The 105,086-nt window shown below is 54.6% G+C and carries 114 protein-coding genes (1 of these 114 running past the window's edge); 38 read left to right on the forward strand and 76 right to left on the reverse strand.

Translation table 11 applies throughout. From position 1 onward, the window contains the following. Positions 1–535, forward strand: the 3' portion of a protein-coding gene (locus MFLA_RS13530) for an ATP-binding protein (RefSeq protein WP_195742023.1). 1,598 nt of this gene lie to the left of the window's left edge; the window shows 535 of its 2,133 coding nt (coding positions 1,599–2,133); its start codon lies beyond the left edge, outside the window; it ends in the stop codon at positions 533–535. 3 nt (positions 536–538) lie between these two features. On the opposite strand, the gene MFLA_RS13535 is transcribed toward MFLA_RS13530, so the two are convergent. Further along, positions 539–1,429: a crotonase/enoyl-CoA hydratase family protein gene (locus MFLA_RS13535; RefSeq protein ID WP_011480873.1), complete on the reverse strand. Its 891-nt coding sequence runs from the start codon at positions 1,427–1,429 to the stop codon at positions 539–541. 163 nt (positions 1,430–1,592) lie between these two features. Here MFLA_RS13535 and MFLA_RS13540 point away from each other — a divergent pair, with 163 nt between their 5' ends. Next, positions 1,593–2,933 carry an OmpP1/FadL family transporter gene (locus tag MFLA_RS13540; RefSeq protein WP_195742024.1) on the forward strand — a complete coding sequence of 447 codons (1,341 nt, stop codon included), beginning with the start codon at positions 1,593–1,595 and terminating at the stop codon, positions 2,931–2,933. A 64-nt stretch (positions 2,934–2,997) separates the two neighbouring features. Here the strand turns inward: MFLA_RS13540 and MFLA_RS13545 are convergent, their stop codons facing one another. The 4 genes from MFLA_RS13545 to MFLA_RS13560 form a co-directional block, all read right to left on the reverse strand. Next, positions 2,998–3,237, reverse strand: a complete 240-nt coding sequence (locus MFLA_RS13545) for a DUF2171 domain-containing protein (RefSeq protein WP_011480875.1) — start codon at positions 3,235–3,237, stop codon at positions 2,998–3,000. A 106-nt stretch (positions 3,238–3,343) separates the two neighbouring features. Then, on the reverse strand, positions 3,344–4,210 hold the full coding sequence (locus tag MFLA_RS13550; protein WP_011480876.1) for a universal stress protein: 867 nt from the start codon (positions 4,208–4,210) through the stop codon (positions 3,344–3,346). 15 nt (positions 4,211–4,225) lie between these two features. Next, entirely contained in the window at positions 4,226–6,916 is a 2,691-nt protein-coding gene (locus MFLA_RS13555; protein ID WP_011480877.1) for a cation-translocating P-type ATPase, read from the reverse strand. 36 nt (positions 6,917–6,952) lie between these two features. Further along, positions 6,953–7,195 (reverse strand): hypothetical protein, encoded by a 243-nt coding sequence (locus tag MFLA_RS13560; RefSeq protein WP_048811769.1) that lies wholly within the window; start codon positions 7,193–7,195, stop codon positions 6,953–6,955. Between MFLA_RS13560 and MFLA_RS13565 the strand changes: the two genes are divergently transcribed. The 7 genes from MFLA_RS13565 (at position 7,194) to MFLA_RS13595 (ending at position 12,515) form a co-directional block, all read left to right on the forward strand. Then, positions 7,194–8,039 (forward strand): bifunctional hydroxymethylpyrimidine kinase/phosphomethylpyrimidine kinase, encoded by an 846-nt coding sequence (locus MFLA_RS13565; RefSeq protein ID WP_011480878.1) that lies wholly within the window; start codon positions 7,194–7,196, stop codon positions 8,037–8,039. The two genes, MFLA_RS13560 and MFLA_RS13565, sit on opposite strands and share 2 nt — an antisense overlap. Next, positions 8,026–8,655 (forward strand): thiamine phosphate synthase, encoded by a 630-nt coding sequence (gene thiE / locus MFLA_RS13570; RefSeq protein ID WP_011480879.1) that lies wholly within the window; start codon positions 8,026–8,028, stop codon positions 8,653–8,655. The genes MFLA_RS13565 and thiE overlap by 14 nt, the downstream gene beginning before the upstream one ends. A 9-nt stretch (positions 8,656–8,664) precedes the next feature. Next, positions 8,665–9,951 carry a glutamate-1-semialdehyde 2,1-aminomutase gene (hemL, locus tag MFLA_RS13575; protein WP_011480880.1) on the forward strand — a complete coding sequence of 429 codons (1,287 nt, stop codon included), beginning with the start codon at positions 8,665–8,667 and terminating at the stop codon, positions 9,949–9,951. Beyond that, entirely contained in the window at positions 9,948–10,529 is a 582-nt protein-coding gene (locus tag MFLA_RS13580; RefSeq protein ID WP_011480881.1) for an ATP-binding protein, read from the forward strand. The genes hemL and MFLA_RS13580 overlap by 4 nt, the downstream gene beginning before the upstream one ends. Before the next feature lie 60 nt (positions 10,530–10,589). Beyond that, positions 10,590–11,654 (forward strand): uroporphyrinogen decarboxylase, encoded by a 1,065-nt coding sequence (gene hemE / locus MFLA_RS13585; protein WP_011480882.1) that lies wholly within the window; start codon positions 10,590–10,592, stop codon positions 11,652–11,654. A 128-nt stretch (positions 11,655–11,782) separates the two neighbouring features. Then, entirely contained in the window at positions 11,783–12,259 is a 477-nt protein-coding gene (lysM, locus tag MFLA_RS13590) for a peptidoglycan-binding protein LysM (protein WP_011480883.1), read from the forward strand. A 19-nt stretch (positions 12,260–12,278) separates the two neighbouring features. Next, positions 12,279–12,515 carry a hypothetical protein gene (locus tag MFLA_RS13595; protein WP_011480884.1) on the forward strand — a complete coding sequence of 79 codons (237 nt, stop codon included), beginning with the start codon at positions 12,279–12,281 and terminating at the stop codon, positions 12,513–12,515. Positions 12,516–12,600: 85 nt separating this feature from the next. Here MFLA_RS13595 and MFLA_RS13600 read toward each other — a convergent pair whose 3' ends face one another. After that, the gene (locus MFLA_RS13600; RefSeq protein ID WP_011480885.1) at positions 12,601–13,389 is read right to left on the reverse strand and encodes an SDR family NAD(P)-dependent oxidoreductase; all 789 of its coding nucleotides are present in this window, start codon (positions 13,387–13,389) and stop codon (positions 12,601–12,603) included. Between the two features lie 207 nt (positions 13,390–13,596). On the opposite strand from MFLA_RS13600, the gene MFLA_RS13605 reads away from it, so the two are divergent. Both MFLA_RS13605 and MFLA_RS14750 read left to right on the forward strand, forming a co-directional pair. Further along, positions 13,597–13,887, forward strand: a complete 291-nt coding sequence (locus MFLA_RS13605; protein WP_011480886.1) for a DUF5666 domain-containing protein — start codon at positions 13,597–13,599, stop codon at positions 13,885–13,887. Further along, positions 13,872–14,066, forward strand: coding sequence for a hypothetical protein (locus tag MFLA_RS14750; RefSeq protein ID WP_195742025.1), 195 nt, complete (start codon positions 13,872–13,874; stop codon positions 14,064–14,066). The genes MFLA_RS13605 and MFLA_RS14750 overlap by 16 nt, the downstream gene beginning before the upstream one ends. A gap of 237 nt (positions 14,067–14,303) precedes the next feature. On the opposite strand, the gene MFLA_RS13615 is transcribed toward MFLA_RS14750, so the two are convergent. Beyond that, positions 14,304–16,520 (reverse strand): primosomal protein N', encoded by a 2,217-nt coding sequence (locus MFLA_RS13615; protein ID WP_011480888.1) that lies wholly within the window; start codon positions 16,518–16,520, stop codon positions 14,304–14,306. A 90-nt stretch (positions 16,521–16,610) separates the two neighbouring features. Here MFLA_RS13615 and argS point away from each other — a divergent pair, with 90 nt between their 5' ends. The 4 genes from argS (at position 16,611) to MFLA_RS13635 (ending at position 20,476) form a co-directional block, all read left to right on the forward strand. After that, complete coding sequence (gene argS, locus MFLA_RS13620; RefSeq protein ID WP_048812018.1) at positions 16,611–18,269, forward strand: arginine--tRNA ligase; 1,659 nt, start codon at positions 16,611–16,613, stop codon at positions 18,267–18,269. Between the two features lie 116 nt (positions 18,270–18,385). Then, positions 18,386–18,982, forward strand: coding sequence for an SPOR domain-containing protein (locus MFLA_RS13625; protein WP_011480890.1), 597 nt, complete (start codon positions 18,386–18,388; stop codon positions 18,980–18,982). A gap of 54 nt (positions 18,983–19,036) precedes the next feature. Then, positions 19,037–19,672 (forward strand): thiol:disulfide interchange protein DsbA/DsbL, encoded by a 636-nt coding sequence (locus MFLA_RS13630; protein ID WP_011480891.1) that lies wholly within the window; start codon positions 19,037–19,039, stop codon positions 19,670–19,672. A gap of 9 nt (positions 19,673–19,681) precedes the next feature. Next, on the forward strand, positions 19,682–20,476 hold the full coding sequence (locus MFLA_RS13635; RefSeq protein ID WP_011480892.1) for an SDR family oxidoreductase: 795 nt from the start codon (positions 19,682–19,684) through the stop codon (positions 20,474–20,476). Between the two features lie 15 nt (positions 20,477–20,491). On the opposite strand, the gene MFLA_RS13640 is transcribed toward MFLA_RS13635, so the two are convergent. The 38 genes from MFLA_RS13640 to MFLA_RS13820 all read right to left on the reverse strand — a co-directional run bounded on the left by MFLA_RS13640 (position 20,492) and on the right by MFLA_RS13820 (position 55,644). After that, complete coding sequence (locus MFLA_RS13640; RefSeq protein ID WP_011480893.1) at positions 20,492–21,940, reverse strand: porin family protein; 1,449 nt, start codon at positions 21,938–21,940, stop codon at positions 20,492–20,494. An 85-nt stretch (positions 21,941–22,025) separates the two neighbouring features. Then, complete coding sequence (locus tag MFLA_RS14755) at positions 22,026–22,805, reverse strand: hypothetical protein (protein WP_011480894.1); 780 nt, start codon at positions 22,803–22,805, stop codon at positions 22,026–22,028. 238 nt (positions 22,806–23,043) lie between these two features. Next, on the reverse strand, positions 23,044–26,208 hold the full coding sequence (locus MFLA_RS13650; RefSeq protein WP_011480895.1) for a TonB-dependent receptor: 3,165 nt from the start codon (positions 26,206–26,208) through the stop codon (positions 23,044–23,046). A 179-nt stretch (positions 26,209–26,387) separates the two neighbouring features. Further along, positions 26,388–27,350 carry a FecR domain-containing protein gene (locus MFLA_RS13655; protein WP_011480896.1) on the reverse strand — a complete coding sequence of 321 codons (963 nt, stop codon included), beginning with the start codon at positions 27,348–27,350 and terminating at the stop codon, positions 26,388–26,390. 13 nt (positions 27,351–27,363) lie between these two features. After that, complete coding sequence (locus tag MFLA_RS13660) at positions 27,364–27,903, reverse strand: sigma-70 family RNA polymerase sigma factor (RefSeq protein ID WP_011480897.1); 540 nt, start codon at positions 27,901–27,903, stop codon at positions 27,364–27,366. 211 nt (positions 27,904–28,114) lie between these two features. After that, positions 28,115–28,906, reverse strand: a complete 792-nt coding sequence (locus tag MFLA_RS13665; RefSeq protein WP_011480898.1) for a DNA adenine methylase — start codon at positions 28,904–28,906, stop codon at positions 28,115–28,117. 148 nt (positions 28,907–29,054) lie between these two features. Then, a complete protein-coding gene (locus MFLA_RS13670) occupies positions 29,055–29,672 on the reverse strand; it encodes a hypothetical protein (protein WP_011480899.1) in 618 nt (205 codons plus the stop codon). Beyond that, positions 29,669–30,346, reverse strand: coding sequence for a hypothetical protein (locus MFLA_RS13675; RefSeq protein ID WP_011480900.1), 678 nt, complete (start codon positions 30,344–30,346; stop codon positions 29,669–29,671). Before MFLA_RS13675 ends, MFLA_RS13670 begins: the two co-directional genes overlap by 4 nt. A 324-nt stretch (positions 30,347–30,670) precedes the next feature. Beyond that, on the reverse strand, positions 30,671–34,186 hold the full coding sequence (locus MFLA_RS13685) for a host specificity factor TipJ family phage tail protein (protein ID WP_011480901.1): 3,516 nt from the start codon (positions 34,184–34,186) through the stop codon (positions 30,671–30,673). Then, positions 34,183–34,584 (reverse strand): NlpC/P60 family protein, encoded by a 402-nt coding sequence (locus MFLA_RS13690; protein WP_011480902.1) that lies wholly within the window; start codon positions 34,582–34,584, stop codon positions 34,183–34,185. The genes MFLA_RS13685 and MFLA_RS13690 overlap by 4 nt, the downstream gene beginning before the upstream one ends. After that, positions 34,581–35,123 carry a DUF1833 family protein gene (locus MFLA_RS13695; protein ID WP_011480903.1) on the reverse strand — a complete coding sequence of 181 codons (543 nt, stop codon included), beginning with the start codon at positions 35,121–35,123 and terminating at the stop codon, positions 34,581–34,583. The genes MFLA_RS13690 and MFLA_RS13695 overlap by 4 nt, the downstream gene beginning before the upstream one ends. Positions 35,124–35,132: 9 nt before the next feature. Further along, positions 35,133–35,534: a hypothetical protein gene (locus MFLA_RS13700; RefSeq protein ID WP_011480904.1), complete on the reverse strand. Its 402-nt coding sequence runs from the start codon at positions 35,532–35,534 to the stop codon at positions 35,133–35,135. After that, complete coding sequence (locus tag MFLA_RS13705) at positions 35,531–38,701, reverse strand: tape measure protein (RefSeq protein WP_011480905.1); 3,171 nt, start codon at positions 38,699–38,701, stop codon at positions 35,531–35,533. Before MFLA_RS13705 ends, MFLA_RS13700 begins: the two co-directional genes overlap by 4 nt. 111 nt (positions 38,702–38,812) lie before the next feature. Further along, a complete protein-coding gene (locus MFLA_RS13710) occupies positions 38,813–39,118 on the reverse strand; it encodes a DUF1799 domain-containing protein (protein WP_011480906.1) in 306 nt (101 codons plus the stop codon). A gap of 2 nt (positions 39,119–39,120) precedes the next feature. After that, on the reverse strand, positions 39,121–39,462 hold the full coding sequence (locus tag MFLA_RS13715) for a hypothetical protein (protein WP_011480907.1): 342 nt from the start codon (positions 39,460–39,462) through the stop codon (positions 39,121–39,123). Positions 39,463–39,529: 67 nt separating this feature from the next. Beyond that, on the reverse strand, positions 39,530–40,291 hold the full coding sequence (locus MFLA_RS13720) for a hypothetical protein (protein WP_011480908.1): 762 nt from the start codon (positions 40,289–40,291) through the stop codon (positions 39,530–39,532). Positions 40,292–40,325: 34 nt separating this feature from the next. Continuing rightward, positions 40,326–40,487, reverse strand: a complete 162-nt coding sequence (locus tag MFLA_RS14760; protein WP_195742026.1) for a DUF7210 family protein — start codon at positions 40,485–40,487, stop codon at positions 40,326–40,328. Then, on the reverse strand, positions 40,484–40,969 hold the full coding sequence (locus MFLA_RS13725) for a hypothetical protein (RefSeq protein ID WP_011480909.1): 486 nt from the start codon (positions 40,967–40,969) through the stop codon (positions 40,484–40,486). Before MFLA_RS13725 ends, MFLA_RS14760 begins: the two co-directional genes overlap by 4 nt. Then, a complete protein-coding gene (locus MFLA_RS13730) occupies positions 40,969–41,466 on the reverse strand; it encodes an HK97 gp10 family phage protein (protein WP_011480910.1) in 498 nt (165 codons plus the stop codon). The genes MFLA_RS13725 and MFLA_RS13730 overlap by 1 nt, the downstream gene beginning before the upstream one ends. Next, on the reverse strand, positions 41,466–42,125 hold the full coding sequence (locus tag MFLA_RS13735; RefSeq protein ID WP_011480911.1) for a hypothetical protein: 660 nt from the start codon (positions 42,123–42,125) through the stop codon (positions 41,466–41,468). The genes MFLA_RS13730 and MFLA_RS13735 overlap by 1 nt, the downstream gene beginning before the upstream one ends. 3 nt (positions 42,126–42,128) lie before the next feature. Then, positions 42,129–44,441, reverse strand: a complete 2,313-nt coding sequence (locus tag MFLA_RS13740) for a hypothetical protein (protein WP_011480912.1) — start codon at positions 44,439–44,441, stop codon at positions 42,129–42,131. Positions 44,442–44,444: 3 nt separating this feature from the next. Beyond that, a complete protein-coding gene (locus MFLA_RS13745; RefSeq protein ID WP_011480913.1) occupies positions 44,445–44,675 on the reverse strand; it encodes a hypothetical protein in 231 nt (76 codons plus the stop codon). Between the two features lie 93 nt (positions 44,676–44,768). Then, positions 44,769–45,689: a phage head morphogenesis protein gene (locus MFLA_RS13750; protein WP_011480914.1), complete on the reverse strand. Its 921-nt coding sequence runs from the start codon at positions 45,687–45,689 to the stop codon at positions 44,769–44,771. A 5-nt stretch (positions 45,690–45,694) separates the two neighbouring features. Then, positions 45,695–47,239, reverse strand: a complete 1,545-nt coding sequence (locus tag MFLA_RS13755; protein ID WP_011480915.1) for a hypothetical protein — start codon at positions 47,237–47,239, stop codon at positions 45,695–45,697. Next, complete coding sequence (locus MFLA_RS13760; protein WP_011480916.1) at positions 47,239–48,675, reverse strand: hypothetical protein; 1,437 nt, start codon at positions 48,673–48,675, stop codon at positions 47,239–47,241. The genes MFLA_RS13755 and MFLA_RS13760 overlap by 1 nt, the downstream gene beginning before the upstream one ends. Then, entirely contained in the window at positions 48,662–50,449 is a 1,788-nt protein-coding gene (locus MFLA_RS13765; RefSeq protein ID WP_011480917.1) for a Mu-like prophage FluMu protein gp28-like, read from the reverse strand. The genes MFLA_RS13760 and MFLA_RS13765 overlap by 14 nt, the downstream gene beginning before the upstream one ends. A gap of 2 nt (positions 50,450–50,451) precedes the next feature. Beyond that, positions 50,452–51,009: a DUF3486 family protein gene (locus tag MFLA_RS13770; protein ID WP_011480918.1), complete on the reverse strand. Its 558-nt coding sequence runs from the start codon at positions 51,007–51,009 to the stop codon at positions 50,452–50,454. Next, positions 51,002–51,310: a VpaChn25_0724 family phage protein gene (locus MFLA_RS13775; protein ID WP_011480919.1), complete on the reverse strand. Its 309-nt coding sequence runs from the start codon at positions 51,308–51,310 to the stop codon at positions 51,002–51,004. The genes MFLA_RS13770 and MFLA_RS13775 overlap by 8 nt, the downstream gene beginning before the upstream one ends. Continuing rightward, positions 51,307–51,642, reverse strand: coding sequence for a DUF2730 family protein (locus tag MFLA_RS13780; protein WP_011480920.1), 336 nt, complete (start codon positions 51,640–51,642; stop codon positions 51,307–51,309). Before MFLA_RS13780 ends, MFLA_RS13775 begins: the two co-directional genes overlap by 4 nt. Beyond that, positions 51,630–51,848 carry a TraR/DksA C4-type zinc finger protein gene (locus MFLA_RS13785; protein ID WP_011480921.1) on the reverse strand — a complete coding sequence of 73 codons (219 nt, stop codon included), beginning with the start codon at positions 51,846–51,848 and terminating at the stop codon, positions 51,630–51,632. Before MFLA_RS13785 ends, MFLA_RS13780 begins: the two co-directional genes overlap by 13 nt. Beyond that, positions 51,845–52,378, reverse strand: a complete 534-nt coding sequence (locus tag MFLA_RS13790; protein ID WP_048811773.1) for a lysis protein — start codon at positions 52,376–52,378, stop codon at positions 51,845–51,847. The genes MFLA_RS13785 and MFLA_RS13790 overlap by 4 nt, the downstream gene beginning before the upstream one ends. Further along, positions 52,371–52,625, reverse strand: a complete 255-nt coding sequence (locus tag MFLA_RS13795; protein WP_048811774.1) for a hypothetical protein — start codon at positions 52,623–52,625, stop codon at positions 52,371–52,373. Before MFLA_RS13795 ends, MFLA_RS13790 begins: the two co-directional genes overlap by 8 nt. Further along, complete coding sequence (locus MFLA_RS13800; RefSeq protein WP_011480923.1) at positions 52,622–53,176, reverse strand: N-acetylmuramoyl-L-alanine amidase; 555 nt, start codon at positions 53,174–53,176, stop codon at positions 52,622–52,624. Before MFLA_RS13800 ends, MFLA_RS13795 begins: the two co-directional genes overlap by 4 nt. 52 nt (positions 53,177–53,228) lie before the next feature. Next, positions 53,229–53,789 carry a hypothetical protein gene (locus MFLA_RS13805; protein WP_011480924.1) on the reverse strand — a complete coding sequence of 187 codons (561 nt, stop codon included), beginning with the start codon at positions 53,787–53,789 and terminating at the stop codon, positions 53,229–53,231. Next, positions 53,786–53,968 (reverse strand): hypothetical protein, encoded by a 183-nt coding sequence (locus MFLA_RS14765; protein ID WP_195742027.1) that lies wholly within the window; start codon positions 53,966–53,968, stop codon positions 53,786–53,788. The genes MFLA_RS13805 and MFLA_RS14765 overlap by 4 nt, the downstream gene beginning before the upstream one ends. Before the next feature lie 77 nt (positions 53,969–54,045). Further along, positions 54,046–54,366, reverse strand: coding sequence for a hypothetical protein (locus MFLA_RS13810; protein ID WP_048811775.1), 321 nt, complete (start codon positions 54,364–54,366; stop codon positions 54,046–54,048). Positions 54,367–54,368: 2 nt separating this feature from the next. Further along, positions 54,369–55,256 (reverse strand): hypothetical protein, encoded by an 888-nt coding sequence (locus MFLA_RS13815; RefSeq protein WP_011480925.1) that lies wholly within the window; start codon positions 55,254–55,256, stop codon positions 54,369–54,371. Positions 55,257–55,299: 43 nt separating this feature from the next. Then, on the reverse strand, positions 55,300–55,644 hold the full coding sequence (locus tag MFLA_RS13820; protein ID WP_048811776.1) for a helix-turn-helix domain-containing protein: 345 nt from the start codon (positions 55,642–55,644) through the stop codon (positions 55,300–55,302). 129 nt (positions 55,645–55,773) lie between these two features. On the opposite strand from MFLA_RS13820, the gene MFLA_RS13825 reads away from it, so the two are divergent. Further along, complete coding sequence (locus tag MFLA_RS13825) at positions 55,774–55,965, forward strand: DNA-binding protein (protein WP_011480927.1); 192 nt, start codon at positions 55,774–55,776, stop codon at positions 55,963–55,965. After that, the gene (locus MFLA_RS13830; protein ID WP_048811777.1) at positions 55,962–56,180 is read left to right on the forward strand and encodes a hypothetical protein; all 219 of its coding nucleotides are present in this window, start codon (positions 55,962–55,964) and stop codon (positions 56,178–56,180) included. Before MFLA_RS13825 ends, MFLA_RS13830 begins: the two co-directional genes overlap by 4 nt. Before the next feature lie 48 nt (positions 56,181–56,228). Here MFLA_RS13830 and MFLA_RS14770 read toward each other — a convergent pair whose 3' ends face one another. Further along, positions 56,229–56,495: a hypothetical protein gene (locus tag MFLA_RS14770; protein ID WP_011480928.1), complete on the reverse strand. Its 267-nt coding sequence runs from the start codon at positions 56,493–56,495 to the stop codon at positions 56,229–56,231. 59 nt (positions 56,496–56,554) lie between these two features. On the opposite strand from MFLA_RS14770, the gene MFLA_RS13840 reads away from it, so the two are divergent. The 16 genes from MFLA_RS13840 (at position 56,555) to MFLA_RS13910 (ending at position 65,369) form a co-directional block, all read left to right on the forward strand. Further along, on the forward strand, positions 56,555–57,040 hold the full coding sequence (locus MFLA_RS13840) for a hypothetical protein (protein ID WP_011480929.1): 486 nt from the start codon (positions 56,555–56,557) through the stop codon (positions 57,038–57,040). A gap of 3 nt (positions 57,041–57,043) precedes the next feature. After that, positions 57,044–57,358, forward strand: coding sequence for a helix-turn-helix domain-containing protein (locus MFLA_RS13845; protein ID WP_011480930.1), 315 nt, complete (start codon positions 57,044–57,046; stop codon positions 57,356–57,358). A gap of 14 nt (positions 57,359–57,372) precedes the next feature. Continuing rightward, positions 57,373–58,344 (forward strand): hypothetical protein, encoded by a 972-nt coding sequence (locus MFLA_RS13850; RefSeq protein WP_011480931.1) that lies wholly within the window; start codon positions 57,373–57,375, stop codon positions 58,342–58,344. Further along, the gene (locus MFLA_RS13855; protein ID WP_011480932.1) at positions 58,344–60,128 is read left to right on the forward strand and encodes a hypothetical protein; all 1,785 of its coding nucleotides are present in this window, start codon (positions 58,344–58,346) and stop codon (positions 60,126–60,128) included. The genes MFLA_RS13850 and MFLA_RS13855 overlap by 1 nt, the downstream gene beginning before the upstream one ends. Positions 60,129–60,304: 176 nt before the next feature. Further along, positions 60,305–61,522 (forward strand): ExeA family protein, encoded by a 1,218-nt coding sequence (locus tag MFLA_RS13860; RefSeq protein WP_229407072.1) that lies wholly within the window; start codon positions 60,305–60,307, stop codon positions 61,520–61,522. Between the two features lie 9 nt (positions 61,523–61,531). Next, a complete protein-coding gene (locus MFLA_RS13865; RefSeq protein WP_048811779.1) occupies positions 61,532–61,711 on the forward strand; it encodes a hypothetical protein in 180 nt (59 codons plus the stop codon). Beyond that, complete coding sequence (locus tag MFLA_RS13870; protein WP_011480934.1) at positions 61,698–61,979, forward strand: hypothetical protein; 282 nt, start codon at positions 61,698–61,700, stop codon at positions 61,977–61,979. The genes MFLA_RS13865 and MFLA_RS13870 overlap by 14 nt, the downstream gene beginning before the upstream one ends. Next, complete coding sequence (locus MFLA_RS13875) at positions 61,969–62,277, forward strand: hypothetical protein (RefSeq protein WP_011480935.1); 309 nt, start codon at positions 61,969–61,971, stop codon at positions 62,275–62,277. Before MFLA_RS13870 ends, MFLA_RS13875 begins: the two co-directional genes overlap by 11 nt. 2 nt (positions 62,278–62,279) lie before the next feature. Then, positions 62,280–62,786 carry a hypothetical protein gene (locus tag MFLA_RS13880; RefSeq protein ID WP_011480936.1) on the forward strand — a complete coding sequence of 169 codons (507 nt, stop codon included), beginning with the start codon at positions 62,280–62,282 and terminating at the stop codon, positions 62,784–62,786. Next, positions 62,783–63,400: a DUF3164 family protein gene (locus tag MFLA_RS13885; RefSeq protein WP_011480937.1), complete on the forward strand. Its 618-nt coding sequence runs from the start codon at positions 62,783–62,785 to the stop codon at positions 63,398–63,400. Before MFLA_RS13880 ends, MFLA_RS13885 begins: the two co-directional genes overlap by 4 nt. Continuing rightward, positions 63,397–63,630 (forward strand): hypothetical protein, encoded by a 234-nt coding sequence (locus tag MFLA_RS13890; RefSeq protein WP_048811780.1) that lies wholly within the window; start codon positions 63,397–63,399, stop codon positions 63,628–63,630. Before MFLA_RS13885 ends, MFLA_RS13890 begins: the two co-directional genes overlap by 4 nt. Beyond that, positions 63,627–63,779, forward strand: a complete 153-nt coding sequence (locus MFLA_RS14775) for a hypothetical protein (RefSeq protein WP_195742028.1) — start codon at positions 63,627–63,629, stop codon at positions 63,777–63,779. Before MFLA_RS13890 ends, MFLA_RS14775 begins: the two co-directional genes overlap by 4 nt. 94 nt (positions 63,780–63,873) lie before the next feature. Continuing rightward, positions 63,874–64,212, forward strand: coding sequence for a Gp49 family protein (locus tag MFLA_RS13895; protein WP_048811781.1), 339 nt, complete (start codon positions 63,874–63,876; stop codon positions 64,210–64,212). Positions 64,213–64,241: 29 nt separating this feature from the next. Then, positions 64,242–64,514 (forward strand): HU family DNA-binding protein, encoded by a 273-nt coding sequence (locus tag MFLA_RS13900; protein ID WP_011480940.1) that lies wholly within the window; start codon positions 64,242–64,244, stop codon positions 64,512–64,514. Between the two features lie 205 nt (positions 64,515–64,719). Continuing rightward, a complete protein-coding gene (locus MFLA_RS13905; protein ID WP_195742029.1) occupies positions 64,720–64,947 on the forward strand; it encodes a hypothetical protein in 228 nt (75 codons plus the stop codon). After that, positions 64,944–65,369: a hypothetical protein gene (locus tag MFLA_RS13910; RefSeq protein ID WP_011480942.1), complete on the forward strand. Its 426-nt coding sequence runs from the start codon at positions 64,944–64,946 to the stop codon at positions 65,367–65,369. The genes MFLA_RS13905 and MFLA_RS13910 overlap by 4 nt, the downstream gene beginning before the upstream one ends. On the opposite strand, the gene MFLA_RS13915 is transcribed toward MFLA_RS13910, so the two are convergent. Continuing rightward, complete coding sequence (locus MFLA_RS13915; protein ID WP_011480943.1) at positions 65,358–65,651, reverse strand: hypothetical protein; 294 nt, start codon at positions 65,649–65,651, stop codon at positions 65,358–65,360. The genes MFLA_RS13910 and MFLA_RS13915 overlap by 12 nt on opposite strands. A 21-nt stretch (positions 65,652–65,672) precedes the next feature. Between MFLA_RS13915 and MFLA_RS13920 the strand changes: the two genes are divergently transcribed. The 3 genes from MFLA_RS13920 to MFLA_RS13930 are packed head-to-tail and all read left to right on the forward strand — an operon-like array spanning position 65,673 to position 66,698. Next, complete coding sequence (locus MFLA_RS13920; protein ID WP_011480944.1) at positions 65,673–66,107, forward strand: gp16 family protein; 435 nt, start codon at positions 65,673–65,675, stop codon at positions 66,105–66,107. 1 nt (position 66,108) lies between these two features. Continuing rightward, complete coding sequence (locus MFLA_RS13925; RefSeq protein ID WP_011480945.1) at positions 66,109–66,456, forward strand: Mor transcription activator family protein; 348 nt, start codon at positions 66,109–66,111, stop codon at positions 66,454–66,456. Between the two features lie 8 nt (positions 66,457–66,464). Next, on the forward strand, positions 66,465–66,698 hold the full coding sequence (locus MFLA_RS13930; protein WP_048811782.1) for a hypothetical protein: 234 nt from the start codon (positions 66,465–66,467) through the stop codon (positions 66,696–66,698). A 424-nt stretch (positions 66,699–67,122) separates the two neighbouring features. Here the strand turns inward: MFLA_RS13930 and MFLA_RS13935 are convergent, their stop codons facing one another. From MFLA_RS13935 to MFLA_RS13985, 9 genes are all read right to left on the reverse strand, one after another. After that, complete coding sequence (locus MFLA_RS13935; protein ID WP_011480946.1) at positions 67,123–67,365, reverse strand: DUF2789 domain-containing protein; 243 nt, start codon at positions 67,363–67,365, stop codon at positions 67,123–67,125. A gap of 696 nt (positions 67,366–68,061) precedes the next feature. Continuing rightward, a complete protein-coding gene (locus tag MFLA_RS13940) occupies positions 68,062–68,715 on the reverse strand; it encodes a PEP-CTERM sorting domain-containing protein (RefSeq protein WP_011480947.1) in 654 nt (217 codons plus the stop codon). Between the two features lie 168 nt (positions 68,716–68,883). Continuing rightward, the gene (locus MFLA_RS13945; RefSeq protein ID WP_011480948.1) at positions 68,884–69,807 is read right to left on the reverse strand and encodes a tetratricopeptide repeat protein; all 924 of its coding nucleotides are present in this window, start codon (positions 69,805–69,807) and stop codon (positions 68,884–68,886) included. 261 nt (positions 69,808–70,068) lie between these two features. Further along, entirely contained in the window at positions 70,069–71,823 is a 1,755-nt protein-coding gene (locus MFLA_RS13950) for a sulfite reductase subunit alpha (RefSeq protein ID WP_011480949.1), read from the reverse strand. A gap of 66 nt (positions 71,824–71,889) precedes the next feature. After that, positions 71,890–77,400: a glutamate synthase-related protein gene (locus MFLA_RS13955; protein WP_011480950.1), complete on the reverse strand. Its 5,511-nt coding sequence runs from the start codon at positions 77,398–77,400 to the stop codon at positions 71,890–71,892. Positions 77,401–77,956: 556 nt separating this feature from the next. Then, positions 77,957–78,937: a FecR domain-containing protein gene (locus tag MFLA_RS13965; protein ID WP_011480952.1), complete on the reverse strand. Its 981-nt coding sequence runs from the start codon at positions 78,935–78,937 to the stop codon at positions 77,957–77,959. A 455-nt stretch (positions 78,938–79,392) separates the two neighbouring features. After that, entirely contained in the window at positions 79,393–82,248 is a 2,856-nt protein-coding gene (locus MFLA_RS13975; RefSeq protein WP_011480953.1) for a bifunctional diguanylate cyclase/phosphodiesterase, read from the reverse strand. Between the two features lie 85 nt (positions 82,249–82,333). Beyond that, a complete protein-coding gene (locus MFLA_RS13980; protein WP_011480954.1) occupies positions 82,334–83,611 on the reverse strand; it encodes an ATP-binding protein in 1,278 nt (425 codons plus the stop codon). Then, entirely contained in the window at positions 83,608–84,333 is a 726-nt protein-coding gene (locus tag MFLA_RS13985; RefSeq protein ID WP_011480955.1) for a response regulator, read from the reverse strand. The genes MFLA_RS13980 and MFLA_RS13985 overlap by 4 nt, the downstream gene beginning before the upstream one ends. A 245-nt stretch (positions 84,334–84,578) precedes the next feature. On the opposite strand from MFLA_RS13985, the gene MFLA_RS13990 reads away from it, so the two are divergent. Further along, a complete protein-coding gene (locus MFLA_RS13990; RefSeq protein ID WP_011480956.1) occupies positions 84,579–84,824 on the forward strand; it encodes a hypothetical protein in 246 nt (81 codons plus the stop codon). Positions 84,825–84,914: 90 nt separating this feature from the next. Here MFLA_RS13990 and glmS read toward each other — a convergent pair whose 3' ends face one another. The 15 genes from glmS to mnmG all read right to left on the reverse strand — a co-directional run bounded on the left by glmS (position 84,915) and on the right by mnmG (position 99,684). Further along, positions 84,915–86,750: a glutamine--fructose-6-phosphate transaminase (isomerizing) gene (glmS, locus tag MFLA_RS13995; RefSeq protein WP_011480957.1), complete on the reverse strand. Its 1,836-nt coding sequence runs from the start codon at positions 86,748–86,750 to the stop codon at positions 84,915–84,917. A gap of 1 nt (position 86,751) precedes the next feature. Then, on the reverse strand, positions 86,752–88,065 hold the full coding sequence (gene glmU / locus MFLA_RS14000; RefSeq protein ID WP_048812025.1) for a bifunctional UDP-N-acetylglucosamine diphosphorylase/glucosamine-1-phosphate N-acetyltransferase GlmU: 1,314 nt from the start codon (positions 88,063–88,065) through the stop codon (positions 86,752–86,754). A gap of 228 nt (positions 88,066–88,293) precedes the next feature. Further along, a complete protein-coding gene (locus MFLA_RS14005; RefSeq protein WP_011480959.1) occupies positions 88,294–88,719 on the reverse strand; it encodes a F0F1 ATP synthase subunit epsilon in 426 nt (141 codons plus the stop codon). Positions 88,720–88,745: 26 nt separating this feature from the next. After that, on the reverse strand, positions 88,746–90,143 hold the full coding sequence (gene atpD, locus MFLA_RS14010) for a F0F1 ATP synthase subunit beta (protein WP_011480960.1): 1,398 nt from the start codon (positions 90,141–90,143) through the stop codon (positions 88,746–88,748). Positions 90,144–90,264: 121 nt separating this feature from the next. Beyond that, positions 90,265–91,140: a F0F1 ATP synthase subunit gamma gene (gene atpG / locus MFLA_RS14015; RefSeq protein WP_011480961.1), complete on the reverse strand. Its 876-nt coding sequence runs from the start codon at positions 91,138–91,140 to the stop codon at positions 90,265–90,267. A gap of 29 nt (positions 91,141–91,169) precedes the next feature. Continuing rightward, the gene (gene atpA / locus MFLA_RS14020) at positions 91,170–92,711 is read right to left on the reverse strand and encodes a F0F1 ATP synthase subunit alpha (protein ID WP_011480962.1); all 1,542 of its coding nucleotides are present in this window, start codon (positions 92,709–92,711) and stop codon (positions 91,170–91,172) included. Positions 92,712–92,720: 9 nt separating this feature from the next. Continuing rightward, entirely contained in the window at positions 92,721–93,257 is a 537-nt protein-coding gene (locus MFLA_RS14025) for a F0F1 ATP synthase subunit delta (protein ID WP_011480963.1), read from the reverse strand. Between the two features lie 20 nt (positions 93,258–93,277). Then, positions 93,278–93,748, reverse strand: coding sequence for a F0F1 ATP synthase subunit B (locus tag MFLA_RS14030; protein WP_011480964.1), 471 nt, complete (start codon positions 93,746–93,748; stop codon positions 93,278–93,280). Between the two features lie 74 nt (positions 93,749–93,822). Beyond that, complete coding sequence (atpE, locus tag MFLA_RS14035; protein ID WP_011480965.1) at positions 93,823–94,095, reverse strand: F0F1 ATP synthase subunit C; 273 nt, start codon at positions 94,093–94,095, stop codon at positions 93,823–93,825. Positions 94,096–94,162: 67 nt separating this feature from the next. Continuing rightward, on the reverse strand, positions 94,163–94,966 hold the full coding sequence (gene atpB, locus MFLA_RS14040) for a F0F1 ATP synthase subunit A (RefSeq protein WP_011480966.1): 804 nt from the start codon (positions 94,964–94,966) through the stop codon (positions 94,163–94,165). Between the two features lie 9 nt (positions 94,967–94,975). Continuing rightward, the gene (locus MFLA_RS14045; RefSeq protein WP_011480967.1) at positions 94,976–95,362 is read right to left on the reverse strand and encodes an ATP synthase subunit I; all 387 of its coding nucleotides are present in this window, start codon (positions 95,360–95,362) and stop codon (positions 94,976–94,978) included. Positions 95,363–95,470: 108 nt separating this feature from the next. After that, entirely contained in the window at positions 95,471–96,331 is an 861-nt protein-coding gene (locus MFLA_RS14050; protein WP_011480968.1) for a ParB/RepB/Spo0J family partition protein, read from the reverse strand. Between the two features lie 8 nt (positions 96,332–96,339). Beyond that, a complete protein-coding gene (locus tag MFLA_RS14055; protein ID WP_011480969.1) occupies positions 96,340–97,128 on the reverse strand; it encodes a ParA family protein in 789 nt (262 codons plus the stop codon). A gap of 31 nt (positions 97,129–97,159) precedes the next feature. Then, complete coding sequence (gene rsmG / locus MFLA_RS14060) at positions 97,160–97,783, reverse strand: 16S rRNA (guanine(527)-N(7))-methyltransferase RsmG (RefSeq protein ID WP_048811785.1); 624 nt, start codon at positions 97,781–97,783, stop codon at positions 97,160–97,162. Beyond that, on the reverse strand, positions 97,780–99,684 hold the full coding sequence (mnmG, locus tag MFLA_RS14065; RefSeq protein ID WP_011480971.1) for a tRNA uridine-5-carboxymethylaminomethyl(34) synthesis enzyme MnmG: 1,905 nt from the start codon (positions 99,682–99,684) through the stop codon (positions 97,780–97,782). The genes rsmG and mnmG overlap by 4 nt, the downstream gene beginning before the upstream one ends. Positions 99,685–99,997: 313 nt before the next feature. Here mnmG and MFLA_RS14070 point away from each other — a divergent pair, with 313 nt between their 5' ends. Continuing rightward, entirely contained in the window at positions 99,998–101,014 is a 1,017-nt protein-coding gene (locus tag MFLA_RS14070; protein WP_011480972.1) for a choice-of-anchor A family protein, read from the forward strand. Between the two features lie 61 nt (positions 101,015–101,075). Here the strand turns inward: MFLA_RS14070 and mnmE are convergent, their stop codons facing one another. From mnmE to rpmH, 5 genes are read right to left on the reverse strand one after another with little or no spacing between them, the layout of a single operon-like run. Then, a complete protein-coding gene (gene mnmE, locus MFLA_RS14075) occupies positions 101,076–102,416 on the reverse strand; it encodes a tRNA uridine-5-carboxymethylaminomethyl(34) synthesis GTPase MnmE (RefSeq protein ID WP_011480973.1) in 1,341 nt (446 codons plus the stop codon). Continuing rightward, positions 102,403–104,061: a membrane protein insertase YidC gene (gene yidC, locus MFLA_RS14080; RefSeq protein ID WP_011480974.1), complete on the reverse strand. Its 1,659-nt coding sequence runs from the start codon at positions 104,059–104,061 to the stop codon at positions 102,403–102,405. Before yidC ends, mnmE begins: the two co-directional genes overlap by 14 nt. Positions 104,062–104,094: 33 nt before the next feature. Next, the gene (gene yidD / locus MFLA_RS14780; protein ID WP_011480975.1) at positions 104,095–104,307 is read right to left on the reverse strand and encodes a membrane protein insertion efficiency factor YidD; all 213 of its coding nucleotides are present in this window, start codon (positions 104,305–104,307) and stop codon (positions 104,095–104,097) included. After that, a complete protein-coding gene (gene rnpA, locus MFLA_RS14085) occupies positions 104,301–104,684 on the reverse strand; it encodes a ribonuclease P protein component (protein WP_011480976.1) in 384 nt (127 codons plus the stop codon). Before rnpA ends, yidD begins: the two co-directional genes overlap by 7 nt. Before the next feature lie 34 nt (positions 104,685–104,718). Further along, positions 104,719–104,853 carry a 50S ribosomal protein L34 gene (gene rpmH, locus MFLA_RS14090; RefSeq protein WP_011480977.1) on the reverse strand — a complete coding sequence of 45 codons (135 nt, stop codon included), beginning with the start codon at positions 104,851–104,853 and terminating at the stop codon, positions 104,719–104,721. Positions 104,854–105,086: the final 233 nt, after the last annotated feature.

The following is a 105,086-nucleotide window of genomic DNA, read 5'->3' on the forward strand; positions in this document are numbered from 1 at the left end:
GGCGGCGGCTGAAGTGGCGGGCTTTGATGCCTACCTGACCAAGCCGATCGAAACCAAGCTGTTGTTCGACACGATTGCCAGCCTCACAGGGGGGACACCTGTGCCGGACCAGATCGCCCAGTTTTATGCAAGAGCGGATACCGCCACACCACAAGAAGCGGAGCAGGCATGCGATATTCTGTCATCACAGACATTGTCGGAGCTCGAGTTGCTCGGCGGACAGGATGGCATGTTCGTCCCCCGTCTCCTGGGCAAGTATGTCACCGACTGTGGAGCGTTGGTCAAACTCATCAAGCAGAACCTCGGTGCCAAGCGCTATGCCGAGCTGCACGAGTTCTGCCATGCACTCAAGGGCAACAGCCTGAGCGTCGGCGCCATCGCCGTAAGCAAACAAGCGGAATTGATGGACAAAGCAAGTCCTGAGGAGCTGCGTTTCCGCGGCACCATGATGCTGGAACAACTCGAAAAAGAATTCGAGGCAGCCACGCAAGCCATTAACGACTATCTGAATAGCCGGCAGGCCGCCTCGAGCTAGGCTTCACCCTGCGGCCCTGACAGCCTCATCCTGATCTCCAACCTTGGAGTTCTGGGCGCGCACCAGGCGCTCCATCACCTTGAGGTTGCGCTCGGTCAGCCGCAACGCGGCATCCACCCAGATTTCGGTAATATCCAGCAACTCCTGCTTGGTCAGCGGATTGACGCGCTGCTTGGCCCTCTGGATCGCCTGGAACGAGTTCAATGACTTATGGGTCTTGCGCACCCAATCATGCAATGCCTTCTCACCCTGGCCGTCTTCCGCCAATACATCCACCACGCCCATGTCATAGAGCTCCGCGCCGGTATACACCTTGCCTGAGCGGATCATCTTCTCTGCCGCACTCAATCCAATCCGGCGCAACAGGAAGCTCATTGCCCCCATGCCAGGGAACAGGTTGAATAACACTTCGGGCAAGCCCATAAGCGCGCCCTTTTCGGCAATCAGCACGTGCGCGGACAAGGCGGCTTCGAACCCGCCCCCCATGGCCTGGCCCTTGACGAGAGAAATCGTGGTAATCGGGGCCTGCATGTTATAAAAGGTCCACAGGTTGTCTATGCACAGGTGCGCATACGCCAGCAGCTTATCCCTTTCCTTGTTCTCTATTGCCTCCTTGAAGGTGGCCAGATCGCCCCCTAAGTTAAAAATACCATCCACGTCGGAGGCCAGGACTAGGTAATTTGTAGGCTGCTGTGGCCGATGAAGAGGATTGGCATGAGACGCCTCGATCTGTGTCTGGTTCATCAGCAATTCGCTCATGCAGATCTGATTGAAGCATGGCCGAGGACTCGGCTGCATGAACAACCAGGTAATACCAAACTCAGGCTCATAGTGGGCACGTACTTGCTCGAATTGGACAGTGTTCAAAGGGTTGAAATCGATAACGGCATTCATGATGAACTCCCCATAGATTAAGGTTAAAAAAGGCACTACATGCACAGACGTAGCACAATTGTGTTGCAAGGTAAATGCCTGATTGATTATTGGAAATTAAACAATCTTCAAACTTTGCCGTTATTATTCGTTTTGAGCCTGAATATCACTGATGGAAATCAAAATGATCAAACGCTTTTGCTTCTTATCGATCTTGGGAATCAGCAGCAGCGCAGCCACGACGGGACATGCGGCAGGCTTCGCCCTGATCGAGCAAAGCGCATCCGGGTTTGGCAATGCCTATGCCGGCATGGCTGCGCGCGCCGATGACGCCAGTGTGCAGTTCTTCAATCCGGCCAGCCTTTCCTGGCTGCCACCAGGCAGGCAGATCATCGTGGGTGGCAGTGCCATCCTGCCCAGCGCCAAGCTCAGGAATGTCAACAGCACCCACCGCAGCACTGGTACCCCCATTCCCGGTAACGATGGGGGAGATGCCGCCTCACTGGAGTTGGTGCCCAACTTTTACTTTGCAAATGACCTGGGGGACAACCTCAAGTTTGGCTTGGGCGTCACCGTCCCGTACGGACTGACCTCGGACTATGACAGTGGCTGGAAAGGGCGCTACCAGGCGCTGAAATCCGAGGTAATGACCCTAGACATCAACCCGGCTTTCTCTTTCAAGGCCAACGAGAAACTCTCCATCGGTGGCGGTATCAGCGTGCAATATATTCGGGCAGAACTGACCAATGCGCTCGATTCCAGTGCATTGTGCCAAGCCAACCCGGCATTGCCAGCGGGCACGTGTAACGCACTCGGACTGGGCCAAATAGGCAATCCGGCAGTAGACAGCTATAGCAAGATGCAAGGGGACGATATCAGTTGGGGGTTCAACCTGGGTGTGATCTTTAAACCTTGGGACGGAACGACATTGGGGGCCAGCTATCGCTCGCATATCAAGCACAAGCTGGAAGGAAAGGCAAAATTCAGACCTGTTGCCCCGCTGGCCGCCACATTACGCAACTCCGATATCTCCACCAGTCTCTCTCTGCCAGAAACCGCCTCGTTCAGTATTGCCCAGCGATTGAATGACCGTGTTGAACTGTTGGCTGATGTGACATGGACCAATTGGAGCCGCTTCCAGGAATTACGCATCCATTTTGATAATGGCCTGGGTGACAATGTCACCACCACAAAATGGAATGACAGCTACCGTTTCTCCCTTGGTGGGAACTATCGTTACAGCGACCGCCTGACGTTGCGCGCCGGGGTGGCTTACGACCAAACGCCTGTGCCCGATGCCGCTCACCGCACGCCGCGCATCCCGGATGCTGACCGCACCTGGTTTGCTGTGGGTGCAAGCTGGAAACTGGATGCAGCCAACACCCTGGATTTTGGTTACGCGTATTTGCGCCTGAAAGACACCAGCACCAGGCACGTCAGCGAAGGAGCTGTCAGCCATGTGCTGGAAGGCGATTTTACGTCGAAAGTGAATATACTCAGCGCACAGTGGGTATATAGCTTTTGAGCCGTGAACTCCAATGAGAAAAGCGCCCTAGGGCGCTTTTCTCATTAGGTCAGCAAATTAAAGGTCAGTTCGGCAAAGGCGTGGTAGACCACTCCTGCATCGCCTGCTCACCCGGGCGGTCCACGGTCACTTCGGCATTGTCCGTGGCCGTTACCCAGCTCACCGGAATATAGTGATGCTGGCCATTCTCATCCTTCTGCAGCTTGATCTGATTGCTGCCCTCCATATGATCCACGGTAGCAAATTGGCCACCTTGGGAACAGATCACTGGCATGCCGGGCAGGATTCCATGGGAAAGACTCATGATATCGCTCCTTGATGAAAGAGAACTGCCAGATTAGTCCTTCCCGGGATCTGCCTGCACCGGTGCAGGGCTGAAAACCCTGTCGGAATTACCTCCTAGGACTGGCTCAGCTCCTCACGATCAGCACATCGCAAGCGACGCTATCCAGTATGCGCATGGCGACACTGCCCAACAATACGCCCAGCAGGCCACTGCGGCCACGTGTGGATACAACCACTAGATCGACCTGCTTGTCCTGTACATATTTTTCCAGCAGCAGGTCGGGCTCACCATACTCCACCATGACTTCCATGGTAGCTGCGGCCTCTTCACCCGCCACGTCGCGGATAAAATCCCGGCAGTTCTGGATGGCATCGCTGCGCAATTCGCTTTCGTAAGCCACCCGGTCATCCATGCGGCTGGCGAAATGGGCAAACGAAGCGTGAAACACCACCAGGTTGTCAGGCCCAAACAAATCCACTGCACGCGCAAGCGCGGCGCGCGACAACTCGGAAAGGTCGGTGGCCACGACTATCCGGCCATAAGGCTTGCGCAGGCGCTTCTTCACCACCAGGACGGGCACCCTGGATTGGCGCGCAAGCTCCGTCACGGTGTCGCCGAGCAATGCCTTCTCCAAGGCCCCGTCGCGCTTGACCCCGGTCAGGATCAATTCGGCCTCTACCTCTTCGGCTACTTTCAATACCACCTCACTCGGCTTGCCCTTCAACACGCGGGCATCGATACTGGACAGACCGGCTTCGCCCAGTTCGTCTTCCAGCTCGGCCTGGATAGCCAGCGCGGCATCTGGTGGCTGGCGCCAGCTTGGTTCATCATCGATCAGCTCCACCTGCTCGACAGCATGCACCACCGTCAGCGCGGCATGCCACGCTCGCGAAAGCTGGATCGCACGATCCAGCGCACGGTCGCAACGCGCGCCGAGATCGGTTGCCAACAGCAACTGGCGTGGCCGCTTCATCTTGAATTCCGTTGTCACCAGGGTTTTCCTTCCTTAAGATTCTGCCAGCACGTTGGTTTTTCCGCGCTTCCGCATCAACATTTTCTCAAACTCCAGCACCAGCATAAAGACGATGCCGATCAATATGATCACGAGACCGTCTCTCCAGTCAATCGGCGCACTCGCAAACAAGGCATGCAGGGGTGCCGTGTACGTAAATGCCAGTTGCGCCACGATCACTACGGCCAGTGCGACCAGCAGTATCGGTGTGCCGACCAGCCCACGCCAGCTGAACGACTTGGCATTGAGATAGCGCACATTGAACAAGTAGAAGATTTCCAGCACGACCAGGGTATTCACCACCATGGTACGTGCCACTTCCTCCCCGAGTTCACGCTGCATGGCATATTCGAAAATGACGAACACGCCAATGGTGAACAGGACCGAGACAAAGCCCACGCGCCATAACAGGAACGGAGAAAGCAGCGCGGCATTGCGCGGGCGCGGCGGACGCTCCATCACATCAGGCTCGGCAGGCTCGAAGGCGAGCACCAGCCCCAGGGTCACCGTCAACACCATGTTGATCCAGAGAATCTGTGCTGGCGTCATGGGCAGAGCCATGCCAAGCAACAATGCAATCACCACGGCAAGCGCCTCGCCGCCGTTGGTGGGCAAGGTCCAGGCGATCACCTTGCGCACGTTGTCATAGACCGTGCGGCCGGCATGCACTGCCGCAACGATGGTGGCAAAATTGTCGTCCGCCAGTACCATTTCCGAAGCCTGCTTGGCCGCTTCGGTGCCTTTCCTGCCCATGGCAATGCCGACATCGGCCTGCTTGAGGGAAGGTGCATCGTTGACGCCGTCGCCTGTCATGGCGACTACCTCCCCCTGTTGCTGCAGGGCCTTGACGATACGCAGCTTGTGCTCTGGCGTGGTGCGGGCAAACACGCTGGTGTTCGCCAGCACGGCGCTCAATTCCTCATCCGGCACCTTGTCGAGTTCGGCCCCGGTCATGACGCCAGGTTCGTCCGCCAGGTGCAGCTGCTTGGCAATCGCCTGGGCCGTGGCAGCATGATCGCCTGTGATCATCTTGACCTTGACCCCGGCTGAACGGCAGCTGGCGATGGCATCAAGCACTTCTTCGCGCGGCGGATCGATAAAGCCCATGATCCCCAGGAATTCCAGGCCATCTCCCACATCATTGAATTCGAGATGCTGCTTGCCATCTTCACAACGCTTGGCGGCAAAGCCCAACACACGTTCTCCCTGCTGCGCGGCTTCGCTGATGCGCTCCATCCAGTATTCGTGGTCAGGATACCCACATTTCTCCAGCACGCTTTCCGGGGCGCCCTTGACGAATATCCAGGTACCGTGCCCCTCATGATGATGTAGCGTCGCCATGAATTTGTGCTTGCTGTCGAAAGGTATTTCGTCCAGCCGCCGCCATGCATCGCGCTCTTGAGCAACATCCTTGCCAGCCTTCATTGCCAGCGCCACCAGCGCGCCTTCCATCGGGTCTCCCAGGGTATGCCATTGCCCGGACTGCGCCTCCAACTTGGCATCGTTGCAAAGCAGGCCTGCCCGCACCAGGTCTTCCCACCCTTGATCTGGCGCATCGTCCTGCGGCTTGATCTCGCCCTCGGGCACGTATCCCGTACCTTCCACCAGGTAATGCGCCTTGCCTGCCACCATGCGCCTGACCGTCATTTCATTGCGTGTGAGGGTGCCGGTCTTGTCGGAACAGATCACCGAGGTCGCGCCCAGGGTTTCCACTGCCGGCAAGCGTCGGATGATGGCGTTACGCCTAGCCATGCGTTGCACACCAATCGCCAGCGTGATGGTGATCACCGCAGGCAGGCCCTCGGGCACCAGCCCGACCGAGATTGCCACGACGACCATGAAGGCGTCGATCCAGTCGTAGTCATGCACCAGCCTGGCAAACGCCAGCAATCCCAGAGCCAGACTGAGCGCAAACCAAGTGAACAGGCGGCCAAAATGATTGATTTGCTGCAGAAGCGGAGTTTCCAGGGTCTCCACTTTGGAAATCATGCTGCTGATGCGCCCGATTTCCGTCGCACTGCCCGTCTCCACGACCACGGCACGACCTTGGCCCGCTGCAACGATAGTGCCCGAATACAGCATGCAGTGCCGGTCACCCAGGTCGGCATCCTCGGCCACGGCCTGCTCCTGTTTCTGGCTGGGAACCGACTCCCCGGTCAGGATGGCCTCCTCGCAGGAAAGCTGCCGCGCCCTGAGCAGTCGCGCATCGGCAGGCACACTGTCGCCAGCTTCCAATACGATGACATCCCCGGGCACCAGCTCGCCCACTTCCAGGTGACGGCGATGCCCATCTCGCAATACCGTCACCTGGGGCACCATCATGTTGCGGATTGCCTCCAGCGCCTGCTCGGCCTTGCCCTCCTGGATATATCCCACGATCGCGTTGATCAGCACCACAGCAAAAATCACGGCTGAATCCACAGCATGGTCGAGGAAGAATGCAATCACGGCCGCAGACACCATGAAATAGATCAAGGCATTGTTGAACTGCGACAGGAAGCGCATGACCGGATGCTGCCGGCGCGGCGCGGGCAACTCATTCCGCCCATGCGCCTGTAAGCGCCTTGCGGCCTCCGTGCTAGTCAGCCCTTCAGGGCTGGACTGCACACGCTCGAGCACCTCATCAGGCTGGAGTGCATACCATGGCGGCGGAGCAACTGCATCTTGCTGGCTGGATGGCGGCATGGGCAAGGGCCTTTCAGTGGTTGGTATCTTCTCATTCTAAAAGGCTTTGTGGCGCGCAGGCAAAACCATTTTTGTAACGTGGCTATGCATGACCCAGAACTCTCCTTTCATCGCCAGCATCCACAATCGCCATGCTTCGTTCGAGGTGCAAATCCGCCCATTGCCAGCCAATGCTCTCCTTTCAGGAGTGATTAGGCTAAAATAGGCCGCTTGAACAGCATTGGCTTGCCAGTATTTTCCTGGCCCAGGCCCGTTTATCCATCTGACAGGATCCGCCATGGAAACAATCAACCTCATGCCTCCCAGCGTACTTACCTTTGCCGCGACCGACCCCAGCAGCGGCGCAGGCCTGCAGGCAGATCTCCTGGCACTGGCCAGCATCGGCTGCCACCCACTGTCTGTCGTCACCGCCATCACCGTACAGGATACGGTGGGCGTGGAAAACATTGTCGCCCTGGATGCGGAGCTCATCAACGAACAGGCGCGCACCATCCTCGAGGATATGCAGATTTCGGCCTTCAAGCTCGGCATGCTGGGCAGTGTGGAAAACATTGCCGTGATTGCCGAAATCGTCGCCGACTATCCCGATGTGCCATTGCTGATAGACCCCATCCTGTCTTCCGGCCGCGGCGACGAGCTGGCCAATGAAGCCATGCAGGAAGCGATGATAGATTTGCTGTTCCCGCAAGCGACGCTGATCACACCCAACAGCCTGGAAGCCAGGCGGCTGGCATTTACCGGCGACTTCAGCGATGAAAACGAGCATGCCTCCATGGAGGATGTTGCTGACCGCCTGCTGTCGCTCGGACCCGAATATGTCTTGATCACCGGTACGCATGAGCGCTCGCCGCAAGTCGTCAACAACCTTTATGGTTCGCAAAAACTGCTGCGTTCCTATCCTTGTGAGCGCCTGCCGGGAAGCTACCACGGCTCTGGCTGCACACTGGCCTCCGCTATCGCCGCCTGCCTGGCCCACGGCCTGGGCATGGAGGAGGCCATCGCGGAAGCGCAGGAATATACCTGGCATTCACTACGCCATGCATTCCGGCCAGGCATGGGGCAATACATTCCTGACCGCTTGTTCTGGGCACGCGAAGATTCTGAGTCTGATGACGCGGCATAGCCTTCCGCCTATCCAAGGCCTGTATGCCATTACCCCGGATGAGACCGATACTTCCAGGCTGGTGACCATCAGCGAGGCAGTCCTCGCCGGCGGAGCAGGGGCACTGCAATACCGCAACAAGCGTGTTTCCGGCACCCAGGCCAGCAATCAGGCCGGCGCACTCCTGGACCTGTGCCGCCGTTTCCAGACGCCCTTGATTATCAACGACGACGTCCAGCTCGCCGCTGCGCTGGATGCCGACGGCGTGCACCTGGGCATAGACGACGGCGATATTGCCGCGGCACGCGCGGCATTGGGACCCGACAAGATCATCGGCGCCTCCTGCTACAACAATCTTGCCCTTGCGCGGCAGGCCGCCAGCCTGGGCGCCGACTATGTGGCCTTTGGCGCATGCTTTCCTTCCTCCACCAAGCCCGATGCACCTCGCGCAGACATTGCCCTGTTCGCCAAGGCACGTGAACTCGGCTTGCCAATCGTTGCCATAGGCGGCATCACCTTGGACAATGCTGCAGGCATCATCAGCGCAGGCGCTGATGCCGTCGCCGTGATCGGAGCACTATGGACCGCTGCCGACATCGAGGCACGCGCCCGTCAATTCCATCAACTTTTCAATTAGAGCCAGGCCATGAGCAGAAACCAGCAATTATTCGAACAATCCCAAACCCTGATCCCGGGCGGCGTCAACTCGCCGGTGCGCGCATTTGGTTCGGTAGGCGGCACGCCGGTGTTCTTCAAGCGCGGCCTGGGTGCTCGCTTGTGGGATGAGGACGGCAAGGAATATATTGATTATGTCGGATCGTGGGGGCCGATGATCCTTGGCCATGCCCAGCCTGACGTCATTGCCGCTGTACAGGCCACCGCTGCCAACAGCCTGTCATTTGGTGCGCCAACCGCGCTGGAGCTGGAAATGGCGCAGCTGATTACCCAACTGGTGCCCAGCATGGAGCAAGTCCGACTGGTCAGCTCGGGCACGGAGGCCACCATGAGCGCCATCCGACTGGCGCGCGGCTTCACCAGCCGCAGCAAGATTCTCAAGTTCGAAGGCTGCTACCACGGCCATGCCGACTCCCTCTTGGTCAAGGCAGGTTCAGGAGCGCTCACTTTCGGCCAGCCCAGTTCTGCGGGTGTACCGCCAGAACTTGCTGCCCATACGCTGACCTTGCCCTACAACGATGTACAGGCCCTGGAACACCTATTCGAGGAACTAGGCAAAGAAATCGCCTGCGTCATCCTCGAGCCGGTGGCAGGCAACATGAACCTGGTACGCCCCACGCCGGAATTTCTTGGCGCATTGCGATCGCTCTGCACCCATTCCGGCACCCTGTTGATTTTTGACGAGGTCATGACCGGTTTCCGTGTCGCCTTGGGCGGCGCACAACAATTGTTCGGCATCAAGCCCGACCTCACTACGCTCGGCAAGGTGATCGGCGGCGGCCTGCCGGTAGGCGCCTTCGGCGGCCGTGCCGACGTCATGGCTTTCCTCGCGCCCCTGGGGCCGGTATACCAGGCCGGCACCTTGTCCGGTAACCCGGTCGCGGTTGCAGCCGGCCTGGCAACGCTGAAGCAATTGCAGCGTCCCGGCTTCCATGAAGAACTCGCGCTGAAGACGCGCCAGCTCACCGACGGCCTGGCCCGGGCAGCCCGCGATGCGGGTGTCACGTTCAGCGCACAAAGCGTAGGCGGCATGTTCGGCCTCTATTTCAGCGCCGAATGTCCTGCCAGCTTTGCCGAGGTCATGCAATCGGACAAGCAGGCATTCAACCGCTTCTTCCATGGCATGTTGGAGGCGGGCGTTTACCTGGCGCCATCGGCGTTCGAAGCCGGCTTTGTCTCGATCGCACATAGCGAAGCGGATATCAGCCAAACCATTGTCTCAGCACAAGGCGTGTTCAGCCGTATCAATGATCAATGAGCCACCAACCGACGCGCATTTATATCACAGGTGCCTCTTGTGCTGGCGTCACGACATTAGGCGCCATGCTTTCGCGACAATTAGACCTGCCGCACATTGATGTGGACCAGTTCTACTGGCTACCCACCAACCCGCCTTTTTCGCTCAAGCGCCCTCCGCAAGAGCGGGTAAGCTTAATCCGGGAAGCATTGGGAACCGAAGGATGGATTCTGAGCGGTTCGTTCGATGGCTGGGGCGATGTCCTGATCGAGCATGCCAGCCTGATCGTGTTTATCGTCACGCCCCATGCAGTGCGCATGGATAGGCTGAAAAACCGCGAAAAGCAACGTTATGGCAACAGGATAGCGCTGGGCGGAGATATGCACGAAGCGCATCTCGCGTTTACCGAATGGGCATCGCAATACGAGTCTCCCGGCCCCAGCCACACAGGGCGGAATCTCGCTCGCCACGAAAGCTGGCTTGCAAAACAGTCGTTGCCAGTATTGCGCCTCGACGGTACAGCCTCTCCTGATCGCATGGCGGAACAAGTCCTTTCGGCCTTATTTCAGACACGATACGGCCGCCCAACAGCTCCGTGAATAGCCCTTGCCTTGCTTAATGTCAGTAGAATAAAACCTTGAATGACAGGATCAGCCGTAATGACTTCACTGAAAAATGATGTTTTCCTCCGTGCACTGCAACGCCAGCGCACGCCATACACGCCAGTCTGGATGATGCGCCAGGCGGGGCGCTACCTGCCGGAATACCGAGAAACGCGCAAAAAGGCCGGCAGCTTCATGGATCTGTGCAAGAACACGGACCTGGCAACCGAAGTCACGCTGCAGCCGTTGGACCGGTTCCCGCTCGATGCCGCCATTCTGTTCTCGGATATCCTGACCATTCCCGATGCGATGGGCCTGGGGCTGTATTTCGAGGAAGGCGAGGGACCCAAGTTCGAGCGCACGCTGCGCGAGGAAAGCGACATCCGCAAGCTTGCCGTGCCTGACATCGGCAGCGAGCTTCGCTATGTCACCGATGCAGTAAGCCAGATCCGCCGTGCATTGGATGGCCGCGTCCCCCTGATCGGTTTCTCCGGCAGCCCCTGGACGCTGGCAACGTATATGGTAGAAGGCCGCGGGGGCACCGATTTCCTCACGATCAAACAGATGGCCTACGCAAGACCGGACCTGCTGCACCACATCCTGTCGGTCACCGCCCAGGCAGTCACCGCCTATCTCAATGCCCAGATTGCTGCCGGCGCACAGGCCGTGATGATATTCGATTCCTGGGGCGGCGCACTTTCCCATTACGCCTACCAGGAGTTTTCGCTGCAATACATGCAGCAGATCGTCAGCGGACTGACCAAGGAAAGCGAAGGCCGCGTCGTACCCAGCATCGTATTCACCAAGGGCGGAGGGCTTTGGCTCGAATCCCAAGCGGAAACCGGTGCGGATGCGCTAGGTCTGGATTGGACGATCTCCCTGGGTGAAGCGCGTAAGCGCGTGGGCAGTAAGGTTGCCCTGCAAGGCAACATGGATCCCGCCATCCTGCTTTCCACGCCTGAAGCCGTGGAAAAGGAAGTCGCGCGCATCCTCGCCGATTACGGTATCGGCAATGGCCATGTATTCAACCTCGGCCATGGCATTACGCAGTTCACGCCGCACGAAAATGCCGAGGCCATGATCAAGGCAGTGCACGCGATCAGCAGCAAATACCATCTCTGAATGCCGTTCAAGCAGCCATCGTTGACAAAAAATGACAATTGCGGCTGCACCATCAGCCATAACGTTGTAAGATGAACCTTGAACAGGTTTCATTTGTCGTTACCCAATAACAACAAGGAGATAAGCAAATGGGTTTGATTTCTTTCATCAAGGACGCTGGTGAGAAGCTGTTCGGCACTCACCTTACTCCAGAGTCGAAGGCCGAGAATCCGGTAGCCTCCGCCAATGCCGAGGCCAGCAAGGCCATCCTCAACTACATCCATAAAATGGATTTGGATGCTGACGAACTGCAAGTGGATTTCGACGGCGCCACTGGCAAAGTCACCGTGAGTGGCACTGCCGCCACCCAGGAAATCAAGGAAAAGATCCTGCTTTGTTGCGGCAACATCCATGGCGTCAGCGAGGTTGTGGACAACCTCAAGGTCACGACAGCCGAGACCGCTCCCGTGTTCTACACCGTGGTACGCGGCGACACCCTGTCCAAAATCGCCAAGCAGCATTACGGCGATGCCAATGCCTACATGAAGATTTTCGAGGCAAACAAACCCATGCTGACGCATCCGGATAAAATCTATCCAGGCCAGACTTTACGTATTCCCCAATAACTTTCACAGGAGATCCAGAATGAAATTACTCTCTACATCCATCCTCGCCATTTTCCTCGCCAGCCTGGCATTGAGCGGCTGCAGCAACAAGGAGGAAGAAAACGTCGAAGCGGCGGCCGCAGAGGCCGTAGAGCAGGCTCAGGACCATGCAGAACATGCTGCCGATGTGGCTGAAGAAGCCGTGGAAGATGCAAAAGACGCAGCCGAAGACGCCATTGAAAAGGCACGTGAAGCTGCCGCCGAACATCAGGAATAATGCGCTGGTATTAAGCGCTTGATCAATGCCCGGGCCAACACCCGGGCATTTTTATGCTGAACATCATGCGCAAGCACGCGCCCCGTTAGAAAGCAGACCGGATCAAGCCGCCTTCTGCGCGGATGGTGGCACCGTTAATCACTGCAGCGCGCGCGCTGCAGACAAAGGCCACGATGTCGCCGATTTCCGCCGGATCAATCAGCCTGCCGATCAAGGAGCCAGGTCGGTTCTCGCTAATGAATTTCCTTTCCGCTTCATCCAGGCTGACATCTGGATAGATGTCCTGGATGAATTTTTCCACGCCTTCTGTGCGAGTAGGGCCAGGCAGCACCGCGTTCACCGTCACGGCAGTCTCCTTGGTCAGTTCAGCCAGGGATCGTGAAATTCCCAACTGCATGGTCTTGGTAGCGCTGTAATGGGCCATCTCAGGCGCAGGCGTCACGCCTGACTCACTCGAGATGAACACGATGCGCCCCACCTTGCTTTCGAGCATCTTGCCCAGGTAATGCCTGGCGAGCCTGACGCCGCTCATCACATTGACTTCAAACAAATGCTGCCAGGCAGCATCCGTCTCATCAAAAAAACCGACGGCTTCATAAATGCCTAGGTTATTGACCAGAATATCGACTTGCGGAAACTGCGCTATGGTCGCCTGAGTACCTGCCAGAGTGCCATTGTCGGCTACCAGCCCCACCAGATCGGCCTGCGGCACATCCTGTCTGATCTGGCTGATGGCCTTGTCCACGCTGGCCTGACTGCGGCCATTAATGATGACTTTTGCCCCTTCCCGCGCCAGCGACCTCGCGATGGCCAGGCCGATGCCGGCAGAAGAAGCGGTCACGAGTGCCAATTTATTTTCCAGGTTGAGTTGCACGATTGACTCCTAGGATCAATGAACGGGAACAAGTATGCGCTCAATCCTCTTGCTTGATAAGCAATCGGCACCCAGCCCATCTGATCACAATGCAGTCCTCCTCGGAGGCCGTCCTACACCAAGATCGGCCTGATACTGATAGGGCAATGCTATCCCAATGGTTAAGCTTGCTCCATCCAAGCTCAACATCAAGAAAAGGATAACAACATGAAGCTTTGCAACCTGTTCAGCACCCTATCCCTGCTCACCGTGAGTACCTTGCTGGTCAGCACGCCGGCCATGGCGGACGAGGAATTTATCGGCCGTATCGAAGAACGTCCAGCCGGCAATCTCGGCATCTGGACCATCAGCGGGCAGCAAGTGGAAGTCACCGAGAAAACTGACATTGAACCGGAGCAGGGCCCCTTGGTGGTAGGCGCCTGCGTCGAGGTGGAGCATGACAAAGGGGTAGCCTCTGAAATCGAAACCATCAAGCCCGAAAAATGCGGCAAGCACTAACCACTGCGTTGCCGCAGCAGCTCGCATTCAAGGTTGGCGAGGCGTTCAGCCTGATCCGCCTGCCCCAGGCCAAGGTGAACGACGTACATGTGCCTCGCAGCCAGGAAGCCGCCCCTGCCGACTACTGTGCCGTTGAAGGCGGGGTTGTCGCCGATTTCCAGGCAGCTTTCCCAGTTTGAGGCGGCCATCGACAGCAGCGCTCCGGCTTGCACAAACACAGTGGTGCGCGCGCGTATTGACGGGGCTTCCAGCCGAGTAAGCGACTGAGGCTAGCGTCGGCTGACGCCAGCCAACCACCGCAACACCTCATCGTGCCTTGGCTTAATGCCTTCGTTTGACTGCCGTGCGGTGTTCTGGCCGGGCCTGATAAAGCAGCCTTATTGCCGATTCAGCATGCCAGCGCGGATGAAGATGAATTAGAACTCCTGCGGATCCACGTCCACCGCCCAGCGTATCTTGTTGCTGAGTGGATGGGCACGCAGCTGCGGCGTCAATTGCCTGAGGACTATCTGCAGGGTTTGCCTGGTCGCGGCCTGGAACAGCAACTGCCCGCGTTCCATGCCTTTGAGGCGCTCCATTTGTGGTCGGACCGGGTCATAGACCAATGCGTCGGTCCCTAGCGCTCGCGCGCTATCGGCAGCAAACTGCAGGAAGCGCTGCACGGGACCATATTCATTGGCCTCGGCCTTGATCAAGGCCAGGAATTCGCAGGGAGGGAACTGGGCAACTTCCCGCTCCTGCAGCAGGCTGGCGGCGTAGGCTGCAAAATCCTGGACGCGCAGGGCATTGAACAGCTGGTGCTCGGGAAAACTTGTCTGGATCAGCACCTCGCCTGGCTTATCCGCCCGGCCAGCCCGCCCCGCCACCTGCATGAGCTGGGCAAACAGGCGCTCGGCAGCACGGAAATCAGGACTGAACAGGGCACTGTCGGTATCGAGCACGCCCACCAGCGTCAGGTTGGGGAAATCGTGGCCTTTCGCCAGCATTTGCGTCCCCACCAGGATATCCACCTCGCCTACATGGACCGCAGACAACATCTCGCTCAATGCGTGCTTGCGGCGCGTACTGTCACGGTCAACCCGCAATACACGGGCTTCAGGCAGCAGCCTGGTCAGGGTTTCCTCCAGGCGCTGCGTGCCATTCCCCGTGGGGTGAAGGTCGGCATTGCCGCAACTCGGACATTGCCGCACGATGTTCTGCTCATGTCCACAATGATGGCAGCGCAGGAATCCCTGGCGCAGGTGGACCACCAGCCGACTGCTGCAACGCATGCAGGGTGCAATCCAGTGACAGGCATTGCACAGCAGCACCGGCGCATAGCCGCGGCGATTGATGAAGAGCAGGCTCTGCTCACCACGCTCCAGCCGAACTTTCAGTGCCTTGAGCAGCTGCGGCGACAAGCCTTCCTGCATCTGCACCCTGGAAACGTCCACGCAATTGACTTGCGGCAGCTGGGATTGGCTCACCGCCCGCTGCTGCAAGGTGAGCAGGCCATAGCGCCCATTGCGGGCGTTATGCCAGGTTTCCAGTGCGGGGGTGGCCGAGCCCAGCACGATGGGAATGTTGCGGCGTTGCGCGCGCACCAGGGCCACATCTCGGGCATGGTAGCGCATGCCGTCCTGCTGCTTGTAGGAAGTGTCGTGCTCCTCGTCCACGATCATGAATTTGAGCCCGGGCAGCGGGGTGAACACCGACAGGCGCGTGCCGATGACAATGCGTGCCGCACCAGTCTGCGCCAGGCGCCAGTTCTGCAAGCGCTCACTCTCGCTGAGATTGCTGTGGAGGGTAACCAGCGGGAATTGCGGCAACCGCGTACGGAAGCGTGCTTCCAGCTGTGGGGTAAGGTTGATTTCCGGCACCAGCACCAACGCCTGGTCCTGATTACCCTCCAGCACTGCCTGTAGCAGGCGGATGTATACCTCGGTCTTGCCGCTGCCGGTGATGCCGTGCAGCAGCCACGGCCTGAAGGTATCCCGATACTGCAGGATGCTCTGTACGGCCAGGACTTGCTCTTCATTCAACTCTGGCTGGACGCTGGAAGCATGCAATGTCGAGCCCAGGCCTGCATAGACCTGCTCTTCTTCTATCCAGCCCCGTTCACGCAACGCCGCCAATCCCTTGCGCCAGCCCGGGCTGAGTTCTGCCAGCTCTGCCTCGTTCAGGCGGCCATGCGCGCGCAATGCGGCGAATATGCGGCGCTGGACTGCTTGCCGCACGGGAATGGCACTGATGTCAGCAGCCTGGCCGGCGGAGTTGAGCCAATAGCAGAACTGTTGCCTGGCCCGCGCCGGCTCGGTCTGGCGCAGGCGCGCGGGCAACGCCGAAAGCAAGGCCTGTCCGTAAGGGTATTGGTAGTAATCGGCACAGAATTTCAGCAGTGAGAAAAACTCGCCGTCGAGCACGGGCTCTTGATCGAAATACTGGATGATGGACTTGAGCTTGGCAGGCGCAACATCGCTCGCGTCGGCCAGGTCGACCACGATGCCCACCTGCCTGCGGGGGCCGAACGGCACCACGACGCGTTGCCCAATCTGCACGGGCGCCTCGCTAAGATAATCGAACACACCATCCAGCGGAACATCGAGCGCGACTTTAAGAATATGCAGGCGATGCGCTTGGCGGGGTTCAGTCATGGCATTCCCATGACGAAGTTCGACAATTGCATATCAGTGCAAGCTTGCAGTAGGTTAAAATAATGCTTTTATTCACGTTTGTCGCTCGCCTTGAAAGCACATCTTACCGAATTACTGCAGGTCGCAGCAAACAGCCTTGATGCCGGTGCGGCCATTTCCGCCATCCAGCTTGAACGTCCCAAGAACACGCAGCACGGGGATTTTTCCACCAACCTGGCCATGACGCTGGCCAAGCCCTTGCGCCAGAACCCGCGTGCGATTGCGGAATCCCTGATCAAGGCATTGCCAGCCTCCGAATACGTTGAAAAGGTCGAAATCGCAGGCGCCGGCTTCATCAATTTCTACCTGAGCCCGTCCGCCAAGCAGGCAGTCGTGCGGGAGATCCAGCGCCAGGGGGAGAAATACGGCACCAATGACTCAGGGCAATCGCGCAAGGTGCAGGTGGAGTTCGTTTCCGCCAACCCGACCGGCCCGCTGCACGTCGGCCATGGCCGAGGCGCCGCAGTCGGCGACTGTCTCGCTCGACTGCTCGCCGCCAACGGCTGGGCGGTCACACGTGAGTTTTATTACAACGATGCGGGCGCGCAGATCGACAACCTCACCGTATCGGTGCAGGCGCGCTGCAAGGGCATCACCCCCGGTGATGCCGCCTGGCCGGAAAACGGCTACCGTGGCGACTACATCGCCGATGTCGCCGCCGCCTACATGGCAAGGGAAACCGTCATCGCTGATGACCAGGCCGTCACTGGCAAGGGCGATGCTGAAGACGCCGAGGCAATCCGTCAGTTTGCCGTGGCCTACCTGCGCCACGAGCAGGACCTCGACCTCAAGGCATTCAAGATCAACTTCGACGTCTTTTCACTCGAGTCCGCCCTCTACCGCGAAGGCAAGGTGGAAAGCACTGTCGAAAGCCTGATCCGGAGCGGCCATACCTACGAGCAGGATGAAGCGCTCTGGCTGCGCACCACGGATTTCGGCGACGACAAGGACCGCGTCATGCGCAAGCGCGAGGGCGGCTATACCTACTTCGTCCCCGACGTGGCCTATCACCTCGACAAATGGCAGCGCGGTTTCGAGCGTGTGATCAACGAGCAGGGCGCCGACCATCACAGCACCATTACCCGCGTGCGCGCCGGCTTACAGGCACTCAATGTCGGCATTCCGCAGGGGTGGCCGGAATACGTGCTGCACCAGATGGTGACCGTATTGCGCGGCGGCGAGGAAGTGAAGATCTCCAAGCGCGCGGGTAGCTATGTCACGTTGCGCGACCTCATCGAAGAAGTCGGCTGCGATGCCACGCGCTATTTCCTGGCCGCTCGCCGCGCTGATTCGCAGCTGGTGTTCGACATCGACCTTGCACGCGCGCAGAGCAACGACAACCCGGTGTATTACATACAATACGCCCATGCCCGCATCTGCAGCGTATTGAGTGAATGGGGCGGCGATGTTGCCAGCCTGGCTCAGGCGGACCTGAGCCTGCTGGAGACCGAGCATGAAGCCATCCTGATGCAGCGTCTGGGCGAATTTCCCGAGCTGGTTGCCAATGCCGCGCAGGAACTGGCGCCGCACATGGTGGCCACCTATCTTAAGGATCTTGCCGGCGACCTGCACAGTTATTACAACGCGCATAAATTCCTGGTGGAAGATGCCGATGTCACCACCGCGCGCATGGCATTGATCAGCGTCACGCGCCAGGTGCTCCGTAACGGCCTGGAGTTGCTTGGCGTCAGCGCACCAGAAAAAATGTAGCCTGAATGACAACATCGGATCATTGACGGGGAATCATCGCAACCTGGGTCAAGTCGCTAGGCAGGCCTCCAAGCAAGGCTCGCCAGCACCTGAATGAAAGAGGAAGAGGAATTATCGTGAGTCGAGATTACAAGCCTGCGCAGCGCAAATCGAGCGCCAGCAGCAACAGCAAGGGTAGCCCGTTTTTCACCGGCTTACTGGTTGGCCTGCTATTGGGAGTCGGCATTTCCGTGGCTGTCGCCATTTTCGTCATGAAAAGCGAAAGCCCTTTCTCGGATAAGGCAGGCAGGCCTAAACTGGAACCGGACGAAATCGCCTTGCCCAAGCCAGAGCCCAAGCCGGCAGGCCAGACTGGCAGCGAAAAGCCACGATTCGATTTCTACACCATTCTGCCCGGCACTGAAAGCCAGGTGACGGAACAGGAGATCAAGCAGAAGGAGGCCGCCCCGGCCCCAACCCAGACGCAGGAAAGTTATTTCCTGCAAGTTGGCGCATTCCAGACAGAGCAGGAGGCCGACAACATGAAGGCCAAGCTGGCGCTGTTGGGCATCGAAGCCATCGTACAAACGGCGACCATTCCCGGCAAGGGTGTGTGGCACCGCGTTCGCGTGGGCCCGTTCGCCGACCTGAACCAAATCAACAGCGCCAAGTCTGATCTTGCGCAGAATGGCTTCAAGGCGGATTTGATCAAGGTAAACTCTCCTGGCCAGTAATCCTGACCGGCTTGCCAAACGTTAACCACTTCAACTCGATTGTAAGGACATGATATGAAAAAGCTTCTCGCCGCCTTGATGCTGCTGGTGTCAGCAACGGCCCTGGCGGACCCGCAGCTGGGTAACGATTTCAACCAGACCGCAAAAACCATCAAGACCGACAACCCAGCCAAGATCGAAGTGCTGGAAATTTTCTGGTACGGTTGTCCGCATTGCTATCACCTGGAACCAAGCCTGGCGAGCTGGGTGAAGAAGCTACCTGAAGATGTCTACTTCAAGCGCGTTCCCGGTGTTCCCCGGCCCGACTGGGCACCAGCCGGCAAGGCGTTTTATGCGTTGGAAGCCCTCAACTTGACAGAGAAGCTGCATACCCAGCTGTTCGACGCCATCCATAAGGCACGCACGATCAACCCAGCCGTGGAGGCGCAACTGATCGACTGGATCACCAAGCAGGGCGGCCAGGACCGCAAGAAAGTGGAAGAAGCGTTCAACTCCTTCTCCACCAACAACAATGTCGTACGCGCCATGAATACCTTCCGCGATTCCGGCGCCACAGGTGTGCCTGCGCTCATCATCGATGGACGCTACATCACCTCCAGCTCCATGGCAGGCGGCAACCAGAATGTGCTCAAGGTAGCCGACTATCTGATCGAGAACGTACGCAAGGAAAAGAGCGGCGGCGCCAAGTAATTTTTGCCTGTGGCGATACTGCACGCACCCGCTGCCGGCCAGCGGGTTTTTATTACCGGTGCCTCCAGCGGCATCGGTCTCGCTCTTGCCCGGCACTACCTCAGGCAAGGCGCCATCGTCGGCGTCACTGCCCGCAGAACGGACTTATTGTACAAACTTGCAGCCGAGTTCCCCGATGGACAATGCCTGCCTTACCAAGCGGACGTACGTGACGCCCAGGCCATGCAGGCCACTGCGCAGGCTTTCATCCAGGCCGCCGGCGTGCCGCATATCGTGATTGCCAATGCAGGCGTCAGCTGCGGCACCCTGAGTGCCGAGGCTGAAGATATCACCGCATTTCATACCATATTCGAGATCAATGTCTTCGGCATGCTGCACACCTTCCAGCCTTTCATTGCTGCCATGCGTGAATCCGGGCTACGAGGCCAGCTGGTCGGTATCGCCAGCGTCGCAGGGATACGCGGCTTGCCCGGCGCGGGCGCCTACAGCGCCTCGAAATCGGCCGCCATCACCTACCTTGAAAGCCTGCGTACCGAAATGCAGCACGACGGCATCGCCGTCACCACCATCGCTCCCGGCTACATCCGCACCCCGATGACCGATGTCAATGGCTACCGCATGCCTTTCCTCATGGAAGTTGATATCGCCGCGTCAAAGTTCGCTCACGCCATCTCCCGACGCAAGCGCTTTGTCGTCATTCCCTGGCAGATGGGCTGGGTAGCGCGCATCCTGCACATCATTCCGCATTGGTTGTGGGATAGGTTGACCAGGAATGCGCCACATAAGCCCAGGATAGAGCTTTGACATACCACTTGGCGCTCAGAACGACTTCTCCATCCTGATCCCGGCCTGCGTCCGGCGATAGGAGAAAAACAGCGGTAAGCTACTGTCAGTATCGAAATGCTGCACATACAGTGAAGGCTTGACACCTTGCACCTGCAAACGGGGGAACCCCAATGCCAGGCTGTAGAAATCCTCGGTGTCCTGGCGCAACCCGCCGTATATCGGATTGTATTCATCATATTTCCGCCAGCGCCTGGAGGCTGACATGGTCACGTCAAACCATGAGCTAACAGTATGAAACATCCCCACCCGCACACCAGAACGCTCGAAGCTCGCCATGGGGAAAGGATCCAGCTTACGACGGATATAGTCCACACCGCCGAACAGCAATGTCTTGTCGGATAACGCATATAACTGGTTCAGCGTCACCAAATATTGCTTGGCGTCGTTGTCCCTTTCCTCCTCCCTCACATACTGGATATCCTGCCAGTTGATGCTGAAGGTATTCTGCCACCTCGGCGTCAACTGGCTACGCAGCTCCGCCATCATGCCGCCTGCGGTGTAGAGTCTGCGGTTGCTCTGCCAATAGGCTTCAAAGGTGGGGGCGATAAACAAGCGATGGTTGGGCGTGCGATAAGCATAGCCAAGCGCCATGTTCGCCATCCCGATGTTGTACAGATTATCCTGCGTATAGTCCGAACCATAGACCAGCGAGCGGAACATCAACCCATGGCGGCCTTTTAAGGGCGTGAATTTCTCCGCAGTGAACGTATAGTTCACTCCATGGCTCGGCAATGCCCCTGGCGCAGACCATCGGGCCGCACATAGATCACTGCTGATTGAGAGCAGACAGAGCGACGCCCCGGAAGTCAGGTTGATATTGTCATCCTTGAAATAATCCAGCGCGGCATAAAACTTCCACTCGTTGCGCCTTTCAAGCGCATCTAGGTATAAATTGAGATTATGCTGCACCGGCAAGGGGAGATCGGGCGTCATGACGGAAAGAAAAATCTGTTTGGCCTCCTTGTCCTCGCCATTCTTGAACAAGGCTCGCGCATAATCCATCTTGCCGCGCGTGAAATCCGGAAGATACGACAATGTCCGCTCGTATTTCTCCAATGCCAGGGACAGGTTGCCCTGCGCTTCAGCTAGATTAGCCTCTGCATACGCCACCAGGCTGGGGTCGCGGTGCGGGGAAACCAGGTAATAGCTTAGCAGTTGCTTGACCTTGACCCAGTTCTGCTGGTTGATCTGGACGAAAATTTCCTGCGCCAATGTTGCGGTGCTGTTTTGATCATCACCTAGCATAATCGCAGGCTCTGCCTGAATCTGCTCCTCAAGCGTAGGCTGGTTACGGCGATTATCCAGCCGTTCGCGCGCCTGGTCGTTGAATTGCCATTGGTTGGCACTATTATCGAAGAAATCGTTGGCCCATGCCGTGGATGATAGACAAAGGACAATCAGAGGGAATAGAAGGGCTTTCAAATGTTCACCTCGTCTGGCACAACAATATGAAACAAAAAAGTACAAGCCCGAAGGCTTGTACTTTCTTTCATAGTTAGAGACTCAATTAACGCGTGCCAGCAAAGCCGACGCTCTTGCTTGCATCTGTCAGGTGATCTGCCGTCCCTGCCAACGCTTGTGCACTATTCCCGTAAAAGAAGCCATTAACCTCATAGTCAATGTTATTTGCTGTACCAATGAATCTGGCAGTGGCCGCACTTCCCGAACCAGCAACATATATAATCGTTGAACTATCAAGAGCAATAGTGTTGCTAGAGCTGGCAATACTGCCACTAAGAGTTCCGCCAGTACCTGCAGCATTGAAATTTGCCGTCAATGTGCCAGTGTAATATTCATTTCCTTGTCCTACCCCTTGCGTAGCATAGTTATAGTTATTGCCCTTTACGGCATCTAGGCTACGTGTAACATTGTCGCCCACTACATATGCAGCATAGGCAGGAACAGAAGAATTGGATGGTGAAACACCTTCCCATACGCCAAAATAGACTCTGTTGCTGTCGCTACCAGTCACTCTTCCGAGAGCCCAAGTTCCCATGCCGGCGTGGCTGCCTGTACCGCCGGAAATCGTGGCGATACCGTTGCTATCTATAGAGGTGCGCAGAGTGTCATATAGAACATGGGCATTGATTCTGGCGCCACTCCCAACCGAATAGACGCCAATACCAGGCTCATTTGCAGCACCATGGGTAGGTCCTGTATATACAGAAGGCCCTACATTAACCAAAGCTGGATGGGTAGAAAAACCAACTACATTTTCACCGGCAGCAAAACTAACACCCGAAACTGATAATAAAACCAATGAAGCTAAAGATAACTTCTTCATCATTACTTCCTTTCCTAGTTTTATGTGGATAAGTGCCTTTTCAAGTCAGGCGGAGTCTGAATATATAATTATCAGAATGATTTTTATTATTATTTATTGTTATTGGAAATTGGCAATACCGCAGCGGATTACAAAAACAATAATTCCAGGGGAAGAAACTGCATCACTGCCATTCCTAAATACTTTATGGCAGCCCATCGTGGCATGAAACTCCTCAATTTAATCGCCAGTGACGACCTAGCTAAATATCGATACGCAAACCGAGCCGCAATGTTCTGCCTGGGGCAGGCATCCAGCTACGCGCGAGCGGGTCCACATAATAGCGGTCCGTCAGGTTCATCGCGGAAAACTCGATCAGGGTATTTTTGGTGATCTGATAATTTGCATAGGCGTCTACCACCGTGGTTGAAGCCCAGTTCACAGGCATGCCGACCAAGTTGCTGGTCAATTTGGTATATTGGGTTTCCCGGTCATATGTTGTGAAATAAGTCACCCGGGTACCGAATTCCAGCCTGTTGTCAAACAAACGGCTGCCTAGCATCAAGTTAAGAGAGTGTTTTGGCTGTTTGGTATTGAGCAAAATACCGTGCGGAAAGCCATAATTGACACATTCTGAAATTTCGCCTGGATAACTCGAATACACAATGGCTTCATTCTTGTCGCAGACCTCATTCCTGAGATTCCTGATGGCGCTGAACTCGGCAAAGAAACGACCACTGTCGAACCGACTTTGAAATTCCACGCCCCTGATTTTCTGCTGGTCAAGGTTGGCAGAAACAAATCCCCTTGTCAGTACCACGGTATCGATCACGTTCTTAATGTTCTGATCGAAATAAGCGATCTTGGCATCCGCTACCGTGCCTTGCTTGAAAAAACGGCTGAAATCATGGCTAAGGCCCACTTCGATATTGCGTGCCTTTTCAGGTTGCAGCGGATCTAGGCCATACATTTCACGGCTATTCAACAAGGCTACATATCCGCCATGCGTTCCTTCAGCCATGGAAGGCATGCGGATATCCTGCGCATAACGGAAATACAAACGTGAATGGAAACCCTTGAAGGTCACACCGAAAGACGGCGCCCAATCGGTATCCTTGACCTTTCCATTTGGAGCCGCACGATTTGCATCGGACAGGTACAAACCGGATGTAGCCTGGATTGCCATGGTCGATAGATCCAGATCACTTACCGAAACAAGACCGCCAAAGGTTGTATCCAGCATTTTCTGCAATTCGGCAAGACCGTTGCTGCTTAGCTTGCCATCACTATCTACCTGCAAAAAGCCTGCCAAACTTCTCCCAGAACGATAGATAGTATTGAGCGTAGTCTCGAGATCAGCAGAGTTAATATAGGTGTCGCTAGAACCTAAAATTCCCGCTCTCGTAAGCGCTCCAGAAATTAATAATGGCACATATCTATCCTGCCTGATTCCAACAAGAAACTGCCTGGCAACCAGTGGTTTCTCCCGATTATCTGCAGCCACTGCGTTGTTCTGCAAATACTCCAAATATCCTTTATCCTTCATGGAAAAAGCCCGGCGCTTGGCCCCTGCATCCAGTTCCAGCCAGCTTAGCGGCTGCCAGTTGAAATTGAAGTAAATATCGTTTTCGTGCCGCTGGCCTCCGCGCACATTGCCAGCCCACCTGGCATTCACATCCAGGGTTTCATACTGGTAATTGCCGCCTACCAGCAGGTTCAAGGTGTCGTGCAACTGGAATTTGTTGCTGACGGAAAATCCGGTGCGGTCGTTCTGTACGTCCAGCCGGTTGGATTGTGCGGTGATGTACTCGCGATCAGGCACGATCTCCACCAATCCGTTCAACGCGCCGCGCCCGGAGAAATCGTCAGAATTGGTCTCGGTCTTCCAGAGCTTGGCCTGCAAGTCGACAAAGCGGTTATCTTCCGGCTTCCAGGCATAATCGAGGTTGTAGGCTTTCTGCTTCGACTCGCCCTCCGGCCATTGAAACACTTGCCCGGTTGCGAGCTGCGCCTCGGTCACGTTGCGGATGGCAGTTGGAGAAATAGCGCCGGTATGCATTTCCGTCGTGCGCACGCCAAAGCCGAGCAACATATTGTCCGTAATGTTCCATTCCCCTTTTGCCAGGAATGATTCGGCCTCGCTGCTGGTATTGGTGACCTCCTTGCCGGCTTTGTAGAACTCGGCAACAGAAGCCGTAACATCGTATTGCTGAGGCAGGCTATCGCTGTACATGCCGGCATTCTGGTATTTCTCGGCGCCATGCCTGCCGGCGAAGTAATTGCCGCGCTTGCGGTAGCTGTAGGCTGCCAGAAGATTGAAATCCTCGTTCTGCCAGGCAACGGCCGCCATTGCCGAGCCGGACTTGGAGTTCAACAATGTAGGGTTGTCGCGAGGCGTCACATTAGTTGGATAGCGGTTGCTGAATTCCTGCGTCAACTGCGTTGCCTCGGCACCATTGTTGACGTGATAAACCTGTCCTTCCGGCATGGTATCGGGGAAGCGCGGGCTGGTAGTGTTGGTCTCACCGTCTATCCTGAGCCGAATGCCAAAGCGCTGACCAGGCTTGAGGATATCCTGTGCGCCAATGGTGCGCAGGGCGATGCCGCCACCACTGGAAGTCTGCACATTGCGGTCAATCGCCGCACCCTTAACCACGGTGCCGCCGGCAATCAGGTTGGGGTCGATGTAGTTGGCATTGTTGGCCCCAACATAAAAACCCTTGCTCTTGGTAATGGCCTGCTCGGTGCCGTCAATCGTCAAGGGAACGCGGCCCTGGCCCTGTATGCCGCGGATGTTGGGGTCGAGCACGTCACCGTTGCGCGCGTCGCCGCTATAGACGCCCACTTGCCCGCGGAAGATATCGGCGACATTGCTGCCCTTGAACTTGGTGAAGTTAGTGTCGTCCATGTAGATGGTGGAGACAGATTGCCGGTAGACGGCGCGCTTTTGATCTTCATCTGGCCGCAGCGCCTGGACTTCGAGCTCCTGCAATGTGACTCCTGCAGCCGGCCGCGAGCTGGCGCCATGAGTGGGCACATTGGGCGGCAGTCTGTACAGGGTGTACCCGTCATTCCCTTGTGGCATCAAGCCCAGGCCGCTGTTACTGAGTATTTGCTCCAGGCCTTCCCTCGGCGTGTAACTGCCTTGCAAACCTGGGCTTTGTTTGCCTGCGACCAATGCAGGGTCGAACGATAATGCGATGTTGTTGGTGACGCTGTAGGTAGTCAGGACATCGTGTAACGACCCTGCCGGAATGTTGTATTGCCTGATTTCCCCTGAAGGTTCCATCGCCATGGCCGGGCGCACAAGCGTCATAGACACGCCCATGCCGGCCAGCATGCCGACCACGGCCACTTGGACTAATTGATGCCGCACTGCCTTCAGCGGCCTGTCATCGCCTCGGCTGGGCGATTTATTGTTTTTCATTCCTTGCTTCCTGTTCTAGAAAATGTTGCTTACCTCTATAAGACGAACAGGAAACAAAAAAGGATCAAAATAAGAATTGTTTGTATTTATTACTGATACTTCGCATGAAAATGCCAGATATGGCTCAAGGCCGGATAGCAGGAGGCGAACTGATCTTGGCCTGCAGTTAGCCGCTGCAATCAGGATGCGGGGCTAAGATTGATCCAATAAGGCGAAACCCTGGCCACGCTTATAGGCAGGGTGCGTTGCAGAAGGTTGAGGGTACGGCCGATCTCGGTGAGCGGGAAGGTGCCGGAAACACGCAGTCTGCCGATGTCGGGATGGCAGCGCAGCACGCCCACATGATAACGCCGCAGCTCATCCACCACGGCAGCAAGGGGCTGGTCGCGCACCACCAGCATGCCGTGCGTCCATGCCTCCTGGGCCTCGGAAACCGGCCTGGGCTGTTGTACGTCCATGGCACCAAATTCTGTCTGCGATCCTGCCTGGATAATGGTTTTGCGATTTGGACTGGATTTGGGGGTGATTTCGACTGCGCTATCAAACACGGCAAGATGGCTGCTGTGATCCAGTTGCCGAATACTGAACCGGGTGCCCAGCGCACGCGCCATGCCATCCCTGGTCTGCACCCTGAATGGACGGTTCCTGCCGCTTGGATCGGTCGCAGTGGTAATGTGCAGCTCGCCTCGCTTCAATCTCACCAGCCGCTGATGCTGATCATAGATGACGTCGATGCTGGTTGCGGTATTGAGAACCAGCGCAGTACCGTCCGCAAGCTTGATATGCTGCTGCCTGCCGGTAGCTACATGGTAATCGCTGGTGTATCCCAGCCAGGGCTGCGTCCTCCATGCCTGCCATGCTGCCGGACTGAGCGCCAGCAATACAGCGAGCTTCTTGATCGCGCGGCGGCGGGCAGGGGAGACAGGACGCTGCAATGCAGCTTTTCCCAGTTCCGGCGGCAGTGTATGGACAATGCCGATGAATTGCTGTGCACGTTGCCATGCCACTTCATGCTGCTCGCTTTGCGAGCGCCAGCGTTCTATTTCGGCATCATTGACAGCATTGCCTTCCCCGGAATGCATTTGCACCAGCCAGTCCGCCGCCTGTTCCAGTATGCTGGGATCGATATCGAGAGGTTTCATGGTGCCCGGCCTCCTATAGCAGCTCTACCTGCATGCAGGCGAAGAATGCCTTGTGCATGTGGCGCTTGATGGTGGGTACAGAGCAATCCAATTGTTCTGCAATGGCAGCATAAGTCATGCCGTCCAGCTGGGAGAGCAGGAACACCTGCCTGGTGGCGGGCGGCAGGGATTGCAACACCTTGTCCACCTGCTCCAGCGCCTCGAACACCAACAGGGATTGCTCCGGCGAAGGCACTTCCTGCTCCGGCAGCAGGGAGATGGCCGCCAGGTAGGCTTGCTCCAGTTCCTTGCGCCGCCAATGGTCGATGACCAGATTCCTGGCGATGGAGGATAAGTAAGCCCGCGGCTGATCGAGGTTGGCGATATTGGAGCGCGCAGCCATCACACGAATAAAAGTGTCCTGCACCAAGTCCGCCGCCTGCTCGCTACAGCCCAGTTTCCCGCGCAACCAGTTATGCAGCCAGCCACGGTGATGGCTGTATAACTGCTCCACATGACAGATCGTCATTTCAGTTTTGCACTCATCCTGGATATGAATTTGAACTGTCAGCATGGATTGACAATCCGACGCGATTATCGCAAATAAGAACTATTAGCATCATGATAAACCACGGTCAATTGAAGCCGCGCGCGATAAATTCGCGCTCTGAATTGCGATAATTCAGATTATTCCGCTTTGCACATTTTGCAAATATCTTGCGCATCTTAAAAAGGCTGGCCATTGAAATGCTGGCCAACCAAGGTTAGATCACAATACCAACAGGTTAAGGATTCCAGGACGTGATAATCAACTCTCTGGCCTTGCCCTTGTCTTTTCCTCCGCCTCCCACTGTGTAATTGATATCGACGTGCTTCATGGCCAGGCCAGCAAACGCCTGGCGCATCTCAGGAATGTCATTCACGCTGATGATCATCTTGCCTTTAATAACCCTAGCCAGCTCAGCCATCCGAGCATACTGCTCTAACCCGAATACCACGCCATAGCCTTCTGTGCCCCAGTAGGGAGGATCGCAATATATAAGAGTATGGTCGCGATCATACTTGCGAATGCAATCCTCCCAAGGCAAGTGCTCGATGTAGGTCCGGTCAAGGCGTAAGTGCGCTGCGGACAGATCTTCCTCAAGACGGCTGAATGCCAGCTTGGGCGGCGAAGTTGTCGCCGTGCCGAAAGTTTGGCCACTGACCTTACCGCCGAATGCCAGCTTCTGTAGATAGAAAAAACGCGCAGCACGCTGGATATCCGTGAGTGTTTCTTCCGGTGTGATCTGCATCCATTTGAATATCTGACGCGACGTCAGCGCCCATTTGAACTGGCGGATGAACTCCTCGAGATGGTGCCGCACGACGCGGTAGAGATTGACCAGCTCGCCGTTGATGTCATTGAGGACCTCAACCTTTGCTGGCGCCTTGAGGAAGTAGAGTGCCGCCGCGCCGCAGAATGGCTCCACGTAGCACGAATGCTCGGGAAACAAAGGCAGGATATGCTTAGCCAACCGACGCTTGCCGCCTATCCAAGGAATGATGGGTGATGAAGAGAATGGGACTGTATTGCACATAATGCAAAACCTTTCGCTGTGGTGAAAATTGCGCTAGGATTCCCCCGCTGCGTCGACGTGGCAGGGAGCCCTGGCTTTGATTCACAGTCCTGTTTACTGTGGCTTGAAGGGCGGTGGCCATGTTGGCGCATGGTCACCGTCGCTCTCTCTATTGATTCCAGGCAATCACTTCAAGCTCGGTTTCTGAGCGTGCCAACTGAATCAGCGTTTGCAGTTGAGCATGTCGTTGCCGATGCCCAAGGATGACTGCATAACTATCCCGTCCAACCTGCTGTATCTGGGCAGCTGTGTGAGATCGGAACTCCCATACACCCTCAATAGACCTGCATTTGAATGGATAAAGCTGATCAGGATCGCTGTCAGGAAGGGTGGAACGCATCACCGAGGAAGATAGGTTCGCTTGGTCCTCTAAGTCTGATGGATATTGATGCGGACTACCCAACGCCAGTGACTGAAACCCGGCAAGAATCGCATCTTCACAAGCCTTTCGTATCACTTCGCTTTTTGCTGACCGAGCGGCATCCATGTCAAATACCCAGGATTCAACTTCGTTTTGCCAGTGATAATAAGGTCCAGGTGAGGCTGGGCGCTGATACCATCCATCCTTGTAGTACCAGTCATTCAATATTTCGTGATGGCTGATATTGTTGGAGAACTCCCTCCATATCCCACCGTGTTCATACTGACCATCAGAATAAGTATTATCTAGCGCAGGGGTGACAACCTGAATGGGAAGGCCATTTTTGATTAATGCAAAATTTTTCATGGGTTGAAATATCCAATTAGAGTTTGCATAGGTTCCCCATAAGACCTGATACCAGTTCCCCACCATCCCAGTTGGCCTATACGCACGGTGTTCTGATTAACCAACCAAATGCCAGATGTCGCTAACCCATATCCGCTTTCTGTGAAATGAGTGTTGACAGAGAAATACCGTTTGCCAAAGGGAATGGTTGGCAGAGCCACGTCAACATAATATGTATAGCCTGGGAACAAGGTGCTGATAGAGTGGATCATATCGATAGCCATGTATTTTTCAGCACTTGAGAAGACTATTGAATTGTTTTCATCTTGCAGCACTACACCGTATTGAGGCGGGCTAATCAATAAGTCAGGCATTGGGGCTAGCACAACATAGTCCACATTGAAACCAACACCACTAGACTCCGAAGTAGTAAAGCTGAAAAATTGGAATGAAGTATAGTCCGCTCTGCCAGAGCATAAATCATAAGACCAGTTATAAGAACCGTATGTACCAGCTGGCGGGCTGACCATCACAATGGGTATGAACCCCATATTTGGATAGGTGATCCTCCAGCCACTGTAATACCAGTCATATGCGACGGTGCCGTATTGAATAACTCTCATATTTTTCAATGCCCCATCAATCTGGACAAAACCCGATTTATTAAGAACTTCAATTAGATATTCATCAATCACAGTATCAGCCTCTAAAAATCCACAATTGCAACGTCCCTATCAGCCCCATGTTCGGTGATACATGAGCTGTAATATTCAATCCCCCATTGTTAAAAGTCCCGTAAATTCCCCCCGACGCATACCCAAGGATCACCAATATCCAAGTTCCATCATTAGTGGCTCCGGGAAGGTTGTAGCTCAACGTGTAGGTCGCACCGTTACGACCGCCAGCCCAATTTACGGACTGTGTAATCAGAGTGTGTAGCCTGAAATATCTGCCCTCGGTTGAAAACTGCAGCTTGTTTTGTTCGTCCCAAACCCATACTCCATACTCATCTTCAGTACTCATGTGGCCGACCACTTGCCAATTAACACCCGGCGTGCGCCGGATGGGCTGCGCACTACCAGCCTGCTACTTTGCTCTAGCGCGAGGCCAACAGTCCCATCCGGGCCAACCAAGTCCAAATCCCCGCCGGAATCAACCTTGAACCTATTATTGATATTCAACGACCCACCTGTAATGTGCGCTGCCTGCAGCTCTATAGCCGCCTGAATAATGCCGCCAATGATCTGATTGCCGATCACCGCTGGCTGCGCACGTTCATAGCCAATGGCATCTCCTTTCCACTGATACAAGCTCTGTTCATTGATCACATACACAATGTCGCCCATGTTTGAGTCGGGGATATCCATCGATTGGGGCACGCCGCCCAATGCAATTGGCGAGGCGGTGATCTCCGAACTAATGTTCAGGCTGTCTTTGCCAAAGGTGTCGTAGAGCGCAACTCTGAAGTATTGAGGCACACCTGCGCCTAGTCCACCAAAGCCACGTGAGAAGCCTGGCCCATCATAGACCAGGGTATCCAGGCTGGGAGTAAAGCCAGAAATGGCGCTCATCCAGATCATCATCCCGGCCACGTCGGTATCTGCAGGAGGATTAACGTTCACTGTCAGCGCACCTGGTCCGGCCGTGATACTCAGCCCTGTTGGTGCTGCCACTTGAGGATTTTCGGCATTCAGGTACGTCGTGGCCTCTGAGGCAGAGTCAATGCTATAGGCCCGGACGCCAATACGTAATATGCGCCAGGGTCCGCCGTCTGCGATCGCATCCTCATAGGTGTACTCGAACTCGGGTTGCTTAAGGTTCTGCACCGTGCGTTTGAGCGTCAGACCAGCCCCGGCATAAATCGTCACGGTATAAGTTACATTACCCACAACTGGATTCCACAGCCATTTGGCCGATCGTCCAACAAACGGCTGGGCCAATATCAGGCCAGTGACAGAGGGTAATGCAGCAGCATTGCTGAAAGGAGCGCCAGTCCAGACCGTGCGCAACCCTTGTGCCTGGCCAACCGCTGAAATCGCAACCTGAATGATCCCTGGTCGCACAGGAAACGTAATACTGTTGTTGGTGGGCTGGCCAACTGGTTGCCAACTGTCTCCATCGTCATAGCTGACTTCCACCACATAATATTCCGCACCAGGAGAAGGCACCCAATTGGCCTGCGCCATCGGCATATCAGGCGTGCCACCTGGTAGTACGGTCAAGCCAGAAACAGCAGGACGGCTGACTTGTACTGGTAGATTCCAGTCTGATGGTGTTTCAGGAGGCAAGCCACTATCTGCGGTATGCACTTCAGGGGCCTCAATCACCAGGCTGATCTCGACACGGTCCCTGGATCGGGGACGAATGCCACGCGCCAGCATCATGCGTGGCTGGCCAACACCAAAACGGTATGAAGTGCGCTCCCGGTCAGTGCCAGTATCAGGCGTAAAATCCAATGGCGTATCCAGGACGGCTTCGTAATCGGTTGCACCAGGTGTTGCGCGGTATGGACCATCGTAGTCCCCATTCCTGCGTCTAAATGCAAAAAAGTGGTTAGCGCCACCTGTTGACCAGGTCAGTGGCTCGGATGTTGTAATCGTCCTGGACACTGCATCGTATTCCATCACATCGCCACTATATTGGCCCACGTCCCGCGCTGCAGCGATGGCCAGCATGTCGCCATAGGTCGGGATAAACCCGTCCATCTCGGTGGTCAGTGTGGATAATTCACGGCGATAGCGGTTGTTGGCCAGCGTGTACATGCCGTGCTGCCAAACCTGTTTACGCGTGGTCATGCCAAACACGCGCGGGATCTCTTTAGGATTGCCTGGTGCGCTTTCATCAAGCTGACAAGTGACCGTTTTTTCGCTCCAGGTTTCTTCATCCCAATAGGGAATTACCAGCGCATCCGCCGTTTGCTCGGTCGGCAGTAGATATTGAGTCTTGAAGCTACCTTTAATGATGTTCCTGGCATTGAACAATCCCACAGGCATTGCTTGCGGTTGGTCACGCCAAACATACCAGATCCCACCTTGTTGATAAGGCTGCGCACGTCCTACCAAGGCAATGTTCTTTACCGCGTCGAACAAGGTATTCTGAGTATCGAAGACGCCATTGAAAGTATCACCGCGCGCCGCCCAGGTCTGATCCAGGGATAACAACCCATCCAGGTCAATGCGTTTCTGCGGCAGTTTTCCGCCGTAACTCGCCATCAAGGCATCCGCAATCGCCCATGCGATCGAGCGCGTAGCCACCGGTGCAGACCAGGCAACACCATTCCATACACGTAGCTTGGAAGTGGCGATCAAATTGAATCGGCGGCTGGACTGCGAACTCAGACTGTTTGTTGCACGCATGCGTATGGCCACCATGGTCACATTGCCGTAAGACTGATTGCCAGGCATGTAGCCACGCAATGCAGTCCAGGTCACATCGTTGGCTGCCCGGCTGGAAGTGTCTTTACCACTTGATCGCTGAACCCGGACTTCATATCGGCCTGGTGTGACTTCGTAACGGTAGCTGTTGCGAATCACAGTCTGACTAGCGGCGCTAAAGGTCTCAACACCAAGCGTTTGCCATTCATCCAGTGGGTTTCCATCGGTATCGATCAGGCGAGCCTCAACCGCCACAGTGACAGACCTTGCGGTCAAGCCGCCTTGATCATTTGCATAGTAAAGACCTCGAGGGGCAACAATATCGACTGCGATCGCATTGAGTTGCTGCGAGGCACCACAAGCAGGAAATCCGCCAGTCCAGGTGTTTTCCAATTCCTGGCCCGCCACTTCAGGTGCCGTGTAAACATTGGTCGGGAACAAGGTCACCAGTTCGCCTGGCTGTACGATCTCGACCGTCACCTCGGGGAAGTTCTCGATCGGAGATTCTTCCATCCGCAATGCTTCAAGCTCATATTCCCCAAGGCCAACGCAAAAGAGCTGGTAAAGATACTGTTCATTACCCGCATATTCCGTATAAGGCATGGCGGCCAAGTCAGGGTAAACCTTATGGCGGCCATAGATTTTAGGGATGGGCTGGCCAAGTCGCGCTTGATTGCCCTGAGAGCCAATGGAATAAGTAGGTGAAGGTGCAGCTAGAGACTGCATCTTCATGCTGGCGGGTGTGTTTGTGACCGGCAATACCGCATTGATCACAGCCATGCCGACCATGCCTACGGCAATGTTGATCATGGTAGCGGTGGCACCAGTTGCAACCATGCCACCGACACCACCCATTGCGCCCATCGTACCGCCAAGTCCTCCTGTGACATACATGACAGCGACCATCATCACGATGCGCAATGGGTTCGATCCACCTCCACCACCTCCACGGACCAGGATGGAAAAGATGACGATATCGCCATCTTCAACACACCTGCTCCATTGCGGCCTGAGCAGTGGTTTGCCATTCAAATGGCAGATGAAAGGCATGGCAGTCTGTGGTGCCAACGCTGCAATCCTGCGGCGCCTCCTGATCTCGGTCACCGTCCGATTTTGCGCAGGCGCAAAGGGATTGCGCACGGTGATAACAGTTGCCTTCATGTCCCTTGCCCTTTCCAACGGTAGTAGCCTGTGACCTTGAACCCCATGCTGGCCAGATGCTTGGGCATGGAAAAAACAACACCCGCACCTTGTACGCAGTGAAGAATCCCGCCCCCATCGCCTATCCACACACCTACGTGCGTCGGCACCTTGGACTGGCTCATCAGCACAGCATCCCCATCCTTAGGCAAAGCCACCTCTTCCCAATGCTGGCGCTCTGGGTTTTGTTGCAGTGCTTGTACGCAATTGCGCACCATCTGTGCATCAACGTAATAAGGCGGGATCTCGCGGCCATAGTGTGCAGCCTGAATCTGCCTGAAGAACTGGAAGCAATCGCGCTGGCCGTTGATCCAAGGCAAGCCCATGTATGCCGCTGCCCAATGCTGTTGCCCACTCATCGTGATAGTCCAGGGAAGCGTGTGGCCGTATAGTTTTCATTCGGGAATGGGCGCTGTGCCTCATTGCCAAAGGTGGCTCTGGCCGTAATGGACTCATCGTCCGCGTTGACATTGTCGAGCTGGAACTCCATTGGCGGGTTATTCTGTGGTTGTGTTTTATCGCTCAGCAGGTACAGGCGGTACATACCGATGACAGGATAAGGAGATCGTGTGGCGGCCCGGATTTGAGTCTCGATTTCCGGTGTAATGTTATTCAATGTGATATCCATGGCAGGTCCAGCAACCGAATCCACCTCCGGCTTGGTCAGCTCAAACGCCATCCTGACAAACAGCACGCTCTCACCAGGGTTCAATGGCGCATCATCTTCCAGGGTGAGGTAATGATCGACGTTGTCCAGGACAACGCGAATGGCAGATGGATCGCCGTTCTGGTCGACAAAATTAGGGTGACGGAACTCCAGAGTGTTCAGCTCCACCTCGCCAACAGGGTTGCTGGCATAGGCTTCTTTAATCGCTTCTTCAAGTGTGGGATCAGGCATGGTTAAAACTCACAAGTACTGTGCAAGCTCGGCCTTACTCATCAATGGCCGGTTGCGGATTTCAAGATCAAAAGTCACGGTGAACACGCCTTTGCCGTCGTAGCGGCCTTTGAACTTTCCCTCAATCATGCGCACCTCGATCTCCGTTACTCCCTGGCCATTGGCCCAGGGGAACAAGAACCAATCATTGCCAAGATGCAATTCATGGGCGTGCCAGGCTTCAAAAATCGCCATCTCGTGCTGGTTGAACTCCAGCTTGACGTTCGGTGTATTGGTCAGCGGTTCGGTCTGTGCTTGGCGCTGGCGTGGCACGCCAACCTCCATTTGGCTGCGGCGTGAGGTCGGTACTGGCTCAATACCATGGCCAACGGCAAATGGTGTGGGTAGGCTAGATGGCCAGGTCGCTGTCATCCCAAGGCTCCTGCTGAAGGATTCAGGCCATATTTGGCTTCAAGTGTTGGGCCTAGGCCACGGCCACGCTCTATATCGCGGCCCATGATGTCAGTCAGGGTTTCCACCATCACTTGCAGATTTAATTCGCCGTTATCGCCAGTGCTTTGAGTGACCGTGGCTTGTGTGCCTGCTGCCTCGAAAATCTGCACGTTGACCACTTGCTGGCCACCAGTGCCAACAGGGGCCAGGTTCTTCATCTGCTCTGCAGTAAAAACACCTTCACCCTTACGGCCAATAATAGGGATTTCATCGCCCAAGATGCCACCAGAATGGAAGCGTGGTGCACCATCGAATACATCTGAAGAGACATACCGAAGCGCCGTACTCTCGCTGCCCAGGATGCCGCCGGTGTGATTGGTACCGATCCAGCGACCGACTCCACCTGGCACCGTGCCGGAGCTGCCATATGAAGGCACTGTAGAATTGCTGCCACCAAACCAACTACCCATGTCCAGGGCACCAAAAATTCCCTCCATCATCTTCTGCGCGGCAACCTTGGCCAGGCTTTGCTCCAGGGCGCTGAAGAAATCCTGCATGTTGAGCTTGCCAGTCTGGAAGAAGGTGGCCAGCACGTTCTCCATGCTTTGGAAACTGCTGTTGAACAAGTCACGTGCTTGCGTAGCGCCATTGCTGATCGCGTCGCGGTATTCTCCAATCGCAGTGCGCGCGCCATATTCAAAAGTGCGGTTGGCTCCACTCACTACCGCCTGAAGCTGCTCGATGTCGAGCTGAGCCTGTCGTATCCTGTCGCTCAGTTCCCGGGTTGGGCTCTGCTGATAGGCTTGTTCCAATGCCGTCAATTGCGCTTGGCGCAATGGAATTTCCTGCTGCTGTAGACCAATGAGTCGCCGCCTGGCTTCGAATTCGGTCAGGATGCCCGCATTCTTCTGGATATCCACACGCCTGGTTTCGTCAGTGATGCGGGCGAGTGAGGCATTGAGCTCGGTTTCAATCTGATTCAATCGACCGCTGGCCAATTCGACATTGATCAGCTTTTCTATCAGCTCTATACCAGCCTCGTTGCCTTCAGCCTTCATCCTGGCCAGGCTGGCGCTGTACTTCTGAGCCACCTGCAGGCGGGCGGCATCCTCCAGCTGCCCCTGCGATTGCAGCAGCTGGGCTGTCATGGCCATACCTTGCCGCGCCATTTCCAGATTAGCCGCACGCTCTGCTTCCATGTTGGCAGCACGGCTATTGGCACGTTGCTGGTCCAGGGCATTCAACTCGGACTGCAGTTTAACAATATTGGTCTCATTGCCAGCTGCGCCAACGTTATCGCCTCTTGCCCTGGCTGCAGCCGCCGCCGCTTGCTCATTGGCAATCTTTTGCTCAATCCGGGATACCTGGCGATTGTAATAATCGTCCTCGATCGTTTCGCGCTGGACGTAATACTCACGGTAGCTGATCAGGGCCTGCTGCAGGCCGGTATCCAGAGCCTTCAGCTCGGCGTCATAGATGAATTTCTCGGTATTGCGGCCAGACTCTGCACGTGCGTTTTCCAGCTGACGCATAGCATTGGCCAGCGGATCGCTATTGCTCTTTTTGGCCGATGCCTCGGCCTTGCCTTTGATGACATCGATGTGCGACAAGTGGGCCTCATAGGCGGCTTTATAACGTGGAGAGTCCTTCTCCATGCCCTCGACCAATTTCTCAAATGCCTTGCGTTCTTCTTCCAGCGCTGACGCAAGCTTTTGCGACCTTGTCTGCCACTTCTCAGTATTGATAAATTTATCCAAGGCATTCTGCTGCGCCTTGTCACGCAACGCTGCAGCGTTCTTTGCGGATTCAGATTCGCCAACTTCTTCGGCAGGAGTATCCAGGCCAGCCCGGTTGCGGATTGCCTGGACCTCGGCATCAATGGCGGCCAATCGAGCCTGTCGGCGAGCAAGAGTATTGGATGGATCAAGGTTGTTGCCTCCCTCGAGCAGGAACTGCCGCTCGCGGTCCAGCTTGGCCAGGCGCTCTGGCGCATTGGCGCGGGCATTCAAATCGGCCAGTTCCCCCCTATCGAATACAAAGTGATTGAACCACTTGAGTGCATCGGTCGAACCTTCCGTCACGCGCAATACCAGTTCCATGATCAGGCTCTCGCCTAATGATCGCTTGAACTCCAGATAGGCATTGGAGAGACGATTTAACTGCGCTTGGGCGCTACTGGCAGCGCTTTGTGGGTTATCGCCTAGTGTCCTGGTCAACTCATCTGCAAATCTGGGCAGAAACTCATCAGACACCACAGCCCCATCTTCAAGCAGCTTATCCAGCTCTTGTGTCGTCACGCCCATCGCGCGTGCAGCCACATTGAACGCGCCAGGTAGACGTTCACCCAATTGGCCACGCAATTCCTCAGCCTGCACCGTACCTTTGCTGATCATCTGCGAGATGGCAAGCAAGGCACCATTGGTTTCATCAGCAGACAGCCTCATCACCACTGACGCCTTGGCGATTGATTCGAACACCTCCCGTGTTTTCTCGCCCTCGATGGAGGTACCTCTAGTCGCGGCAGAAAACTTCGTATACCCGACAATCGCACCTTCAAGATTTAGGCCCAGCTGATCCGCAGTGCGTGTGATGTAATCCATTTCCACTGCTGCCAGGTGTTGGCTGCCTGTGGCGTAGACCAGTGTGTTGTTGTATTTTTCGAAGTTGAGATTGGCTTGGACGATCTGTTTGGTGAAATCGACAACTTGGCTCACTGCAAAAGCAGCGGCGGCATAATGGCCGACCCGGGCGATTATGGATGCATGGCGCTCCCCTGACTGTACTGCCTGGGAGGTTTCATTATTGAGGGATGCCAAACCTTGCTTGTACTGGCTCAGATTGATCAGGCCAGCAGCATAACTCCGGCGCAGTGTAGATTGGCCTTCCTCCAGGCGCTTCGTCTCACGGTAGGCGCTATCGATACGCTTCATCAACGTATCCAGCTCACTCGCCAGGCGACGCTGCTCATCCCCTAATGCACGCGTGGAAGCCGCAGCTGCAGTTTGGGCACTACGGGATCTCTCCATGCTGGCAGCCGCAGCGGCTTGTGCCTTGTTGGCATCTGCCTGGGCTTTACCGACCGCCTTGATCTCATCCAGGGCAATCCGGCCATCCGCCGTTATCTTGATCTGTAGGGTTTTTTCCATTTTAGGGCTACAATCCGGCCATGCTTAACAAACAACAAAACCCGGTTGATACTTTCATCAACGCCTTCATTACAGGCGTTTTAAAGTGGTTTGCCGGGTTCGCGCTGATCATCATTTTTTTCGCCTTGCTGGCTTAGTTTCCTTGGTGGCATTTAGCAGCGGCCTTGCTGCCCGTTCCATTTCCTGAAGACCCCAAAATATCCGTTGATGGTTTTTCTTCTTAATCCCCATCAACTTCAACACTGCAGGCAGTGCCTGATAGTCCAGCCCTAGATAAGTCAAAGAACCAAGGCCAGCCACAACACGCCATTGCGAGACTGTGGCCATAAACACTTCGACGGTTTCCCAGTGCTCCGGCCAGACCTCAAATACCCCGGTTTTCCAGTCCTTTCCTGCCGCCCAATGCTGGGCGGCCAATGCTAGTTTTTTTCTGCTGATCCATTGATAGAGGCAAAGAACGACTTGATTACTGACGGTGTTACCGGGTGGATTGCCAACAACTGATCACGAACCTCTTCACTGAAGGGCACAGGAGCCTTGTGTTCATCTGTCACTTTCTCCCATCCAACAAGGATGATCCTGGCAAAGCCCTCGTCATCCAGCTCACCTGAATTGAGCATCTGTCGATACTCCTTCAGTTCTTTGGCATCCAGGCGTTTGAAAACAGCATCAAAGTTCCGGCGTTCAAACTTGCCATTGTTGGTTGGTAGATCAACTACGACTGGCGCAGAAAAGGATGGCGTGACAGCTAAAGTGAACATGGTGACTCCTGATAAGTTAATTATTGAGAATTAAGACCACCCGGCTTGGAAGGCCGGGCGGGGATGTCTAAGGGGTGATTTGCGGATAGGCGATGGAGCCAAACTGGCCTAGCTCATCATCTGCAGGTCTCAACAAGTCCAGCAGCGCATTGCCTACCAGCTCAAATGTGCCGTAACTATCAGTGATCAGATCCAATTGACGTGTCGGGTCAATCTGCACCTTGTACAGGTCGACGATCACAGGCTTATTGTTGTCTGCGGTGTTGACACCTTCAAAATGCAGCCAGACTTCAGGCACCGGTTGGGTGAACATGCCAACTTTATCTGTAGCGCCATAGGCATATGCCGCGAGAAACGGCTCTACAAATGGGCCACCTGTGGCCTTGTCCTGGACGACAATGCTCCCGCCAGGCCCATGAACAGAATACTGGCTGACTGGCAGCGCCTTGGCGGTGCCAGTAGTGGAGTCGGTAATGACGACATCAGACACATTGTTGTGTTGCAGCAAATATTTCAGTCCGGCATCAACGGGGTTGGGCAATGCCTCGGCCGTTACCGTGCCACCAGTGACCCTGGTCACTTCGCCATACAGGGCCAGTGCCAGGTTCTCAATATCCCACTCATCAGCAACAATCGTGGTCGTAGCAGTTTTTTTAGTGCTCAGACGATGATTGACCAATCGCTGGCCGGTTTGCTTTTCAGTATGTTCTTCCACTTCTGTTGCCAGGGCGATGGTCAGCGTTGCATCGCCAACCGGTCTCAAACCCAAAGGCTTTCCCGAGGCATCACGCTTACCCAAGGAAATGCTGCCTTGTCCTGAAAATAACATTTCAATCTCCTAAAAAATTAATGAGTACCGATGCCTATTTCTCTTTGGCAACGCCCACGCCGCGCAACCAATTGGCATCTTGTTCAGATACCTTGATCTTGGCGCCGACTGGATATTCCCGGCCTGCATGGGTGTGTTTCTTGACCAGCTCGATTTCCTCTTGGCCGTCAGCGTTGTCTTTCACTTTGGTGTTCATGGGTTGCTCCTTTGGTTATGAGTGGTGGTCAGCGATAAAACCGCTTCATGGCTGAGAACGCCGGCAAACATCACAGGGCGAAAACTGATCAGCTGAATGCCGGAAACTCCGTCGCCTTCCAGACTGGTGACAACGCCACCTAAGTTGGCGTCCTGGTTAAATGCATCACGGATGTCATCGATCAGTAGATTGAACTGCTTGCCGCTAGCAGTAGTGTCATTGAGGGTGCGAAAGCCAGTGATTTTCCACTCGTTGCGAACGTCGTAACGCAAGTTCTGGCGCGATTGTGGACTTGCTACCCGCTGCACATTCCAACCGAGAATGATCTGCTCGCCATTCAGCGTGTACTCGTAATGCGCCTTGAATCCGCTTTCGTTGCGGCTCCAGCGTTCGTAGTCGTGCACCTGGCCAACATCCTGCACAGTGCGGAGCTTATTGACAATGGCTTGCAGGATCGCCTGATGCTTCGCTGAGCCGCTCATTACAGCACCCCCAGCTGCATGCCAATGCTGCGCACCAGATCATTCAGATCGTCTTGGATTTTTCCGACATTGGCGTCAAAAGCACGGCTGAACATGAAGGCTCCTTTAGTGCCTGGATGTTTCACCGCGCCAGCAAACACCTGGCGCCCTGCAATCGTAAACACCAAGGCTCGTTTATTCTTGGGCTTGATGTCATGAGGCTTGGTACCTAGTTCTACGGGAATGGCATAATTTAGTGAGGTGCCCAACGCGCTTTTGGCATCCGGATCAACCCCGATCACGGCAGTCACACCCATGGCATGGGTTTCTAATGGCAGCGCCGCAATGCTGTTCCGCAGAGTACCGTCCCTCACTGGCGTAAGCTGTTTAACTTCACCTTCCATGTGCATCTGAACACTGCGCAGCCAGGTCTCAATCACTGGCTGCACCTGGCTGGGTGCTGCCTGCCATACTCTGGCCAGCTCCTGCTGATTGGCAGATTCAAAGCGATAGGCCATCAGTGAGTCAGCCGTGGTCTGCCACGGCTGTCCTTGCTTGGGAGTGAAATCACGGTGCCAGCAGGGGCTGCACGCTTGGGATCAACGCCTAGTTCATTCATGTAGCGCTGGCGCAAGCCCTTCGCGCGAGCTGCAAACAAGGTGGATTTGCTCTGATGATCCACACTGTCAGCCATGATGGTGCTATCGGTATCGCCGGCATATAACGATGCCAGCTGCTCACAAAGCGCCGCGGCAGCCAGACAGCAAACTGCCTCGCGGTCACCTTCTGGAATGGTGTTTCTTGCTTCGCTGAGCGTATGGGGTTCAGTGAAATGCAGCCAGATCAGATCGCCAGCGGCAAATGCATGGCTGGAAACGATCTGCTGACCAGTGGGCGTGTTGCGAACCGTGAAGGCATCCTTGTCCATCATCGATGCCGGATAGGCCGATACCGGATGCTCTATCGCCTGCAGCAACGAAAAATCCGCCACCCACCCCGACGGCAGCGGCAGCACCTGGCCTCCAGGCGCAGTGATCTCATCAATCACCAGCCGTGGCCGATCCTTGCTATAGCGCAACACAGCGGCCTGGACTGCATCGACCAACTGCTCCGCGCTTACCTTACCCGCATCGTCGCGGGTAAGGTCTGCCGTCAAAGTGAGGTAACGGTCCAGCATGGCTTAGGCTACAACCGCCTTGGTGGTGCCTTTTTCGCCGTCGACCAGGATGTTTCCACCGTAGATATGGCGAATCTTGTACTTCAGCACATCATTGGAAAACATGCTGCCGCCGGTAGGGCTATCCTGGATGAACAGCTCTGGCTCTTCGTTGCCGTCCAGAAAGCCGATTTCCAGTACCGGGAGGCGTGCAGGGTCTGCCAGAGTCACCCAATCGTTACCGTCGGTCCAATAATCTACCGGAATCACCTCGGGGTTCAGAGTCTGCACAAATGTCTTGTCATTGTTCTGGCCGCGTACGAACAGATCATATGCTTGCTCCTGCAATTCGAACGGCACCATCAAAATTGCAGGGCTGACGGCATTGCGCTTGCCTGATCCGGCACGCGTCTGCTTGAGCATCGCCAATCGATGCGCAGTAAATTGCGCAGCAGATAGCGCCCCAGTGAAGAGATTGCCATGGTCGACGTGGTATAGCGCCAGAGTGTCGTGGATCACCGGGTTGGTACGGAAGAAATCAAACACGAACTCGCTGAGCGTATTGGCCGCAGCCAGGTTGAGCTCGACCGGAATGCGGCGCAGCACACCTACATCGTCGTTCTTGATCGCCTCCAGAGAGACATCTTCGGTGCCGCCGCGCTTGGCGACGGCATAGGTGGCCTTGCCATCACCAGGCGTGGTTAGGGCGTTATAAGCGCCACGCTCAGCCACGATGGGCAGGTTGCCATACCCCCCAATGCGGGTGCGCTCCTGGGTACGGAAATCACTGACCGGTACTGTGGTCGCCACTCTGCGCCATGCTTGCAGGTTAGTGCCAGCAGTGAACAACGCTTGCATGCGGCGGGTGATTGCGTCGCCCAGAACATTGCCGAACGTGTCGCTGCCCACGGCTTCACGGAAGCTTTCGCCAGCGGCGGCCATCAAGCGGCTGCGGTCGCAGTTCCGCAGCAGACCTGTCACATCCCGGTCTCCTGTGATCATGATGTAACACTCGCGGAACGAGCGCACGCTGCGATGTTCCTTGTGCTCTGGGTCGAAGAACGCATCCAGCATGTCGGCCATCTTGAGATGGCTATCTTCCACCTGGATGTCGAACGGCATGCTCACCTTGCCAGACTCCACAAAGCGGCTGAGATATTCACGCTCATCGCTGATCGCCTTGGCCACGTCCGCCTCGACGAAGCGTTCCATGGTGGCGAATTGCGCGGTCAGCTTATCCTTGGCAGCCTGGGGCAAAGTGGAAGCCTCAATGGTGGCGCGAGCATTGTTGCGAGCTTCCATCATGCGTAATTCCTCGCGGAACGCGGCCATTTCCGCCGCTGTGACTGTATCGGAGTTTTGCTGGGCTCCTGCAGCCACCGCTTCACGGTAGGCCGTTTCGAGTTCGTCTTCGTTGATGTCGTCCAGGGCAACACCGGCAAATTTACCGGGTTTGTGCGCCAGGACGGTGGTCAGCATTCTCTGCTTGAGGCTCATTTCTGCTTGCTCCTTTGAATTAACAGCTTCGGTCATACGAATCAGCCTGCCGCCAGCGCCTGGCTCGACAATGAGGTCGACTGAATCAACTTTGGTAATGGATTTGGCTTGTCGGACAGACTTGCCATTGATGGTGGTCTTGGTCGAGCCGCCGAGACAGTCGATCGAGAACCCGAAGATATCCGTCATGCCGCGCTTAACGGCTTCGCGCAGACGCACGTCAATATCGCCGCCCGGCTGCAGCACCTCCAGCACGGCCTGAATCTGGCCCGGCATGCCATTGGCCGCAGGCACAAACACGGCCTCGACCAGGCGTCCAACCAAATTCCGCACATCCTTGCCTTTGCCAGCGAGATGCTCATCGTCGGATTTAACGAAAACCCGGGCATTATTGAACTTGGGCACGGCTTCTCGCAGCACGGCGTCAGGATATAAGACGTCGTTCATTGACACCCCAGCCTCAACCACACGGATCAAGTAGCGGCCGGTGCCTTCAGGGTCGCTGGTCGCTGCGACAGCTTCACGCATAGGAGCCGCGGTAGTCTTGACCGGGGTATGGGTGGCCACAACCTCAGATGGTTCACCAAGGGTGATGACATTGCTGTCATCAAGGGAGTAAGGGTAGGAGTATTTTCGAGCACCGAAATCGCCATTCACTACGACCACCCGATCTGGGTAGATAGCTTCAATGCTGAAATAGGCGCGATCACGACCATCAGGATTCAGCTTCTGCTTAAGCGCCTCGTAGACCAGGCCGCGAATGGTGGCAAAATCACTTGCAGCAGCTTCCCTTAAAGCTTCCCCGCGAATGCCTTCAGGTGGAATGACGAACTTGGCCATGATTTACAGGGCCGCTTCGAACTTCTGGCCGTCAACGGTGACCACAACTAAGCGATCAGCATATTCCTTGAACTCCAGTACTTCTGCCGTTTTAACTTCTTGCTGCTTGAATTTGCCAGTGGGCTTGCCTTTGTCGTCAAACAAAGGGATAGGACGCTTGACCAATGCCGCAGCTGTAGCAGCTGTTAATGGCTTCTTGGTCTCTTCGGTTTTGGTTTGAGGTGTGCCAGACATCTGTGGCTCCTTGATTAAATAATCAGTGAAAGAGCCGTCAGATTAGGGTTTTGGCGGGGAAAATGCCTTTAATACGGGTTAAAGAATTTGGGGTTAGGAATTAGACCGGCCAGCCAGTTCCTGGCGGTTGAACTCAGCAAGATCAACACCGTCAGGAATGGTGCTGGTGAGCGCCGATTGATAGGAAAGATTACCTACGACAATAGGCTTGCTGAAGTCTATCACGGGCACAACAACGCAACCGCAGTTGATTTTCTCAGATGCCGGTGCTTTGGGATCATGCGGGTGCATGAGCTTGTGAGTATTGCCGTCCATGCCCAATAAAAGAAATGGATCTTCCAATTCCAACACCTTGCCATGCATCGCATTGTGTCCAGGACGTGCATGCACCTTGCCAGATTCAAGCCATTTTTTCTTGATGTTGACGCCATTGGCCTTGGCGTCCAGCATGCGCTGAAAGCCTGCCGCCGAGAATACAGAACCCAGCTCAGTACGCACAATCGTCCTGGCGCGGTTTTTGGCATTACCTTCCAACAAACCTCTAACGCTGATAATTGCATCGCCAGGCGATTGCGCACCGATCACCACCAAACCAAGCTGACTGTTGATCTTGTTGGCCGTGGTGGTGCTGATATCCTTGATGCGCCCAGTGGTGAAAGCACGCATGGCCAGCAACTGGCGATTGTCGATATTGGGCATCACCGTAGCCAACCTGATGCCGCCAGCCTGAATAGGCAGATCAACCAGCGATTGGCCGTTTTCCCACATTCTGCCAGCCGCTGTACCTACAATTGCACTACCAGCAGCGCTAAAATCAACCATGGCTTGCTCGATGGCAGCAGAAAGTTGTGGCAGGCTCCAAGATTGATAGTCAGACGGTGCAGCCTTCAGAATGCCTGCGATCTGCTCCTGGGCCAGACCGAGCAAACGCAGGATTTCAGCGTAAGTATCGGTCTGGATGCGGGTGCGATCCTTTAACGCATCGTTGATGGCTGATGATGGAGTGGTGGCCACTTGAGTTAAAGGCCGTCATACCAATCAGGCAAAGTGCGGAACTTGAGTAATCCAGCCGCTGCTTTCGCCTTGGCATATTTAAGCCTGGCCTCAAGGTTTTTGTAAGTGACAATTGTGTTGTGGTCAACTCCGTGGGTAAACGCTATTGCCATAGCATTTCTCGCAATAGTCTTGTCGAGTGATGCCATGAATACGGAGTCAGCTTGTGGCCAACCATCAATAATCGGCATCTGATGCAGATTGTCTTGACCGTATCCCTGCGGAATCATCATGGGGCCATTGGTGGTGTCAGTAGTACGAGCCGTGACAATGCCGTTATGCTCTGCTAAGTAATCGAATAGCGATCTGTCACCCTGTGTGAACGCATTGACCCCATTCGCACAAGTCCAGTGGCGCAACCATCTTTCGATAGTCGCATCCGGTACAACCCCCCTGAATATAGTTCGAATGTAATCCTGGGAGGCTTTAAGCCCAGCAGAAACTTGTGCGTTCGTCGTTGCCCCAGGGTCTCCCACCCTTATCGGGTTACGAGGCACGAAAGTGGTACCCTCTCTCGCCATACCATGTAGCGTCTCAAGTGAAACGTAACCGGGCTGGCCTATGATGTTCTGGACTGTCAATGACACCGTGAGCGGTATACCAAGAGAATTACACAGTGGCCTGACGAAAGAACCTAAAGACTCTTGAGTCCCGTCGATCATGTAGCAAAAATTCGCCATTGCTCGATAATTAAAGATGATCGAGTCATATTTGACATGACCACCATTGGGTGCGGTGACGCCCGAAGCATTAAGTTGATAGAAACGTACCGCATTAATGGTCATTTCCCAGGTTGGACTACCTACTGCAACGAAGTCGGATGGAGCAAAGAATGCGAAATGCCAGCCGTTGCGCTTGAGGCTGTTATTGCCATTGGGATTCACTCCCCACGTAGCTCGATAATAATTATCGAACGCTATATCATCCATTGAGAACCTGATCTCAACGGAACCCATCTTGGTGTAGTCCTCCACCCATATCGGAATGCACATATTGGGTGCTTCACCCAATGCCGCTACGGGGGCAGGTAAATTTCGAGTAATGTTAAGACCAGCACCCGAGCCCCCTGTGTTGGTCACATCAAATACTTGGGTGGATCCTGGAAACCACTTATTGTCAGTGTCCATTGAGCGAACTGAAGTAGAGCCGCCATATTGAAAATCTGTAGTGGCTAGCCCCGTCATGGACAGGATAGTGACACCTGGGTAAATAAGGTAATTTTTACCTTTACCGATTGATGCATTGGGGGTAAGCGCATAGTCAACGCCGCCACTAGTGATTACTGGCTTGCCATTCTCATCTGCTGTTTGATGGGCAGCACCTTTCACCGCCAGAACATCCAGCCTACTATCTCCTGACAATCCCTCAAGCCCCGTCTTAACCTCTTCAATCGACATATCGCCCCCGCCAGTTCCTGTTGTCATGATGCGGCCTTGCGCATCAACCGCAATTTCCTTCTTCGAAACCTTTCCCTGGGCATCTGTATGAAGCCCCATCATCAATTCAGCCATCACGCAGCTCCTTCTTCAGTTTTCGGTGTGGTAAACACGTCGTTTTCCGCTTCCTTGGTTTTCGCAGTACTGGTCTTTTCCAGCTCGCTCTTGACGTCAATCTCAATCCCCAGCCTGCCGGACACAGTGCCGATCAGGGACAGGCCGGTTTCCTCGCTTAACAGCTTTTTGTCGATGGCAATCCCTACGGCCACAATCACCTGCTGCAAGGCGCTTGCATATTTGCTGGTGTCCCTGGATGTCATCTCGGGGAAGATCACCTCAACCTCGTAGGCTGGATCGTCTTCATCGGGCTCTTGTCCCAACACCGCGATACATTCCTGGCGCAGGACGTAGGTGCCGATCTCTTCCAGGATGCTCTTGGCAACCTTCTGCCGCATCGAGAACACCTTGAAGGTCGGTTCGCCCATCTCGCTGGCCGCAGCGCGGTTCACATCGCCGCCACCACCAAACCAATGCTCGGGAATCGTGCCGCCGCCCAGGATGTGGTTGCGCAACAGTCGGCCAGTGTTGCTGGTATCAGCAGAGTTCAGATTTGGCGCTTCCGCTTTCCACTTCTCCTGGTCGTTGTGTACGCGCACGCTGTTGGGTGCCGGGGCCGTAATCTCTTTTGCCCGTGAGGCTACTTGTTCAGGTGTTGCCCCCGTAATGGTCACGTCCCAGATGAATGCCCGTAGATTGTTGATGCGTTCAACCTCGGCGAAGAGGAACTGGTCATAGCCATCGACCCAGTCGGCCTGGGATAGCAAGTCGGAGATCCCGCGCATGCTGTTGGAGAGGTCGTTGATCTTGAAAAAGAAGGCCTCGCCATCGGCAAATGTCTGGCGAATTTCCTGCGTGCGCTGGGTGAACACATCCTCTGGACCATTCACGATCACGCGATACCGGCGTGCCTGGCCTTTCTTGTCCTTGGCTGTAATGATGCCGATCGGCTGTTCCGGGTTGTCCGGATCGGCCACGACGGTGGCGATCAGGCCGGGATCAAGGTAACCAAGACGCACATGGCCGCTGGCCTCATTCACGAAGGTTGGATAACACTGCTCGCCGTACAGGCTCAGCTCGCGCAGCTTTTTCGGCAGCTTGATTTCCATCTTGTTGATCGGGTCGCGCCAGAAGCGGCGCAATGTCTTGGTCGTGGCTTCGTCCTGGGTTTTGACTTCCACGCCCTCGGCCAGCAGATAGGCCAGCGGCAATTCAATCAGGCGGTTGCCCAGCAGGTTGGTGCGCCACAAATGCACGGCAATCTCGCGCATGCGTTCCTGGGTGATCTGCGGCAAGTCGCGCTTGCTGTCTCCAGTCAGCTTTCGCCATTCGCCATCGTCGGCATCAATAGTGAAGCCTGCTGCCTCACGGAATGAGGTTTCAGCCTCTTCTGAAGCTGCCTGCGCACCAGTCACCTTGCCCCACAATTCCACCATCCCATCAAACAAGCCCATCAGCCGACCTTTCCTGTCCCGCAAATACCGCTTTATGAAGGTTCATAAAGCCGTTAAAAAACAAATTGGCTACACATGCCCGCCCAAGCGATAAAAAACGCGCTACGGGCCTTAAATCGATCAGCAGGGTTTTGTGCAGCCACCGGCCCAGGCGACCTATCCGTGGCGCTTTAAATATTTCGGGCTGAGATTCCACCGTTGCGCCCGCCGCTGGCTGGCCTTCCTGGCTGGCTGCATGCCAGGCCATCACACCGGCAATGGCCGAATCGCCGTGCCGGTATCCGCCATCCGTGCCTTTGTCGCGCCCGTCGTCCATCTTGGGCCTGCCAGCCTGGAGAATCACACGGCGATGGTCGGTAATGACATCCTCACCGCCGACCACCGTGATCGCCTTGGCCTCATAAGCAGATTTGTAACGAGGGAACCATTCGGCGTACCAGGAAGCGGTAGCCATGACACAAGTGATGCGATATTCACCGTAGCGCTGCACGGCACCTTCGGCGTGGCTCTGGCCGTTGCCACGTGCATCAAAAGAGGCGTGCTGGAAGTGCGGGATGTTGTCCAGGATGTAATCGCGGATCAGCGCCTGCACATCGAACGGCAAGTTGCGCAGGCTCAGCTCGAAAGCCGTCGTCCATTCACTGGCGCTTTTCTCCTGAAGCACCCAGATCACGGACAAGTCGCCGGACCGGCCGAAATCCTGGCCATACACCGAGCGCTTGCCGTGGTCCATGTTGTCGATCACCGGCTTCAGCACCTCCTTGCACCAGCGCTCGGTCTCGACCAGGCGATTCGGGTCGGTGACGTAAGCCTCGCCCTTGGCCAGGCTCAAGCGGGGAATGCTGTCGTCCTGGCATTGCTCCACCAGGAAGCGCGGCATATAGAGGCCGCTGCCTTTTTTCGGGATGCACAGCAGCTCTTCGTTGGCGTCTTCCTGGTTGCTGTAGCTGGAAAAAATCTTGTCGCGCCATTCCTGTTCTTTCTCGCGGGTCCAGACTTCACCCTTGACCAGGCATATGCGCTGATAGAGTCCCTCGGCCACGGCTTCGTCGAAGTCGACCTTGTGCATGCTCCAGTCCAGCTTGCCAGCTTCAATATCACGCACCAGGGCATGAAACTCGCTGTCTTCGCCGTTCTCCGAGCTAACGATGTCAACCCGGCCACCCCACATCAGGAACGCCAGCGCACCCTTGACCACTTCACGCAAGTTACGGTGGAAAGCTGCCTCATCGATCCGCGCATGACCCTGACGGCCACGCCAGTTCCAGGGTGCGGAACTCAGCGCCTCGTACACATGGCCAGACTTGAAGGTAATCTTGAAGCGTGTGATGTCCTGCTTGCTTTCGCCAATCACGCCGCGCTCCTGGTCCTTGACGGTCATGGTTTCCCGGTCACGGAATACCGAGATGGAGCTCGCGGCCACACCGTAAATCTGGGCAAACTTGAGCGCATCGCCGATGTTCTCGGCTGCCATGCCCAGGTTGTAGCCCATGTAGTATTGGGACATGCCGCCGCTATCCCTGGCAGCTTCAAGCGCGCCTTCAGCGGCCATACATCCCCAGCTCCAACCAATACGTCGAGATTTTCTTCCCAGCCGGACTGGTGACATATCGGTATGCCATCTAGCCTGGTAAGGCAGTAGGATGTGAGGAATATCAGAACCCGCATGACCCAGCCCTCGATCCTGTTGCTTCTCCACAACCAGGTCGAGGAGGTCTTTTTTTTCGCCCTGGCTGATCTCGACTGGCTCGCTATTGATGGAGTTTTCAGCCACGGCTAGACCTCAACCTTGATACCGAGGAACTTGGCTCGTATCGCTGCCCAGGTGTCGTCTGACATACCAGCATCCTTGGCAATAGACTCAGCTTCATTACTGGCTGCATTGAGTTTGGCTGCTATTTTTGCGCGTACCTCGACTGCCCATTTCTTTTGGTTTACGCTGGCGCGGGATGCCAGCGCGATGGACTTGGCAGCGGATGCCAGTATCTTCATGCGCTTTTCCGGCTCAGACTCAACGGCTTCCTGCAGATTGAGGATGGCGTCAAACATCTCGGTTTGAACCAGTGCCATGATGGCTTCAGATCGAGCATCACCTTCATCAGGAGATGCATTCACGATGGCTTCAGCGGCTTCTGTGCTGGCCTTGATCGCGGCCAGGCGGTTCTCCAGCTTCTGGCCATAGCGATGCACTGAGCTTTTACTAATGGCATAGCCACGCTCTTTCAGCGCGGCCGCAATCTCCATGTAACCGCTAAAATTGTTCTCGGCCAGCGTCTGGTCCAGCCATTTCCGGACCTCGGCTGGCAACCCTTGCACTTCGGAGCGTTTAGCCATTGTCCAGCTCATCAGGGGTAGGTTGACGCACGCCAGGGTAAGTGGCGCGGCCTGCGGCAATATCTGCACCGGGGCCAAGCAGCTGCACCGTGATAATCTGGCCGGTTTTTTCAGAGCGCACCAGGCCCTGGTCTTCCAGCCAGGCCACTTCGCCCTTGACCACATCGCCTGACACAGCCTGGCCAAAGCTCTCCAGAAATGCCTGCAGCAGAATCAAGGAAGCGCGATAGCTCTTGGATTCGTTGAGCGCACGCAGGATCAGGTAGCGCCTGTCTTCTTGTAGGATTTTCTTGAAACTCACGATTTATCCTTCTGCAACAGATGCTGATGAATCAACCGCACGCCATGGTTCATTTGCTTGAACTCCCCCTCAACCCGGCTGACACAGCTATTCAGCTCGTTGACCTTTTCATGGATCATGGCCATATCGTGATGCGTCGGTAGATGAGCCAGCTTGGTCTCAATGATTGACAACCTATCAGCATGGGTGCCGATATCCTCGTGGATTGCGTCAATCCGCGCGCCTGTCACCTTGTCTTTATTGGCCAGCCTGGCCCAAACAAAGGCAATCGCAGACAACACGCCTGTCGCAATCTTCCAGCTCCAATCAGCAATCACGTCTAGCGATGGCATCGGTTAAAATCCCTTTCATATCGTTCCTGGCAAAAGATGCAGCGCTTCACGCCCTTGATCGCCCGCCGTTCTTTTTCAATTTCCTCGCCGCAATCCTTGCAGTGCGAATACCCAGGGCCACTGCGCAACGCTTGCAGCTGCTTTTCCGCAATCCCGGCTTCTCGCTCACGCAGCTCCATTTCCTGCGCCCAGTCTTCCGGCCTCATTGCTGCACCTGCCGATCCGCCCGCAACAATGCCTGGCAGCTGGTCAATTGCTCGACGACTTCGTCGGCTTCTGAGGCGAGTCCGACAAGAAATTCAGCAGCCTCTGCAGAAAGTTCGGCTCGCGCGCCACCATCACGTCCGGCGGCGCTGGCGAAAGCCTCGGCGGGGATACCACTACAGGCTGCGCTGGTACTGGCAGGGGTGACCGGGATGCGCAGGCGCACAGCGCCAGCACGCAGATCAGCAATAACGCTGTCCTTCTGGGATTTGACATGGTGGAGTTGCTCCTGGAACTGGCGAGAGATAGTGGCGACAGCCTCAGCGTGCTGGCGCTCCTGCACGCGGGCCTGGGTATTGAGCTCGGCGATTTCCGCGTTGGCTGCCCGCAGCGCGGCATTGTCGCGGGCAACCCAGCGGGCCTTCTCGGCTGCCTCGCCCAGGCTGAATTGATGCTGGCCATAGAGGTGCAGACCGGCCAGCAACAAGGCCGTCAGTACCAGGCCGACCATGGCAAACAGCCGGTTATCCATGACGGCCGCCTTGCCCACGGCCGCCGTAACGCAGACTGATAAAATCGCCAACAGCAGATTGGGCACCTACGATGGCCAGGTAAATCAGCCATTTTTCCGAGCTGACCTCACCTAACGTCGCGGTCTCCGCCAAGAAGCTGTAGCTGACCACCAGATTGACAATATTCATCCAGACCTTGGCAGGCGATAAAACACCCGTTGCCGGGTCGCAAATCAGCGGGGAGAGATGCTTCAGCCAGGCTTTCAATTGGCGGACTCCTCAAAGATATGGCCGTCCAATGGCTTCATGTCGCCTCGTAGCCAATCAGCCACCGTGAAGCCTGGGCAAATCTTGGTCCATTCCCAGGGCTCGATAATCCCGTTGCCGTTCTGGTCCGGGCTGTAATCGCGGTGGCCAAGCACGCGCGCACGTGGATATAGCCGCTGCAACAGCTTCACCAGCTCTGCCAACGTGGCCCATTGCAAGCGGGTGAACTTGTCCGTCCCAATCAGGCAGATGCCGATACTGCGGCCATTTTGCCCAGCCACATGCGCACCAATCTCCCACTCAGCCCGTCCGGATGCAGATGCGCCGTTGGTATAAATCACATAGTGGTAGCCTATGCTGGAGAGCTGCGGGTTATGGCGTTTGCGAGCTTCTGCAGAGCGCTTGAACCCGCGCTTGCGATGCCAGTCGTCAATCAAGGCGACGGGGGGAATGCTTGCACCGCCATTCGGGTGCGGACGAAACAGGCTGTCACCGTTTTTGGTGGCAGCGCAGTGGATGATGATGTCGGTGATTAGGCGGCTTGTAGTCATGCCGCCATGGTAGGGATAGGACTCTTGCGAGTCCTTTAATACAAATTAAAACCTATTGATCTTCTTCTTTTGGAAACTTCTTAACTTTATTGCAAATATCATGAAAGTGGCTGATGTTCTTAAAGAGTAGATAGTGACAAGGGATGTCAAATCTTTCACTTTGACTCAACCCTTCTGCAAATGTTAGCTCATTGTGACAGAGCAAATCTAAAGCTCTGTAAATGGGTGGTTCATCTTGTTCAATTTTCAATCGATCTAGGCAGAACTCATTCCATGCCGACTCATCATCAAGCTTACTGAGCATTTTGCTTTCCAGGTCAATCCAACGGCCTTTCAGATCAAGGTGTATTTTTTCCTTCTCCGAAAATCGAAACGCTAAGTCAAAAATGACTAGGAGAGCAGTACCCAGACTTATAACCTTTAGCCACCAAGACACCTCACCAGGCTTCGCAAAGTCAAAAACAACAGACCCCGCCATCATGATTGTCAGCACAGAGGTGAATTGATGCAGCCTTAGAAAGAAGCTGCGCCTTTTATCGTGATAGCGTATTGATCGACGAACATCAAAAAGCAAACCCCACTGCTCAGAGGAAAGTTTTTCCGTGTTAATCATTTTTTAGGTTTGTTGCCGCGATCAGGAGGGGAGGCTGTGTTAGACACTACATTGCCTTTTTTCTCCATGCCGGTACCACTATTGTTATTAACCCTGGTATTGCTTTCATTAATACTTCTTCTACTATCCTGTGCAGGTACGGAAGGTTTTCTATTTGTGTTTTTCGGATCTTGCGCCATATGGTATTCCCCTTAAAATTTCAATTATAACAACTACCTAAAGATAAGCGGTGGAAGTCAAAATTTCTTTTGTTTAGTTATTTCTTATAAGCCTTAAGCTGATAATACAAATCATGCTGCTCTGTCCATGTTGGCTTTACAATCGCTTCTCTGGATACAATCACATAATTGTCTGTACGATAGCCATTGTCAGTCAGCTCCATCTCCAACCATCTAATTCGCCGTTTCTCAGCATCTGGCGAATTCAAAGGATAATTAGGCGCTGTTGGAACCCGGTAAGTCAATATCCTGTAGCCATCTCTAGCTTCACCCGGAATCAACTTCCCGATGTGCCGATCCATATCTGTAGCGCAACCAATTACCAACAGCGCAAAAAAAGCCAATGTCAGACGTCTCATGATTATAAAAAGCCTTCCAGTGCTTTAGGCATATTTTCAATTTCATCATTTTGTTGACCGGTCTCAATCGCCTCAATCTTGGCCTGCAACCACTCAATCACTTCCTTCTGATCAATATCGTCAATATTGTCATGAGTGGCGGCATACAAAGCCTCCTTGTAGTACTCAAGCGCCTTTTTCTTGTTGTCCTTGAACTCAAAACGATGGGCTTTCTCAATATGCGCATCTATTTCCACCTGGGCGATGTAATGCGTAATAGCAGCCCTTAAGCGCTCATGCTCTGCCGGATCAATAGCTTCAACTGAGGTCGGCTCATTTAATAACTGCAAGGCTTCAGTAGCATAACGCTGTCTGGTTTTGAAAGTCGCGGCTCTGGCTGCTTTGTTGGATATTTCCTTTACCCTGCCTAGGACATACCTGTTCTTAGCCTTGATGCGGATTTCAGGCATCTGAAGTTTAATGGAGCGGACAAACTCGCTGCCTGGAGCGTATCCCTCCAGTTCATGCAAGAAACCTTCAATACGACTGAATATGTAGTTATAGGTCCAGATCTCCGATGTTGGCTCATCCAGCTTTTCCAGCTCCTGCTTAATTTCAGCCTCACATGCTCTTGCCCTAATGACCTCCCAAGGTTCAACAACCGCAGGTCTTATCTGGGACTCAAACTTTAGCTCGACCCTTGGCTCAGAACGGCGTGCAATAACTCCATTAACTTTCAGCTCTCTCAGCTCAATTTGAGTAGTCGCTAGCAGTTTTCTGACTCTATCAAGCTCTACTTCAGTTTTTAACACTGTCTCTTTTGTTACTTTTAGCCTAGTCCAGAATACATAGGAAAAAATCAATGTAATGAAAAAAAGTCCGGCAAATATTTGCCCTAAAACTTCGTACATGCTTATCCCCTTAAGACACTGTGCTTATCGCACCGCTTAAAAACTATCCCGCCTTTTTATGTTTGCCTGCCACAGGCGCAAACGCGCCAAGCGTTGTCTTGACTCCCGCCTGAACTTGCTCGGGTGCAGCGTGGAAGTTTTCCAGCAAAACGCGATCTCCCTTTGAAAGAGCTGATTCAGCAGGTGCTGCTGAATTGCGTTGACCTGTAAGTATGTAAAGCACGTCTGCACCTAAAGAGGCAATTGCAGCTAAATATTCGCCATCTGGCACACGTTTGCCAGCCTCGTAGTTCTGCTGAGAGCGAAGCGACACACCTAACTGATCTGCCAATGCTTGCTGGCTCAGCCCTAAAGCTTCCCGCTCTGTTTTAAGACGCTCATGAATCAAACGCACACCCGTTCGTATAAATATCTTGCATTACGCACAAATGTGCGTAATAATTCACACATAAATGTTGGCTAATTCCCATGCAAAAAGAGTCGCCAACACCCCAAAATCAAACGGAGATCACCAAAAATGACCGTCCAACGCTTCAAATCCTGGCTGCGCAGCCAGGGTAAAACTATCCGTCAATGGTCGGAAGAAAATGGTTTTCCGCCATCTGCTGTTTACCGCGTCCTCAACGGCGTAGACAAAGCCAATTTTGGCCGCGCACACGAAATTGCCGTCAAGGCAGGCATAAAACAGCCGGAGAAAATAGCAGCATGAAGTCTGAGAAGCTTTCTCCCATCGTCAAAGAGGCGCTGATTGAGTACATGCGTCTAGGACTAACGCCGCAACTCGGCAACATCAATGACTTTCCCAAGGATGTAGAGTCCGAATTTGCAGGCATCCAAGTCTACTTTCCCAAATTCAAGGCGCGAGTAGAGATACGCGCCATCCTAGGCGATTACCCCTATACCGTATATGGAGCCATAGCATGATGACCAGGATTTCATTCCCATCCAATGAAGCTATTTTCGGCCCCGGCTTCAAGTACCCCGCTCAATCTGAACAGCAGCCCGCTGCATCGTCAACCGCGCCACAGGCAAATGATGATCAGCCTGTACATCCAGCGCAGCAGCAAGCTGCCGAAGGCGAGCTGTAAAGTCATGACGCTCTATCACCCCCTCATGCGCGGCTTCATCAATCAACAGCAACAGCGTGCGGCCAATGCCTTCAATGCGGCCTGCCAGTTCGTTCAAATGTACTGCATCCATGTTCGTTACCTTCGTTTCAAAACATGGCTGCATTTTCATCAACTGCAATCCTTTTGCACAGTAGCAAAAAGTGATTTTGTTTGGAAGGGCAAATAATCATGGCTTCCAAAATCCGCAAAAATTGGAAACGCATCCGCCCGAGCAGCTTGCCTCATGCAATGGAGCTATGCCTGGACCATGCCAGAGAGAAGCTGAACCGCTCAGTCGATAGCGTGGCCGACCTCATGGGCGTGACCAACAAGTGGAACCTGTACAAATGGGTTCAAGGCGGCAGCTTGCCCACGCGATTGATACCACCATTTGAGGCGGCATGCGGCATCAATTTCATCAGTATTTGGCTGGCGACTAGTGCCAATAAGCTGTTGATCGATATTCCAACTGGCAAACGCATTAGCCAGACCACCCTGGCGGAGCTGCAGCAGAACTTCAGCCAGGCATTCATGCACCTGTCCAATTTTTATGAACAGCAAACAGACCTGGAAGACACGCTGTTTGCCTTGCAGCTAACCATGGGCGACATCGGCTGGCACCACGCCAATGTCAGCACCTATGCCCAGCCAGAACTAGATTTTTCAGAGGAATAATCAATGGCGGAGAAAAAATACAACAGCAGCAGTCAAGAGCGCGGCTATCGGGTGTTGCTCCTGCTTGCAGGCCATGAGTTTGATGGCCTGGCGCCCGGCCAACTAGCCGAGGCACTGAAAACCAACCCCAGCAATATCACCCGCGATCTGCGCGTGCTGCAAGAAGTAGGCCTGGCAGAACCATTGCCAACCGACCAGCGCCGCTGGCGACTAGGGCCAAAGCTGATTCAGGTAGCCACCCAGTTCCAGCAAAGCCTGACAGAAATCAAACGACGCGCTGATGAAGTACAGCAGCGCTACACCCGCACCCCTAGCTAATAGTGAGATTGAACATGGCAAAAGCACCATCCATCAACACCGATATTCTCGCCCCAATCTCTACTGAGGCACATCAGGAAACGATTGCCGAGCATCAGATTGCCGCTATTGGTCAGGAATACAGCCAAGGCCGCGACCTGGTCAATCAGTTGCTTGGTCAGGCGCAGGCATTCCAGGCAGCAGGAAATTTACTCCAAACGTTTGGAGTTTCCAAACTGGCGATCGTCAAGGAAAACAAGCTTTACCGGGAGCTTGCAGGAACAAAAACTCCAAACGGTTTGGAGTTAAAAGGGACATGGACCGAATTCTGCAGCCTGCTTGGAATTTCCGATGAAAAAGCCAACCAGGACATTGCCAACTTGCAGGCATTTGGTGAGGACGCTCTGGAACAGATGCAAAGGATTGGCATCGGCTACCGAGACCTGCGTCAGTTCCGCAAGCTGCCCAGCGACCAGCGCACCGCCCTGATCGAAGCCGCCAGAGAAGGCGACAAGGATACGCTGCTGGAATTAGCCGAAGACCTGATCAGCAAACACGTCAAGGAAAAGACCGAGCTGGAAAGCCAGCTGCAGGAACTGCAGGCCGACAGTGAAGCCAAGAGCAAGATCATTGAGAGCAAGAACTCCAAGCTCGACGACCTGGAGAAAACCCTGCACAAGATGCGCAACCGCACCAGCGACTGGACGCCTCGTGCGTTCGAGATCAGCGCGGAGGCGACCAAGGTCGCCGCCCAGGCGCTGGAAAGCCTGGACAAGCTCGACACCCTGCGCGATGTGATCCTCACTGAGGATTTTGGCGAAGGCGACCATGAAGCCGCATTGGAAGCCATGGCCTGCGTGTATTTTGATGCCATCGACCAGGTGACGCTTAAGGCCGCCGAAGTGATGACAGCCTGCGAGCAGGTGTTCAGCGGCTACAAGGATCGTGCGCGTCCATTGATCAATGTATTCAACCCTGAGCAACAAGCAGCGGGCGAGGCCGAATAATGCCAATCGAAGCCCCCAGCTCACTCACCATTGCCGACGAAATGCGCAGCCTGGCACGCCAATTGGATTCAGCCAGCCACCGCGAAAAAGGCGTGCTCATCGAGCAGGCCATGCAGCATTACGGATGGAGCCGCGCAAAGGTATACAGCCAGCTCAAGGCGATCGGCTGGACCAGCGGCCGCAAGGTACGAGCGGATCGCGGCACCACCAGCCAGAACATGGAAGCATTGGCCATGGTGAGCAGCTTCGAGCGCCTGGGCATCCGCAAGAATGGCAAAGCGACGATGAAGACCCCGTTGGCGACCAGCATTTTGGCGCAAAACGGCTTTGATATCGCTGTCAGCAACAGCCGCATCAATACCCTGATGCGCGATCGCCAAATGCATTTGGCTGCGCAAAAGTTGGCAACCCCATCGCAAAGAATGCGCAGCCTGCACCCCAACCATGTGCATCAGGTCGATCCCAGCCTGTGCCTGGTGTACTACCTGCCCAACGGCGAGCAGCGCATCATACGAGACGACGAGTTCTACAAAAATAAGTTGGAATCCCTCGCCAAGGTTGAATTCAAGGTATGGCGCTATGTGCTCACAGACCATTACAGCGCCAGCATCATCGTCAAGTATTACCAGGCCAAGGGCGAGACCCAGGCCAACCTCTACGATTTTCTGCTTTATTGCTGGAGCAAGAAAGATGGCACCTTGTTGCATGGGGTGCCGAGATTGCTGATCTGGGATAAAGGTTCGGCTAACAGCGCCGGCGCTATCAAGAATGCGCTGCGGTCCCTTGATGTGCAGCAAATCCCGCACACCGCAGGCAACGCCCGCGCCAAGGGCGGAGTGGAGAACGGCAACAACCTGGTTGAAACATTATTTGAATCTAGGCTGCGCCTGGAGCCGGTCAACAACGTCGATGAGCTCAACCTCGCTGCCGAGCATTGGTATAACGCCTATAACGCCAATGCCATCCCCGGTTATGACTCCCGCCTCAAGCGCAAGCACATGGCCGAGCCCATGGCGCGGTATGGCCTATGGCAGATGATCCGCAAGGAGCAGCTACGCATCCTGCCGGATATCGAAGTCTGCCGCCAGCTGCTTTCTGGCACCGATGTTGAGCGCAAGGTCATGCAGGACTTGACAGTGAGCTTCAAGAACCCGGTCACCAAGCAGCGCCAGTATTACGATCTACGCCATATTCCTGGCATCCACATTGGCCAGATTGTCAAGGTCAGCCCCATGGTCTACGGCGCTGGCAATGTCATCGTCAGCTTCAGCAATTACCTTGGTGAAGAAACCTCACAGATCGTGCAGCCAATCACGGGCGATGCCATATCCGGCTTTGCGGATACCGCTGCGGTATTTGGCGAGAGCTTCAAATCTCAGCCAGATACCGTGGTCGAGCAAGCCAGCAAGGCAGCAGATCAGTTGGCTTATCCAGGTATGTCTGCCGAGCAAATCGAAGCCGCCAAGCGCAGCAACAAGGTGCCATTCAATGGCCGCATCAATGCGCATTCACACCTGGCGGACGTACAGGCGCCTGCCTTCATTGAGCGGCCGGGCGAAATGCTGAATGTCCCCAATCGGCTCCAGATCGAAGTCAAGCCGCTATCCAACATCGAGGCCAAGGTCAAGCTGCGCAATTTGCTGGGCCGAACATTGACGGCGGAGGAAAGCGAAAACCTCAAGGTGTGGTACCCGGAGGGCATTTTAGAAGACCAACTCCAGGAAGCAGTACTTGCTCTGGAAGGCAAATTGGAAACGGCCCCGAAACTCGTGGCTGTGAAGTGATAACGCCCTCCGTGTTAGCGCACGGAAGGGTCAGGTAGGCACCCGGCAAGGTGCCATTTACTAAGCGAAGGGCAAAGCCCGAGGAGAAGTTTACATGAACGGAAACATTAAAACCAACGGGGGCAGCCATGAATCAGCTGAACCTGGCATTTAAACGGGGGATTCGCATGCCGCTGATGCTGAAAAAAGTTTTTACCGAGTACCTCATCAAGCAGCCCGAATGGTGCGCGTCAGTCACCCTCGTGGGAGGTTTCCCCATGTCGAGATCTGCGGGCAACCAGCTGCTGAACTGGGATCGCTGGCCCAAGGCTACCCCTGCCAACAGCATTATCCAGCAGACCGAGCAGTTCCTGCTATCACGCGGCGTCCCAAGGCATGCAATCGCCAACATCTGGCAGCAGGACAACGAAGGCAGTCGCATTCCCGACTTAACAACCGTCCGTGAAGCGCGGCGCATCCTAGCCAAACAGCAGAGAGCGCAAGCAGCGGCTGCAGCCGAAGAGAAAGCCCTATTGATTGACCCCATCGGAGAACCCGAAATGCTATCCCCCAATGCCAAGAAACAGTTTTCCATTTTCAGATCACCATTTGACGATGAAGCCATTGCGGGGCCCGAAGATGTGTTCACCAGCGACGATATCCGCTACATCCGGGAATCCATGTATGCCAATGCCAAGCATGGCGGCTTGCTGGCGGTTGTGGGCGAATCTGGCGGCGGCAAGAGCGTGCTGCGTAAAGACCTGATTGACCGCATCCAGCGTGAAGGTGATCAGGTACGAATCATCTATCCGCAGATCATCGACAAGACGCGTCTGAGCGCAACCAGCATCAGTGAAGCGATCCTGCGAGACCTGCAACCTGATAGCCGCATGCCGAGTTCGCTGGAATCACGCACCCGGATGATCACCAAGCAGCTGCAAGCGAGTGCGGCGACAGGTTTCCGTCACGTGATCATTATTGAGGAAGCCCACGATCTCACCATCACGTGCATGAAGCATCTAAAAAGATTCCATGAAATTGAAGATGGTTTCCGCAAGCTGCTCTCCATCATCTTGATCGGCCAGCCCGAGCTGCTGGACAAATTGAACGTGGCCAACTACCCAGAAGCCCGCGAGTTCATCAATCGTTGCGAGGTGGCCAAACTGGTCCCCCTGGACCGCAACCTGGAAGGCTACCTGGCGTTCAAGTTCCAGCGCGTAGGTGCGAACGTCGAAAACGTCCTGGATGCCTCGGCGTTCGATGCCATTCGCAAACGTCTGACGCGGGTCAGTGGCTCTACCGTGATATCCAACATGAACCCGCTACAGGTCAACAACCTGGTCATCAAGGCAATGAACCTGGCCGCCGAGATCGGCGAGGCCAAGGTCAGCGCTGACGTGATCTTCCAGATTTAAGGAGCCACCATGCATACCTACATCGTCAAGATCAAATACCTACAGGCCGGGATGGTGCAACGCCACCAGGTCAACGCTATTGCAAACTCGTCATTCAGCGCCATCGAGACCACACTGCAGGCCATGCGTTTGTCCGGCTCAGTCTCCGCGGTCGCGCGCATTCAGGGAGTCCGCCATGTTCACCATTGAACTCACATTGAACCCGGTGGCTCCGGCCACCATGCCAGAACCACTGCAAGATGTGCTGGTTGTCTGGGCGCCTGATGACGGCGAAGAGCCGGTGTTGGTGCTGGCGTATATCGACAACCGTAACGTTTGGCACTGGGCTCCTGAAGGCGAAATAGTTCAAAGCCCCGAGCACTTCACCCATTGGGCCAGGCAGCCAGTATTGCCGAACGATCTGGTAGCCAACACCCGCTCGCCAATCCAGGACAGGAGCATCAGCCATGCGCACTAAGTCCAGGTTTCGCTACCTCACACTCACCGAGCTACGCATCGAGCGCTGCTTAGCTGTCATTGTGGGCATGTTCATCGGTTACTGGGTCACGCACTTTTACCTTGATCCAGATGAGCAACAACAAAGCCTTTTCCGCATCGAGCACATGATCAAGGCATGCGTTCCCAACAGCCCTGATCAATTCACCACCATGCGCCTGGTTCAGCGCGGCATGCGCCATGAGCTGCTGTGCGAAAAGCAGCCAGTCGTGATGGAACACCCGCTACAGCCATCTGCAGCAGTCCGGAGGGCAATTTAGTTATGCGGCTTTCATGCCCCGCTTGCGGCGCCACCATCAGCCTGGATGCTGCCATCGGCCACGAAGGTGCACGTGAGGCTATTCAGATCGCGCTGCGCCTTCCAGCCAGCCTCGGCAAAACGCTTCTCTTATACATTGGCCTGTTTCGCCCAGCGCAGCGCAATTTGTCCATGGACCGCGTGGCCAACCTGCTCAATGAGCTGTTACCGATGATCGAAGCCGCCAAGATCGAGCGCAATGGCAAGCAACTCGCAGCACCGTTGGATTATTGGGCGCAAGCCCTGAACGAAATGATCAACAAGCGTGAATCGCTGACACTGCCGCTCAAAAGCCACGGCTACCTGCTGACCATCATCGCGGGCTATGCCGACAAGGCTGAATTCAAGGTAGAGCAACGAACAGAACAAACCCGTAGCAAGGGCAAGTTCTTTACCGCAGGCCAACCCAAAAAACGCCAGGCTCCAGTAAAGCTGAGCGAAATATTGAAAACAGGAAAGGATCAGCAATGACACATCCCAACATACCCGAAGGCTATCGCCAGAACGCACGCGGTGACCTGGTTTTAGAGAGCAAGATCAAGCCGATCGACCTCGCGCGAGACCAGCTAGTGCAGGAAAAGTTTGAAAAGGCCCAGGCATTGAGTAGTGCACTACGCGCATTCAAGGACGACACCTTTGCTGATATCCAGGCATTCGTTGAAATGAGCGGCGAGATATATGGCGCAAAGCTAGGCGGACAGAAGGGTAACGTCAGTCTGGTGAGCTTCGACGGCCGCTACAAGATTCAACGCGCCATTGCCGAAAGCCTGACGTTTGATGAGCGCCTACAGGCGGCCAAGAGCCTGATTGATGAGTGCATCCACAATTGGTCGCAAGGAGCCAATGACAACATCCGCGTACTAGTGAATGACGCTTTCCAGGTGGACAAAGAAGGCAATATCAACACCGGCCGGGTGCTGGGTCTGCGCCGCCTGAACATCGTGGATGAAAAGTGGAATAAGGCAATGGACGCGATCAGCGACGCCGTCCAGGTTACCGGCAGCAAGAGCTACCTGCGCTTCTATGAGCGGGTTGGCGATACGGACCAATGGAAGCCGCTGGCTCTGGATATGGCCAGCGTATGAACACCATCCAGGCAGCGTTTGAAGACCTAACGTCAAAAGCGATTCCACCTGATGCTACTGAAACAGAGATGAAGCTTTTTAGCCTCCTTTTTTATTCCGGGGCAATCGCAGTACTTGCCATCTTGGAAGAAATTGGGAATGACGACATCAGCGAGGATGCAGGTGTAGCAATGCTTGAAAACTTGAAGCAAGAAGGACTCACTTTTATGCAAGGAGTAAAGAAAGCATGAACAAATATCTCTTCATTGTCAGCTTGCTGATGATTTCGCCCGGCTGCGCCAGCATCCAGCCCGGTGAAACCGACTATGTAACCCGGGAAGACATCATTGCTGCAGATGTCATGCGCCAAATGCGTGGACAACAGATTACAGAATATTAAGTAGTGATCATCGCCTGGCCATCCCTCCCCGAGGGCCGGGCGCTTTTTGAAGTGTTCTTATCCCGAGAGCATTTCACAAAGTGAAAGGATGACGATGAGCACTGATTTAAATGCCCCGCGAATTACACGCGAGGAAGTTTTAGCCAATATCCGCAGCGAGTTTTATTTCACTGCTGCTGATGGCGTGCTAGGTGAATCACAACTTGGTACTGCTGCGGCAACCCACACTGGCCTAGATCAGGTCACGTTTTGCGTACTTGTGTTGAATAACAAAACGAAGGTTGTCGGCATCAACTATGGAGCGATTGACCCGTTGCAGCATGACCCAGTGAAAGGGCGTGAAGCGGCTAAAGAGAACGCCATCGAGCAGATATGGCCTCTCATGGGCTATCAGCTTCGCACTGCAGTTCAAGCATTCCGCGAAGCCCAATAATTTTTAACCACAGAAAGGTAAACCACATCATGAAGAAATCCGAATTAGTAGCACTGATCAAGCCTGCAAACACCTCTGCGGCAGTGACCGAAAGCATCCTTGACGCCTTGGGCAGCGTTGTCCAGGAGCAGCTTGCCAGAGGCGGCGAAGTCACCCTGCCAGGCATCGGCAAGCTGAGCGTGACAGAGCGTGCCGCACGCGCTGGCCGCAACCCACGAACAGGCGAAATCATCCCCATCGAAGCCAAGAAGACGCCAAAGTTCAGCGCAGCCAAGGCGCTGAAAGACGCGGTCAACGGCTAGACCTTCACTCGCAGCGCGTTCTTGGAGCGTGCTGCAGGGGAAGGTTTATGGGGTGGCTCACAAAGAGACCTATACGTGTGAGCAGGCGGATACCAAGTTGCTTAAGGCAGAACGGCACGGTCAGCTGAGTCTTGGTGCAGACCAGGAACTAATGCCGCCATCGGAGCAGTCGTGCAGCCATCCCACCATTTGATGAGGAATGTATATGGACAAATTCAACCTACAGGTAAATAGCTCGGGAGCCTGGCGCAATGTCCTTGTCAGTATGACCAAGGAACAGATGCAGCAATTGGAGGAACATAGCGCTGCGATTGCCGCCATTGCTGGTGAAAGTCACAAGTGGCGCATCGTCGTTGCCGGGCTGGATGAGGTGATCGCTTATTGCCAGGCTCCTGACTATCAATGGCAAGCACCTAAACGAGGCCGAGCATGAATTTAGTAGAGCATTTATTTACTGTTGCCGGTGAGGAATGTGGAGAGATTGCGCAAATGTGTTCCAAAGTGAATCGCTTTGGAATGAATGAAGTATTTCCAGGCCAGCCATTGACCAATGCGCAAAGAATGCATGTGGAGATAGATGACTTGATGGCCATGATTGAATTACTTAATCAGCACGCTGACTTTGGCTATGCACCATCAAGTACTCGCATTGAGGCTAAGAAAGCCAAGGTAATGAAATATGCCGCTTATTCAAAACAACTCGGGACGCTGACCGACCAGCATCCTACTGCCACTAGCGATCTGCACAAGGTAAGGGATTGGATCAATGATCTACCCATTCCGCGCCCAAAGGGAACAGCGCATATGTCGATGGTGCTGGCGCAGGCAATGAAAAAGCTTGGCTTACTTGAGTAAAGTTATGCAAACACCAATGATTGATACCAATAATGTGGCTCCGGCAATCCATAAAGTTGCCTTTGTTAATTTATGCGAGCTTTCTGCAAGATGGCGTGCAGTATCAGTCTTGATCTGTGTTTTCTTAATAAGTTCGTTAGTAATCTTGTTCCGAAGATCTTCTTTTAAGTTTCGTTTATTAAGCAGAATTTGTAAGTCTTGCTCGCAGGCATTTGCTATACGCTCATCCAGTTCTCTGCCTTCTGCCATTTCGATGTCATGCATTTCCAGCTTTCCAGGCATTGATCAACTCCAGGTGCTTAGATGAAACCCAACTATAACCGCAACAACGCCCTCGCCAAAATCCACATTGCCAAGAAAGAGCTTGGCCTGGATGACGACACCTATGAACTTATACTCAGTAATCTCTGCAAGGGCAAGACATCAGCAGCAGACTTGGATTGGCTGGAGCTTCAGAAGGTGTTGAAGCACTTTGAATCCAAGGGATGGATAAGCAAGCCCGCTAAGAAAGCCCGTACAACCACAACTATGAAGCGTGATAGCGATGAAGTCGCTCTTATCCGCGCCTTGTGGCTCAACCTTCACAAGCTGGGTGCAGTCAAGAATCCATCCGAGCAAGCCATTGCTGCATTCACCAAGCGTCAATACGGCGTCGGCCATCATAAGTGGTTGGACAAAAATCAAGCCACTCATATGGCGGAAGCGTTAAAGAGTTGGATCAGTAGGGTGACCAAGTAACATGCGCAAGGACAAGCACAGCGTCGCTGGCGAGTTCCTGGATGACTTCATCAGGTTCAATAAGGAGCTGCTGCTGGCGGTTGGCCACAACACCGACCAAGCCGAAGAGATGTCGCGCCAGATCGCTCAGAAGATGTGCGACGAATGGGGCGGCCAAATTATCTACTTCCCTAAATACAAGCGTGCTGGCTTGTCTGAGCGTGACCTGCAAATCTGGAAAGACTTCAATGGCAACAACCACCGCGAACTAGCCCGTAAGTACAAAATGGCAGTTCAGAATATTTATCGTATACTGGAATTTGTTAAGCGTGAGGAAATAGCCAGAAGGCAAGGCGCTTTAGATTTATAGGAGAGGTCATGAAGTATTTATTTTTCGGTGGTCCATTTAATGACCATATTTTTGATTTGCCAGAGCCATTGGCTGTGATGAATCTTTCACTTAATAATGAAACATATCCTTATGTTTCAAAGAATTTTTTTTATGATGGTAAAGAATATCTGATTTACGTGTCTCATGATGCAGTTCATCCTCAAGAATATGAAACTGAAGTAGCTCGTTTGATTGCATTACACTCAATTCCTGCGCTTTAATTTTTGGCCCAGTTTATTTTCACTATATGAAAATGCTTTTTAACTGGGCTGTCCCGTTTCATCCCACATAGTTTCGTTTTATCCCACTTATCTCAATTATCTCTATCTAGTTATCTCACCCCTTCTCAGTCAATCTTCCATGCAATCACTTTCATCAGGAGCATGCTATGTCATTGCCCAGCATTCCTCCATTTCTTCCGGGCGGGAGTTGAGGGTGAGTTGACGATGGGCCCGCCGCCATCCAAGGCAAGGCATTGCGACACTTAGCCTCTGTGGAATGCGGAAAGACAGACCAGCCAGAAAGAGCTCCCCCACGTTTGGGCAGATCGCCAAGAATTGATACACATTCTTTGCCCGGCCGAGCTGATCGACCCGGCGCTAGACCATGATGCGCGGATGAATTTGTACTCGTGCGCTTACAACTTTAGCTGTCAACCGGACGCAGAGCAATGTTGAGTTGGTCGATTACTTCGGCCCAGTCGGCATCCTGCAACCAGCCTTCGCGCAGGAAGGTTGCTTGCGCTGGCGTCCAGAACGGGGCATCAGGTAATGCAACATCATGGGGCAGGGGAGAGTGTTCGGCGAGAAACCGGCGGATGCCTACTTCATCGTTGGGAAGACCAAGCTGAGCAAACAATTCGGAAAAAGGATGGAAGGTCTGGCTCATGGTTGGCACCTCGTCTCAAATCATTACTCGGCATATGCACTGGTCAGGCATATATCGATTTAAACATAGGCGCCGACACTGTTCAATCAGTGCCTACAGCGGATGATCAACGGCTCACCAGTGTGCGGCACGCCAGAGGGGGTTAGCCAGATTCAACGCCTCATGTCTTTCCCATCGATCTCACCGATGTGCGCCAGTACCGTACTGAGGATGCCAACCAGCAAAATCAAGTCCCTGATAAATTTTTTACGTGTGCCGGCCGTGGCTTGAAGGAACATGAGGTCATCATTCGGCTGACGCGTAATGCCGAGATGCTGAACCCTCATAAAAAGAAGGCCAGCAGAATCTGCTAGCCTTTAAGAGTACATTATTGGCGGAGAAAGTTAGAGTGCCAAGAATGTATGTGCCCATCATGATTTAAATGAAAATCATTGTCAACAACATTTGCAATAGGGGATTATTAATTCCCTTCTGTCATCAAACAGTCACGAAGTTACAATTTAACTATCACATAACCAGACTAATATAAGCTTCGTAGCTTGGTCACATTTGTCATTCCCCCCGAAAATTGCAATAAATCCTGGCTACTGCCCTGACTTGTCAGGGCTTTTATTTTCCAGTGGGCTCTACATCCATGATGCAAAAAAACGGCAACCCAAAAGGTTGCCGTTTTACTTTCAACGCACTTGGAAGTGCTTAGGCTTGCTGCTTACGACGTGCGGCGAAACCAACGAAAGCCAGACCAGCCAGCAACAGCGCATATTCTGAAGGCTCTGGAACTGCCGCGACCACTTGGTCAAGCTGGAATGCGAAGGAGTTGGCATGTGCTTCAGTAGAGAATGTCACCTTGATGGCATCGATACCGGTCACATCGCTCAAGTCCCAGGAGAAATACTTGTAAGCACTCGCTTGTGCATTACCATCAACCAGAGCAGCCAGGTAATCCACACCGTCAACGGTATAGCTCAGGGAAACATCATACAGACCCTTGCCTGTGCCACCAGGTGCACTATGGCTCTGGAATACGACGGAAGTCAGGTTGTCTGCGACTGTGGCGTCAGTCAGGGTGAAAGTGGAGAACGGACTGCTCCATTCATACAAACCGCCCCCTGCAGGATAAGCCGTGCCTGCGATACGAGTCAGTACGGCATCGCCCGAACCCGCGACGTTGGCACCATAACCGGCTGCAAGTTGAGCTCCCGTCACTACGGAGCCAACCAGCTGATTCCAACCATTAAATTCGACGGAATCCGCCACATCCACAAATGGCAAAGCAGTGTCATTCGCCTGCGCGATAGGCGCCAGCATGCTCACTGCCAATGCGGCAGAACCTACCAAATACTTGATCATTTTTAATTCCTTTTGGTTGGGCAGTCACTATGAACGTGTCCGCCATCGATTAATTAGGAACCAAAATGATAAATGTTATTATTAACATATGCAAATTGTTTTGATTTACCAAGTGTGCGTCGGGAACTTTTTCTTTCCAGTATTTTCGCTGAACCAGAAAGAAAGGCATCAGCTCAAGCTGATATGGAAGTCAACCTCCTGTTGCGCCTGCGTATGGCCCTGCCGGGCCGCACAGCGCAGCCACCAGCGCCCCAATGAGAGGTTGGCGATATTACCCGCTCCCTGAGCTAGCAGGAATTTGGCATATGCGTAAGCATCGTGCGCATTGCCGCGCAGAGCACATTTGTGCAGGGCTTCCATGCCTACTTGATATAAAACGGGGTGAGGGTGCTTGAGCAAGTTGGCAGCCATGGTACGGGTAAATGCCATGTGGGCATTCCCAAGGGCTTCTCGCATCCATTGAAGCGCGCCTTCCATTTGTCCGCGTTCCGACAGCATCAAAGCATAGTTATACTGCCCGCGAAAATCGCCCGCCTCGGCCGAGCGACGGTAGTAATCGAAGGCCTTTTCCTGATCCCGCTCCCCCAGCCAGCCTTCCTCGAAGAACCTGCCAACGACCCCCAGCGACTTGGCATGCCCTAATTCGGCAGCCTTGTTATACCAGTCGAACGCTTCGCGCTCATTCTTTTCCACACCGAGTCCATGTAGCAGCAGGTGGCCATAGTTATACATGCCCCAATCCAGCCCTTGGTTGGCTGCTGTGCGGAACCAGTATGCAGCGCAAGCATGATCCACCGGGCCGCCCCAGCCCTGGTCGTAGGCACGCCCGAGCATGTTCATTCCGAGCAAGTGACCCGCTTCCGCCGCCTTGCGAAACCAGATCCTGGCCTGCCTGGGGTCTGGCTCCAGGCCATACCCGTCCAGATAGGCTTGGCCAAGCAATACCTGGGCCTCGGCCTCTCCTCGCTCAGCCAATGCCTTTATCCATTGCACGGCCTCAAAGGGGTCGCCCGCCAGCCGGCGCTTCAGCTCTTCCGCACTGATATTGTTCAGGTGTTCGGGGGTGATGAATGGGGCACTACGGGACGACATACTGGGTGAGAACAGGAATTAATCAGGAGGTGACTATACACCAAATCCCGCCGGACCATCCTGTCTTGCCTTATCGCGTCAACCTTAAAACGCAGTTAGGGTTTACGTAGTGGCCCGGCTTTCTTGAATAAAAATGCGCGTCATGACAGGCAAGCATGAACTGATACCCCTGAGCAGTGCACATCAAAACAGGCTGGTGCAGTCAGTGGAAAATCAGAAAAAACGGGGCATGAAGCCCCGTTCTTGTCTGCATCTTGTTGCCTAGTAAACGTCGCGTAGGTAACGTTTCTCGCGCTTGAGCTGGTTGACATAGGCTGCCGCCCCCTCTGCATCCAGGCCGCCATGTTCGGCGACCACATCATGCAGCGCCTGGTCCACATCCTTGGCCATGCGGCTAGCATCACCACACACGTAGAAGTAGCCGCCTTCCTGCAGCCAGGCGTAGAGTTCCTTGCCATTCTCCCTCATTCGGGTCTGCACATAGATTTTCTCGGCTTGATCACGTGAAAAGGCCAGGTCGAGACGGTTGAGCACGCCGTGCTTCATCATCTCGGTAAGCTCATCCTCATAGATGAAATCATGCGCGCGCGTCTGGTCGCCAAAGAACAGCCAGTTGCGACCAGGCGCTGCTGATTCCCGGCGCTCCTGCAGGAAGGCACGGAACGGCGCAATGCCTGTCCCTGGCCCCACCATGATCACGGGAGCGTTCTTGTCCGCCGGCACGCGGAAGGATTTGTTGGTGCTAAGGAAAATGCCAGCCTGTCCGCCTTCCTTCACCCGGTCTGCCAGGAAGGTGGAGCACACGCCACCACGCTGCCGACCACCAGAGACATAACGCACGCTCGCAACGGTGAGATGAATACGGTCGGGACTCGCCAGCGAGCTGGAGGAAATCGAGTAGGCACGGTGCTGCAGTGGCTTGAGCAGGCTCAAGAATTCATCCACGCTCAGGCTCATCGACGGATTCAGTTGCAACAGGTCGAGGATGTCCTTGCCCCAAAGCCAATGTTCCAAGGCCGCCTTGTCGCCGCTTTGCACCAGGCGGGTCAGCTCTTCATTGCCAGCGCGCTGTTCGACAGCCGCGATCAATTCGCGCGATGGCGTAGATATCTCAAAGCCGCGTGTGAGCAAATCTACCAGGGGTCGGTCATGCTTGGCCACCGCGGCATCTGGCTTCGCATTCAGGCGTTGCAGAATCAAGCTCACGAGTTCAGGATTATTCTCCGGCACCACATTGAGGGCATCACCGGCCTCGTAGTGAATACCGCTATCGCCCAGATCGAATTCGTAATGGCGGATTTCCTTGCCCGAACCCTGACCGGATAGGCGGCGGTTCACTGCCAATGTAGAGATATATGGATTTTTGCGGTTATAAGCGGATGCCGCAGGCGGGGAAGTATCTGCTGCGGCAGCAGGCGATGCAGCCACTTCGTCCGGTCCGCCTTCCACTGCTGCAAACAGGGGCATGGCAGCCTCGATCCAGGCGGTGGCGGGCTCTTCATAATCCACGTCGCAATCCACGCGTGCCAGCAGGCGCTTGGCACCCAGCTGCTCCAGCCTGGTATCGAGTTTCTTGCCGGCTTCGCAGAAGCCGTCGTAACCCGTGTCACCGATTGCCAGCACGCCGAAACTCATGTCTTCAAGCCGCTCGGCATGTTCGGACGACAGTGCCTCCCAGAATAGCTGGGCGTTGTCAGGCATTTCGCCTTCGCCATAGGTGGAGGTGACGATCAATACCCGGCGCATGGTGGCGAAGTCCTCCAGCTCGACTTCATCCAGCGCCTTCACAATAGGCTCCAGGCCATGCTGCTTGGCATGGCTGGCAGCCGTCGCAGCCAGCCCCTCTGCATTGCCGGTTTGCGAACCATAAAGAATATAGATTGGCGGTTTGCCACGCCCACTGCTGGTACTGCCGGTATCGAGCAGCCGGGTCTGCAGGCCTGCCATAAAGCCGGCGAGCCAGGCTTTCTGGTCTTGATTGAACGGTGAATCTTCGGGAATGTAAGGAATCTTCATTATCTGGTCGTCAATAAATACATGCCGTGCACCAGGCACGGCATGAGTCAAACTACTAGTATAGTCTTAATTGGATTTTAGCGTAGTCACGAGCTCTTGCATGGAAGCTTTCGCAAACAAGGCTTCCAAGCTGGGCAGGGTACCAAGCAGGGTGCTGTTCTTCAGGCTCTGGTGAATGATCCAGCCATAAGTGCCGGGACTGTCCATGGAAAGAATGTTCCGCTGGCTCAGGGCAGCCTTGTAATCCCGCAATCGCTTGTCCGCAATCAGCACGGCAAGCTCCTGGTCACTATATCCGTCAATCGCTTCGCGTGCATAACGCTGAAGCTTCTGCATCAGGAGGAAGTCCTCGGTGAGCAACAGGTTGCGTACTGCCTTTTGCACGGCAGGGTCCGTCACCGACTGCGCATTGGACACCTTGGCCATCGCCACCTGCTGCGCCATGTTGAGCACAGTATAGTTATTGAGCAGCTCGAACATTTCCTCGCTGTCTACATCGCCGTGGCTCGGCACTTTGCCGCCCGCTACTGGCTTGCCATCGCGGTAAGCCAGCTTGAACTTTCGCACCTGGAAAGCAGCCAGCGCGGAAGACAGTTCCTCGAGCAGTTCCTTGCGGGGTTTCGCCTTGAGGATTTCATCGCTGTCCTGGTAAAGCAAGAGCGCGCGTGGCATCACGAAGACGAAGTTCTGGCGCTCGGCATCCCAGTTTTCCAGCAGCCAGGCGGCGCGCTTGGAGCCGGTAGCCTCAAGATGCCACTGCAACAGCAGCTGAATGGCCTGGCTGTGTACCTGCGCCATTTCGGTATCGTCGGCGATGCTGCCCAGCAATACCGAATCTGCTGCCACTTTGCGAGAAAGCTCGCCATAGGGGTCGTACTGGTAGGCGAAGCCGCCGCTCATGCCATTGCCGAAACCCTTGCCGAATGCGCCCAGATTAAGCACGGCGCCATTCGTCATGTATTCGCAGGCAAAATCGCCCACGCCTTCCACCACTGCGGTCGCGCCGGAGTTCCGCACGGCAAAGCGGTCGCCCGCCTGGCCTTCGACGAAGAGGCGGCCGCCCGTTGCGCCGAACAGCGCAAAATTGCCCACCAATACATTGCCGCCAGCCTGCTCGGAACCACCGCCCGGCGAAGTCACAATGATTGTTCCGCCGCATTGGCCCTTGCCGACGCCATCGTTGCAGGTGCCGCTGTGATGCATCACCATGCCATCGTTGCAGAATGCGCCGTAGGACTGGCCTGCTGAACCGCTGGTGCTGACCCTGACGCTCTCCGGCTTGAGGAAACGGCGGCCACGCTTGTCCATGACAACGGCGGGCAGGCGCAACGCCTCTTCCTCAGTCAGCTCATGGTTGAGCAAGCGCTCGATATCAATTGCAAGCTGCCCGCCCACGGTCTTGTTACAGTTGTTCAGCCTGCGGCCTTCGCCGAGCTGGACTTCAGACTGCTTGTCAGTCACCAGTGCCTGACGCAATACGTCGATGAAGGCGTCGTCCAGGGTGAAGTCTTTCTCCATGTAAACCGGGTTTTCGATCTTGACTTCAGGCACCACAGCCAGCATCGCCCGCAGGTCGAGCTGACCAACCCTGGCAGGATGATCAAGCAATTGCAACAGGTCGCTGCGACCACGCGCCTCGCGCAGCGAGCGCAGGCCGATCGAGGCAAGAATCTCACGGGTTTCATGCGCTACGTTGAGCAGGTATTGCGCCAATGCCCGCGGATCACCGTCGAATGCCTCAGCATTGGTGGTAAGGCCAGCGGGACACTTGACGTTACAGTTCTTCGCCATGACGCACTTCAGCATCATCAGGGCCGTGGTACCGAACTCGAAGCTGTCGCCACCCAACATAGCGGACTTCACTACATCGCTCGCGGTCTGATGCGCGCCAGAGCAACGCAAGATCACTTTGTCGCGCAAGCCATTCGCGCACAGTGCATGGTGCACTTCAGCAATGCCGATTTCGGCAGCGCGACCAGTATATTTCAGGCTGGTCACGGCTGCTGCCCCGGTCCCGCCAGTATTACCAGCCACGTTGATGACATCGGCGCCTGCCTTGGCAACGCCCACGGCAATCGTGCCAATACCCTCGGAAGACACCAGCTTGACGATCACCCGCACCCGCGCTGCCTTGCAGTCATGAATCAGCTGCGCCAAATCCTCGATTGAATACGTATCATGATGCGGCGGCGGAGAGACGAGCTCCACGCCCGGCGTGCCACCGCGTGCAGCGGCGATCTCGACCGTCACTTTGGGCGCCGGCAGTTGGCCGCCTTCGCCCGGCTTCGCGCCCTGGCCAATCTTGATTTCGAGCTCTTCCAGCATCGGGTCTGCCAGATAGCCTGCCCAGACGCCGAAACGGCCAGAGGCAAGCTGTTTAATCCGTGACGCACGAATCGTCCCATACCGGGAAATATGTTCGCCGCCTTCGCCGGAGTTGGACATGCCGCCCACCATGTTGGTGCCGTGCGCTACCGCCTCGTGCGCGGGCGCTACCAATGCGCCATGGCTCATCGCGCCCGAAGCAAAGCTGCGGGTAATTTCGCTGGCAGGCTGCACCTCGGCCAACGGCACGCTCGCAGGGGCGGGGCAGAGCAGGCTGAAGTAATCTGCAGCCTTGCCAGCAGCCTCGACAGTCAGCACGCCGCTTTCCAGCCAGTGCCCGCTGATATCCTTGCCAAAATGCGCCACCAGGGCTTGCCCCAGGCTGGATAAGCGGGAAATATCCTCCGCCAGGGGGCCAGTGAGGCGCAGGTTGAAACGTGCGTTGCCCAGCTCCTGAACTTCCAGTCCACGCACGGCAATACTATTGTTGCCCACGAGGGCATAGCGGGCCAATACCGCACGGAACTCATCGGCAGTCTTCAGGCCAGTCAGGTCTGCCGGAAAATCCAGCACGTCGCGCAAGGCAGACGGGCGCTTGGCGCGCTCCTCCGCCATCATGTGCGAAAAACTGCGATAGCTTGATGTGATATCGAAGTTATCGATCTCTTCGGCGCTCAGGCGGTCGAAACTACCGCTGAATGCCTCGCCTTTCTTGAAGGAAAACGCGTCTTCGAGTTTGGACAAGGTCATCAGGCGCAGGAAATCGTCTTCAGCACGCTTGCCTTGCTTGTCGAAATGAATTTTTTCTTCCGTCATCTCGACAAACCCGCGCACGGCGATAGTGCCAAAGGAATGGCCCGCGCCTTCGGAGCGCTCCTTGAACAAGCCCAGCAGCGGCACGCTGTTTTCGTCAGTCACTTTCTGCGCTTCCTGGTGCCAGTCGACGACCATCTTCGCGATGGCGGCAAAATCGGCTCCGCCAACCGGCGTTTTCAGGTTAGGGAAGTATTTCCGCAACACCGGGTCATTGGTATTGAGGAAGTTCGGCTCGAAAAATTCACCACCAATATAACTTTCGACAGTACAAAGCCCGACCTTGCCCATGGTCTTCATCAGGGACTTTTCAGCCGCCTTGGCGTATTTCTTGAACGCCTTGTCGGCTTCCGCGCCGTACTTTTCCTCGGCGCGCAGCTGGACGCCCAGCGGATAGATGGCAGAGGCCCCAAACCCCAAGGCAGCGGCTACATGGTGGGAGGATACGATCTGACCGCTTTCAGCCACGATAGATACATCCAGGCGCAAGCCTTCATCGATCAGGCGCTGGTTGGTGGCAGAGACCACCAGCAACAACGGCATGGCAGCCTGGGTAGACGATACGTGCCGATCGGAGATCACGGCAATGCCGCCCTCTTCACGTGCAAATTCGACGATAGCGTCTGCAAGCGCATCGATGGCTTGTTCCAACGCCTTTTCGTTGGCTGCAGCATTACCGACTATCGGCGTGTACAACGCCTCGAAGCATCGGTACGGCGTCTCCGTCTGCTCGCGCAATTTGAGCATGTCGAGATGGCTGAGGATAGGCGAGTCGATCACGATCTGCCGACCCTTGCCCTTGTTCATGTTGGGCTTGGCGCCCAACGCGACACGCAGGGTCATGCCGTCGGCCTCACGGATGGAGTCGAGAGGAGGATTGGTGACCTGTGCGAAACGCTGCGAGAAATAATGCGCCACACCCCCTTCATGATCCGTGAGGGCGTTGATGGCATTGCCGTAACCCATGGCAGAGATCTTTTCTGCCCCGGTTGCCAGCATCGGGTCCATCATGAACTTGAAGCTTTCCTGGTTGTAGTAATAGGAAACGAAGCGCTGGTAGAGCGACAGGTCGCCATGGTAACGCTGTGGAGAACCCGCCACTTCGGCCGGTACCTCAGGCAATTGTTTCAGCGTCGCCCGTGCCTGCTTGAGCAGGGCGGGATAATCGCGCTTGGCAGCCAGCATTTCCAGGGTTTCCAGCGTACCGCGTGAACGTTTCTCGCTGTGATCGTAATACAGCATGCCGCCGGCCTCGATACGGCCACGGCGCAGTACGCTTTCCGGCGGGAAGTTGATCTGGCCGGCTTCGGACATCACGCAAAGGTATTCCTGCGTCTCGACACTGCGCAGGGGACGCAGGCCAAGACGGTCCAGGCGCGCACCTATCACGGTGCCATTGCCAAAGATCAGGGCGGCAGGGCCGTCATTCTTCTCTTCATAAAGAGAGAAATACTCCAGCATGGCCTTGACGTTGTCAGGCAGGGTGGGATCGTTCTCCCACGCCGGCGGCATCATGGAAACCACGGCCGTGACCAGGTCCAGGCCATCGTCCATCAGGCGGCTGTTCAGTGTCTGATCCAGGCGTGAGCTATCGGACTGGCCCTTGGGACGGAAAATCTTGCCATTGCGCGCGCGAGCAAGCGCGGCTTCGGCGATGCGGTTCTTGCGATCAGTATTCAGCTCACCGTTGTGGGCCATCATGCGGAACGGCTGCGCCATGCTCGGATGGGGGTCGGTATTGGTAGAAAACCGTGTATGGAAATACATGGTGTGTACGGCATGATCTTCTTCCACGAGGTCATGGAAGTATGGAATCACCTCGTTGGAATTCAGGCGACCCTTGAGCACTTGGGTATGTGCAGACATCGACAGCGGATACAGCCCACTCAGGCCAGCATCGGTATAAGCCTGCTCTTCGATGACCAGCAACGCCTTGTAGATACGGCGATCAAACTCTTGCACATCAATATCGTCAGGAGCCGCAAACACCCATTGCTGGATGGGCAGCTGATAGCGAACGGCAGCAGGGCGGATGGCGCTATTGTCTACTGGCACATCGCGTACCAGCAATATATCGAAACCCTTCTCGGACAAGGCACGACGGATAATCTGCTCGGCACGGGGATAAGCTGATGCATCGCTGGGCAGGAAGAAATTGCCGACACCAAAACGGCCCGCTTCAAGTGCTTGGCCGGTCAGCCTACGAAAAAACGGCAATGAAAGATCGATGGAGACACCAGCGCCGTCGCCCACTCCTTCGGCGGACATGCCGCCACGGTGCGGAATCGTGCACAAAGCCTCATGCCCTTTGACCAGTACGTCGTGCGTCTGTACCCCGTCCTTGCGGGTAATGAAACCAACGCCACAGTTATCCTTATCCAGGGAACTGTCATACAAGCCAAACGTGTTCTCGCTCTGTGGATCCTTGAGTGCGCTCATCTACCTCTCCAGCAAATTCATTAATGTCTGATGCAGCATTGCTATACCTGCACCACAGCATGGTATATTGTCTTGCTCGCTTGTCATTCCAAGCACCCCAACTTTCGCCGGGCTTATTTATAAGCAATTACCATACCAAAACTTGCTAGCGGCCCTGGCTCCGTTTCTACCTTTCCCCCTCTCATGTATCCAATTTAAAAACAAGGGATTACATGACGGGAATGATGGCCTGAACTCTCCGCAGAGTTATTGAGAATATTATCAAAAGCACCAAATATGTGCGCATGCACGTTTGAGGCACAACTTTTGTGCGAAATGACGATGGCAACCACAATCACTGGATCAAGGCCGGTGAATCTGCGGTTCTTGAAGCACATCACGAGGAAATGGAAATTCATGGGGTGAAACATCAATCCAAGAAGCATATTGTATTGATGAGCCACACAATCGCCCGATATTGCGGAGTAAAGAAACCACGACTCTTGAGTGGACAACGCCCCGGGTGCAAAGGACACGGAGCACCAATAGTGTGCATCGGGCTTGGAAGTGGCGGAAGTTATGCCGCCGGGGGCATCAGGCGCACCCAGTAGCGGGTCAGCATGCGGACCTGCAGATTCAAGCTCTGCTGCAACATCTCAATCACCTTGTCGGTATCATCCAGCGGATATGTACCACTCACTTTCAGGTGCTTGATGCTGTGATCGCAACCGAGGCTTCCCTTGCGGTAGCGGCTGAGCTCGGCCAGAAATTCGCCCAGCGGCATATCATCTGCCACCAGCATGCGCTGAAGCCATGCCGTATCATGCGGAATCACGGGCTCAATCGGTGTCACCATGTGCCGTGTGAAGGATAGTTGCTCCCCAGCCTGCAACCTCACCCTTGCTGGCATTTCGCTCGGGGCAACCTCTACTGCGCCTTCCAGTACTCCGACCTTGATCGGGCTATCTTTTTCATTGGTCAATTGGCGCACAACGAAGCGGGTGCCAAAAGCACGCACGCTGCCTTGATCGCTCGCGATCAGGAACGGGCGAGCCGTGGCCGATTCGGATGCAGTCGCCACATGCATCTCGCCACGCAATAGCATGAGGATGCGTTGCTGCTGGGTATAGGCCACATTGATGGCGCTGGAGGAGTTGAGATCCACGACGGTACCATCCTCCAGCTCTATGCGCCTCTGCTCACCAATACCGGTGCTGTAGTCAGCGCTGAGCTGCCACCATGGCGTTTTCTCCTGCACGACCCAGGCGCTGCCGCCTGCAAAAAGCAACATGGCAAGTGTCTTGATGGCACGCCTGCGCCTGAGCGAGCCGCGGGGCGCCATCGTGGCGTGGGCAAGCGAGGAAGACAGGCCGCCTAATCGCTCGCCCAGCATTTCGATATGCTGCCATGCACGCTCATGGTCCGGATGGGCTGCGCGCCAGGCCTGCCACTGCTCGCGCACTTCCTTGCCCACTTGGCCGGAGTGCAGCTCCACCAGCCATTCTGCCGCTGCACGGCTGACTTTCGGGGGAATCGCTTTTTCTGAATCAGTCCCCATGGACTTATGCTCCTCCGGCACAATATTGCACCCACTGCCTGGACAATCATCGTCTTAGACTGTCGATACACCCAGCTGGGATCACAAAGACGCCTTGCGTCCCTCGTATGGCAAACCAACAAGAAGACCATTAATTTCGACCAAGGTTTCCAGCGTGATGGGGGTTTCCTAGGGACAGGACGCTACGGCTTTGGACAAATGCAGAGGACACTCCGCCAAGCTTGCGGCGGCGGTAGATATTGGCAATCAGGCCAAACTACGGTAAGGAAAGGCGGGGTTCACGCAGCTGGTCGGCGCCCCACCAGCGAGGACGCGCAGGCAAGCGCATTGTGCCTTGAAAGGATGTAAGAGAGGAATCCTTGCTGCAAAACCGCAATCGATGATAATAAAGCTCATCATGGCATGGTATTGCATCGATGCAACCCTTCCCGTTCTCGGTTCCGGGAACAGGACGTTTACTGCATCAGGTCGTGTTCCTCAGCCAAGATCAACTTCAAGTGGCGCAAGCGCATCGGCTTGCCGAAGAAATACCCTTGCGCAATCGTGCAACCTTGGATCTTGAGCAAGTTGGCTTGCTGCTTGCTCTCGACCCCCTCAGCCACGAGCTCCAGCCGCAATGCATGCGCAATGCGGATGATGGCGGTAATCAACTCCAGCTTGTCCTGCTTGGCGGCAATATCGCGCACAAAAGAACGGTCTATCTTGACTTGGCTGATGGGGAACTGGCCCAGGTAACTCATGGCGGAATAGCCAGTGCAGAAATCGTCGATGGAAATGGTAATGCCCATTTCCTTGAACGTGCTGAGCGTACTGATGATTTCCTGGCTATCTTCCAGCAGCAGGCTTTCCGTAATTTCCAGTTTCAACCATTCCGGCTTGCATCCGGTTTCTGCGAGGATGTCTTTCACCGAAGCCAGCAGGTCGTTATAGAGGAACTGGCGCGACGATAGATTGACCGCCATGCTGAGCGGATGGTCGTCGGGACGGTAGCGGTTCAGGCAGACCACGGCACTGCATGCCTCGCGCAACACCCATTCCCCGATTTCAACGATCAGGCCGCTTTCCTCCGCTACCTTGATGAAGCGATCGGGCATTACTACGCCCAGTTGCGGATTGCGCCAGCGCAGCAGTGCCTCGGCGCCCACGATTTCTCCGCTCATCAGGTCGACCTGGGGCTGATAAAACAATTCGAACTCGGCATTCTTGAGCGCCTGCCGGATGGAAGCGCCCAGCATGATGTATTCCGAAGCCTTGGAGCCCAGTTCACGGGAATAGAACTGGTAATTGTTGCGACCATAGTTCTTGGCGTGATACATCGCCACATCGGCACTCTTGAAAAGCGTTGCACGGTCATCGCCGTCATCCGGGTAGATCGCAATGCCGATACTGGTGGAGATGAACAATTCCTTGTCGTGGATCAGAAACGGCTTGGCGATCTCGTCATTGATTTTCCTGGCAATCGTGGCCAGGTCGTCCGGGTTGCGCAGCTCCGGTAACAAGATCGCAAACTCGTCCCCGCTTAGGCGGGCAATGGTGTCATAGCTGCGCACTGAAGCGTTGAGCCGCTGGGCCACCGCCACCAGCAAGTCGTCGCCAGCCTGATGTCCGAGCGTGTCATTGACCTCCTTGAAGCGGTCCAGGTCCAGCATCATCAGGCCGAAGCGCTGCTCATGCCAGCTGGCATCCGCCAATACCTGGTTCACGCGATCGGCGAACAAGGTACGGTTCGGCAGACCGGTCAACGCATCGTAGTAGGCCAGGTAGTGGATACGCTCGCGATATTCCATCAGCTCGGTAATGTCGCGTTCAACCGCCAACACACCAATCACCTGCCCCTGTTCCCCGAATTCTGGCACGATGCGCACGTGGATGAACCAGGTGTTGCCATTGTCAGCCTTGCCGTGTAGCTCGAGGAAGTCCGGGGTGGCGCTATTGATGACGCCCCTGATCTTTTCCTCATATTTCATATAGGCTTCACCCCCGGGATACTCAGAGGGCGTCGTGCCGATCAGCCTACCGCTCTCGATACCGATGCGCTTCAATTTGGGTGTATTGACATACAGCCTGCGCGCATTGAGATCGTAGCGAATGATGGTATCAGGCGTATTGTCGATCAGCGACTGCAACTCGCGTTCGCGCTGGATCAGTTTTTCTTCGTTCTGCTTGATATCGGTGATGTCACGGAAGAACCCGACCGTTCCCATGACCTTGCCGTCTACCACCATTGGAGACTTGTATGCTTCTATCCAGGCTTTTTCGCCGTTCCTCTTGGTCACCTGCAAGACTGAATGAGAAGGCTGGCCGCTTTGCAGCACGCGTTTATCCCCTTCCACATGGGTGCGGGCATCCTGCAGGGGAAACAGGTCAAAATCCGTTTTTCCTTCCAGCTCGTCCTTAGAAGCCACGCCGGCAAACTCGGCATAAGCGCTGTTGGCAGCCAGCAACTTGCTATTCAGGTCCTTGAGCCAGACCACGAAGGGGAAATTCTCGATCAGGGCGCTTTGGTATCTTTCCCGCTTCCTCAGCTCACGCTCAACGCGGCGAATATGCGAAATATCCCGGGTGATTGTCAGGACGCCCTTGATTTCCCCCTTCACATTGCGCTCAGGCACAGCATGCAGCGATTGGCAGACGTAGTGCTCGTCTCCTACCCACTCCAGCTCGATCTCCTGTTCCTCTCCCGACCGCATGACTTCGCGCAAGCGGGCTTCAAAATCCTCGGGACGCATCATGGGGCGGCCCCAGACTTCCGTCGGCTTCCTCCCTAACGCCTCAGCAGCGGGCACCCCGAAAACCGCTTCGTAGCCGTCACTGAGAAAAATCCGGCGGCAATCCTGATCATAACGGATGAAGATATCAGGAGAGTTCATGACCAGCTGGCGATATTGCAGTTCCTGCTCCTGCAGTTTATCCAGCATATCGAAACGGGCAGTAAGGTCACGACCCAGCAATACGCAGTAAGCCTGGTCGGCATCAACAAAATAATTGGACTGGATTTCTACCGGAACCGTATCGCCTGCTTGATTGCGCAGGCTGGTTTCCTGAACCATAACATGTTGTTGCTGGAGGCGCCGCCAATCGTTTTTCCAGCCGACGGAATCAAGGTGGGTGATAATATCGGTCGCAGACATCTGCAGCAGCAGCTTCTCGCTGTAGCCCAATACCTCACAGGCGGCCAGGTTCGCCAGGCAAATCCTGGCATCGGCATCACAGACAAGCACAATCTCCCGAATCCGGTTGATCGCAAAACTCAGCATGTCGATCTGCGTGGCAATGCTCAAGCCCCGATCAGAGATATTTGTGCTGCTCATTCTTTTCACCACAAGCTATTGATTGTCATCCCGAATGGGCCGAATGATCATGGGAGTCATGTAACAGCCCCCATGATTTCCCACTTCATTCTGCAGCGGGTTCGAAAAACTGTCTTGGCAGGTCAACCACTACTTCAAGCCCCCCAGAATCCATATTGCGCAGATGGATTTTTCCATCATGCGCTTCCACAATGGTTTTGGCAATGCTCAACCCCAGGCCAGAACCGCCTGTTGCCGCATTGCGGGAAGTTTCCACCCGGTAGAACGGCTCAAACACCTGATTGAGTAAATGCTCGGGAATGCCCGGGCCCTGATCGCGTATGGCAATCCGCAGCCGCTCGGGTGAGTCCATGACTTCGATGGCATCTATCTGCAAGCTTTGCAACATGGCATTGATATTGATGGGATGGCGGTTTTCATGCACCTCCACCCCGCGCATGTAGTCTACCGTAGAAGAAATCAAGCTCTCCATATCTTCCAGGTCCCGGCGGAACTTTTCTCGCAACGCAGGCTTGTCGATTTGCTCCGCACGCAGGCGCATGCGAGTGATGGGTGAGCGCAGGTCATGCGAGATTGCAGCCAGGAAGCGGGTTTTTTCTGTCACCGTATCGATCAACCGCTGCTGCATCAGATTGAACGCCTTGGCGGAGCGGCGCACCTCCGTTGGACCGTCCACATCCAGTGGCGGACTATAGATATTGCGTCCCAGGCGCTCTGCAGCAGCGGCCAGCCGATTCAACGGCCGCATGATCTGCCGCACGGCAAACAATGCGATGCCCACGATCACGATGATGCGGATGAAATAAATACGGAACAGGTAATCGAACAAGTCCATGATAGGCGCCACGCTCATGCCTGCCTGGCCTTCATAGGCATCCAGCTGGAGCCATTTTCCACTGTCAAGCTGCACATAGAGGACAAAGTGCGCAGAAGGGTAGTGAGATTCGAACAGATCCAGCCATCCCGCCTCCTTGCCATGGTCATCATGCAAGTCGATGTCCCAGATACGAATAGGCAGCGAACGGCCGAATTCCTGCTCGAACACGTGCTTGAACAAAAGCTCCACTGCACGGTCGCGCGTATTCAGGGTTTTGAGGCGCGGTGGAGCATTCACGGTCGATAACCGGTACATGGAGTTGCTCAGTTTGTTGAGCAGCAGGCGTTCATCGTCAATTTTGCTGATTTCTATCAGGCTGATACTGTCGGAAAGTTTGGCGGCAAGTACGCGAGTGGGAATTTCCAGCGCCTTGCCGTAGTTCATGTCGTACCAGATGAATCCTGTCAACACCTGGGCCGTCATGGTGCCGGCCACGAGCACAATGACCAGGCGACCAAAAAGCGAGGCTGGCCACAGCCATTTCATTTTTCGTGCTTGACCTGGCTTGCCAGCATATAACCCGCATTGCGCACGGTCCGGATAATGGTTGGGTTACGTGTGTCTGCTTCGATATGGTGACGCAGGCGGCTGATGCAGACATCAATGGAGCGATCCATCGCATGACTTTCCTTGCCGTAGACATGCTCAACCAGGAAGTCCCGGCTCAACGGTCGGTTGGGATGCTCCAGCAAGGCACGCAATACCATGTAATCAGAGCTGCCCAACGAGACCACCACACCTTCCGGGGAGAACATCTGTCTTGCATGGGTATCAAGACGCCAGCCTTCAAAACTGATGTAGGAAAACTCATCAGCAACAGCAGCCTTATTCCTGTCGTTACGGGTTCTGCGCAAGATCACCTTGATTCTCGCCAACAGCTCGCGTGGATCAAACGGCTTCGGTAGATAATCGTCCGCTCCGACTTCCAGGCCAATGATGCGATCCACCAGAGTACCTTTCGCAGTCAGCATGATGATGGGGAGATCGCCTTGTGCGCGCACCTCCCTGCAGAGGCTCAGCCCGTCCTCTCCCGGCAGCATCAAGTCCAAGACGATCAGGTTCACCGGTTCCTTGTTCACCACCCGCCACATTTCGCGCCCATTGGCGGCTTCTGAAACATGGAAACCCGCGTCGCGAAGATAGTCGGTGAGAAGCTCACGTATTTCGTGGTCATCATCTACCACCAGGATGTGATTTTGATCACTCATGTTATGTCTCTACATGTAGGGAAAGTATCATAATGGTTGTAACTCAGTTGTGGACATAAATGTGCCAATGCTTTTGCTAATTTAGCGAACCACCATCACTACAGGAATTGCAAAGAGAGTTGTGGACAGCTAGCGCGGGCAGTAGACTTGCGCTAGCTAGAACGCCTGACTTTGGGTACGCACTAAACATGAACCTTTAGATTATGCTGCCGCAAAATCGATATTGAATTTGATGGAGATAGATAATGAATGGTAGTTGGGCCAACTCCTTTCCATACTTTGCTGGAGCTTTTAAGCTTATTGTATTAGGTATTGGAGCGTATTTTTCTATTAAATGGCATTTTGATGAAGAGAGAAGGGTAAGGGAAGCAGAAGGCGTGGTATTTAATAAACTAAGCTTCATGAAAAAGTTGGCAATGATATTAGTCCTCGCAGTTCTTCTAGTTCTTCTAGCCCTTCTAGTGATTTATGCTACTGACCGGTTTTATTGATGCGATCAATGTTTAGCAATTTCAAATAGTGTACTCACACTGTTAAGAAGCTTATCCGATAAAATAAATAATGCTTCTGCAATTGGATCATTACTCTACCGTCACGGATTTCGCCAAGTTACGAGGTTTATCCACATCTGTACCTTTTAACAGCGCTGCGTGATAGGCCAACAGCTGTACAGGTATTGTATGCAGGATTGGGGAGAGTACGCCTACATGACGCGGCGTACGGATCACGTGCACACCTTCACTGGCAGTAAAATTGCTGTCAGCATCAGCAAAGACAAATAGTTCCCCGCCGCGCGCACTCACTTCCTGCATATTGGATTTCACTTTTTCCAGCAAGGCATCGTTGGGGGCAATCACCACCACGGGCATATTCTTGTCCACCAGGGCAAGCGGGCCATGCTTGAGTTCGCCGGCGGGATACGCTTCGGCATGAATATAGGAAATTTCCTTGAGCTTGAGCGCCCCTTCCAGCGCGATGGGGTAGTGCATGCCGCGCCCGAGGAAGAGGGCATGGTACTTGTTGCTGAATGCCTTGGCCCATTCGCGGATCTGCGGCTCCAGATTGAGCGCATACTGCACGCTACCAGGCAAATGGCGCAACTCATCAATGTAGGCCTGCTCCTCTTGCTGGCTCAATAAGCCGCGCTGCTTGGCAAAGGTCGCAGCCAGTGTGAACAGGGCCACCAGCTGGGTAGTGAATGCCTTGGTGGACGCCACGCCAATCTCCGCGCCAGCGCGGGTGTACAGGACGAGGCGCGATGCCCTTGGAATGGCACTTTCCTGGACATTGCAAATCGCCAGGGTAAGATGTTGCCCCAACGACTTGGCATGCTTGAGCGCCTCCATGGTGTCCAGCGTTTCCCCCGACTGGGAAATGGTGATGATCAGCTGCCTGGGGTTGGGCACCGATTTGCGGTAACGATACTCGCTGGCAATCTCTACGGAGGTCGGCAATTGCGCAATGCCTTCCAGCCAGTACTTTGCCGTCAGGCCGGCATAATAACTCGTGCCTGCCGCCAGGATCAGGATACTGTCCACCTCGTTGAACACTGTTGCCGCTTCAGCACCAAACAGGGCCGGACTGAATGCATTGTCATCGATGATGGCTTCCAGCGTATCGGTCAATGCTCGCGGCTGTTCGTGAATTTCTTTTTGCATGAAGTGGGCGTAGGGGCCCAGCTCCAGAGAGGCCAGCGAAAGATCGCTGCGGTGGACGGTGCGCTCCACGAGTTGATCTGCCGCATCGAATATCCTCACCTGGTCTTTAGTAATATCCGCAACATCTCCATCTTCGAGGTAAATCACGTTGCGGGTGGCAGACAACACGGCTGAAACGTCTGAGGCAATGAAGTTCTCGCCCTCCCCGAGCCCGATCAGCAAGGGGCAGCCCTGCCGCGCGCAGATCATCCTGCCTGGATAATGAATCGACAATACGCTGATCGCAAATGCCCCGGTCAGCTCCTTGACGGCATGCTTGACTGCATCCAGCAACGATAAGTCCTGGGCAAGATAGTGATGAATCAAGTGTGCAATCACTTCGGTATCGGTTTGCGACTCGAATTCATAGCCCATCGCTTGCAGGCGTTGGCGCTGCTCGTCGTGATTCTCAATGATGCCATTGTGCACCACGGCAATTTCCCCGCGCGAAATATGCGGGTGGGCATTGGATTCGGTCACACCGCCATGTGTTGCCCAGCGTGTGTGGCCAATGCCTAGCGTCCCGGTCAGGTTCTCCGACTGAGCCTTGCCCTGCATTTCCGCCACGCGGCCGACCGCACGCACGCGGCGGATACGGTTGTCTTCGCTGAGCACCGCGATTCCTGCGGAGTCATAACCACGGTATTCCAGGCGGCTGAGGCCTTCCACCAGGACGGGGACCATGTTACGCGCACCAACGGCGCCTATGATGCCACACATCTTATTTCTTCACTTTCTCAGGGCGTTTCCAGTTTTCTATCGTGAATTGACGCACGCGCGACATGGTCAGCTTGTCGGCTGGTGCATCCTCCGTAATGGTCGATCCTGCCGCAATGGTAGCGCCAGCCTTGATAGTCACGGGCGCAACCAGTTGGCTATCGGATCCGATGAATGCGTTATCTTCAATCACCGTGCGGAACTTGTTCACGCCGTCGTAATTGCAGGTAATGGTGCCAGCGCCTATATTCACCTGCTTGCCTACCGTGGCATCGCCAACGTAGCTCAGGTGGTTGATCTTGCTCCCGCTATCGACCTGCGCGTTCTTCAGCTCCACGAAATTGCCGATATGCGCATGGTCTGAGAGGACGGTGCCTGGACGCAACCGCGCATAAGGCCCGATGCGGCAATCTTCTGCCAAGGTGGCGCCATCAATGTGGGTATATGCTGCCAATGTCGTGCCGGCGCCAATCGTGGCATCGCGGATGACGCAATAAGGCCCGATACGCACATTGTCTGCCAGCGTAACCTGACCTTCGAACACACATCCCACATCAATCTCGACATCACGCCCCGTTGTCAGCTCGCCACGGACGTCGATACGGCTAGGGTCTGCCAATGTCACCCCCTTGGCCAACAACCTTGCCGCATAGCGCCCCTGGTACACGCGCTCCAGTGCGGCCAAGTCTTGCTTGGAATTGATTCCCGCAACTTGCCATTCATCATTACTTTGCACGGCGGCCACAGCCTGCCCATCCGCCACTGCCATCGCGACAATGTCCGTCAGGTAGTATTCCTGCTGGGCATTTCGGTTATCGAGACGCGGCAGCCATGTAGCCAACCATGTGTTTTCCGCTGCCATGATGCCGGTATTCACTTCACGGATAGCAAGCTGTGCCTCCGCCGCGTCCTTATGCTCGACAATCGCCTTCACCGCGTCGCCTTGGCGCACGATACGCCCATACCCTGAAGGGTTGTCCTTGCTGACGGTAAGCAAGCACAGTGCAGCTTGCTGCGTCAGCAGCTGCGTGCAGCTTTCCTGTGTGAGCAGGGGAACGTCCCCCAACAGGATCAGCGTCCTAGCATCGGGCTCAAGATAGGGCAGGGCTTGCTGCATGGCATGTCCCGTGCCGAGCTGCTCTGCCTGTTTCACCCAGATGATGTCATCGGCCGGCAATGCCTGCGGCACTATCTCACCGCCAAAACCATAAACGACAATGATGCTGCTGGGGTTGAGCCTCCTGGCAGTATCCAGCACATGCTGCAACACGGGCTTGCCAGCCAAAGCATGCAGCACCTTGGGTTTGCTGGAATTCATGCGCGTGCCTTTTCCGGCGGCAAGGATGACGATATTGAGTTTGGAATAAGTCGGGAGTGACAAGTGTGAAATCCGGTTCAAGCAGTACAATAAGTATAAATGAAAAAAGGCAGCCAATTGGCTGCCTTCCTGCACGGCTTTGTATTCAGGCACAGAGCAAATGGGCCGTCACAGGTAGTGAAAGCGCCCGAGCCCAATTGCTTAAAGGCTGGAGGCAATACCGTAGGGTTAATGCGTCGTCTTGCGCAATTGCTCGATGGTCTGCAATTGGGCCAGCGCCTCTGACAGCTCAGCCTGCGCACGTGCATAATCCACCCCTGAAGCATTGTTTCTCAACGCCTCCTCGGCAGCACGCTTGGCTTCAATCGCCTTGACCTCATCCAAGTCGTGGCCACGAATCGCGGTATCCGCCAACACGGTAATTACGCCAGGCTGCACTTCCAGCAGCCCGCCGGAAATGTAGATTGCCTGCTCCTCACCACCGTTGGCAACCTTAACGCGCAGCACGCCTGGCTTGATGGTGGTGATCAAAGGAGCGTGGTTGGGATATATCCCTACCTCACCCAATTTCGCGGGCGCTGCAACAAATTCCGCCTCGCCAGAGAAAATGGACTCTTCCGCGCTCACCACATCCAGGTGTATTGTCGATGCCATATCGTCCTATCCTTCGCTTTGCGGAATTAGTTGAGGGTCTTGGCCTTCTCAACCGCTTCTTCGATCGAGCCTACCATGTAGAACGCTTGTTCCGGCAGGTGATCGTATTCACCGTTGACGATGGCCTTGAAGCCCTTGATGGTGTCCTTCAGTGGCACATACTTGCCGGGCGCACCAGTAAAGACTTCAGCCACGTGGAAAGGCTGGGACAGGAAGCGCTGGATCTTACGCGCACGGGCCACAGCGAGCTTGTCTTCTGGAGACAGTTCGTCCATGCCCAGAATCGCGATAATGTCACGCAATTCCTTATAGCGCTGCAATGTGGATTGTACTGCGCGCGCCACACTGTAATGCTCTTCGCCGACGATTTGCGGATCCAGCTGACGGGAAGTGGAATCCAATGGGTCAACAGCAGGGTAGATACCCAATGCTGCGATGTCACGCGACAGCACGACGGTAGAGTCCAAGTGCAAGAACGTGGTGGCTGGGGATGGGTCGGTCAAGTCATCCGCAGGCACGTAAACGGCCTGAATGGAAGTGATGGAACCCACCTTGGTGGAAGTAATACGTTCCTGCAGGCGGCCCATTTCTTCCGCCAGGGTAGGCTGATAACCCACGGCCGAAGGCATACGGCCCAGCAATGCGGATACTTCGGTACCTGCCAGGGTATAACGATAGATGTTGTCAACGAAGAACAGGATGTCACGGCCTTCGTCGCGGAACCGTTCAGCCATGGTCAGGCCGGTCAACGCTACCCGCAGGCGGTTGCCTGGAGGTTCGTTCATTTGACCGAACACCATGCCTACCTTGTCCAGAACGTTGGAGTCCTTCATTTCATGGTAGAAGTCGTTACCTTCACGAGTACGCTCACCTACACCGGCGAATACGGACAAACCGCTGTGCTGCTTGGCGATGTTATTGATCAGTTCCATCATGTTCACGGTCTTGCCCACACCCGCGCCACCGAACAGGCCAACCTTACCACCCTTTGCAAACGGACAGACCAGGTCAATCACCTTGATGCCGGTTTCCAACAGGTCAACGGAAGGAGAGAGCTCTTCGAAGGTCGGTGCCTTCTGATGGATGGAACGCTTTTCGTCAGCCTCGATAGGGCCAGCCTCATCAATAGGGCGACCCAGTACGTCCATGATACGGCCCAGTGTGCCATGACCTACGGGAACTTGAATCTGACTGCCGGTGTTCTTTACCTTCATGCCGCGGGACAAGCCATCGCTGGAGCCCATGGCAATGGTACGTACCACGCCATCGCCTAATTGCTGTTGCACTTCCAGGGTCAGGCCCGCTTCCACTGTGGGTGAATCTTCATCCAGAATCAGTGCGTCATATACTTTGGGCATCTGGTCACGTGGGAACTCTACGTCAACCACGGCACCAATACATTGAACAACCTTACCTTGACTCATCTTGGTATCCTCAATCTATACTTAAATTCTGCGGGATCGCGCCTCAACGGCTGCCGCGCCTTTAGTTAGCTGGTCTCGACCAATGCTAGGCATTAGCCTCATCCAATCATCAGGCGCAGACCTATACGGCCGCCGCGCCACCAACAATTTCAGAAATTTCCTTGGTAATCGCGGCCTGGCGTGCCTTGTTGTACACCAGCTTCAATTCACCAATCACGTTCTTCGCATTGTCCGAAGCGGCTTTCATTGCCACCATGCGGGCACTTTGTTCAGACGCCATGTTCTCAGTCACTGCGTGATAAATGATGGTCTCGATATACCGAGTCATCAATTCATCAATGACGACGTTTGCATCAGGCTCATAGATATAATCCCAATGGCCTTTGGCAGTCGTGGCTGAGGTTTCAAGCTTGTCATCAGACAATGGCAACACCTGCTCTATCACGGCTTCCTGCTTCATTGTGTTGAGGAAGCGGGTGTAACAGATATGCAGCTGGTCGATTTCACCGGCGATATAGGCATCCAGCATCACCTTGATCGTACCGATGAGTTTTTCCAAGTGTGGCGTATCCCCCAGGCCTGTAACGTGGGACTTCACATCGGCATTGATGCGGTTCAGGTAAGTGAACCCCTTGTTGCCGATGGCACTGACGATGGTTTTCTTCCCTTCGCCTTCCCATGCTTTCATCTGGTTGATGGACAAACGCAGCACATTCGTATTGAGGCCGCCACACAAACCCTTGTCTGAACTCACGACGATCAAGCCTACGTTGCCGACCTTTTCCCGTTTCACGACAAAAGGATGCTTGTATTCGGAGTTGGCATGGGACAGGTGGGCTGTCACATTACGAATCTTTTCTGCGTAGGGGCGGGCCATACGCATACGCTCTTGCGCCTTGCGCATCTTGGACGCCGCCACCATTTCCATCGCCTTGGTGATCTTGCGCGTGTTTTCCACGCTTTTGATCTTGCTACGTATCTCTTTGCTACCAGCCATTGTCTAGTCTGCCTGTCTGTGCTTTAAGCTTAGTAAGCGTTGGTTGCCTTGAAGTCTTGAATTGCCGCTTCCAGGGCCTTCTCGTCGTCACCGCCAAGGTCGTTGGTGCTGTCGATCTTGTCCAGGATGCTCTTGTACTTGGACTTGAGGAAGGAGTGCAGGGCAGATTCGAACGCCAATGCGCGCGCAACTGGCACATCGTCAAAGAAACCCTTATTGGCAGCAAGCAAGGTCACTGCCATCTCGGAAGTTGACAATGGCGCATATTGCGCTTGTTTCATCAGTTCGGTCACCAAACGGCCGCGATCCAACTGCTTGCGGGTCACTTCGTCCAGGTCAGATGCAAACTGCGCAAACGCAGCCAGTTCACGATACTGGGCCAATGCCAGACGCACACCGCCGCCCAGCTTCTTGATCACCTTGGTCTGAGCAGCACCACCGACGCGGGATACCGAAATACCGGCATTGATCGCAGGACGGATACCGGCGTTGAACAAGTCGGTTTCCAGGAAGATCTGACCATCGGTAATCGAGATCACGTTGGTCGGCACGAATGCTGAAACGTCGCCGGCAGCAGTTTCGATAATAGGCAACGCGGTCAAGGAACCGGTTTTTCCTTTCACTTCACCATTCGTGAACTTTTCGACATATTCCTCGTTCACGCGGGCAGCACGCTCAAGCAGGCGGGAGTGGATGTAGAACACGTCACCCGGATAAGCTTCGCGGCCTGGTGGACGGCGCAGCAGCAGGGAGATTTGACGATATGCCCAAGCTTGCTTGGTCAAGTCATCGTAAACGATCAGTGCATCTTGACCACGGTCACGGAAATATTCACCCATGGTACAACCGGCATAAGGTGCCAGGAATTGCAGGGCGGCAGGATCGGAAGCAGAAGCAGCCACGACGATGGTGTATTCCATGGCACCATGCTCTTCCAGCTTGCGCACTACGTTGGCGATGGTCGAAGCCTTCTGCCCGATCGCGACGTAGATACAGGTCATATTCTGACCCTTCTGGTTGATGATGGCGTCAACCGCAACAGCTGTCTTGCCGGTTTGGCGATCACCAATGATCAACTCACGCTGTCCACGGCCAACAGGCACCATGGAGTCGATGGCTTTGATACCAGTTTGTACTGGCTGGGAGACGGACTTACGGGCAATCACCCCAGGCGCTACCTTTTCGATCTTGTCCGTCAGCTTGGCATTGATCGGACCCTTGCCGTCAATCGGCTGGCCAAGTGCATTCACTACACGCCCGACCAACTCAGGGCCGACAGGCACTTCCAGAATACGGCCTGTGCATTTGACTGTATCACCTTCGGAGATATTCTCGTAGTCACCCAGGATCACGGCACCCACGGAGTCGCGCTCCAGGTTCAGCGCCAGACCGTACACATTGCCTGGAAACTCGATCATTTCTCCGGCCATGACGTTAGACAGGCCATGAATACGAACGATACCATCCGTCACCGAAATCACGGTACCCTGGGTACGCGCTTCAGCGCTGGTGGAGAAATTCTCTAATCTGCTCTTAATCAGTTCACTGATTTCTGATGTGGATAATTGCATTATTTTTTCCTAACCTTTCAGCGTGTAGGCCAACTCTTGCAATTGGCCACGGACTGAAGCGTCAATGACCGTATCGCCGACTACAATTTTGATCCCGCCAATAATTTCCGGATCCACTTTGACGCTAGCTTCAACCTTTTTGCCGAACTTGGCCTCCAGGCGCTTCACGATGGCTGAAAACTCAGCGTCGCTAGGCTGCACTGCGGCTGTAATCTCAGCCTCCAGCACACCCTCATCCTGTGCCTTTAACGCTTCGAATGCAGCGGCAATCTCCGGCAATATGGATAAGCGACCGTATTCCACCAGCAACTTGATCAGGTTGGTCCCTGCCTCGTTTAGCCTGTCTCCGCTTACGGAAAGGAATACGCGCTCCAAGTCAGCCGCGTCAACCTTGGGGTTGTCAATAAACGCTCGCATCTGCTCATCAGCCGCAATGGCCGCAGCCAGGGCGAGCATTTGCGACCAGTCTGCCAGCGCATTTTTTTCCTTCGCCAAGCGGTAAACCGCTACCGCATAAGGTCTTGCAATGGTGATCGCTTCAGCCATGTCGTGCTCCCATTCCTTCCTTAGAGCTCGTTTGCGATGGCGTTCAGCAAGTCGGCATGGGCCTTGGCATCGATTTCCTTGCGCAGGATCTTCTCTGCGCCAGCAACCGCCAATGCAGACACTTGCTGGCGCAAGCCCTCTTTGGCACGGTTGACTTCTTGATCGATTTCCGCCTTGGCGCCTGCGATAATGCGATCGCCTTCCGCCTTGGCATTTGCCTTGGCTTCTTCCACTATCTCACTCGCACGCTTTTCAGCCTGGGCGATAATGGAAGTCGCTTTCTGCTTGGCATCATTGACAACTTCAGCGGAACGCTGGGTCGCCATGTCAAGCTCCTGCTTACCGCGCTCAGCCGCAGCCAAACCATCCGCAATGGTTTTCTGGCGAGTCTCTATCGCATTCAGGAGATATGGCCACACAAACTTTGTGGTGAACCAGATCAGAATGGCAAATGAGATAGCCTGCGCAATGAGTGTCAGGTTGATATTCATATTTGCTCCCGAGCCGTTAAATCCAGTCAGCTTTAAGTTTAATCACTTACCACTTAAATTCCGCACTGGCTCAGTTAAGCGACCACGCTCAGCAATGGGTTTGCAAAGGCGAACATCATGGCCAGACCAACACCGATAATGAAAGAAGCGTCGATCAGGCCCAGCAGCAGGAATACCTTACCTTGCAGGGCAGGGATCAGTTCTGGCTGACGAGCAGCGCCATCCAGGAAGCTTGCACACATGATGCCGATACCAATACAGGCACCAGCTGCGCCCAAACCAATGATCAAACCGATACCAACACCGGTGTAAGCTTGAATCATGGCCAACAATTGCAAATTCTCCATTTAATTTCCTTTCGGCTTTTAGAGAGTGTTAACGATAAAAAATCAAGTACAAAACTAGCTAAACGATTTAGTGGCTTTCATGCGCCATGGATATGTAGACAACCGTCAGCATCATGAAAATGAATGCTTGCAGGCAGACGATCAGAATATGGAAAATCGCCCAGCCAGCGCCCAGCAACGCACCGAAGAAGGTGCCTGCGAGCCCAGTTGCCGCCCACATACCAAGCAGCAGGAAAATGATTTCGCCCGCATACATATTCCCGAACAAACGCAGGGAATGGGAAAGCGGCTTGGAAATGTACTCAATCAGGTTGAACGCAAAGTTGGCAGGCCAGACCAACGGGTTGGCGCCGAAGGGTGAACAGAACAGCTCATGAATCCAGCCACCCAGCCCCTTGACCTTGATACTGAAGAAAATCATCAACAACCAAACCGATAATGCCAGCGCGAATGTGGCATTAATGTCGGATGTCGGTACGCTACGCCATTCATGGAGGCCCAGCCAGCCATAGATGATCGCCATGATGTCGATGGGAAGGAAATCCATGGCATTCATCACCAGGACCCAAACAAAAACGGTCAATGCCAGTGGCGCCACGAAAGCATGGCGGTCGCCATGAAAAATGCTTTTGACCTGGTTGTCAATGAACTCGATCAACAATTCGACAAATGCCTGGCGCTTGGTCGGCACGCCTGATGTTGCCCCACGCACGACCCACCAAAGAAGGCCAAACACGACGACACCGAGCAAAATGGACATGACCAGAGTATCCATATGCAACACCCAAAAATCGCCTTCACCGACACTCTTTGCATTGAATGAAAGGTGGTGCCCGATATATTCCGATGGAGTTAATTGACCTGTCGCCATAACCAAACCTTAAGCGTTGTTTTTCTCATTAATTGCAAAAATTGCTGCACCAGACATGATTGCCGCCGCCGCCAATCCTGCGATCAGGGCGATGGGAACCAGTTTTTCATAAAACTTGAATACCAAGAGCAGGGTGATTGCGATCACGGCGATTTTGATTGCCTCAGCAATCAAAACATTGACCAACACGGAACCAGCGCCCATCCCCGCTGTCTTATTCTGCAACTTCATCTTGGCAGCCAGGCCGCCCAAGATGGCCGATCCGCCGCCCGCCAGGGCAGAGAGTGCACCATGGAGGCCAACGCCAAACTTGTTGAGGAAGACAAACGCAAGTACCGCAACTACCAAGGTGGCAAGGACCTGTCTTTTGATCATGCTTGCCAGTAGTTCATCCATGCCTTGAAATTTCCCTGTTTCACAAATGACGGGCAAAAGAAAAGCCGAGCGTTTTGCCCTACCCGTGAAATCACGAGATTTTGTTGTTAAATCAGCATTAAGTCAAGCTTAATTGCTATTTCCACCTTTAAATCTCTCAATCAATGCATCCAGCTGGTCCAAACTTCCGTAATGGATCTTGACCTCTCCATTGCCTTTTTTCCCAGCCCGGATCTCAACCGTTGCACCCAACAATTCGGATAAATCCTCTTGCAGGCGCAACACATCCCTATCCACGACCTTGGCCGGTTTTTGCTGTGGCTCGGCACTCAATTGCTTGACCAGCTTCTCTGCCTCCCTGACAGAAAGCTGCTTCTGCACAATCAGCTCGGCCGCCATGACTTGGTTGGCGTCAGGCAAGGAAAGCAGGGCACGCGCATGTCCCATATCCAACTGGCCCTCCATCAGCATTTCCTGCACTTTATTGCTCAAATTCTGCAATCTAAGCAGATTAGTCACCACGCTACGCGAACGTCCTACTGCATCTGCCGCCGCCTGATGCGTCATGTTGAACTCATTGATTAGCCGCTGGATACCCTGCGCCTCCTCCAATGGATTGAGGTTTTCTCGCTGAATATTCTCAATCAAGGCCATGGCCAAGGCGGACTCGTCAGGAATGTCGCGCACCAACACCGGCACTTCTGTCAATCCGGCTAATTTCGCCGCGCGCCAGCGTCGTTCACCGGCAATGATTTCATACTTACCCGCGGCAACCTCGCGCACCAGAATGGGCTGCATAATACCCTGCGCACGGATGGAATCCGCCAGGCTAGCCAGCGATGCCTGGTCCATATGGGTGCGAGGCTGGTATTTGCCCGGCTGCATCTGGCTTACCAATAAGGTATTGGGCGCATCATTGGCTGATACCGTCTCTGCATCTCCAGCCAGCAGGGCATCCAGCCCGCGCCCTAATCCCTTCAACTTAACCATAGTGACTCCTAATTTGCTGCAACTTGCCTATTGCTGACGACATGCCGGTTGATGATTTCTCCAGCCAGCGCGAGATATGCCTTGGCCCCCTTGGAAGTCTTGTCATGCAGCAACACCGGCACGCCATAGCTGGGCGCTTCTGCCAAGCGGATATTGCGTGGGATTACCGTACGGTACACCTTGTCGCCGAAATGTTGCGCCAACTCATTAGAAACCTGCTGCGCCAAGGTGTTGCGATTATCGAACAAGGTGCGCAACAGGCCTTCGATTTCTAGATGCGGATTCAAGTGGGCACGCACTTTCTTGATGGTATTCACCAGGTCGGACAAGCCCTCAAGCGCATAATATTCGCACTGCATGGGAATCATGACCGCATGGGCGGCTGTCAATGCATTGACAGTGGTGAGGTTGAGGGCAGGGGGGCAATCGATCAGTACGTAATCATAGGCATCGCCCAATTCCGCCAATGCTGACTTGAGGCGCGTCTCTCGCGCAAATTCATTGACCAGCTCAACTTCGGCGCCTGCCAATTCCCGATTGGCGGGCACCACATCGAAGCGCCCACGCTCCGAACGCTGCATGACATCACGCAAGCTCTTTTCTCCGATCAACACATGGTAGATGGTGTGCTGCATCTTGGACTTATCTATGCCGCAGCCTGTGGTGGCGTTGCCCTGCGGGTCGAGGTCGATCACGAGTACCTTGCGCTTGGTCGCCGCCAGGCTGGCTGCCAGGTTCACGCAAGTCGTGGTCTTGCCCACACCGCCTTTTTGATTGGTAATTGCCAGAATCCTCATGATTTAAGCCATCCCACTAGTATTGAATTCATCAAAACTGCCGTGCCGGCAGGAAAACCAGGTGACGCTGGGCGTCCAGCCCGGGTACGATCAACGACATGATCTTTGCGGGCTTGAGCGCTACCGCGCCCAGCTCCTCCTGCGGCATCTGCCCCTTCATCGCCAGCCATAGTCCATCTTCAGCCATCAAATGCCTTGTCAGCTTGACGAATAGGGCAATCTCGGAAAATGCCCTCGAGATCACGGTGTCAAATGGCGCCTCTGGCTCAAACTGCTCCACCCGCCCAGCCACCACCTGCAGATTGTCGATTTGCAGTTCCGCCTTGGCCTGCCGCATGAAGCTGGCCTTTTTTTGGACTGCATCTATCGTGGTCACCTGCAAATCCGGACGACAGATTGCCAGCACAATGCCGGGCAACCCGGCGCCACTGCCGACATCCAGCAAACTCCCCGACGGCACATGTGGCAATACCGAAAGGCTGTCCAGCAAATGCAGCGTGACCATATCTTCCGGATCGCGCACTGCCGTCAGGTTGTGCACCTTGTTCCATTTCGCCAGCAAGGCAAGATAGGCGAGCAACTTCTCGGTCACCTCTGCAGGCAGATCAAGCCCCAGTTGCCGAATTCCGGTCTCCAGCTTTTGCTGCAACTTCATGCCACCTGATCCGCAGTGTTGCCTGCTTTGCGGCTCTTGCGTTTGAGATGTACCAGCAACAACGAAACCGCTGCCGGAGTGACGCCGGAAATACGCCCGGCCTGGCCGATGGTTTCCGGTTTCTGCTTGTTGAGCTTTTGCTGCACCTCGATCGAAAGCCCATGCACTTCGCTATAATCCATGTTCAGCGGCAGCCTGTAATGCTCGCTTTCCTTCAGACGCTCGATTTCCTCGGCTTGCCTATCAATATAGCCCTGGTACTTTGCCACGATTTCCAGCTGCTGACGGACTTGCGGATCTGCTTCGCCTTCACCGGCCTGGGGCAGGCTAAGCAATGCCTCATAACTCACCTCTGGACGGCGCAACAGTTCGAACATCGAATATTCACGTTCCAGCACCTTGCCAAATACTTGCTGCAATTGCTCCTGCGGAACATGCTGCGGATGAATGAACGTTCTCCGCAGGCGCTGTTGTTCACGCTCGATAGCTTCTTGCTTGCGCTGAAAAGCCTCCCAGCGCACATCGTCGACCAAGCCAAGTTTGCGACCAGCCTCAGTCAAACGCATATCAGCATTGTCCTCCCGCAGCATCAAGCGGTATTCGGCACGACTGGTAAACATGCGGTAGGGCTCGCTCACACCTCTTGTGATCAGGTCATCGACCAGCACGCCCAAATATGCCTGGTCGCGCGTAGGCCACCAGGCGTCTTTTTCCTGGGCATAGAGTGCCGCATTTGCGCCAGCCAACAGCCCTTGTGCAGCCGCTTCCTCATACCCAGTGGTACCGTTGATTTGTCCCGCGAAAAACAAGCCCCGTATTGCTTTGGTTTCCAGGGAGCTTTTCAATCCACGTGGGTCATAGTAGTCATATTCGATCGCATAGCCCGGACGCAGGATATGCGCATTTTCCAGTCCCTTGATGGAGCGCACCAATTGGTACTGAATATCGAACGGCAAACTGGTGGATATCCCATTTGGATATATCTCGTTTGTCGTCAACCCTTCGGGTTCAAGGAATACCTGATGTGAATCCTTGTCTGCGAAACGGTGAATCTTGTCTTCAACCGACGGGCAATAACGCGGGCCCACCCCTTCGATCACACCCGTATACATTGGCGAGCGGTCAAGGCCGCTACGGATGATGTCGTGGGTTTTTTCGTTGGTGAAGGTAATCCAGCACGGCAGCTGGGCCGGATGTTGCTCGGCGCTCCCAAGGAAGGAAAATACCGGTACGGGGCTATCTCCGGGCTGCTCGGCCATGACACTGTAATCGATGGTGCGGCCATCAATGCGCGGCGGCGTCCCCGTCTTGAGGCGTCCGGCAGGCAGGCCAATTTCTCGCAATCGTGCCGCGAGCGATACCGCAGGCGGGTCGCCTGCCCGTCCTGCCTGGTAATTCGCCAAACCTACATGCACCAATCCTGCTAGGAAAGTCCCCGCGGTCAGCACAACCGCCTTCGATTCGAACCTAAGACCCAATTGCGTCACTACGCCGGCGACACGCTCGCCCTCGAGAATGATGTCGTCCACGGCCTGCTGGAACAACCACAGGTTGGGCTGGTTCTCCAGGCGTCGGCGGATGGCAGCCTTGTAAAGCACGCGGTCGGCTTGCGCACGCGTTGCCCGTACAGCAGGGCCCTTGCTGGAATTCAAGATGCGGAACTGGATGCCACCCTCGTCGGTTGCGGCCGCCATGGCACCGCCCAGTGCATCCACCTCCTTGACCAGATGCCCCTTGCCAATGCCGCCAATGGACGGATTACAGGACATTTGCCCAAGCGTTTCTATATTATGCGTCAATAGAAGGGTTTTCTGACCCATGCGAGCACTTGCTAACGCCGCTTCCGTGCCAGCATGGCCGCCACCGACAATGATTACATCAAACTTCTCAGAAAATCGCATGAAAAACTCTCACATATCATTCCCCGAATGATACTGCATTCCTTCATCAGATGTCAGTGATAATCAGAGCATTGTTTCACGTGAAACATCTACTATCTTGATCACCATGGTGTTAATCCACATGTTTCACGTGAAACAATGGATGGTTGCTGAGTTTTTGTGAGTTCTTCACCTACCCATTCGGACTATATAATCCCTAATCAACGTATGGTATTTTCTTAACAATACAGTTCTGTATTGCACGCAATCAGAAAATAAGCTGGCACAAGCAGACGCCAGCAATATATTCACTATTACATCATCGGGGATTATTATGTTCATTCGTGCTTTTATGCTACCTGCCATTGCGGCAGCTGCATTTTTCAGTGCCAGCGCTCATGCTGCACTTGATGCCAACCAAACTTTTCAGCAGTTCAATGCCGTCGTGTTTGGCAACATCGATTCCACCTCCAACCTGCATGGCCGCGCCTGGGTGGGTGGCAATGTCAACGGTGGTGAGTACGTTCACCGCCCGCTGCCCACATCCGACTATGCCGGCCTTACCGTACAAGGCAACATCAGTAACGCAAGAGTACTTGCACAGGGCGCAGTGATCAACGGCAACCTCACCAATACCAGCGTAAACGGCGGAAGCACCGCGGTTCTCGGCAATGCGAGCAACGGCCACCTGAACGGTCCGGGCTACGTTGCTGGCGCAAACAGCGACATTTTTTTCAATGGTGGTCAATTATCAGCCCCCAATACTCAATTGGAAACCAATATTGCGGCGGCAGGCTCCACGGACTTTTATAGCGTGCTTAGCAGCACTTCTGACAACCTGAAGTCATTGGACAGTAACAGCAATGCCACCTGGACCACACAGAAAGCCACCTTCACCGCTACAGCAGACAGCAACGGCCTAGCGGTTTTCAACCTGAGCGACGCTGATGCAATGGCTATTTTCGGGCTGGGAGAATTCGACTTCATTCTCAACAGTGCCACCACCGTGGTAATCAACTCCAGCTTGAAGGACATCGACATTTCCGCCAATTTCCTCGGCGGTTCGGCACAGCGGATTGCCGGCAATGTGATCTGGAATTTCTACAACGCCGAAACGGTTGATCTTGGACGCCAATTCGGAGGCTCCATTCTCGCTGCTGACGCTACATTGACCAACTGGGCAGATATTGAGGGCAATGTATACGTCAGCAACCTGATCCAGCGCGGACAAATTCATCAATATGCATTTACCGGCAACATCCCCGTCACTGCAGTACCAGAACCTTCCAGTTACGCCATGCTCCTGCTGGGCCTGGGACTGTTGGGGTTTGCCGCACGCCGCCGCGCATAAGACAAGACATCCTTGACCAACAAAAAAAGCCCGATCACCCGGGCTTTTTTGTTGGGACTGCTTACTTGCCAATGCAGAACCGGCTAAATATCTCTCCTAGCAGGTCATCCGACGTAAATTCACCAGTGATGGTACTCAATGCATCTTGCGCCAGTCGCAACTCTTCGGCAAATAATTCCGCCTGCATCAGCCGTCCAGCAGCGACTTCGAGATGGTCACGCACCTTATTCAAAGCCAATAGGTGTCGACTCCTTGCCATGAACACGCCTTCGCCGCTGGGCTGCCAACCTGCAATGTCCAGTAGACGCTGGCGCAGCAAATGCACCCCATCGCCAGTCCTAGCGGAAAGATGGATATGGGTCTCCCCATCCTGTTCTTCGATTTTAGGCGGTGTCGATTCGAGGTCTATTTTGTTATGAATCCAGATTTTTGGCAAAAACTGCGGCAATCGCGCCAGAATCGATTTTTCCACTTTTCCAATACCATGAGCTGCATCAACCAATAATAATGCCACTCCGGCGTTTTCTAGAGCTCGCCATGTTCTGGCGATACCGTGCTGTTCGACTTCGTCGTTCGTTTCGCGCAAACCGGCAGTGTCTGTGATATGGAGCGTTATCCCATTGATTTGTATGGAATTTTTAATCGTATCCCGTGTGGTGCCAGCGATTGGGGTGACAATCGCGACTTCTTCGCCGGCCAATTGGTTCATCAGGCTGGACTTGCCGACGTTCGGCTGACCAACCAACACCACTTGCAGACCTTCCCGCAATAAATTGCCTTGTCTGGCTTCACGAAAAACAGCTTCCAGGCCTGCTGTCACTTCAGCCAGTTTTTCCGCGACACGTCCCTGGCTGATGAAATCGATATCTTCCTCAGGGAAGTCTAGGCATGCTTCAACATACAGCCGCAAATCAACCAGCTTCTGCTGCAAGCTGTGGATTCTTGCGGAAAACTCACCAGAAAGCGACCTGACGGCACTACGTGCCGCAGCTTCAGTCGCCGCATTGATCACATCGGCGACGGCTTCAGCCTGGGCCAGGTCCAACTTGTCGTTCAGATAGGCGCGGCGTGTAAACTCGCCGGGCTCTGCCTGTCGCGCGCCCAACTCAAGACACCGCTTGAGCAATATCTGCATCAATGCCGGCCCGCCATGCGCCTGCAACTCGAGCACATCCTCCCCGGTATAGGAGTGCGGACCGGGATAATAGATGGCAATTCCTCGGTCTATCAATAAGGCGTGTGCATCGCGGAAGGCAAGATAGGCTGCATGCCGTGGAGGAGGGCAGTGACCCAGGACTGCCTCGGCAATCAATCGGCTGGAGGGACCTGATATCCGCACCACGCCAATGCCCCCCGAGCCGGGGGCAGTAGCAATGGCAGCAATGGTATCAACGACGGGCATTTCCCTTCTTCTTGGCAGCGGCGCGTTCCGTAGAACGGTTGATATACCACTGCTGCGCGATGGAAAGGATGTTATTGACCAACCAATACAGCACCAGGCCGGCAGGGAAGAAGAAGAAAAATACGCTGAACACGATCGGCATGATCGTCATCACCTTGGCCTGGATGGGATCGGCAGGCTTAGGATTCAGCTTGGTCTGAATGATCATGGTAATTCCCATGAGGATGGGCAACACATAATAGGGATCGACCGCAGACAAATCCTGTATCCACAGCATAAACGGCGCATGGCGCATTTCCACGCTGCCGAGCAATACCCAGTACAACGCAATGAAGACCGGAATTTGCACCAGGATGGGCAGGCACCCTCCCATCGGATTGATTTTTTCAGTTTTGTACATTTCCATCATGGCCTGGTGCAGCTTCTGCCTGTCATCGCCATACTGCTCCTTCAAGCGCTGCAAGCGCGGGGCAAGCTCGCGCATATTGGCCATGGAACGATAACTGGCTGCCGACAGTGGATAAAAAACCAGTTTGATCAGGATGGTGAGCAAGATGATCGCGACACCCCAGTTATGCACAACTTTTTGGATCGACGACAGAATCCAGAACAGTGGCGTGGCAATGACGGTGAGCCAGCCATAATCCACCGTATATTCCAGGCCAGGAGCTACACTTTTCAGTTCACTTTGCGTTTGGGGACCTGCATACAGGCGCGACTTCAGTGTCACCGACTGCCCAGGGGCAATATTGCCCAAGGGACTGACGCTACCGATGGAGTACACATTATCCGACAACTTCTTTGTATAGAACTCGCGCACCAAGCCGTCCTCAGGAATCCAGGCACTGACGAAATAATGCTGCACCAACCCCACCCAGCCATCGCTCGCGTTCTTGGATAGGTTGGTCTTGGCCATGTCGGAAAAACTCAGTTTCTTGTACTTGTCGGCTTCAGTATAGTAGGCGCCGCCAGTGAAAGTCGGCATCATGTATGAACCTTGATGCGACTGGTTGTCATGCACGATCTGGTAATACACGGAGGGATCGACCGCAGTGTCGCTGTTATTCCGGATTTCATAGCTGACCTCGATCGCATAACTGTCTCGCCGGAAAGTATAGATCTTGTGCACCTCGACCCCGTTGTCGCCTTTCCAGGTAAGACGCACATCCAGCTTGTCCTCTCCCGGGGCGAGCTGATAATTCGTCGATTCACTGGTGAAGACCTCCTTGTGGGTAGGCAAGCCATTGCCGATGAGGCCGGTCTGCGCGACATACAACATGGGCGCAGATTGATCGTCCATCAGTACAAAATTCTTCGTCTGATCCTCATCATCCTTATGCTCACGTAATTCCAGGCGGCGCAAATCGCCTCCAATCGTGTCGATGCTGGCTTTATAGAGGTCGGTTTCCACATTGATGCGTTCCGCGGATTGCAAGCGGAAGCCCGTCTCGGCAGGCACACTTGCCTGGTTCGCAGCGGATGCAGAAGACTTGGCTGCCTGCGGAACGCTGCCATCTTCAACAGACTGTGCCGTTGTCTGGGTTTGCGAAGCAGCAGGTGGTTGTTGATCGCGCTGCCAGGAATCCCACAGCATCAGAATGGAAAATGAAAAAATCACGAACAGAATCAGGCGCTTGGTATCCATAAATCTCTTAATCTATTGTAATGGGCCATGGCCTCATGGCACAGGGTCATGGCCGCCATCATGCCATGGATGGCACTTGGATAAACGGCATATTGTAAAAAACGCTCCACGCCATGCGCCATGCTTTTGTATGGCTTCTACGGCATATTGTGAGCAAGTCGGGTAAAAACGGCATCGCTGCCCCAGCAAAGGACTCAAAGTCCATTGGTATAACTTGATCAATCCTACCAGCAGCCTGGCTAACATTCGGGCTGCTCCTGCCGGCTTGCAAGTTTGCGCTGCAGCTTGGCGACCAATTCAGTGAACTCTTGTTCAATCTCGGCGAATTGTTGCCTACCGAACATCCTATGTGGCCGTGCGACCAAATCAAGGCCCGGAAGCTGGTGCTGGTTCACCCTGAACAGCTCCCTCATGACACGCTTGATGTAATTGCGGTCAACGGCGCGGCGGGCAGTTTTCCTGCCAACGACCAGACCAAGCCTGGCGTAGGCCAATTCGTTATGGCGATAGTGCAGCACGAGATATTGGCCTGAAACTCGCTTGCGGAAATTAAAAACGGATGAAAACTCATCCGTTTTTAACAATTTTGCCTGACGTCTGAATGCATAAGCTGGCAAAACCATATAGAACTAAATCGCCTTGACGGCGAATGACCGATTAAACAGCCAGGCGAGCACGGCCCTTGGCACGGCGCGCAGCAATCACGGCGCGGCCACCACGGGTCTTCATACGCACCAGGAAACCGTGCGTACGGGCACGACGGGTTTTGGAAGGCTGGTAAGTGCGTTTCATGGGAATCTCCGGTTGACTTCTAGTTGTTGCGAATCAAAAACGCGTAATTTAACCTGAAAACAGCACTCTATGTCAATGTTTATTTGGGAAAACCCGGGCATTGGGGAAATGATTGTGCACTGCCTGTGGATAAGTTGTGGCAAACAGGCTAGAATCATCAATCCGGTGGCTGGGAAATCGGGCTCGAGGAACCCGGCACCTGAACCATAACAACAAGCAGGCAGGCGTCCGTC

The organism is Methylobacillus flagellatus KT, assembly GCF_000013705.1.
GTDB classification, from domain to species: Bacteria; Pseudomonadota; Gammaproteobacteria; order Burkholderiales; family Methylophilaceae; genus Methylobacillus; species Methylobacillus flagellatus.

Coding starts and splice junctions, on each gene's coding strand:
- MFLA_RS13535 (WP_011480873.1), bottom strand. CDS start 1,429: ATGAATGCCGTTATCGATTTCAACCCTTTGAACACTGTCCAATTCGAG.
- MFLA_RS13540 (WP_195742024.1), top strand. CDS start 1,593: ATGATCAAACGCTTTTGCTTCTTATCGATCTTGGGAATCAGCAGCAGC.
- MFLA_RS13545 (WP_011480875.1), bottom strand. CDS start 3,237: ATGAGTCTTTCCCATGGAATCCTGCCCGGCATGCCAGTGATCTGTTCC.
- MFLA_RS13555 (WP_011480877.1), bottom strand. CDS start 6,916: ATGCCGCCATCCAGCCAGCAAGATGCAGTTGCTCCGCCGCCATGGTAT.
- MFLA_RS13565 (WP_011480878.1), top strand. CDS start 7,194: ATGGAAACAATCAACCTCATGCCTCCCAGCGTACTTACCTTTGCCGCG.
- MFLA_RS13560 (WP_048811769.1), bottom strand. CDS start 7,195: ATGGCGGATCCTGTCAGATGGATAAACGGGCCTGGGCCAGGAAAATAC.
- thiE (WP_011480879.1), top strand. CDS start 8,026: ATGACGCGGCATAGCCTTCCGCCTATCCAAGGCCTGTATGCCATTACC.
- hemL (WP_011480880.1), top strand. CDS start 8,665: ATGAGCAGAAACCAGCAATTATTCGAACAATCCCAAACCCTGATCCCG.
- MFLA_RS13580 (WP_011480881.1), top strand. CDS start 9,948: ATGAGCCACCAACCGACGCGCATTTATATCACAGGTGCCTCTTGTGCT.
- hemE (WP_011480882.1), top strand. CDS start 10,590: ATGACTTCACTGAAAAATGATGTTTTCCTCCGTGCACTGCAACGCCAG.
- lysM (WP_011480883.1), top strand. CDS start 11,783: ATGGGTTTGATTTCTTTCATCAAGGACGCTGGTGAGAAGCTGTTCGGC.
- MFLA_RS13595 (WP_011480884.1), top strand. CDS start 12,279: ATGAAATTACTCTCTACATCCATCCTCGCCATTTTCCTCGCCAGCCTG.
- MFLA_RS13605 (WP_011480886.1), top strand. CDS start 13,597: ATGAAGCTTTGCAACCTGTTCAGCACCCTATCCCTGCTCACCGTGAGT.
- MFLA_RS14750 (WP_195742025.1), top strand. CDS start 13,872: ATGCGGCAAGCACTAACCACTGCGTTGCCGCAGCAGCTCGCATTCAAG.
- MFLA_RS13615 (WP_011480888.1), bottom strand. CDS start 16,520: ATGACTGAACCCCGCCAAGCGCATCGCCTGCATATTCTTAAAGTCGCG.
- MFLA_RS13630 (WP_011480891.1), top strand. CDS start 19,037: ATGAAAAAGCTTCTCGCCGCCTTGATGCTGCTGGTGTCAGCAACGGCC.
- MFLA_RS14755 (WP_011480894.1), bottom strand. CDS start 22,805: ATGATGAAGAAGTTATCTTTAGCTTCATTGGTTTTATTATCAGTTTCG.
- MFLA_RS13650 (WP_011480895.1), bottom strand. CDS start 26,208: ATGAAAAACAATAAATCGCCCAGCCGAGGCGATGACAGGCCGCTGAAG.
- MFLA_RS13655 (WP_011480896.1), bottom strand. CDS start 27,350: ATGAAACCTCTCGATATCGATCCCAGCATACTGGAACAGGCGGCGGAC.
- MFLA_RS13660 (WP_011480897.1), bottom strand. CDS start 27,903: ATGCTGACAGTTCAAATTCATATCCAGGATGAGTGCAAAACTGAAATG.
- MFLA_RS13665 (WP_011480898.1), bottom strand. CDS start 28,906: ATGTGCAATACAGTCCCATTCTCTTCATCACCCATCATTCCTTGGATA.
- MFLA_RS13670 (WP_011480899.1), bottom strand. CDS start 29,672: ATGAAAAATTTTGCATTAATCAAAAATGGCCTTCCCATTCAGGTTGTC.
- MFLA_RS13685 (WP_011480901.1), bottom strand. CDS start 34,186: ATGAAGGCAACTGTTATCACCGTGCGCAATCCCTTTGCGCCTGCGCAA.
- MFLA_RS13690 (WP_011480902.1), bottom strand. CDS start 34,584: ATGAGTGGGCAACAGCATTGGGCAGCGGCATACATGGGCTTGCCTTGG.
- MFLA_RS13695 (WP_011480903.1), bottom strand. CDS start 35,123: ATGCCTGATCCCACACTTGAAGAAGCGATTAAAGAAGCCTATGCCAGC.
- MFLA_RS13700 (WP_011480904.1), bottom strand. CDS start 35,534: ATGACAGCGACCTGGCCATCTAGCCTACCCACACCATTTGCCGTTGGC.
- MFLA_RS13705 (WP_011480905.1), bottom strand. CDS start 38,701: ATGGAAAAAACCCTACAGATCAAGATAACGGCGGATGGCCGGATTGCC.
- MFLA_RS13715 (WP_011480907.1), bottom strand. CDS start 39,462: ATGTTCACTTTAGCTGTCACGCCATCCTTTTCTGCGCCAGTCGTAGTT.
- MFLA_RS13720 (WP_011480908.1), bottom strand. CDS start 40,291: ATGTTATTTTCAGGACAAGGCAGCATTTCCTTGGGTAAGCGTGATGCC.
- MFLA_RS14760 (WP_195742026.1), bottom strand. CDS start 40,487: ATGAACACCAAAGTGAAAGACAACGCTGACGGCCAAGAGGAAATCGAG.
- MFLA_RS13725 (WP_011480909.1), bottom strand. CDS start 40,969: ATGAGCGGCTCAGCGAAGCATCAGGCGATCCTGCAAGCCATTGTCAAT.
- MFLA_RS13730 (WP_011480910.1), bottom strand. CDS start 41,466: ATGGCCTATCGCTTTGAATCTGCCAATCAGCAGGAGCTGGCCAGAGTA.
- MFLA_RS13735 (WP_011480911.1), bottom strand. CDS start 42,125: ATGCTGGACCGTTACCTCACTTTGACGGCAGACCTTACCCGCGACGAT.
- MFLA_RS13740 (WP_011480912.1), bottom strand. CDS start 44,441: ATGGCCAAGTTCGTCATTCCACCTGAAGGCATTCGCGGGGAAGCTTTA.
- MFLA_RS13745 (WP_011480913.1), bottom strand. CDS start 44,675: ATGTCTGGCACACCTCAAACCAAAACCGAAGAGACCAAGAAGCCATTA.
- MFLA_RS13755 (WP_011480915.1), bottom strand. CDS start 47,239: ATGGCTGAATTGATGATGGGGCTTCATACAGATGCCCAGGGAAAGGTT.
- MFLA_RS13760 (WP_011480916.1), bottom strand. CDS start 48,675: ATGGGCTTGTTTGATGGGATGGTGGAATTGTGGGGCAAGGTGACTGGT.
- MFLA_RS13770 (WP_011480918.1), bottom strand. CDS start 51,009: ATGGCTAAACGCTCCGAAGTGCAAGGGTTGCCAGCCGAGGTCCGGAAA.
- MFLA_RS13780 (WP_011480920.1), bottom strand. CDS start 51,642: ATGCCATCGCTAGACGTGATTGCTGATTGGAGCTGGAAGATTGCGACA.
- MFLA_RS13785 (WP_011480921.1), bottom strand. CDS start 51,848: ATGAGGCCGGAAGACTGGGCGCAGGAAATGGAGCTGCGTGAGCGAGAA.
- MFLA_RS13790 (WP_048811773.1), bottom strand. CDS start 52,378: ATGGATAACCGGCTGTTTGCCATGGTCGGCCTGGTACTGACGGCCTTG.
- MFLA_RS13800 (WP_011480923.1), bottom strand. CDS start 53,176: ATGACTACAAGCCGCCTAATCACCGACATCATCATCCACTGCGCTGCC.
- MFLA_RS13805 (WP_011480924.1), bottom strand. CDS start 53,789: ATGATTAACACGGAAAAACTTTCCTCTGAGCAGTGGGGTTTGCTTTTT.
- MFLA_RS14765 (WP_195742027.1), bottom strand. CDS start 53,968: ATGGCGCAAGATCCGAAAAACACAAATAGAAAACCTTCCGTACCTGCA.
- MFLA_RS13810 (WP_048811775.1), bottom strand. CDS start 54,366: ATGAGACGTCTGACATTGGCTTTTTTTGCGCTGTTGGTAATTGGTTGC.
- MFLA_RS13815 (WP_011480925.1), bottom strand. CDS start 55,256: ATGTACGAAGTTTTAGGGCAAATATTTGCCGGACTTTTTTTCATTACA.
- MFLA_RS13825 (WP_011480927.1), top strand. CDS start 55,774: ATGACCGTCCAACGCTTCAAATCCTGGCTGCGCAGCCAGGGTAAAACT.
- MFLA_RS13830 (WP_048811777.1), top strand. CDS start 55,962: ATGAAGTCTGAGAAGCTTTCTCCCATCGTCAAAGAGGCGCTGATTGAG.
- MFLA_RS14770 (WP_011480928.1), bottom strand. CDS start 56,495: ATGAAAATGCAGCCATGTTTTGAAACGAAGGTAACGAACATGGATGCA.
- MFLA_RS13840 (WP_011480929.1), top strand. CDS start 56,555: ATGGCTTCCAAAATCCGCAAAAATTGGAAACGCATCCGCCCGAGCAGC.
- MFLA_RS13845 (WP_011480930.1), top strand. CDS start 57,044: ATGGCGGAGAAAAAATACAACAGCAGCAGTCAAGAGCGCGGCTATCGG.
- MFLA_RS13850 (WP_011480931.1), top strand. CDS start 57,373: ATGGCAAAAGCACCATCCATCAACACCGATATTCTCGCCCCAATCTCT.
- MFLA_RS13855 (WP_011480932.1), top strand. CDS start 58,344: ATGCCAATCGAAGCCCCCAGCTCACTCACCATTGCCGACGAAATGCGC.
- MFLA_RS13860 (WP_229407072.1), top strand. CDS start 60,305: ATGCTGAAAAAAGTTTTTACCGAGTACCTCATCAAGCAGCCCGAATGG.
- MFLA_RS13865 (WP_048811779.1), top strand. CDS start 61,532: ATGCATACCTACATCGTCAAGATCAAATACCTACAGGCCGGGATGGTG.
- MFLA_RS13870 (WP_011480934.1), top strand. CDS start 61,698: ATGTTCACCATTGAACTCACATTGAACCCGGTGGCTCCGGCCACCATG.
- MFLA_RS13875 (WP_011480935.1), top strand. CDS start 61,969: ATGCGCACTAAGTCCAGGTTTCGCTACCTCACACTCACCGAGCTACGC.
- MFLA_RS13880 (WP_011480936.1), top strand. CDS start 62,280: ATGCGGCTTTCATGCCCCGCTTGCGGCGCCACCATCAGCCTGGATGCT.
- MFLA_RS13885 (WP_011480937.1), top strand. CDS start 62,783: ATGACACATCCCAACATACCCGAAGGCTATCGCCAGAACGCACGCGGT.
- MFLA_RS13890 (WP_048811780.1), top strand. CDS start 63,397: ATGAACACCATCCAGGCAGCGTTTGAAGACCTAACGTCAAAAGCGATT.
- MFLA_RS14775 (WP_195742028.1), top strand. CDS start 63,627: ATGAACAAATATCTCTTCATTGTCAGCTTGCTGATGATTTCGCCCGGC.
- MFLA_RS13895 (WP_048811781.1), top strand. CDS start 63,874: ATGAGCACTGATTTAAATGCCCCGCGAATTACACGCGAGGAAGTTTTA.
- MFLA_RS13900 (WP_011480940.1), top strand. CDS start 64,242: ATGAAGAAATCCGAATTAGTAGCACTGATCAAGCCTGCAAACACCTCT.
- MFLA_RS13905 (WP_195742029.1), top strand. CDS start 64,720: ATGGACAAATTCAACCTACAGGTAAATAGCTCGGGAGCCTGGCGCAAT.
- MFLA_RS13910 (WP_011480942.1), top strand. CDS start 64,944: ATGAATTTAGTAGAGCATTTATTTACTGTTGCCGGTGAGGAATGTGGA.
- MFLA_RS13915 (WP_011480943.1), bottom strand. CDS start 65,651: ATGCCTGGAAAGCTGGAAATGCATGACATCGAAATGGCAGAAGGCAGA.
- MFLA_RS13920 (WP_011480944.1), top strand. CDS start 65,673: ATGAAACCCAACTATAACCGCAACAACGCCCTCGCCAAAATCCACATT.
- MFLA_RS13925 (WP_011480945.1), top strand. CDS start 66,109: ATGCGCAAGGACAAGCACAGCGTCGCTGGCGAGTTCCTGGATGACTTC.
- MFLA_RS13930 (WP_048811782.1), top strand. CDS start 66,465: ATGAAGTATTTATTTTTCGGTGGTCCATTTAATGACCATATTTTTGAT.
- MFLA_RS13935 (WP_011480946.1), bottom strand. CDS start 67,365: ATGAGCCAGACCTTCCATCCTTTTTCCGAATTGTTTGCTCAGCTTGGT.
- MFLA_RS13940 (WP_011480947.1), bottom strand. CDS start 68,715: ATGATCAAGTATTTGGTAGGTTCTGCCGCATTGGCAGTGAGCATGCTG.
- MFLA_RS13945 (WP_011480948.1), bottom strand. CDS start 69,807: ATGTCGTCCCGTAGTGCCCCATTCATCACCCCCGAACACCTGAACAAT.
- MFLA_RS13950 (WP_011480949.1), bottom strand. CDS start 71,823: ATGAAGATTCCTTACATTCCCGAAGATTCACCGTTCAATCAAGACCAG.
- MFLA_RS13955 (WP_011480950.1), bottom strand. CDS start 77,400: ATGAGCGCACTCAAGGATCCACAGAGCGAGAACACGTTTGGCTTGTAT.
- MFLA_RS13965 (WP_011480952.1), bottom strand. CDS start 78,937: ATGGGGACTGATTCAGAAAAAGCGATTCCCCCGAAAGTCAGCCGTGCA.
- MFLA_RS13975 (WP_011480953.1), bottom strand. CDS start 82,248: ATGAGCAGCACAAATATCTCTGATCGGGGCTTGAGCATTGCCACGCAG.
- MFLA_RS13980 (WP_011480954.1), bottom strand. CDS start 83,611: ATGAAATGGCTGTGGCCAGCCTCGCTTTTTGGTCGCCTGGTCATTGTG.
- MFLA_RS13985 (WP_011480955.1), bottom strand. CDS start 84,333: ATGAGTGATCAAAATCACATCCTGGTGGTAGATGATGACCACGAAATA.
- MFLA_RS13990 (WP_011480956.1), top strand. CDS start 84,579: ATGAATGGTAGTTGGGCCAACTCCTTTCCATACTTTGCTGGAGCTTTT.
- glmS (WP_011480957.1), bottom strand. CDS start 86,750: ATGTGTGGCATCATAGGCGCCGTTGGTGCGCGTAACATGGTCCCCGTC.
- glmU (WP_048812025.1), bottom strand. CDS start 88,065: ATGAATTCCAGCAAACCCAAGGTGCTGCATGCTTTGGCTGGCAAGCCC.
- MFLA_RS14005 (WP_011480959.1), bottom strand. CDS start 88,719: ATGGCATCGACAATACACCTGGATGTGGTGAGCGCGGAAGAGTCCATT.
- atpD (WP_011480960.1), bottom strand. CDS start 90,143: ATGAGTCAAGGTAAGGTTGTTCAATGTATTGGTGCCGTGGTTGACGTA.
- atpG (WP_011480961.1), bottom strand. CDS start 91,140: ATGGCTGGTAGCAAAGAGATACGTAGCAAGATCAAAAGCGTGGAAAAC.
- atpA (WP_011480962.1), bottom strand. CDS start 92,711: ATGCAATTATCCACATCAGAAATCAGTGAACTGATTAAGAGCAGATTA.
- MFLA_RS14025 (WP_011480963.1), bottom strand. CDS start 93,257: ATGGCTGAAGCGATCACCATTGCAAGACCTTATGCGGTAGCGGTTTAC.
- MFLA_RS14030 (WP_011480964.1), bottom strand. CDS start 93,748: ATGAATATCAACCTGACACTCATTGCGCAGGCTATCTCATTTGCCATT.
- atpE (WP_011480965.1), bottom strand. CDS start 94,095: ATGGAGAATTTGCAATTGTTGGCCATGATTCAAGCTTACACCGGTGTT.
- atpB (WP_011480966.1), bottom strand. CDS start 94,966: ATGGCGACAGGTCAATTAACTCCATCGGAATATATCGGGCACCACCTT.
- MFLA_RS14045 (WP_011480967.1), bottom strand. CDS start 95,362: ATGGATGAACTACTGGCAAGCATGATCAAAAGACAGGTCCTTGCCACC.
- MFLA_RS14050 (WP_011480968.1), bottom strand. CDS start 96,331: ATGGTTAAGTTGAAGGGATTAGGGCGCGGGCTGGATGCCCTGCTGGCT.
- MFLA_RS14055 (WP_011480969.1), bottom strand. CDS start 97,128: ATGAGGATTCTGGCAATTACCAATCAAAAAGGCGGTGTGGGCAAGACC.
- rsmG (WP_048811785.1), bottom strand. CDS start 97,783: ATGAAGTTGCAGCAAAAGCTGGAGACCGGAATTCGGCAACTGGGGCTT.
- mnmG (WP_011480971.1), bottom strand. CDS start 99,684: ATGCGATTTTCTGAGAAGTTTGATGTAATCATTGTCGGTGGCGGCCAT.
- MFLA_RS14070 (WP_011480972.1), top strand. CDS start 99,998: ATGTTCATTCGTGCTTTTATGCTACCTGCCATTGCGGCAGCTGCATTT.
- mnmE (WP_011480973.1), bottom strand. CDS start 102,416: ATGCCCGTCGTTGATACCATTGCTGCCATTGCTACTGCCCCCGGCTCG.
- yidC (WP_011480974.1), bottom strand. CDS start 104,061: ATGGATACCAAGCGCCTGATTCTGTTCGTGATTTTTTCATTTTCCATT.
- yidD (WP_011480975.1), bottom strand. CDS start 104,307: ATGTTAGCCAGGCTGCTGGTAGGATTGATCAAGTTATACCAATGGACT.
- rnpA (WP_011480976.1), bottom strand. CDS start 104,684: ATGGTTTTGCCAGCTTATGCATTCAGACGTCAGGCAAAATTGTTAAAA.
- rpmH (WP_011480977.1), bottom strand. CDS start 104,853: ATGAAACGCACTTACCAGCCTTCCAAAACCCGTCGTGCCCGTACGCAC.